Below are 115,343 nucleotides of genomic sequence, written 5' to 3'. Positions count from 1 at the left end.
GAACAAATACAAGAAATCGAACGAGGAGATGCTGGGACTGTCCGAATCGGGGTATCTTCTTCTTGCTCAAATCTGCTGCTTGATTATATCAGCTTGTATCGGAAGGAATTTCCTAATGTCAAGGTCAGTATTTTAAACGGTAATACCGAGGAATTATTGAAAAGACTCGACCAAAGAGAAATCGATATGGCTTTTCTATTAAGACCAATGAATAATGAGCAATACAAAATAAAAAGTTTGAACAAACGATCTTGTATAGCAATTATTCCAAGTGAATGGGCAGATCAACTGTCTCCTGAAAGAACAACTTTTGAAGAAATGGTTTCCTTTCCTTTCATCTTGTTAGGAGCACTAGAGGGTTTGACTTTCACTGAAAATATTCTTAAGTCCTTTGAAGAAAGAAATATAACTCCAAATATCATTATTGAATGTAAAGATGTGATGATGGCCATCCAACTTGTCAGTAAAGGTCTTGGGATATCAATGATTCCGCAAATGGACAATTCTCCTCAACTGTTTGAAAATATTGAAGTTCGAGCAATACAATCTTATGAATATCAAATGGAACCTGTTATTTTGCGCCTCAAAGAGAAACAAATGTCCAAAGCCTCTTGGCACTTTTGGGAAATGATTGACGGGGAAAGTTAAAGCACTATCAGCCGCTCTACCTGCGGTGGATCCAACAGAATACTGGCTGAGGTTGTGGAATGGTCTTAGTAGTTAATAATAGAAGGGTTAAACATCTAAAAACTAGATATTATTCATACCCTTTTACTAAAACCACTCCTCTTCCTTTTGCCGATAAATAATTTTGTGTGCTTCATTCAAAAATTCTTATAGAAAAAACCACAGATTTTCTCTGTGGTCATTATCTTGAAATTCATTTTTTAAAATTAACTTGCTCAACATGATCTCCAAATGTAATATTGGTTACTTGTGGCTTCGTTTCAGCTATCACTTTACCTCCGCGAATAGAATAAAGGATTGTCGCTTGTTTCCTAACGGCCTCATATTCATTTTCTGCTTCAAGGATAATAAAATTCGCCGGTTTACCTTTCTCAATACCATATTCATCCTCGATTTGTAATGTCTTTGCACTATTTTTCGTAATCAAATCGATTGAATTGACAATTTGTTCATAACCTAGCAACTGTGAAGCGTGAATACCCATATGAAGTACTTGTAACATATTTCCTGTTCCTAGAGGATACCAAGGGTCAAAAATATCATCATGACCAAAGCAAATATTAAGTCCAGCTTCTTGGATTTCTTTTACCCTAGTCAATCCCCTTCTTTTTGGATACGTATCAAATCTTCCTTGCAAATGAATGTTGACTAATGGGTTTGAAACAAAATTAATGTTAGACATCTTCAGTAAGCGGAATAGCTTATATGTGTAAGCATCATTATAAGAACCCATCGCTGTCGTATGACTTGCTGTTGTTCGTGTTCCTAAACCCCGCTCATACGCCTCTTTAGCAACAACCTCAACAAAACGTGACTGTTCATCATCTATTTCATCACAATGAATATCAATTAAACGATTGTATTTTTCGGCAAGGTCAAAAGCAATCTTCATCGACTCTACGCCATATTCTCTTGTAAATTCAAAGTGTGGAATACCACCAACGACATCGACACCCATTTTCAACGCTTCTTCCATCAGCTCTGCCCCACTTGGATACGATAAAATCCCTTCTTGCGGGAAAGCAACAAGCTGGATATTAACATAGTCTTTCATTTCTTCCTTTACTTCCAATAAAGCTTTAACAGCTGTTAAGGTTGTATCTGTGGTATCGACATGTGTGCGAACATGCTGAATCCCTTGGGCAATTTGCCATTTTAGCGCTTGCGTCGCCCTTGTTTTAACATCTTCTGGAGTTAAAAATGCTTTCCGCTCTGACCATCTTTGGATTCCCTCAAATAAAGTACCACTTCTATTCCATTCTGGCTCACCTGCTGTTAAAGTTGTATCCAGATGAATATGAGGTTCAATAAATGGAGGTAAAGTGAGCGCCCCATCAACATCAATTACTTGTTCACCATCTGGAACTTCAATTGTTTTTTGTGTAATCTCGTGAAAAACACCATCTTTAATAATTAATTGCCATAGCCCTTCTTTACCCCGTAATTTCGCGTTCTGTATGATCATTAGTTGTCATCTCCTTAGATTTTGATATTTTTGCTACAATGAAGGTTAAAACGATATAAATGATTGCTGTGCCAAACAGTGCATTAAGAGGTGTGATGCCCGGCATAATTTGAGCAAAAGTAACCCCTAGTGCCCATGCTCCCATGGCCACCCAATTAATGACTTTAAATTTCGCTTGCTCAAATCCTTCATAGTTTCTACGTTTAATGAAGAAGTAATCGGCTATGATAATCGCACCGATAGATGGTACGGCAGCACTTAGGATATTTAAGAAACCAACGAAGTTATTGTACATCCACATAGAAAAGATGGTACCAACCAAACCATTTACGACAACAAATACTTTCTTGGAAATCTTCGTAATATTGGCAAAACCAAGCCCCGATGCATATAAGGCGTTATCATTCGTTGTCCAGATGTTAAGTCCTAATACAAGTACAGCTGGAATCATCAATCCCTGTAAAAACATGACTTCAGATATATCAGCTAAACCATATGCCATCGCACCGACTGCACCAAATAAAAACATAAGTGAATTTCCTAAGAAAAAGGCGATGACCGTCGCTGTTACGGCTTGCTTAGAAGTCCTAGCAAACCTTGCAAAGTCAGGTGTCAATGTTCCGCCGCTTATAAATGACCCTATGCAGATGGACAATGCTGCAGCAACTGTCATCGTTTGCGCAGGTGTATAATCCATTAAGCCTTCTAAGCCACCAAAAGCTGAAATTCCTTCTATAACTGAATAACCACCCAAGAGTGTGATTGCTGGTACTGCAATAAACCCTAAAATAACCAATGACTTCATCCCGTAGAGAGAAGTGATTGTCATCGCAATACCGAAACCAAAGATAAGTGCATACACATTCCAATCTAGCGCTGTTGCTACAGGAACAGCAAACATAGCCACACCAACACCAAACCAACCGACTTGCGTAAATCCTAGTAAAAAGGAAGGTAAATACGACCCTTTCTCTCCAAAAGCATATTTAGCTAAAAGATGTGTGGACAATCCTGTCTTGGCAGCAATATGTGCAAGAGCACCTGTATATATGCCTAATAGTAAATTCCCTAAGAGGACGATGATAATAAACTCACTAAAGCTGAGTCCTATACCAAGCTCTCCTCCTGCTAACATGCTTGCTGAGAAAAACGTGAACCCTAACATAACAAATAATGTCTTCCAGAAATTATTTCTCTGCGATTTTGGCACCGCTTGCCACGAAAACTCTTGATCGATTTTACTCATTTGTAAATCCCTCCATCAGTTTTCTGATACCAAAAAGCAGAAAAAAAAGAGACTAATCATCAGTTAGATCTGACAATTAGCCCCTAATTTCATTATCTGTATATGATTATATATAGTATTTCTCTCTAGAAAATACTATATCACTACAGAAATAATGATATCCGCTGCCCTTGCCAGCCTCTCTGGACTGAATTAAAGGTACCAGTATTTAATTGAGTTTATTATTGCAGATAATCAAGCTGCAGTCAATAGTATTTAATATATGAAATATTTTACAATAACATTCCATTCAATGGTATTTACCTGTGAAATATCTATATAATCAAAATGAAAAATAATAAAGCAGGAACTTACGTTTTTATAAACCTAGGTAAATTCAAATACCTTCGTCGCTGCTTTATAAATATATTAAATATGTAATAAAAAGGAAGGAAGACAATTAATCATTATGTAAAACGATCACAAAAAATCTCAAACTAGCGAACGGGAAGTAACATATCTTGCGAATGCCATCATTTACTATTTTTATTTTATATCTATTAAAGAAAGAGCAGCACATAGACTCTTTGAAGGAAAATCATCTATCAAAAATGAATATTTCGAAATAATTTCTTATTCCGTTAATGAACAATTCGTGATACACTTATTGAAAGATATTGTCCACGTGGACGCGACAACTGTACATTATATTAATATATTAAATTTGAATTTGGAGGAGCATCATGAAAAACTTCATACGTAAATGGAGCGAAATTAGTTTAGTAAAGCGTATTCTAGCTGGTCTGATTATTGGTATTATATTAGCTTTAGTTGTTCCACAAGCTAGTTGGATTTCTATATTTGGTTCTCTATTTGTCGGTGCTTTAAAAGCTGTTGCACCAATTTTAGTCTTATTTCTAGTTATAAACGCCATTGCTAGTCATAAAACAGGTCAACAAACGAATATGAAAATGATTATCTTTCTATATGCAATAGGAACATTTTCAGCTGGTGTCATCGCCGTAATTGCTAGCTTCATTTTCCCTGTAAGCCTTACACTCCAAACGGGAGCAGATGATGTAACACCACCTGGCGGGATTGTAGAAGTATTACAAACATTATTATTTAATATAGTAGATAATCCAGTTAACGCATTGATGAATGCGAATTATATTGGTATTTTAGCTTGGGCAATTGTATTAGGTATTGTTTTAAAATCAATTGCTGCAGATACAACCAAAACGGCATTAGCAAACATCTCAGACGCGATTACTACTATTGTTAAATGGGTAATTGAGTTAGCACCAATCGGTATTTTAGGTCTTGTTTTTGATGCGATTGCTTCTAATGGCCTTTCCGCATTAACAGAATATGGACAGCTTTTAATCTTGTTGCTTGGCTGTATGTTCTTTATTGCACTTGTAGTTAACCCATTGATCGTTTTCATTTTCACAAGAGAAAACCCTTATCCAATGGTTTTACAAACATTAAGAGAAAGTGCGATTACTGCATTCTTCACTAGAAGCTCTGCTGCTAATATCCCTGTAAACTTAAATCTTTGTAAAAAGATGGATTTAGATGAAGATACTTATTCTATCTCTATCCCACTAGGTGCTACAATTAATATGGCAGGAGCTGCTGTGACTATCTCCGTATTAACACTAGCCGCTGCCCATACTCTAGGTATTGAAGTAGATCTTTGGACAGCCATTATTTTAAGTGTCCTATCTGCTGTATCTGCTGCCGGTGCATCAGGTGTCGCTGGGGGCTCTCTATTATTAATTCCTCTAGCAGCTAGCTTGTTCGGGATTTCTAATGATGTAGCCATGCAAGTCGTTGCAGTTGGATTCATTATTGGAGTTCTACAAGACTCTTGTGAAACCGCATTGAACTCATCTTCTGATGTATTGTTTACTGCGACTGCAGAAAAGGCAAAAAAACGCAAACAAAATCACGTGGCATAAAGCATAGAGGTTGGGACATAAGTATATAGCTAATGATTTATCCGAATGATTAACATCTAATCATTCGGTTTTTTTCTGTGATTTGAATCCTTATATGAATAAGAATAGTGAAATGAAGCGGAAGACACTCGACTCCTGCGGGAAATAGAGGGAAAGCTGAGACCCCGCAGGCAATGCCGAGGAGGCTCAGCCCCTCCCCGCGGAAAGCGAGTGTCTGTAGTGCAATGGAACGGACTTTTTTGCAAATGATTTTTTATAAACTATATTTTGTTATTGTTCGTTTTTGAAATTAGTTCATCTAGTAATGTCGTGACTCTTTTACTTATTTAAATAACTGCTGATGAATTTTACTTACCTGCGCTTCTAAATCCTTCATCATTTGTTCAATTAAGGCTTTCACAGTCGGGATTCTGTCAATAAGCCCAACAACCTGCCCACCATTTATGAAGCCGTTTTCAAAATCACCCTCAATAGCGCCTAATACATGCTGTGTTTCCGATGTTTTTGCTAAATATTGTTCAACTGAATCATTTTCCTGTTCTGCTAGTACTGTTTGAGTATACGGCACAGTGATGACTCTTCTTACTTTCCCATGTGGTCTGCCTAATATCATTGTTGAAAGGTCATCACCCTGAATGATTTTTTTCTTATAGTTTTCATGAAAAGGTGCTTCTTCTGTGGCAATAAACCTCGTTCCCATTTGGCAACCACTTGCTCCTAACATCATAGCTGCTGCTAATCCACTCCCATCACCAATACCACCAGCTGCAACAACCGGAACATTTACAGCCTTGACGATTTGTGGAATTAACGTAAAAGTCGTAAGTTCTAAGCTTGAGTTAATTCCCGCTGCCTCAAAACCTTCCGCTACTAATATATCCGCTCCTGCTCGTTCCGCCTTCATAGCATGCTTCACTGAAGCGACTACGACAATGACTTTTATCCCCACCTCATGTAGCTTAGCTATGTATGGTGCTGGATTCCCTGCTGAAAGAGAAACAATCGGCACTTGCTCTTTTATAACCAATTTCATCATCCCTATTACGTCTTCTGTAACAGTCAGGGGAATATTGACGGCAAACGGTTTTGTTGTCATTTCTTTCACTGCTTTAATCTTTTCGGCTACTTCTTCAACGGATGATGTCCCACAACCGATCGTCCCTAAGCCCCCTGCTTCAGATATAGCCGCTGTTAATTGTGCAGAGCTGATATTGCCCATCCCTCCTTGAATAATGGGATATTGAATATTTAAAAGAGTTGTTAAGTATTTCATTTTTTCACCACCTGTAATAATTATGTTATAATAAATTTTAATGTATGACAATTCTAAAAAATATAAAAGTGAGGAAAAAATAATGATCATACCTTACCGAGACAAGAAACCTTCTGTAGATCAAACCGTATTTCAAGCACCAGGATCTTATATTATTGGCGATGTAATCATTGGGAAACAATCCTCTGTTTGGTTTAATGCTGTCATTAGAGGAGATGAAGATAGAATAATCATTGGAGAACGGTGTAGTATTCAAGATAATGCAACCATTCATCTATATGAAGGTTCACCAACAATTATTGAAGATGAAGTAACAGTAGGCCATAATGCTATTCTTCATGGTTGCCATATTGGTAAGCGCTCAATTGTAGGTATGGGATCAACCATTTTAGATGGGGCACACATTGGAGAAGAATGTATTATTGGTGCCAATACGCTTATACCAGCCAATAAAAAAATTCCACCACGCTCCCTTGTGATCGGCTCACCCGGAAAAGTTGTACGTGCAATCGATGATAAGGATCTGGCGTTAATACAACTTTCTATTGATAGTTATGTGCAAAAAGGCGCAGAATTTCAAGGGCAACAAGTAAAAAACGATGGCCAGAAATAGCCATCGTTTTATTCTTCACTCATTAAAGGATGCTTCGACACATCATAATCGGCATCTTTTCGTTTGATATCATTATCCTTCCGAAAAATCTCTTCGAAGAATTCATTTGCAGGTTCTGCAAGTAATTTATAATATTGCGTAAATAAAAGTGCTGCATGGTTCCCATTCCACTCTACAGGAAGGAGCTCCTTCGGTAGACCTGGATCGATAAACAGAAATTTACGGTATTCATGAACAAGTAATGTCCTTTCGACAAAACACTCTGCTTTCGTCATTTTCCCATCTTGAATCATACTTTGATGAATAATATATTGCTTACTATATGTAGAAATAAACTCTTCATACTTTGCTTGAATTTCATCTACAGGCCAACTTCTCTCCACTAATGACAGGCTATCTTGAGGCCCCTTATATTCCGAAACAAAGAAGTCAACATAAGACTCTATCTCATACTTCTTAACAAGTTGCTTGACTTCTTTTTCTAGGTTATTTGGTGAGATCCAAAAACCATTTTGAAAACTACCGAATCCACTCCAAACAAGCTCTTTTCTGAACTCATCACGAACCTGCCGTTTTTCCTCTGGAATCGAATACATAAGAAAACACCATTTACCTTTCCAACTATGCGGGTTCAGTTTAAATATCCTACCCGCAGCTTCCTCCATCCGATCTTCTCCACGCGGGGTCAAATAGTAATAGCTTTTATTCCCTTTCTTTTCAGACTGAACCCAGCCTTGCTTGTACATTCGGGACATGGCTACTCTTGTTGACTGCTCATTATGGCCAAATTCTTTCAGTAGGTGAATGAGCGTACCTATCCAAATCTTATTGCCATAATGACGCAAGTAATCTCCATATATCGTAAAGATTAAAGATTGCGTATTATTGCCCATTTCTATCACACTCTTTTTCCATTCGTACTTTATCTTTTATCTTATCTAAAAAAGACAAAGAAACGCAATAGTTATTTCCCTTGAAACACCGGTTGTCTTTTTTCACTAAATGCTTGCAGTGCCTCGACACGATCATTTGTCGGTAACGTTAGTTCATATGCCTTCGATTCAATCGCCATCCCAGTTTGAATATCCGTGTTCATCCCTTGTGAGATTGCATATTTTGCCTGGATGAGCGCAACAGGCCCGCTTTTCAACATTTGTTGTGCGAAGTTGATGCAAGTCGATTGTAAAGCCTCTTTCTCTACTACTCTTGTCAAAATTCCTAATCCATATGCTTCATTGGCAGATATTTTCGCGGCTGTGAAGATTAACTCCTTCGCTTTCATTTCTCCAACCACTCTCGGTAAGCGCTGTGTACCACCAGCACCTGGAATGATTGCCCAGCTCGTTTCAGTTAAACCTAATTTAGCATCTTCTACTGCGAGAGCAAAATCACAAGCAAGAATCAGTTCGAACCCTCCACCAAAGGCATATCCGTTTATTGCAGCAATCGTTGGCATCGGTAGATTTGCAATATCATTGAACACATCACGAATTAAGCGGACATTTCTTCTTGTTTGTTGTTCATTCAATGTTTTTCTTTCTTTTAAATCTGCTCCAGCACTAAAGGCTTTATCTCCTGCCCCTGTGAAAATAACCACACGTACATCTGGATTTATTTGCATATCCGCTACCGTTTCTTGAAGCTGTTTCAGTGTAGCATAATCAAAACAATTAAGGACGTCTGGACGATTAATCGTAACCGTTGCAATATGATTCTCTAGCTTGAATAATACGTTTGTCATTGAGTTTTCCTCCTTTAAAGGATACTATTTGATAGATTTAATCGCTGGATGTTTAGCCTAGTGACACCATAATTTATGGATTGTTAATATCAGGATTTTGCCATTGCTATAATGCCCTCTTTTGTGAGGCTCTCATTTACCAAGAACGAAAATTTTACACTTTCGACGTAGCGTGGATCACTTTCCTCTGATAATGGTTCTTGCCTTTTCACTTAATAACACAAGATTTACTCCCTATTAAATGCTGCAATGTCCCCTTATACATGAAGGGGACATTGCCAAACAATATCATTCTTTATTCCTCTACATTTTTCACAATAGCAGCAATACCTTGTCCCACTCCAATACACATCGTTGCTAGTCCATATGTTTCTTTTCTACGTTTCATTTCATATATCAATGTCGTAAGAATTCTCGCACCACTTGCCCCTAATGGGTGACCGAAGGCAATCGCCCCTCCGTTGACGTTGACTTTGTCTGTATCTAATTCAAGTTGTTTCACGCATTCTATTGATTGTGATGCAAAAGCTTCGTTTAGTTCAACCAAGCCAATATCAGCTGTAGATAAATTGGCACGGTCTAGCGCCTTTCTTGATGCATAGATTGGGCCGAGTCCCATGACTGCTGGTTCTAGTCCGGCTGTTGCACCAGCAACATAGGATACTAATGGTTTTAGTCCTAACTCTTTTGCTTTATCCGCACTCATAATTAACAATGCACTTGCACCATCATTGACACCAGAAGCATTGCCTGCAGTAATTGTTCCGCCTTCAAAAATGGGACGTAGTTTAGCTAACTTTTCTAATGAGGTATCGGGACGTGGGTGCTCGTCCGTATCCACTACTACTTCATTTCCTTTACGATCGTGATAGACAACAGGGACCATTTCCTCTTTAAAAATATTAGCGTCCATAGCGGTTTTTGCACGTTGTTGGCTTTCGTAAGCAAATCTATCTTGATCTTCACGAGAAATATTGTAACGTTTGGCTACATTTTCAGCTGTTTGTGGCATCGAGTCTGTACCATACATTTCATGAAGCTTTTTATTCGTAAAACGCCAACCAATCGTTGTATCGAACATTTCCATATTACCTCTTGGGTAGTCTTTACTCGGTTTAGCCATCACAAATGGTGCACGCGTCATACTCTCTGTACCACCAGCAATATAAACGTCACCTTCACCAATGGCAATCGCACGTGCTGCATATAAAACAGCATCTAATCCGGACCCACAGAGGCGGTTCAATGTTGTACCTGCAACATCAATAGGTAAACCTGCTAAAAGGGCTGACATACGCCCAACGTTCCGATTGTCTTCTCCCGCTTGATTGGCATTGCCTAGGACAACCTCTTCTATTTGCTCAGCAGGTAACCCAGGGTTCCGATCGACCAATGCTTTAATGACTGTTGCACCTAAATCATCGGGACGGACATCCTTTAATGCGCCTTTATAGCGACCAATTGGTGTTCTTACTGCATCAACGATAACAACTTCTCTCATTTTACAGGGCCTCCTCGGGTTTTTTCGTGTAATCATAGACGCCTTTGCCAGATTTTCTTCCCAATCTGCCAGCTTTGACGTATTGTTCTAGTAATGGAGCAGGACGGTATTTTTCACCTAATTTTTCATGTAAATACCTTAAGTTGTTTAATCTTGCATCCAAACCTACCAAATCGACTAATTCGAATGGCCCCATCGGATAATTCAGACCTAACTTAATCGCTTTATCAATATCTTCTGGCGTCCCTAATCCTTCTTGAAGCATGTAAAATGCTTCATTTCCGACGAGCGCACTCATTCGACTCGTTACAAACCCTGGAAACTCATTTACAACAACTGTTTCCTTACCCATTTTGCCAGCAACACCTTCAATAAAAGCAACTGTGTCATCATTCGTTTCTAATCCGCGAATGATTTCAATTAGCGGCATTTTATGTACCGGGTTGAAGAAGTGCATGGCGATTGTTTTTTCTGGACGGTTCGTATAAGAGCCAATTTCCGTCGGGCTCATTGTTGATGTATTGGAGGCAAAACGACAATGTCCAGGTGCAAATTGATCTATCGTTTCAAAAATGTCCCTTTTAATGCTCGCAATTTCTGGAACAGCCTCAATAACAAGATCCGCATCAGCCACTACTTGTTTCAAGTCTGTTGCATAGCTTAGATTCGCTTGAGCCGCGGCTGATTGTTCACCCGTAATTTTCCCACGAGAAACACCTTTTGCAAAAATACTTTCAATCTCTTTTTTTGCACTGTTCAACGCTTCTTCCTTTATATCATTCAAGACAACTTCGTATCCACCGACTGCACTCACATAAGCAATCCCTCTGCCCATCACACCTGATCCGACAACAACAATTTTACTCATCATGCTCTCCTCCTCTATTTCCCATTAATAAATGAAGGCGGATGCCAAGCGTCAATAGTCTTGGCATCCGCATATGTGTATTCCTTAAATGCCGAATGGGTTCAGCGGTTTGTTCCCAAAATAAGAAATAATACTTTTTGTTTCTGTATAAAGATCTAATGTTTCAATACATAGTTCACGACCGAAACCTGACTGTTTGTAACCACCAAAAGGTGTACCAGGGAAAGCAGAGAATGGGCAGTTCACCATAACAATTCCTGCTTCAATTTTGTTTGCTACTCTAGTTGCTTTTGCTCCGTCTTTTGTCCAAACAGCTGAGCCTAAACCATACACAGTATCATTCGCCAGTTTAACTGCTTCTTTTTCATCTTTGAATTTCATGATGACAACAACTGGCCCAAAGATTTCTTCTTTAACCACTTTCATCTCATGATTCACATTAGCAATCACTGTAGGCTCATACCAAAAGCCATTTTCAAATCCTTCTACTTGCGCACCTTTCCCACCCGCAAGAATTTCAGCGCCTTCTTCTTTGGCAGATTGCACATAACCATCAATGACATCCCATTGGTTCTGATCAATAATAGCACCAACATGTGTCCCTTTATCAAATGGATTACCTAATGTTAATGACTTTGTTTTTTCAACAAATTTCTCTACAAATTCATCGTAAATATCCTCATGTACATAGAGACGAGAACGAGCTTCACAAGATTGACCTGTGTTATAGTAAATTCCGTAGATTGATCCTACAACTGCTGCATCAATATCCGCATCATCGAAAACGATATTTGGTGATTTTCCACCTAGCTCTAATGTCACGCGTTTTAATGTATCTGAAGCTTTCGCCATAATATCTTTACCAATTGGTGTTGATCCTGTGAAAGCCACTTTATCCACTCTATCGTGCTCTACTAAGTAATTCCCTACATCTTTACCTGATCCAGGAACGATATTTACTACTCCTGCTGGGACACCTGCTTCGATGCAGATTTCTCCTAAAATAATCGCTGTAAGTGGTGTTAAGCTAGCTGGTTTCACAACGATTGAACATCCAACTGCAATCGCAGGAGCAACCTTCCAAGCAGCCATCATTAGAGGATAGTTCCAGGGGATGATTTGTGCACAAACCCCTACAGGTTCCTTTTCAGTATAGTTGTGAAATTGTCCTGCCATTGGATTGACTGTTCCGCGGTGGCCAACAATCGCGCCTGCATAAAATTCAAAATCCTCAATCGCTTGCATCACTTGTCCTTGTGCTGTGCTTAATGTTTTACCCGTATCAAGCATCTCTAATTCAACAAGTTCATTAAATCGACTACGCATAATAGCAGCGATTTTATTCATAATACGCGATCTTTTATTAACGGGAAACTTCTTCCACTTTCCGTTGTCAAATGCTTCTCTTGCTGCTAAAACTGCTTTTTCTGCATCTTCTTTTGACGCTTTTGCCACCTCTGCCAATAATTCACCAGTAGCAGGGTTATAAGTTTTGATTGTTGCTCCGCCTGTGCTTTCTACTTTTTCGCCATTAATTATCAGGTGATAGTAATCTCTCTTCATTGATACTGCTTCTTTAGCTGTTTCTTGAACTGTTGCCATGTCTACCACTCCTAATTTTATTGTCCGATATATTCAGGTTGTCTTTTCTCTATAAATGCTTGAACGCCTTCTTTTGCATCCTTTGTTAAACCAGCAATTCGTTGCCCTTCTGCTTCTTTTTCTAAATAAGCATCTAGCGGGAGATTCTCTGCCAGTGTTAAGTATCTTTTAATTAAGCCAATGGCTTTTGTAGGCATTTTCGCTAATTTAATTGCAAATTCCTCTACTTCTTTTTGCCAAGTATCTTGTGGAATGACGCGATTAATCACACCCAGCTCCAAGGCTTTCTGTGCAGGGATTTTTTCCCCTAGAACAGAAATCTCTAGCGCTTTTGCTCGGCCAACTAAATGGCTAAGAAAATGTAAATTACCAGAGTCCGGAATTAGACCAATATTAACAAAAGCATTGATAAAACTAGCTTTTTCTGAAGCAAGACGGAAATCACACGCTAAAGCTAAACTAAATCCAGCACCTGCAGCTACGCCATTCACCGCCGCAATAATAGGTTTTTCGCAAGCCATTATTGCTTTTACCATCGGTGTGTAATGATTTCTTAGTAAATCACCGTGATTCGTATCATCATTTACCTCAGCTAAATCTTGCCCGGAACAAAACGCTCTACCTTCACCAGTAATAACGATGCAGCGTACTTTTTCATCTTTACCCGCTAGCTTTACTGCTTGTGTAATTTCGCGATTCATTTCTGCAATAAAAGCGTTCAATTTATCGGGACGATTCAGCTTGATCCAACTGATTCCTTCATGACATTCATAATTAATTGTATTGAACATTGCCAACCTTCTTTCTATTTTCCGTGGAATTTGGGCTTTCTTTTCTCAATAAAAGCATTCATTCCTTCTTTTTGATCTTCTGAAGAGAAGAGTAGATAGAAGTTTTTTCGCTCATATTGCATGCCTTCATATAAAGAATAATCAACCGCTTTATTAACGGAATCTTTAATGAGGCGGATGGCTAGTGGCGGCTTTTCTGCAATCATTTTCGCAAACTTTAATGTTTCTTCTTCTAATAGTTCGCCAGATACAATTCTATTTACAAAGCCATGAGATTGCGCCTCTTCTACTTGAATACGTTTCGCACTCCATATCCACTCTAATGCGAGCGTGCGACCTACAAGTTTGGTTAAACGCTGTGTACCTCCAGCACCTGGCATCACACCTAGATTAACTTCAGGAAAGGAGAATTCCGTACCTTCAGCTGCAATCAATACATCACAACTTAAGGCCAGTTCAAATCCCCCTCCGAAAACAAAGCCTTGTACAGCGCCGATAATCGGTTTTTTTATCACTGAAAGACGATCCCAATCTTGAAATTGGTTTAGCAGCTCTAGATGAATGGGATCATCATTCGACATTTCGTCAATATCTGCGCCTGCTGAAAAAGCTCTTCCTTTGCCTTTGAGTAAGATGACTCTCACGGTATCGTCCTGATCATAACGCTCCATTACCTGAACAATTTCTTTCATCATTTGACGATTAAGAGCATTCAATTGCTTCGGACGGTTTAGCTCAATGATGCCAATATAATCCTCCACTTTTGTTTCTATAAACGCGTATTCACTCATTCGTCTTCTTCACCGATAGCAAAGCTAACCAGTTTACCTGCAAACCCCATTACATCTTTCGCTGATGCTTTACCTTCAGGTGACTTCATACCATTTTTCAATGCTTCATGATTTTCATAGTACATTTCACACATTAAATAAAATTTGGGCTCATCACCGGTTGGTGTACCGACCATTTTTGTTACTTTCATTTTTTGTAATCCAGGAATTTTTTCAGTAATTGGCACGTGTACATTGTAATAATGCTCATCGAATGCTGCCTTATCTTCAGGTTGCTTGTAAAATGCGATTAATTTGACCATTGTTTATATTCCCCTTTACATTAAGTTTGATATTGGTTTCATTGCTTCAAATGGATTTTTACATGATTTACAATATAAAATACTTCTGCAGGCTGTCGGTCCAAATATATTATCAAGCGTGACATAGGTTGATCCGCAATAGGGGCAATCCACATGCCAAGAACCGTCTTCTGTAAAATGCTTTGGAGGTGGAGCAATACCAAACGCCTTTAGTCCTTTTTGTCCTTTTTCTGTAATGCGATCTGAAGTCCATGGAGGTGCAGTTTTAAATAATACTTCTACTGCTTCTACCCCCGCTACACTTTGGATTTGTTCGACCACATTCTTCTTGATGATTTCAAGCGCTGGACACCCTAAAAAGGTTGGAAGCATCGTAATCGATACATGCGAATCATGTATTTCTACACCCTCGATCATCCCTAGGTCTACCACACTCACTGTGCTAATTTCAGGGTCCTGAACTAATTCGAGCGCTTCCATAATGTCCTTTTCAGCTACTAAAGTCGGTTGATACATCTCTATTCCTCCTCACATGTTCTAAAAAGTCTTACCAAGGAACAGTAGGATTGAGGCGATAAACCTCTGATAACGTACTTAACGCACGGTCAAGTTCCTCAGTGTGTTCCCCTAAACGTCCATTTCGATCTGGTTGCTGTATGATAGGCGATTCGATATGAAGCGCTTTCACTACTTCTTCAAGTGCTGCTTCCCATCTTTGTTTTAATACCGTTGCATCTTCAATTAAAGCAAATTCTTTAAAGCTTTGAGATGCATTACCATAAGAGAAAACATCACCAAAGTCAGCCATTACTCCTTCAATTGCTTTGTTCATACGCTCTTTAGCCTCGTCAGATGAAGACAATAATTGCGTAAACCATGTTCTCCAGTGTATATGATGGTAAAACAATTCCATGCTAACTTTTGTGGCTACTTCAGCCAGTGGCTGATAGGTGGTTTTTTTCAATGAATCTATTTTTACTTTTTTCGCTAGCGTATAGAAATAATTGCGAACAACTGCATATGCCCAATCATATCTTGGTGTTTCCATATAGTAGCCTGCACCATTTTCGCGTTCTACTAATATACTATTCTTTCTTTCCTTCGCCGATCGTCCATGTGCTAGATCATCTATCTTTCCATACCCCAGCTCTTCTAGTAAACCGAAATACATTTTCGCATGACCCATCGTATCTTGACTGATGGAAGATGAAGCAACATCTTCTTCAATATGAGGCGCCAGCCCTAGCCATTCTGAACCGCGGTAAGATAGGAGAAAGTCATCATCAGCAAGCTGAAATAAAAGCTCAGCAAGTGCTTCTTTATGCGCTGGTGTCATTTCCACTGCATTTGTGCTCATCTTACTTCTCCCCCCATGATAGAATCTCTTTTTCATCTAACATTTGTTGCTCGTAATGGCGCCATTTTTTCTTTAAGTAGCCATACCCTTTTGTTGTTCTGTATTCCTTATTATCTAACCGGTTCAACATCTGCTTTTCTTCATAATTTAAACCACGAATTTCTTTACGATTAACCACCCAAATATCTGCTACAGGTTCACGGCGCAAAAAGTTCTCCTGTGCCATAACCATAGCCATTTCAGCATTAGGGGCAAGCAAGCTAAATTGATGTTGAAAGGCTGCTTTTGATGTCTTTTTACTAAATACTTCGAATTCTTGAAAAAATTCATTACTACCCATCTGACTTCCTCCTTTAGCTAATCTGACCTAATGCTTCTCGCACCCAAGCATTATTTTCGTAAGATACGCGGCGAAGATTTAAGCGTTCCTGAGATTTAGGACCATTATTTCTCATGATTTCTTTTAATTTCGACCAATCAGGTTGTTGATAGGTCCATTCTTGCTTCTCTTCATCAAAACGGATGGTTGGATCAGGAATCTCTAAGCCAAGAGATAGAATTCTAGGTACATATTTTGTGAGGAACGCTTGACGCAATTCTTCATTTGTTTTTGGTCTGATTTTGTATTTGATGGTAATATCTTGTTTTGACTTGCCTACTTGGGAACTTGGGGGTCCGAAGAATAACAGAAGTGACTCCCACCATCTTGTCACAGCATCTTGCACCATTTCTCTTTGTTCCTCTGTTCCCTCTGCTAATGCCATGATAATCGATTCACCGTGTTGAGCGTGGAAGACTTCTTCCGCACAAATACGATGCAATGCTCTCGAATAGGGTGCATACGAACTGTTAAGCATATTGGTCTGTGTGATGATAGCCGCACCATCTACTAACCAACCAATTAAACCTGCATCTCCCCAACTCGGTGCCGGCATATGAAATACATTGTGAAATTTCAATTTTCCTGTAAAAAGATCCTGCATAATGTCATCTCGTGTTTTGCCAGTAGGCTTAAGTAAGTCTTCAGCGACACGCAATAGTAATTGGCCATGCCCCATTTCATCTTGTACCTTTGCCATGATGCCGAGTTTTCTTTGTATAGACGGGGCTTTAGGTACCCATTCTTTCTCTGGAAGCGCTCCCATAATCTCACTGATTCCATGCATAGAAATCAATTTAATTAATGCATTGCGATAATCTTCAGGCATCCAATCATCAGCTTCGATTTGTTCACCGCGATTAATCCGTTCCATAAACTGTTCATACTTTTGTTCTTCTGTTTCCGCTACAACTGAACTACTCATCTACCTTCCCTCTCTTCTTTGAGTTATTTTTTATTTTATATAACGTTTATATAACGATATTATATATTATAGTTATGTTATAAAGCAAATTTATTTTTCTGATTATTCATTTTAATCTTTTCACAAGATGACTTCGACTTGTCGCTTATCAACGATTCTAACAGCTTTCCCTTCTGATCTCGGGATACTCCTTGGTGGATGTACTTTAACTTTCATCGAAACTAGACAGTTATTTTTCATGGAATGCTGTACTTTTTTCATTAAACCTAAAGTATATCCCTCTAAATCGACACCGTTCGATTTTTGATACATAACTTCATCCATTTCTACATGAAGTTCTACACTATCCAGTACACCATCATTGAGTAAATGTACTTGATAGATAGGTGCCAATTCTTCTATTTGTAATAAATAATGCTCGATTTCAGAAGGAAATACATTTACACCGCGAATAATCATCATGTCATCGATTCGCCCTTTAATTCGGGACATTTTTTTCGTTGTTCTACCACAAGAACAAGTACCAGATTTTACTGAAGCTAAGTCTCCTGTACGATAACGAATAATTGGAAACGCTTCCTTCGTTAAACTAGTAAAAACAAGTTCGCCGATTTCTCCTTCAGCTACTGGTTCTAACGTATCAGGATCGATTACTTCTACCAAGAAATGATCGTCAGCAATATGCAGACCTTGTTGTTCTTCATGACATTCCATCGCTACACCTGGTCCCATCACTTCACTTAATCCGTAAATATCACTTGCCTTTATACCGAACAACTCTTGAAGTTTTTTACGCATACCTTCTGTCCAAGGTTCTGCACCAAAAATGCCATATTTTAAGGAACTCTTAGCTGGATCTTTGCCTTGCGCTTTCATTTCTTCTGCAATTTTCAAAATATAAGAAGGGGTACCTGCAATCACTGTCGGTTTGAAATCCTCAATAATCATTATTTGGCGATCGGTATTGCCACCAGATACCGGAACTGTCGCCATTCCTAACCTTTCTGCACCAAAATGAATCCCTAATCCCCCAGTAAATAGCCCATAGCCATAGGCATTTTGGAAAATGCCATCCGGTTCACCACCAGCTAAGGCAATCGCACGAGCAGCTAAATCAGCCCAGTTATCAACGTCATTTTGAGTATAACCAACTACCGTTGGTTTCCCACTTGTACCAGATGAAGCATGTACGCGAAGGACATCCTTCATCTCTACCGCAAACAAGCCATAAGGGTAGTTATCTCTTAAATCGGATTTTTTTGTGAAAGGAAGTTTACTTAAATCATCAAGCGTTTGGATATCATTCGGAGTAATATTTAATTCTTGAAACTTATTTTGATAGAAAGGGACATGTTCAAATACTCGATTCATAGTTTTCTTTAATCCTTCTAACTGTAGCACTTCCATTTCAGACTTACTAAAGGTTTCAGCTTTGTGTAGAATCATCTTTTTATCTCCTTATTGGTTATTGTGGCTTTTTCTTTTTGATAGCTACTCATATAAGTAAATTATTTTAATCGTTGAAACACCCCAATGAACAGTGTTGTTATGTGGAGATTGTGTAAGTATTTTTGTAAAAAAGCTTTTGAGCACCAGCCTTCTATAGAAAAAGCCCGTTTTTAAAACGCTTTCATTTAAAAAACATATATAAATATAACCTTTTACAAGTTTACAACCGTAAAAAAGTTATATTTATTTTCACTTAAATTATCACATAATTTTTTAAATGTAAATAAAAATCAGATATTTTAAAATAGAGTTAATATAATTATAATAAGTCAAAAACATTGGTAATTAAGGTTATAACCGTAAATTATTTATTTCTAAAATATTTGACAAATCATAATTATCCAATTATCATTCCGTATATAACATTATTAAGTTAACCGTATTTTTTTAGTTATAATTAGTATCTAAACTTTTATTGGAGGTTATATCATGGCCAAATATACGATTGTAGACAAAGAAACTTGTATTGCTTGTGGCGCTTGCGGTGCTTCCGCTCCAGATGTGTATGATTATGATGACGAAGGAATCTCTTTTGTCATTCTCGATGATAACCAAGGAAATGAACCAATACCAGAAGATCTCCTCTTTGACGTTGAAGACGCCATCGATGGATGTCCAACAGATTCGATCAAATTGAGTGATACACCATTTAACGGTGTGCCCGTTGAATCATAAAGAATTAATTGCTCGGGTACCTTGCGTACTCGGGTTTTATTCTTGTAAAATAGTTCGCTCACTTCGTAATATATAAACCTTGCTAATATTTTTTGTGGTCTTATTTAAATGGCGAATTATTTCTTGGTAGATTCAAGATACTGTCTGTTTTTCGTCGCTTATACTTTCGAATAATTTTTTTAAGGGGCAACGATCTTTACCATTGTAATGATTAATAATCCATATAATTGTAAATATAGTAAAATAAGTAATAATAAATTAATATCATTATATAATTTTTCTATAGTAAGAAACTATTAATTACGGGCTTCATTTATTTGGAACTTGTTCCAAAGATAAAAATTATACTCAGATCACCTTTTGCGAGGCACTCATTCCAGGGTTTCTTTCGGAGTTGACTTGCTAACACTTTTTGCGAGGCGCTCATCCGCAGTTTCCATTCTGAGTGATTTGCAAACACCTTTTGCGAAGCACTCATCCGCAGTTTCCATTCTGAGTGATCTGCAAACACCTTTTGCGAGGCGCTCATCTCAGGGTTTCTTTCTGAGTGACTTGCAAACACCTTTTGCGAGGCGCTCATCCACGAGTTTCTTTCTGAGTGACTTGAAAACACCTTTTGCGAAGCGCTCATCTCCGGGTTTCTTCCTCAGTGACTTGAAAACACCTTTGCAATGCGCCCATCCCCGAGTTTCTTGCTGAGTGACCTGCAAACACCTTTTGCGAAGCGCTCATACCCGAGTTTCTTGATGAGTGACCTGCAAACACCTTTTGCGAGGCGCTCATCCGCAGTTTCCATTCTGAGTGATCTGCAAATACCTTTTGCGAGGCGCTCATCTCAGGGTTTCTTTCTGAGTGACTTGAAACACCTTTTGCGAGGCGCTCATCCGCAGTTTCCATTCTGAGTGACCTGCAAACACCTTTTGCGAAGCGCTCATCCCCGAGTTTCTTGCTGAGTAACCTGCAAACACCTTTTGCGAAGCGCTCATCCACGGATTCCTTTCTGAGTAACCTGCAAACACCTTTTGCGAGGCGCTCATCCGCAGTTTCCTTTCTGAGTGATCTGCAAACACCTTTTGCGAGGCGCTCATCCGCAGTTTCCTTTCTGAGTGATCTGCAAACACCTTTTGCGAAGCGCTCATCCCCGAGTTTCTTTCTGAGTGACCTGCAAACACCTTTTGCGAGGCACTCATCCCCGGATTCCTTTCTGAGTGACTTGCAAACACGCCTTCTTTTTAGAAAATGATTAAATACCGGCGGAGACAAATGAGACCACCCAAAATATTGGGTGGCCTCGAAATTCTATATAGAAAAAGGTAATCTAGTCAATTATTGTCCATAATGGATATATAGCTCAGCACGTCGGAAAGGGGGTCCATAGGCGAGAGCGAAAAAAAATATGGATGGTGTGTATATGGGACAATAACTGCTAGAGTACTATCATCTTTTGATGATATTCCTTATTCCTGCGATATTATTTAGATAAATCTTCTTGTAATGCTTTTAAAAATTCAACACGGCTATTTGCAGGGCCGCCTTCTAATAGTGGATCAATCGTATTTACATATACTTGATCTTCTTTAAATGCCGTAATGTTTTTCACAATAGGATCGTTTTGTAAATCTTCTAAAGCGTTTTTCGCCTCTGCATTTTCACTTTCAGCAAATTGGATGAATAGGTGGTCTGGATTCATATCTGCTAACTGCTCAATTGAAAGTTGTGCTTGGTTCTCTGCTGCTTCAATCTCTGCTGGTACTTCTAATCCTAATTCACTATATAAAACAGGATTGACGAATACATCTTGTGGATAAACAAATACTTGACCTGCGCGGATACGTACAGCTGCTACTTTTTTACCTTCTAATTCTCCAGCAATAGATGCTTTTGCAGTTTCTACATCTTCTTTATATGCATTTAATACTTCTTCTGCTTTATCTTCTTTTCCAGAAATCTCACCCATTAACTTTAAGTTTGCTTCCCAATCAGTAGAGATATAAGAAACAGGAATAGTCGTAGCAATTTTCTCTAATTTCTCTGTTACATCTGCAGGGAATTTAGATGTTGCTAAAATAACATCTGGTTGTAACTCAAGCACTTTTTCAAAGTTCGGTTGTCTTTTTTCACCGATAGATTCAGCTTTATCTGTGATAGAAGTATAAATTTCAGGAAATTCTCCTCCAACTGAAATAGCACCCACTGGATGTACATCTAATGCTAACGCATCTTCCATTGCTTCCATGGCACCAGTAATTACGATTCGCTCTGCATTAGCAGGGATTTCGTATGATTTACCTAAGTACTCAATTGTTTTTGTACCATCTTCACTGTTTTCTTCGGTTTTTGCATCATCTTCCTCTTTGTTCGAAGCATTTGACTCTTCACTACTACCTCCACCACAAGCGGCTAATACTAACATGATGAACATCATTAAACTAGCTAACATCCACTTTCTATTCACTATTATTCTCTCCTTCTAGTTCTTCTTCTTTGTTAGATTTGTTATAAATGTATTACTTTCATACTCTTCTCTGAACAATCCTTTTTCTACAAGTAATGGTAGCAGCTTATCGAAAAATAGTTGTAGTGACCTTATTGAACCACCTGGTAAAGCAATAAAACCATCCATTGCTCCTTTATCCAGCCAGTATTCAATCTGCTGTGCAGCCTCCTCGACTGTGCCGATGATTATCCAATGAGCCGAACTGATAACCTCTGGCCTTGATAGTAATTGCTGAACTGTTGGTTCATTTTTGATAATGTAATCTTTTAACAGTCCTGCATGTGTTTTGCTATACACTTGTCGATCATTATGCGGTATGTGCGCTGCAGTTACTTTGTCATCTTTAGCAAATCCACTCAGATCCAGGCCCAGTATACGCCGTACCATTGCCAATTGTTGCTCCAGACTTAGATGTGCAAAAGCATCACGATAAAGCGCTTTTGCTTCAGCAGTTGTATTTCCTAAGAAAAGTGATAATCCTGGTAATACAACAATATCATCAGCTTTTCTACCTTTTGACTTTGCACGATTGCGCAAATCTTGACGATAACTTATCGCTGATTCGATTGTAGGTGTGGCAGCAAAGATTCCTGATGCTACACCAGAAGCAAACTCACGCCCAGCATCAGAAGCACCTGCTTGAAATAATGGTAATTCTCCAGCAAGATGAGCAGGTAAATTCAGCGGTCCTCTCACATCATAGAAATCACCTTGATAATCAATTGGATGAATTTTATCTTTATCAGCAAATATCCCTTCATCCCGATCAACTAAGAAAGCTTCAGCAGGGTAACTCCTCCACAACCTATGAATAACATCTACGCTCTCTTTCGCACGATTATATCTTTCCTCTGAAGAAGGCATATTCTTATGGCCAAAATTATCTCCACCTTCAATAGAAGTGACAATGTTCCACCCTGCTCTTCCTTCACTTAATCGATGAAGAGTCTGTAATTGCCTTGCAATCACGTATGGTGGGTTAAAAGTAGTCGAAACAGTTGTGACCAATCCAATCTGACTTGTGTGCTCTGCTAGCATCGTCATCAACAATGTCGGATCTAATCCTCCCATCGCTGGTGATATATTGACTCTTTCTGGATGCAAAAATAATGCATCTGGTTTGAATACAAAGTCCAACTTTGCTTCTTCTGCTTTTTTCGTCAGCTCTATGTAAAAATCAGCAGAAAATATACGTTCTGCACTACTATCTTTTTTGCGCCAACCCCAGCCATTTAACCAAGTAGGTGATAATGATAACCCTATACAAAGATGCTTCTCACTCATTACTATTCAACCTTCCCTACAGTTGCTGCCACTAACATTCCCATATAAAAAACGATTTTCATTCAGAGATTCTGTTTGATAATGAGAATCATTTTCATTATAGGATGGAATGAAAAAAAAATCTAGTGTTATTTTGAAATTATTTGTTAATTTTTTCTTTAGCTCAAATGTAAAAAATAAAAGGTAGCCCGAACCAAGAATGGTTTTATAGGCTACCTTTATGATACTTAAAATCTGGTCTATCCTTCTAAGAATACTTCCTCAAGGCTAGGCTCATCTACCTCAATACGAAAAATATCAATTTTATATTGGTTAAAAGCTCTTACAATTTGAGCAATTTGTTCCTCCTTTTCTAAAGTTATTATTGTTTTCTCATCTTCTCGTTGTATCTCTTCACTCATATTATTTAACCATTGGATGACCGTATGTTCTTGATCTTGCGGAAAAATTGAATGTTTCATTGTCACAATCAGCTTCGACCGGTAATACGCTTTAAGTTCAGCAATTGTACCAAGTTTCTGTAGCTTGCCATCTTTCATAATTCCAATTCTGTTACAGAGCTTTTCAACTTCATATAAATTATGCGAAGTTAAAAATATCGTTTTCCCCATTTCCTTTAACTTAATGATTAATTGTTGAATTTCTATCGCAGATTCAACATCTAATCCCGAGGTTGGTTCGTCTAAAAATAATACTTCCGGATCATGAATAATCGCTTGAGCTAACCCTAGTTTTTTCTTCATCCCAAATGAGTATTTACCCACTCTTTTATTCGCATCTAAACCAAGTCCAACCCATTTTAAGACACGTAAACATTCTGCAGTCGTCACTTTTTTTCCAGAAATATTGGCAAAATATTTTAAATGAGCAATTGCATTCATATGATGATAGAATGCCGTATAGTCAGGCAATACTCCGATTCTTTTTTTCACTTCTTCATTTGGTACCTTTTCTCCTAGAATACTAAATGAGCCAGAAGTTGGTCGAAGAATACCTGTTAATATATTTATAAAAGTAGATTTTCCTGCCCCATTTCTACCAAGAAAACCGAAAACCTCTCCTTCTTCTACTTTTAAGTTTATCCCCTTTACAATATCGACTTTACCAAAGCGCTTTACTATATCTCTCGTTTCTATCACATTCATTTAACAATCCGTCCTTTTAAAAATAAAATAAGTCATACTATACATAACAGCAGCTTGTAAAAAAACGATAAGAAACTTAAAATCTTCGTCTTGCATATAGAATAGCGGCATCAAATATTTTAGATAGCTATACCATGCTGTAGATTCTAATATAACCATTTGAAAGATTGAAAAGGCCATCCCAAAAATCACACCAATAAACATTGTATATTGTGGACTCTTAATGACAATTGATAACAATAATGTAATAACGACAAGGTAAGTTAATAAACTTACTGTTTCCAAAAATAATCGCCCATCAAATGACTTAGAATAAAACAACGTTATTACATAACAGACAGTAAAACAGACAAACCAAAAAATCCATACTCCTAAAAATTTACCAAACAGAATATTTGCTTTGGATGTCTTCGTGACAAGAAAGCGCATCGTACGCTCACTCAATTCTCGATTTAAGACATCATGTGATAATGACATCACGAATAATGGACCAAAAAGTAGCAAGATTATTAGTAGACCACCCGCATACCAACTTGAAGTTTGTTCTAACTCCAGAATTGGTACTAATTGCTCCGTATACTTTGCAAAATAATAAGAACTGACTAAAAGAACAACAATCATAATAATCGATTTCACACTTTTGAATAATTGAAAGAATTCCTTCTTTGTAATTGCCATCAATGTTATTCCCTCCTTACGAAATACTATAATAGACTGACCTTACCTAATGAGTAACATCACCTTAATTCTACCTTAAATTTCCACAATCGCTTCTTAAAAATGATATGATATATGCGGAATACTAGCTAGGGGATGATAGAAATTGTATGATAGCAGACTATTAATAGTAGACGATGAACAGTCAATCTGTACGATGTTAGTGACGATTTTAAAAAAAGAAGGCTTTAACCATATACATACGACTGGCACAGCAGAAGATGCTTTATCATTATGTGAAAATAACGAGTATGATTTAATCCTTTTAGATGTGATGCTTCCATGTAAAAGTGGTTTTGACATCTGTCCAAGTATACGTGCGATCACTAATGCACCCATTTTTTTTCTAACGGCGAGAGCATCCGATCTAGATAAGTTATCAGGTTTTGCCTTAGGCGCTGATGATTATATTACTAAGCCCTTTAATCCACTTGAAGTCGTGGCACGGATACTTGCCCATTTACGTAGACAACAAACTCATTTACCATCAAAAAAATTAAAGCAATTCAACTTTGGCTCCCTTGAGATCAACATTCATTCAGGTGAAGTATATAAGAACAAGACAAAAATCGATCTCTCAGCTCAATTATTCCAATTACTCGTTTTCTTATGTAAGCACCCTAATCAACTATTCAGTAAAGGACAGCTTTATGAGCAAGTTTGGGGGGAGCCTTACTTAGGAGAAGATAATACGGTAATGGTTCATATTCGAAAGTTAAGAGAGAAAATCGAAGACAATCCTAGTGATCCAAAATGGATTGTGACTGTACGAGGGCTTGGCTATAAGTTTGTTAGTAGGGATACCCCAAAATGAGTATTCATCGACGTTTTATTACTCAATTTCTTTTGCAGTTGTTTTTTTATTTTATCTTCATTTCTTTTATTCTTTTAACCTTTACTGTTTTCTTTGGTTATTATTTATCAAAGGCGGAGATTGAAGGGAATGTTGGGAAAGCTGACGAACTATTTTTAGAGGATCAAATACAACTAAACAATGGGCATGTCACCATCCAATCAGAGTTAAAAGAGCTAGTAAAAAAGCAATCTGGATGGTTATTAATATTTGATAATAAAGGGCAGCTAATAAAGCATTTATACTCGCCTAAAGAGTTAGAAATGAACTTCTCAGCTTTGATAGATCATAAGGAGGATTACGATCGATATTATAGTTGGCAGTTATATAATGATAGTGAACAGCCACTCATTGTCATGTTTGGGCAAAGAAATAAAGCTGAGAAGCTCATTGATGAAATCGCCTCACATATGAACTGGACAACAGATGAATTGCAATTACCAAGGGATCTTCAACATGAAGTAATGAGTGTAGATGGATCCGTGTTTTTATCTACACTGGATGGGACAGTCTTGAATACCTTCAACAAAGAGCAGAGACTGTCTATTAAAGAACTTTATCAATTAGGTAACAATAATAGCTTTTTGACAAAGAGTATTTCCAATCAGGAATCTAATAAGACACTCATTGTCTCTGTCCCTAATCCGATAAAAGAGGATGTTGAAGCAACAACGTTTATATATCATTTAAAATATCCACTGATCGCTCTCCTAATCGCTTTATTACTCACTTTTATTATTAGTGGCTTTTTATATTCGCGTAAGTTCGCATCACCTGTAACGACAGTGATCCAATGGATTGAAAATTTAGGGAATAAACAATATACGTCTCCTACAAATATTAGACATCAACAAAAGCTCTATAATAAGTCTGGAGTTATTAAGCATAAATATAGACTTTATAAAGAAGTAATGGAAACACTCTCTGCTGTAACCATCCAACTAGAAGAAAATGAAAAAATGCGAAAAAAACAAGCTAAAACAAGAGAAGACTGGATTAGTGGCTTATCACATGACTTGAAAACACCGCTTTCTTCTATTGTAGGTTACACAAAAATGTTAAATTCCGATCAATATCAATGGAGCCTAGATGAAAAAAAACATTTCATTGACACAATCGATGAGAAATCCCATTACATGATGGAGCTTATCGAAGACCTAACTTTAACTTATCGTTTACAGAATAACAGTTTACCTATTATAGAAGAATCAATAGAATTGAACGAAACGATACGTAGGACAATTATTCAGACAATGAATATGCAAGATGAGTATGCCTATACTTTTGATCTGCAATCAGAAACAAAGCAATTGATTATTTCTCTCGATCCTAAATGGTTCCAAAGAATTTTAGATAATCTCATTATGAATGCTGTGAAATACAACCCAAAAGGAACGACTATAACGATTACGACGCAGACGTTAGAAGAGAGATTGGTCATCATTACCATTGAGGATAATGGAATTGGTATGGACGATGAAACATTAGATAACTTGTTTGATCGCTACTATCGTGGGACAAATACGACTGATTCTTCTACTGGTACCGGATTAGGAATGGCAATCACTAAACAACTCGTCAAACTTCATGGAGGGTCAATTAAAGTACACAGTGATGTCGGTATTGGGACAAAAGTGAGGATTATCCTTCCCATTAATTAAGACACAACAAATTTCTTAGTGGATATGAATACTTCATTATATCCACTGCTTTTCTTTTTTAGCATGTACTTAAAACATCCTCTATAAACACAACTCATGCTGGGTTTTTACTAGAAGAAAACCAACCTATTACTGCGATCGCAAGTAATATGCCATAAAATATGATTTGCCAAAGGGCTGAATGGGCAAATCCTTCTGGTAACCAAGCAATGTCTTCGTGTGAAAGGACCATTACGAGTAGCTTCACACCTACCCAACCGACAATCAGATAAGCGGCACCCTCAAGGTTCGGACGTTTATGAAGTAAATCAACAAAGATATTAGCAGCAAAACGCATGAGAAGGACACCGATTAGTCCACCAATAAATACAACAAGGAAATGACCTGTGTTCAGTCCACCAATATGACCCCAATCTGTTTCAGGTAAGGTTACACCTAAAGCAACGGCAGCTAAAATAGAATCAATCGCAAAGACTAAGTCTGCACATTCTACTTTAAATACAGTCCACCAGAACTCTTTCTGTGTAGCTTCTTCTATGATTTCTTCCTGTTGTTGAGAATGATTGTTCTTTTTCATTCTCAACCAAGTATATAGATTTTTAATTGACATGATTAATAAATATATCGCACCTAATGCTTGAACTTGCCAGACGTTCACTAAGAAAGAAATAATAAATAATGACCCGAAACGAAGGACCATTGCACCAACTAAGCCATAAAATAAGGCTTTTTTCCGTTGTTTCTCAGGTAAATGACTGACCATTAATGCTAATACGACCGCATTATCAGCAGCAAGTAATCCTTCAAGACAGATAATAACGAATAATACACCTAAATATGGTAATAACAATTCCAATCCTTTCGACTCCCCTTTTTTGCATTTGCGTAACAAGATTTTGTTCACACATGAAGCAGTAGCAAAACAAAGAAATCCCATAGCGAGCTGTTCAGGATGGGCGGAGTCCCATGTTCTCTTCTCTAAACGGCAAATCTCTTTTATAATGTCTCAGGCAGTTACTGCATACTTATTTTTCCTAAATTCCTCGATTTCAACCTATTAATCCTCTATAAATTTGTTATTCATAAAATAATTTAGTAAATAACGGGTGAAAAACCATCCTCACTAAATAAAGAAAGAGTAAAAAATAGTTAGACAATGGTTAAATAGATGAAATTGGCTACCAAATAAAAAAACGCACACAAATTCTGTTTTCATAACAGAATTGTGCACGTTTTAAGTAAAGCATTGTTATTCTAATCCATTAATGGTCATTTCTTTAACAGGTAAAAACATTTCACCTGTATTTAAATAGGTCATCTCTACTTCATCATCTTCTTGCAAATAGATCGCTAGCGGATTGTTTTCAGTAGAGGCAATGAAATTCTTACCATCTTCCAAAAGGAAGGATACGTTTGTTGATTCCCCTACTCTTTCTTTATATACCCTAACTACTTTTCCTGTTAATTGGACTTCTTCAGCACTAGAGCTTCCTTCAACACTTCCACTACCACGTTGTAGAGCTGTTTTATATTGCTTCAATGCATCATTTGGTGTACTAGCATAAACAGCAATTTCCGGATTCGCAGCTGAAACGATAAAATAGTTTTGCAAGAAGCCATTTGTATCTAATACCGGTGTTAACCAGCTTGCTTCACCATAGAAATTATATAGGATTGGCATTTTACCATACCATTTTTTCTCAATGAATTTCTTTTCGATAATTTGTAATGCCCCTTGAGAATCCATATAAGACTCTTCAAGATTCCCCGTATAATAAGTCGCTTCACCTGTTCGAGAGTTCGTCAAAGAATATCCTAGCATAGAGTCAACGCCCTCTTTCGGACTGGTGAAATCAGTGAAATAATACATATCGCCTTTTTCATCAAAAATAGGACTCACATTCGCTTCTGTACCTTCATCTGATGGTAACTTCACATCAGATTTTCCAAATAAACTATTCCAGTAGCCATTCACATATTTTCCGAAGTAGCTATTATGCAAGCTAACTGTCTCCGGCGAAACAGCTCCGTCAATAAAAGCAGGTACATCTTTTAATTTATATTGCTTAGCAGCTCCTGTTAACGGGTCAACCATCACTATCCCCAATGGATTAAAACCGTTTCTTGCGCTAATAAATTCACCATAGGTGCGAATATAAAAAGGCTTACCATCATCATCAATTTCTAATTGCACATCACCATAGAAAATATAATCAGGGTATTGCATTCGAATCTGGCGATAAATATCTTTGTTTAAGAAGGAAGATGGTGTATAAGCCATTTCCGATTTAATAAACTTTGGATTGGCACTAGAGTCTGTTGCACTTACAGTAAAATACCCTGGTGTAGTATCACCTTGTATCCATTTAAAGAAACCGGAAAATTCTACTGGTGCAATATACACATATTGCCCATCTACTTTTTGTATTTGTAAACTCCCAAGTTCATAATAGCTCGTGTTTGGCACTTGCCCAAAAGCTTTCTTCATTTTATTACGAGCAAAATCAGGCGGCACACTTGCTGGTGTTTCATTCTCATCAAATGTTTCAATTTCTTCTTCGACCTGCATTTGTGCTTTTTCAAATTTCTTATCTGCATTAAAGACAAATGCGAAAGACATATAAGCGATAGCTATGATACCTATTAAACCTAGTACTAATTTAACCTTACGTTCTATACCTTTAGCAAAGAAACCGCCAAGTACAGCTAACACTGTTAAACCGATAACAAGACCATTCATATTGCGATCTAAATTAGTGAAATAATAAATACTAAAGATAATAATAAAGAGAAGAACGAAGATAAAAAGGAACCCGTTAAATGAAGGGTTTTTTTTCTTTTCTTCCCCCTTTTGAAATAAAGATAAGACTGGAAACAAAATAACTGCGCTTACCACAGCGGTTATGAGTGAGAATATAAATAGTTCTCCCATGGAGTATCCCCTTTCGTTATTGCAATGTTCTACTATGTTATACGAATCTACACAGAAATAGTTTCAGTCCTTTTTCATTTTTTTGTTATAATCAAGACTAATGAAATCTAAAATGTGAGGAAATAGTAATGTGAGAAAAAAAACATACCTTAAAATCCTTTTGTCGTTACTGTTACTTTGTTTGCTTTTATTCGGTAGCTATGAATTAATGAATGCAAGATCATATCAATTATTCGGAAACATAACAAATAGCATTGAAACCGATGAAAAAGTAGTTGCTCTTACTTTCGATGATGGTCCAACTAAAAATGTGGAACAGGTTCTTCACTTATTGGAACAATACAATGCAAAGGCCACTTTCTTTCTGATTGGTCAAGATATAGAGAAGTTTCCCGAAGAAACGAAAGCAATTATTGAAGCTGATCATCAAGTTGGTAATCATACATTTTCACATGCAAGAATGATTTTCAAGTCACCGACATTTATTAAAGAGGAAATTGATAAAACCGATGAACTTATCCATGAAGCGGGATATAAAGGCGAGATAGACTTTAGACCACCAAACGGCAAAAAAATAGTATTCCTACCTTATTATCTCAAGCAACAAGAAAAAGAAACGATTACATGGAATATTGAACCTGATACTTTTTTCACTACACCAGAGGAAAAAATCGACTATGTATTAGAAGCAATCCACCCTGGTTCTATTATTCTCCTTCATCCAATGTATGATCAATCTGGTGACGAACTTCAAGTGATCGAAGAAATTTTAAAAGCTTTAACAGAAGAAGGCTATCGATTTGTTACTGTCGATGACCTACAAGCATTGGAATAAAAATCATAAACCTTTCGCTTCAAGAATTTTTTTCACCTTTCATTCTATCTATGAAAAAACTTGTACTAAAATAAAGGGCTGGTATACCAATGGCTAGATAAAGCCAGCTCTTTGGCATCAAAAGGTTATAGAAATAACTAAATAATACAACCCAGCTAAATAAAATAATAAAATAAGCTAACTTTTTAAAGACTGTTCTTACCTCCTGTCCTTAACCCTTTCAACATATCTGTATGTTGACAATATAGCTTTCTCCCATATTGACAGATTTCCTTATAATGTATATTCAACCATTTATCCATATCTTTTTGTTCATTTTTCTTGAAAAAGAATGTAGATAGTTGCTGCATGATTTGGTAAGATGCATAGTTATGAGGAATATCATTATTTATGGCTTGATGGATTAACCTTTCTAGCAAACGATGGTCTGAGTAATAGATGAGCTCGATTAATTTTGCGCGATATTCCAGCTCCCACCCGCTTAAATTCGGGTAATGTTTATAATCGTTGTAATGTTGAGCTTCATGCTTTAAAAATGAAACGAGGAACTGATCTTCATTTAAATATTCTCTATAGCGAGGAAGTATACAATAGATCCCTTCCTTCGATGCCCATCCACCTGCTCCTATTTCTCCAAAAGTGGCATAGTCTAGCCAACCCAGCATCAAAAAATCATCGAGGAAAAATACTTGAACCGTTTCTAATTCATTTAAAAGTTCAACATCTACCTTTTTACTTTCTGTAGTTTGCCAAATATATGGACCATAATGTGGAAATGTCCTTCCTCCGACGAATGAATAGCCTTTCTCTTTAAATATTTGTCTCAGCTCTTCTTCTATTTCTTCCATCGACTGAGCATGGCTAAATGTTGATTTACCTAAACCTATTAATAGATCACTTTCCGCTTGAGAAACATCTTTTCTCCTAGTTAAAACATCTATAAAATAGCTGTGATAACAATTAACTACATTTGCTATCCACTTATCAACATGTTGAAAAGGTTCATTCTTCTGAAAGAAGCGCTGTTGATAACTTTTCAACACGGCTTCCTCTTCTGCAGTACGATGCTCCTTTCTTATTAATTGTTGATAGATTTGTGTGATCTCGCCCTGAATACAGAGTTGATAGAGTAAATGTGCCACCCGAAAAACCTCCATTTGCTGTTCTTCCTATGTGGGATTCGACATTATTCTTCTATTACCTTCATTATTCTTAATGGTTCAGTTCAACAATGGATCACCTACGGATAATCGTCGTATGTTGCTTCACCCTGTTTTCAAATGACGATTGTAGATTTCAAACGAATGATAGTAAAAACAAACGAGCAAATCTTTTCACAGTCTTTGCTCGCTTGTTGAGTATCTCTAGGATTTATTTGATGCTCTCCTCATTATCCCCATCTACACCAAGCATCGTTTTTGCCATCTTCTCCATTTCCTCCAAGCCAGAGAGTTGAGCAAATTCAGCTACTCCAACGGCTGCTGCACTGACAAGTTCGATGATATGCTCTTTCATAAATGGCCATGTCCTGCCGCCCGCTTTTTCATAAGCTGAGATGACTGCATCTAACCCCTCTTCTCCAAAAATTAAATAATGAGAAGTAAAGTCTATAGATACATCACCGACAGCTACTTCAGTCCAGTCTATCAATCCTGTTACCTCTTTCTCTTTATTCACAAGAATATGCCCTGGATGCACGTCACCGTGAAGCAATCCTGTATGATTGGGCCATAGGCGATCATTCGCCAACCACTTCTGCCAACGTCTCCAAAGTTCATCTTTTACCCCATAAATCTCCTTTACCTTATTCATTCTTGAACTCATTTCCTCTTTTGCTTGGGAACTATTAAAAATTTTAATACCAATATCTTTCACATAGGGAATCGGCGTTCGGTGAAGTTCTGCCAGTATTTCACCTAACGTTGCGTGATACCTTGTCAAATCACTTTCCTTATCGAAGCTCCAAACATAGTTTTGTATCTCATGATCGATTGTGCCAGCTGGTATACCGTCTAATTGTTTGTAGGCCATACAATCATTCGTAAAAACCTCCCAATGCGGTGCTTTAATGCTCGTATGTTTATAAAGTACTTCAAGTACCGCATGCTCCTGTTTTGAACGAGTCATTGAATCTTCACGGCGTGGTATACGTAATATCCACTGATTATTTTCCTTATCTACAACATGTGCAACTAAGAAATCCATACCTGATTCATTTATTTTAATTTCTTCCTCATCAATCATTAATCCATGTTTGTTAGCTAGTCTTTTCACTTCTTTTTTATCCATTTTTATCTCTCCTTTATTTCACTTGTTTTATTTGTTGCTCTTCAATTTTAAAAATATGATCCGCCACTCTTTTCACGAAAGTTCGGTCATGACTTACCAGCAGTACAGTCCCTTCATATGCATGAAGAAAACTTTCCAATGCTTGTATGGCTCTTATATCTAGAAAATTGGTTGGTTCATCTAAGATGAGTACATTATTACTTCCTAAAAATAGCTGACATAATACAAGTCTGGTTGATTCTCCACCACTTAAGGTCATTACCGATTTCTGCAAGTCATTCCCTTCAAAACCCATAGAATGAAGGACTGTACGAACTTTACTTTCAGCATATACACTGTTTTCATTCATAAATGCTAAAACCGTTTGTACACCTTCTAATAAATAATTATGCTGATGATAAACACCAAATGATACATTAGGAGATAGAACTATTCCATCCCCATTGGAGACGATATGTTTAAGTAAAACCGTTTTACCGGAACCATTCCTTCCCTCAATGGCAATGATCTTTCTTAATGGGAACTGGAAACTGGCATGTGTTAATAATCGTTTGCCATCAACAGATAAAGAGACTCTATCTCCCATTATTGGGTATTTATTATGCATTTGAAGAATTTTTGATTGTGGGAAGTGGTGCACACGATCAACTTCCGGTGTCTTTACCTCTCCTAACTGATCTATTCTTTGTTCTATTGCCTTCGCCTGACGATGAATGTTCCTTTGACTTGTATCTTTTGATTTCGTCATGAACATTCGGTTCGCTTTTGCTTTTGCCTCTTTTTTCGACATTGAACGATTGGCTTGATTCACTTTTTCTGCTTGCTTCATTTTTTCATCCGCTGCTTGAATTAATCTTTGTTTTTCTTTCTTAAATTGTTCAAATGCTTGAATATGCTGATTGTGAGCTAGTTGTTTCTGTGACTCATAGTCAGAATAGTTGCCCACATATTCTGTTACGTGTCCATCTTCAACTTCCCATATTTTTGTTACCAATTGATCGAGCAAGTATCTATCATGACTAATAATAATGAGCGAACCGTAATAATACATAAGCTCATCTATTAAAAAATCTATGCCTTCACTATCCAGATGGGTTGTCGGTTCGTCGATAAGCAATCCTTCATAATAGGTGGAAAAAAGTTGAGCAAGTTTTAATCGTGTCTGTTCACCACCACTTAAATGATTCACATCCTCATTTGGTACGGATAACCTTGATAATAACTCTCCGTCTGCTTGCCTTGTTTCCGGCACTTCTTTTTGCTCAAAGTAGCCAAAGTCAATCTGTTTACTCACACTTCCTTTTAAAGGATAGATATCCCCATACATAAGCTTTAATAGGGTCGTTTTACCACTACCATTCTTCCCAACAATCCCAATTCGATCATACTGGTAGACTGATAAGTAAGGAATCTCTAAAATAATACGATCTAGATATGTCACCTCAATATTTTTTATTTCTAATGTTAATTGTCCCACGCTGCCACTTCCTTTAGTTGAGTGATTAAAGGAATGTGATCATAAAAAAACACAGACGCGCTCGGTTGTCTGTGTTTAGGGTAAACGTATATGGTGGTATTTGTTTTAGAGATAACAAAAAAACACAGACAATCTGCGTTTTCTATTCGAAATTATCACGATGAAAACCATTAAAAATGTGCAGACTACTCCCGTTTACCCTGTTTATGAAAACAGAGCCTTTGAACATTATTCAATTAGCTGTTCAAAGTAACGTGGCGTAATCTCATACTTGCAGTCATTTTTAATGATCCTCCCTTCTTTTATTAATAATAACTATATTATGTTCTCCATAGATTTGTCAATCAGACAAAAAATCCGGTAAGATACATAAAAAGGAGTGAAAGTATAATGGACTTTACCTTTACTTACCCAAAAGATTGTAGCAATGCACCAAAAAAAGAGACGATTAAAGAAATGATACATGCTTTTGCTCGTAAAGATCCCTCCCAAGGTTCTCACTATTTGTCAGAGGATATCCAATGGCAACGAGTGAACCATCAGTCAATCATTGGCAAAGAGAGCCTATTTCATTTCTTTGCTAACACTGAAAATAATCATGTTTTATCTCTACATATTGAGCGAATTATCACCCATGGAAAACTTGCGTCAGCGGATGGCACTTATACTATGTCAGATGGTTCAACATTTTCTTTTTGCCATATCATTACCTTCACAAGTGCCGGAAAAAATACAATTAATACTGTCAAAACCTTTTTAATTAAACACGATTGAATGATTTTGACAGAACATTAATTCTCGAAACATTACCTTTCCACAACATAATGTAATTCAACAAATTGATTAAAGGTTCTCGTGCTTATTAAAGAAAGATTGAATTGATAATCACCTGCCTTAAAAAGGGGAATGCCCTCACCAATGATTCTTGGTGCAACAGTAACAATCATTTCATCTATAAGATTTTCCTGTAAGAATGTATAAAGTAAGTCACCCCCACCGATTAGCCATATGCTTTTTCCCTCACCATTTTTCAAATGATTTGTAAATGCTTTAATATCTGGATGAATAAATTTCACATATTCCGTATCTTCATTCACTGATCGGGAGAACACAAAACATTCCTTATCCTTGTATGGAAATTCTCCCTTTTCTTGTTCCATTACCCAATCATACGTACGCTTTCCTATTAAGATTGTATCCACACCGTTGATAAACTCACCGTAGCCATTATCTCCTTCTGACTCCACACTAAATAACCAATCTAGTGAATCTTCTTTTGTTGCGATATAACCATCTAAACTTTGAGCAATATATAGTACTACTTTTCTCATCATAACCCTCCTAAAAAGAACAATTGTTCGTATATTTTAACATACATCTTCATTCATATCATCTACACCGAATAGATAATCATACATATTTAAATCAATTGATATTTAAAAATTTAAAATATTTCACTTTTTGTATTATTATTATAATTAAGCCAATTTTTTAGGAGGAAACCTATGTTTAAAGTCGGTAGCATTTTTATTCCTGTGTCAGATATTGAAAAATCTTCTTCATGGTACGTAAAATACTTAGGTGCGACGAAAATTGATGTTTGGGAAGGGGGCGCGGGATTTTATTTACCTACTGGGTCAACTCAGTTAGCTTTAATCAAAGTGAATCGTCCACAACCGACGGAATTCACTATACAAGATAACCAAAAAAACGCCTATTATAATTTTGTCGTGGATAACATCGTAACAGTTCATCAGTATTTTAATAAAAATGGAGTCATAACGACTGATATTCAACATATGGGAGAGATGGCGTTCTTCGATTTTTTCGATATAGATGGTAATCCATTTAGTGTAGTAAATGAAGTAAAAGATTCACCGTATCATTCAGAGAATGTAAAAAGAATGCAAGAAAAGTAAGAAGGAAAAGAGGTTAGGATATCAGTATGCTAGCTAAGGATTTATCGAATGATTAGGTATATCTAACAGCTAATCATTCGGGTTTTTTGTAATTTATCTTTTTATATGAAGTAAATAGTGGACCGGAGCGGAAGACACTCGACTCCTGTGGGAAATAGAGGGGGAGCTTGTGATTCCGCAGGTAATGCCCTAGGAGGCTCAAGCCCCTCCCCGCGGGAAGCAAGTGTACGCGAGGGCAATGGAATTTTTGGTAAAAGGAGTTTTATAAATCATAATTTGTAATTGTTCGTTTTTGATTTTAGCTCATTTTGTTATGTTCCTACCTCCTTTATCCAAACGAATCAGCTTAATTGAAAAACCCCTTTTAATGGTTTACTATTTATATAATGAACGTTATATCTAAAGGATGTGTGGGTAAATGAGTAAAAAGAAAGAGCAATTACTTGAAAAATCAGAGAAATTATTTGATCAGCACGGCTTTCATACAGTTGGCTTAAAACAAATTATTAAAGAATCTAATGTGGCTCTTATGACAATGTACAACCACTTTGCATCGAAAGAAGCGCTTATTTTAGAAGTGTTACGTAGAAGAGATGAAAGATATTTTGACATTTTAGAAAATGCCATATCCAATCAGGGCAACTTAGCTATTCGATTAGCCGAGGCACACATCAATTGGTTAAGAATAAACGGTTCAAATGGTTGTATGTTTCTGCGGGCTAGAGAGGAGTATTCTTTAGAACCTTCATTTAATGGTGAGATTGTCAGTTTTACTGAACAACATAAAAGACGGCTCATTGATTTTTTCACAAGTAAAGGATTGAATAGCAACGAGGCACTAAGGCTTGAATTGTTATTTGAAGGAGCTACCGCTTTGGCAGAAGTATTTGCTATAGAGACTGTAGCAACAGAATTTCATCATTCAGTATCGAGTTTGTTTTCGGAATAGAGGGTCTCGCTCTTTATTTCAAGAAAATATAATGAACGTTATATCTATTTGAATTAGGTGAATAAACATGAGAAAAGTAATACTACCTGGATTAGCAATGATTGCTGTCACATATGCACTTGCCCGCTTAAGTTATGGCTTATTTCTCCCAAATATCTCGAATACATTGGGCATGAGTGAAGGTGAAGCTGGGCTAGGGAGTTCCATTGCATTTATCGCCTATGCACTTGCTTTATTACTTTCAGCCTTATTGATTAAACATTTTGGCTACCGGAAAGTGAATCTCTTTGCTGGTTTTACAGCCGTTTTTGGACTACTAGGGATGGCTAGTGCGCCATCTATTTTATACTTAAATATAAGCCTATTTATAGCTGGTTTAGGTAGTGGATTAGCTTCTCCAGCATTAAGTCAAATGGTGCAAAACACTTTATCAAAAGAAAAGCTCGACCAAGGAAACACATGGATCAATAGTGGAACCAGCTTTGGTATTATTTTGACCGGACCCATCGTTATTTTATTGACTGATCATTGGCGATTAGCTTACTTACTATTTGCTGTTATTGCTGCTCTTGTATTGATTTGGAATCATTTTTCTCTTCCTCCTGATGAGAAAAAGGAATCGGTATCAGATAACAATATTAAATATCTATCTGCTATAAAAACAGCAAAATATTTATTAGTTGCTTCCCTTTTAATCGGCGGAAGTTCTTCAATTTACTGGACTTTTTCAAGAAGCTTCATAACTTCAAGCTATGGACTAGGAATCAATGAAAGTGTGATATTCTGGATTATCATAGGATTGGCTGGCATACTTGGAGGCGTTTCAGGAAACTTTATTCAAAAACTGGGATTGTCCCTTTCTTACCGATTACTTGTCTTTTTACTAGCAACGTCTATCTTTCTATTAACAATTCCAAGCGCTGTGGCTATTTACCTTTCAGCTGGTCTATTTGGCAGTACCTACGTTTTCCTCACGGGACTATGTATTGTCTGGGCCACGAGGATTTTTCCCGTTTTGCCGGCTTTAGGAGTAAGTTTATCCTTTTTCGCACTGGGAATCGGGCAATCATTAGGTTCCTATCTCGCCGGTATCTCCATTGAAATGAATTCCTATCCTTTTAGTTTCAACATATTTGCCGCCTTTTGCTTAGTCGCTTTGTTTGTCACAACGAAGAAGAAGTCAACGTCATGAGTAGGATCTGCTTTTTCATAGGTAATCACCGCTACACGAAATAAAGAATAAGAATCAGTTATTGTTGCCTCAAACAATAACTGATTCTTATTCTTCGTTCAGAACTTTCATTCAATTCTAGAGTTGCTTAGTTAGAATGGATGTTACCATTCACACTATCCACTTTTAAACTCGCTACCCTTTGTCCTTTAGATTCTTCCAATAAGCATTCCTTATAAATTGGGTTATTTTTAAATTGTTCTAAGACTCTATGAAAATCTTTCTCCTGCTCGTATTCTATACACTCAACTAATTGTCCTCTGTTGTTGGTTATTTTTATCGTATGCATACTCTTTGTTGTTTCCCCCACCTATTCTTATTTATTAATATTTATACTATTAACCTGTATATTTTCGTTTCCTCCTTATACAGTAACACATTCAACTTTTACTTTGAATGACATTTATAAGACAATATTAACATTAATTTTAACAAAATTAATCAACTAACGTCAAAATGCATACAATGAATGATTATACAATATTTGAGAATACTGGATTACTCTAACCCTTAAAAATCCTCCACAATAAAATGTAGAAGTAAGGCGACCTGATTAATCTAGTGATTAGTTGTCCATTTACTATGATTATTTCTGCCATCCGCAAAAAAAACCTATTATCCATGAAGGTAATAGGTTATCTCTAACAAGTTATTTTATTCTTCTTCTTCTTCGACAACTACCTCATGTTCACCTATATAAATGGGGCCATTGGCATGATCAATTCTAATCGGCCATTCATAAGGAACAGCCAGTCTTTTTGCTACTGTTCTCCAAAACTTTGTTGAATCTCTTTCGAACTCTTGGAAATCTTGCAATAATTCTTTATAAGAAGAACCATCGAACTGTACATACATCTCTTGTAATCTCATAAAAGCCATATGACGTATTTCTAATTCGGCTGCTTGCTCCATTTCTTCTTCTGTTGCTTCAGCAATAATCGTACCTGGAGGGGGTAATATGGTATAAATATTATCTATTTCCACTTCTTGGTCAACTGTTTCTACGTTTTTATTACGATTACGATTAAACATAAGCATCTTCTCCTATTATCTATTATCTCATTCATATTAGCTTAAATTAGAAACAATTGGAAGTGGAATTTTATTACGATACACTTCTAATCCAACTACATCATTCGAATTTTCATTTACCCAAAGAACGAGATCTCCAGCCATTCTACTAAATGTGCGAATAGTATAAGATGTGATTAACTCATCCTCTAGTTGCCAACCAGTAGGCTGAAGGAGAATCGATTCCTGTTGAACAAAAAAGGTTGCATGAAAAAAGGAGAAAACTTCTTCCGTTTCTCTTGAGCTTAATTGTGCGATTTTCTCTTTATTGATGAGATAATATTTTATTTTTTGTGGTGTATCTGAGAGTTTTATTCGTTTTCTTCTATATAAATCTTGGATAGCCGGATACCCATTCTTTTGGAGATGCTTTTCTATAATGATCCTTGATTCTGGTTTCAAATGAAATAAATTCATTTCCTTTACCCGTCCAGCAATAATGGTTTCTTTTATTTCCTCATAATGAGGAGCAGCCATCTCCATCACAAGCAATCTCGCCTGTTCATCAGGTATTGGATAGACCATCATACTAGACTCTTCATTAATGATATCGACGGCGGCGAATAACTGACAAACAGCACTCATCATTTTCGGACTTTTCTTTACAATTATTTTCCTCATTCTGAAATCTTTTATTTCTCCCTCATCTATTGAACAAGGATGTCCTTCTATTTCAGTTAGCCAATTAAACATCGGTACTCCTTTCCATGGTTTATTGAATATGGCTATCCTTCAATTTAATTAAAGCTTGAATACCTTCACGCCGACTTCCACATTCAAGAACGCCACATTACATATATGATTATTGCCTGTTTAATACTGCAATTAACATCCGGTGTATCACATCATGGTCCCGAGTGTCATGTAACTGATAGTTTCCCCCTGGAAGTGTGTACCATTCATCCGCATCTACATAAGTAATCTCAAGAGTGAGGTTACCTTCTTTGTCAGATGTCGTTCGTAATTCAAGATCCCCACTGATGACACCAACCTCAGTAGTCATAACACCATGAGTTGCCTTAAACACAGATGAGATTGTATCCATTTAATTGACTCCTTTCATTGGTTGATTGTTTAATAGGAGCAACTATTGAGCATTCCTTGAAGAGCTGTTTTTTCAGAACTCTGCAAATGCAAACTCCAATTGTATTTTGTATTGATCCACATTTTAGCATAAGCACAATTTGCACCTGCACGAGGTGGTTGCCATGTGGATGGATCTTGGTCACCTTTGGAACGATTGGAGCTGGCTGATACTGCGATGAGTTGTGGTCCATTGAGGTCATTGGCGAAGTCCTCTCTTTTAGCAGTTGACCAACTGCTTGCCCCAGAACGCCATGCTTCTGCGAGTGGAACGACATGGTCAATATCTAATTGTGAGGGGTCATTGAAAGTGATGCCATCATAATAGCTATACCATTTACCTGAAGTCACTGGACAATTACCACTATAATTGTCGGCATCACGCTTAAGGATTACTTGTCTTGTATCACAACCATCCCCTTGACTAATCCAGTGAGGGAATTTTTCTCGACTATAGCCACTCATGGATCCCTCATTTTGTACATTTAACGAATTAAGTTGTGCTTGGGTAGTAGATTTGGATGGCAGATCTGGAGGCAAAGCAGAAGCAGGTAATAAATCATACTGAAAAACAAGCAATGATAAAACAAGAGACAAAGAGAACAGCAACGACTTTTTCAACATAGAATTCCTCCTCATTATAATGGTTGTCTATATCAACACTCTAATAAGAGCTGCTAATACCAATCTTAGATAGGACTTTCTATGAGTTTTTCAAGCAATAATCACTTTGAAATAATTATGTATCTACTTATTTATGGTATATCATAATTAACATCAATTGAAGTTACAATATTATTAATATTTTGTTAATTTGACTTCTTTGAAGACTACATACTAGAGTTGAAAGATGTGCTTCTTCGAAAGATAATAAGCAAATTAGAATGATGTGTGGGGAAATAGGGGTATGGCATGTTGACACACAAAATCCACAAGAAAAGCAGTTGAATATATGGTATAAATCCCCGGAGAACCAAATCTTTTTGTTCTTCCTTATTAAAATTGGGGTCGATAGGTTATCATTTATATGAGAGCATTGGTTTCTCTTTATACAACGCCCTCACCCCTTCCTATTTTTTCAAACATAAATGCCGTAATCTCCTCTCACCTAGTAACTTGTATCCAACTACCGATCCCACTGATAGTAAATAAAATTTCCCTCTTCTCCTTGCATGACAAAGTTATTTCTCTCTAATACTTTTTGAGAAGAAATATTATCTTTCGTTGTTTTGGCCAAGAATTGATTGATTTTCTTATTTTGCTGTAGAAGAATTTGCAATGCATGACTCGCTATCCCTTTCCCAGTGTATGTCTCACCTATGCGATAGCCAAGATAACCCTTTTTCTCTCGCCAGTCTATATCTACAATATTTATTCTACCGACAATTTCATCTGTTTCATTTCTAATAAGATAGAATAATGATTTATTTTCGGCTTGCTCCTCTAATAATTCTATTAAAACTTGTAGGAACAGCTCATATATCTCATAACTTACAGGTCTAGGTGGAACACTTTTCTCAAAGAATTGTTTATTCACTTTTTCAAATTTGAACAGTTCTTTTGCGTCATCATTAGCAAGTCTTGTCAGTCTATATGTCATCGTATAAGCTCCTCATATCGTTTCATTATCTAATGCTGCCACGATTGCTTGGCCTGCCACTTTTCCTGTAAAAAGACAGCCACCAACAAACGTTCCTTCTAATGAGCGATAGCCATGCACTCCACCTCCGCCAAAGCCGGCTACTTCTCCTGCTGCATATAAGCCGTGAACAGGGGATCCCTTTTCATTTAACACCCTTGCTGATAAATCGGTTTGCAAACCACCTAGTGTTTTTCTACTTAAGAGATTTAAACGAACGGCAATAAGCGGGCCGTTTTTTGGATCAAGAATTTTATGAGGCTTAGCCACTCGTATTAATTTATCCCCCAGATAGTTTCTTGCTCCTCTAATAGCTGTCACTTGCAAATCTTTTGTAAAAGCATGATCAATCTCACGGTCTCTTGCTTGAATTTGTCTCTCAATTTCATCCACACGCAGCAAATCATTGCCAGAAAGTTTATTCATTGCAGTGACAAGATCACCTAGTTGACTAGCAATAACAAAATCTTCCCCTTTATCCATAAATGCTTTTACAGGCGTTGGTACACGTTTTAATGCTCTGCCAATCACTTTACTAATGCTTTTACCCGTTAAATCTGGATTTTGTTCGGAGCCAGATAAGGCAAACTCTTTTTCAATTATTTTATGAGAAAGAATAAACCAAGAATAGTCATAGCCTGTTTTTTTAATTGCCTCTAGTGTACTAAGTGTATCAAAACCTGGATAGTTAGGCGCTTGAAAACGTTTTCCATTTGCATCAAGCCAAATAGAAGATGGTCCAGGAAGAATACGAATCCCATGGTTCTCCCATACAGGCTGCCAATTCTTAATTCCCTCTGTGTAATGCCACATGCGGTCACGGTTCACAATCCTTCCGCCTGCTGCCTCTGTAACCGAAAGCATCCTTCCATCCACATGTGCCGGAACTCCAGAAATCATCTGTTGAGGTGGCTCTCCAAGTCTACTTGGCCAATTTTTACGAATCAGCTCCATGTTCGCACCGATTCCTCCGCTAGCGACTAAGACGAGTTTTGTATCATATTTAAAGCGACCCACTACTTCTCTATTACTTCCTTCCCCACGTTTCGCTTGGCTAGCCTTTAATACGGAGCCACTTAATCCAACAATCATACTACCGTCTGTTATTAATTGCTCCACACGGTGACGCGGTTGATATTGGACCAAGCCTTTTTTCATATGTTCCCGTACTCGGCGTTCAAATGGCTCAACGATTCCTGGACCTGTTCCCCAGACAATATGAAAGCGTGGTACAGAGTTACCAGGGCCATCAGCTAACTGTCCCCCCCTCTCTGCCCAACCGACTACTGGAAAAAAACGAACCCCCATCTTGTGTAACCATGCCCGCTTTTCTCCTGCTGCAAATTCAACATAAGCTTTAGCCCATTGCAATCCCCAATAGTCCTCATCTTCTATCCGATCAAAGCCAGCTGTCCCCTGCCAATCCTGCCATGCTAACTCCTTAGAATCCTGGATTCCCATTCGACGCTGTTCAGGGGAATTGACTAAAAACAGTCCACCAAATGACCACCATGCTTGGCCACCTAAGGATGCTTCTGGCTCTTGGTCTAAAAGTAATACCCGCTTCCCACCATCCGCTATTTCTGCCGTTGCCACCAAACCAGCTAATCCTGCGCCAACCACAATCACATCGTAATCCATTGAACTTTCCTCCATTCATCCATTTATTTAGTTATAATGACTGTTTATTGTTTGTAGGGCAAGTTAACATACTTTTTTGTTTCGCTTCATTTAAATCTATCTCGGGATACGCTCTTTCTACTAATCTATATGTTTCTACTAATATTTTTTCAAGTTCTTGTAAATCTTTCATAGTTAATTGCCCTATATGAATTTTCTCTGACCTCTCGAGAAAATTTGATGGTTTAACTTTCAATGCGTTGACCGATTTCCTTAACCATTTAAAACCAGGGTGTTGAATGAACTCTTTATTCAATACAAATAATAATATTAAAATATTCTTTTCAACTGAAAAAAGAACTTGTTGGAACATATACCAATCATTTCGCGCTAGTAATCCATATCTACTATGCCAGCTATTTGTTACTTCTTTATACTCTTTAATCAAATTTATTGTGAGTGCTGTTGGATATCTATCAATTTGTCTTCTTGAAGCTTTAAATATGTCTTTACCAATGAGTGGAATACCACTTTGTAGGCTTGCAAGTAATACTTGTTTTTCAATATCTGCTTCTTGCTTGATTAGAAGGTCATCGATGATCCGCTGAAAAGTTATCGTGCGAAAATTACTTATTTCATATTTTACGTTAGAGACTATATACGATTCGGACCATTCTTCATCTTCAAATGGGAAAAAGTCGAGAACTTTACCCCCTCTTTCCTTTATTGGGTAAAGTCGTTCATCATCCGTATGATCTTTATTCCATAAGACGTTGATTTCAATATCGGAATACTCGTCTTCCCTACACGGGAAACAGATTCAGAAATATATACTATATCAGCATTATTCTTCGATAATATTCAGTTACTTTTTTAGCCTCCTCGATCAAAATCATGCATACCATTCTTTTACAAATTTTTATTAACAAACCTTAAAATACTTCACTATATACCAACCCGTAACATTCGTTAAAAAAAGAAAAAAATCCTGCTTTCACAGGATTTCTTCTTCTATGTTAAAGTTTAAAGCGACCAATTAATGATTGAACCTTTGTCGCTAAGTTATTTAAGTGTTGTGCACTTTCAGTCACATTTTCCATCGAACCGCTTACTTCTTCTGCCGATGCAGATGTTTCTTCAATGCCCGCTGCTGATTCTTCTGTCACAGAGGCGATCTCTTCAATTGTACCGTTCATTTCTTGACTATTTGCTGTAATATCGTTAAGATTTTCTGCAATTTGAGCAATACTTTCTCCCATTTCTTGCAGTGATAGGCGGATATCATCAAATGTTTGATTGGTTTCATCCATTTGCTCTTTTCCTTTTTCAACCTCTGTATATCCCGTCTGCAAGGAAACAACGACTTCTTTTGAATCAGATTGGATGGTCATGACAATAGATGTGATATCTTGGACAGATGCTGCCACCTGTTCTGCTAGTTTACGAACTTCTTCTGCAACAACGGCAAACCCACGACCATGTTCTCCCGCTCTCGCTGCTTCAATAGCAGCATTTAATGCAAGTAAATTCGTTTGCTCAGCTACTTCTTTTATCACAGCAACCAACTTTGTGATATCTTGTGTTTGCTGATCCAATGTTTTCATTTTTGCTGTTGTTTGGCTGACAATGTCATGAATTGTCTCCATTTGTTTCGTTGATTGTTGCATATTTAACGTGCCTTTTTCCGTCATAACAAAAACATCTTTTGTCTTTTCTTGAATCCATTCACCATTCGCATTGGTCTCATCAATCTTTACAACAAAATCATTCATAAAGGAAGAAATGTCACTCGCACTTTTCGCTTGTGCTTCTGAACCATACGCAAGCTCCTCCATTGTTGTAGCAATCTGTGAAGTACCTGCTTTTACTTCTTCAGAAATTAATTTCAATTCCTCACTTTTGGCTGTTACTGTGTGAGATACATCTTGAACATCAACGAGAAGCGTTTTTATTTGTTGATTCATCTCATTCGTTGCTATTACAAGGTGACCAATCTCATTTTTATGTTTAATAGGAAGTGGTTCATGAGTAAAATCTCCATCTGCCATACTTTTCATTCTGCCTACTACATCATGCATCGGCTTTGTTAAAGCTCGGGTAATGAAGTACGAAGTAACAATTGCTAACAATAAAACCACACCAATAGTAATTAAATTAGGTAATACGATTGCTTCCCCTTGTTTTTCTAAATCCCTCGTTTTGACTATACCGCCTATAGTCCATCCGGTTGTAGGATTCTCAATATAATGAACAATTTCCTCCTCTAACTCAATACTTCCAAGTGATTGTTCATTAGAGTCTGTGGACAAATCTAATGAAGCGGCTTGTCCAATAAGTGCTGAATCAGGATGAGCAACATATTTACCAAAAGGATCGACAATCATGCCATATCCTGTGTCACCTACGTCCATTTTATTGACCATCTCAATTAATGTGTCAACAAGTACATCAGCCCCAACAACACCTACTAATTGATCATTTTGGTAAACGGCTTCAGAAATCGTTATAATCGTTTCCCCTGTACTACCATCTTTGTATGGTGCTGTCCATACGGGATCACCTTTTGCATTAACTGCCTCCTTATACCAATCTCTTTGCTTTGCAAGGAAATCATTCCCTAAATCAGCTTCAGGATAAATCACCACTTCACCCGTACTCTCACTAGCTGAATAAAGGTTGATAACAGAGTCTGTTGTTTCTTGTGTTTCGCGGAAATAGGCTAATACCTCGTCATTGTCACCTTCTGAGGGAATGATGTCCTCATTCATCGTCATTCGAGTCATGATTTGATGTTTCTGAGTAAAGAACATCTCAAAAGTATCATTTAAACTCGTTAATTGTTCTTCTACTTTTTGGTTGAGGATCGTTGTCGTATTTTTAATACTAAAATAATAACTAACATAACTTACCGTCATGACTGCAATGATAATTAGCGCTAAGAACGGCAGCAATATTTGAAATTGAATAGTGGATGTTAAGCGGTTTAGGAATGAGTTTTCCTTCCCCTTTCGATCGAATAACTTGCCCATAAATATTCCCCTTTTTATCTAAAATGCGTGATTAATGACCTATCAAAAATAAATAACCACATCTTTTGTCCTGTTATTTTTATCGGCAGACTAGGATAACCTTTCATGTTTATCTATAATGGCAGAAAATTTAGTTTATTACTCTTATAAAGAGGTGTCACTGGAAGAATGAACATGATTCAAGTTATATTAGTAGAAAGTAATATGGAATAAGGGGACATTCGAATGAAAAAGAGCAAGTGGATTTTATTTACACTCGTTTTGTTTATAGTGGGCATCTACTTTATCGCTATGAATAAAGAAAAAAGTATCTCCATTGACCAAACAGGACAAGTTCAAGCAGTTGTTGACGAAACGAGTCGTGGGAAGGCTCAAGTTGATTGGCGATATGTTTCAGCTATGGCAGAAGTGAAGTATGGCATTGAAGAAATAAGTAATGAGGAAATAAAACAACTGACAAATCAATTTATTACCGAAGAAAATGATGATTTTAAAATAAAAGAGATTGATAGAGTATTAACCGAAAATGAGTACAGCCAAGAAGAAAAAGAAGAAGTGAAAAATTACTATAATCAATTAACAGATCAAATTGAAGCAGCAGACAATAATAACCTAAAAAAAATGCAACGAAACTTTATCAATGATATTGAAGCAATTGCAATAGAAAACTATGAAACCTATCGTATCCTGCCATCAATTACGATTGCTCAAGCCATACTTGAATCCGATTGGGGTAGATCAACCCTCTCATCCGAATATAATAACTACTTTGGCATCAAGAGCCATAATTGGGACGGAGAATCAGTAAACCTAGAGACGAAAGAGTACTATGATGAAACAATTGAGGATGCTTTTAGGGTATATGATCAAATGGAGGATTCCGTAAAAGATCACGGAGAGTTCTTAGCCACTCACGATCGCTACAAAAAAAATGGGCTATTCAATGGCACAACTTATATGGAGCAAGCAGTAGCATTACAAGACGCTGGATACAGTACAATTGAAAATGAACAAGGCGAAAAAATCTATAGCGACCAATTGGCGCAGATTATTCAGCAACACCAATTGCAATTGATTGACAGTAAAGTATATCAATAAAATGTCCATTGAAAAAAAGGATGGGCGACAACTACAAATTCGTACACTAAACATGTACGAATAGATATTGATAAAACTCCCTTATAAGTAACATCTTTATAATCTCTGTCTACTTATAGGGGAGCCAATCTACTTAAGTTTCAACCAGGTTCTTAGTCTGTCTTCCCTCTTTCTTTCAGTTCTTCAAACCGTTTGTTTTTAAATGCACTTGCATGTTGAATCGTTACATCTGCTCTTACTTCTACCTCACTTTTAGCTAAGTAATTTTCCTTGTCCTTTTCCCAGCTTTTAAAGTCATTACGATAGAGAATATGACCCAGGTCAAGAAAGTCTATGCCTTCCTCTACCCCTAATTGGAATAGATCTTTAATTTCCTTTGACAAGTTTTCTTTTGTTTCTCTAAGTAACTGGTTATATGTCTGGTCATTTACCTTATTCCCAAGACTCGCTTTTACTTCTAGTTGTACTTCAAATTGATATTTGCCCTCTTTACTATCTACAAGTTTCTTCTTCGTCTTGATATTATCAATAACAATAATCGTTTCCTGATTTCCCCCATCAGGCACTTTCAATGAAGACCTTTCTGTACCCTTGGATACCCACCTTATGCCTTTAATTGTATCTAAATTAAAAAAACCTATATATTTAATATCTTTAATAAAAAAGGCGCCACTATAAGTCAATTTAGGCTCTTTCTTTTCGTTACTTCTCCATTGGCTCTCTGTGATTGTGATACCAGGTAAATAAGTCGTTTTCCCAGGTTCAAATATTTCTCTAAAGAATTGATAAAGCTTGATCGGTCTTACCATTGTACTTTGTTTACTTGAACGATCCGGATGATGTAATAAGGTTTCTAGAGAAGACTGTTTAAATAAACCTAGTGTGGACAACACCTTATCGATTGGATCTTTGGTAGCAAATATCCAAGGCGTTTGCCTATATTCATAATATCTCGTCAACTCGTCCAACACATGGTCAAGACCATGATTTAAAATCGCTTCACTGACAACTATTGTTGAAATATGCGAAAATATAATAACTTCCTGTTCAGATTTATATAATTCAAAATACGCATCTAATAAGGTTTCTCCAGAAGATATAGAAATATATGTTTGAGCATAGCTTGTTTCACCCTCGGTTTTTGCGACAGAATCAAGTCCAACAAGTTGTATATATAATTGGTATTTCCCATCTTTAAAGTCTACACCTAAGGCAGTTGCAAAATTCAAATTCTGTATTTCTTTCATGTCAGACTTACAGGATGCACATGTCACTAGGAGAAGGAGACATAATAACGAAAGGAAGAGCTTTTTCATTTGCTCTTTCTCCTTATACTTGCAATCCAGTTTTCATTCTTTCTTCTGCGAAAAGGATTGACCATGAAAGCGGACAAAAACTCACCAAAATTCAGAGATGTTATCGGCTCTAAATAAGACACTTTAAACGATTCAAGTCTTGTTAAGTAAACAACAATACTGATGAAGCTTAAGGCAAATCCATAAACGCCTAAAAAAGTAGAGAAAAGCATCGTATATAATCGGAGGATCGTTACAGTACCAGTAAGCGATTGATTTACTAATGTAAAAGTGGCGACTGCCGCCACAGCGAAAACAACAAGCAATGTTGGAGAAGCAAGCCCTGCTCTAATTGCCGCATCTCCAATAATTATACCCCCTACAATAGAAATCGTTTGCCCTAAGGCAGTCGGCATCCGAACTCCCGCTTCTTTTAGTAATTCAAAAAGAAGGAGAATGAGAAACGATTCTAATGGTAAGGAAAAGGGTAATCCATGGCGCGAAATGACGATGGTTGCAATTAAAGGATAAGGTAGTTGGTCAATATTAATATTCGAGATAGCAAGGAAGAAAGACGGCACGAATATAGCAATAAATAAACAAACGACTCGAAGCAATCTTTGAAAGGCAACAATATAATAAGGAAAGTGAACATCTTCAGGAGATTTGATTATTCCTAATAGGTTCATCGGCCCTATTAATACCGTAGGTGACCCTTCAACAATGATAACAAATCGACCTCTAAGTAAACATTGCGCTGCAAAATCCGGCCTCGTTATATAATCTAAAAGAGGAAAGAGCGAAAATGTCTTATCTGATATCCATTGTTCAAGTTGCCCCGCACTAATAAGGCTTTCTACATCAACTTTTTCTAATCTTTTTCTCGCTTCATCAATCACATTTTGCTTAGCCTTGCCCTCTAAATAGACAAGTACTGTTTTTGTTTCTGTTTCACTTCCAATTTGAAAGACTTCACTCTTTAACTTTTCTGTTTTAATTCTTTTTCTAATCAGAGCCATATTTGTATGTAATTCTTCCGTAAATCCGTCCCTTGCACCTTTTAAGGCAACCTCCGTTTGTGAATCTTCAGGTGAGCGATGTGGAATTTGAGCGATATCGATAGCAAAATAATTCCTGCCTCCGTTTACATAGAAGATGACATAACCACCTAGTAAATGACTCACCATATCCTTTGTTTGATGAATTTTTAAAAATGTTGGCCATTGTGATGCCATTTCTTTTGAGCGGTATCCTTCATTGAAATAAGTCACAATCGCATGTACATAACGGTTATATTGTTCTCTACTAATCATTCCATCAGCGTATAAGGTGAGGACATTTTGTTGTGTAACCAAATGGATATCTGATGTCTGATTAAATAATTCCTCTAAATGCCGACTGTTTAGCTTTCCGGTATCTAAAAGTTTATCTAATTGTTTATATTGACTTTCCACGGTCATACTCTTTTTCACCCTTTCGGCTAGGAAGATAGCTGACGAACAATAAAATAATGGTCATAACCACCCCAAAACATAGGGCAACCTTGTAAAAATAATGTTTAATGATATGAAAAACAAGAATATCGCTCGTCTGTAAGGAAACGATGCCATATAAGATAAGAGCTGTTAAAGTTATGAGAATAACCTTCCACCACTTTTTTTGAATATGGATTATTTCCGGAATAAGAAATAAACAAAGTGAGACTCTGATGGTTACACCACTTAATAATTGAAACACAGCTAAAGCATCCACATGAGATATTAAATCCCCAATTGATACAAGTCTCCATTGTTCAAATGCAGGAAACCGCATATTAGCAGCCATACTTGGACCAAATGATGTTAATGAACCAATGGTTGGTCCCATAATAAGCATCGTTAAAACAGTTAATAACAACATTAAATACCAGTATGGTATCTTCTTTTCAAAATAGTGATGAATGATAAAGAAGATAAGTAAATCCACACTCCCACCTAGCACGATGATTACACCTTCAATAACAGAAGCGTCTTTATCAGCAAATAACGGCAAAAGATAGGAATAATCTTTTTCCTCTAATGTGGCAATCGCGACAAACATACCTAATCCCCATACAATAGGCAAGAGAATGGTCGAAGTATAGATGATCGTTTTGATGCCTGAACTGGCTGCCCACACACATAACAAAATAAAGGGTAGGGCGACAATCCATATAGGTGTAAATGGTAGGAAAAAAATATGCACTGATTGGATCAAATCAAAAAATGAAACAATACCAGCAACACTAAAATACAAGAGAAACAAACTCATAATACTATAGGAAAGAAATGTCCCAACTCTTTTTTTCATCCAAAGGAAGGTATGTTCGCCAGCTTGATTTTTAGATAAGATGATCTTATATAAAAATATCCAAACAAACATAATACCGTAGGCGATTAAAACGCTTAACCAAGCATCTCGTTTAGCCAAACCCAACAAATGGGGTAAAATGAGCACATGATTAGATATGCCTATAAATAAAATAATGACAAAAGCAAGTTGAAGGCGAGAAAACTTCATTTATCCACCCTCTCTATCTTCCATAAGATATTGGTATTATTTGTTTAATTGGCTAGCTTATTCCTATAAACTTAAATTAATATTCAGTTGGAAGATACATGTTTTTTGGTGGCTTTAATTGTTCAATCACAAAAAAATTGGAGTTAAATTGCAGAGGAGAGGCCTAAACAGAAGACTAATTGCAGCAATAAGTGTAATTACTTGTGTGGCTGAAGGGAATGATTTTTTGAACCAGGGTCACGCGCAAACTACATTTGCAACGCTTTCTTTTCTGTTTTCGGATTTGTGTATGACTTGCTCTCTCCTTTTGCTTCGCTCTCATTTTGGTTTGCTCATTTGAGTGACTCGCTATTGCCTTTTGCTTTGCTCTCATTTCGGTTTGCTCTTCTGAGTGACTCGCTATCTCCTTTTGCTTTGCTCTCATTTTGGTTTGCTCATCTGAGTGACTCGCTATCGCCTTTTGCTTTGCTCTCATTTTGGTTTGCTCATCTGAGTGACTCGCTATCTCCTTTTGCTGCGCTCTCATTTCGGTTTGCTCATTTGAGTGACTCGCTCTCCCCTTTTGCTGCGCTCTCATTTTGGTTTGCTCATTTGAGTGACTCGCTATTGCCTTTTGCTTCGCTCTCATTTTGGTTTGCTCTTCTGAGTGACTCGCCTCGCTATCGCCTTTTGCTGCGCTCTCGTTTGGGTTTGCTCATTTGAGTGACTCGCTATCTCCTTTTGCTTCGCTCTCGTTTCGGTTTGCTCTTCTGAGTGACTCGCTATCCCCTTTTGCTTCTCTCTCGTTTGGGTTTGCTCATCTGAGTGACTCGCTATTGCCTTTTGCTACGCTCTCGTTTGGGTTTGCTCATTTGAGTGACTCGCTATCTCCTTTTGCTTCGCTCTCGTTTCGGTTTGCTCTTCTGAGTGACTCGCTATCTCCTTTTGCTTCCCTCTCATTTTGGTTTGCTCATTTGAGTGACTCGCTCTCTCCTTTTGCTTCCCTCTCATTTCGGGTTGCTCTTCTGAGTGACTCGCTCTCCCCTTTTGCTTCGCTCTCGTTTGGGTTTGCTCATTTGAGTGACTCGCTATCTCCTTTTGCTGCGCTCTCATTTCGGTTTGCTCTTCTGAGTGACTCGCTCTCTCCTTTTGCTTCCCTCTCATTTTGGTTTGCTCATCTGAGTGACTCGCTATCGCCTTTTACTACGCTCTCGTTTCGGTTTGCTCTTCTGAGTGACTCGCTCTCCCCTTTTGCTTCGCTCTCGTTTGGGTTGGCTCATTTGAGTGACTCGCTCTCCCCTTTTGCTTCGCTCTCATTTCGGTTTGCTCATCTGAGTGACCCGCTATCGCCTTTTCCTTCGCTCTCGTTTTGGTTTCCTCATCTGAGTGACTCGCTCTCCTCTTTTGCTTCGCTCTCGTTTGAATTTTTTCTTCTGAGTGACATGCAACAACTTTCTTCTACTCGGCTTTCAATCTCTTTCTTCACTTTGAATAATGCGTATATCTTAAATACCCAACTCTTTAACTTGTGTGAACAAATGATAAGAACGACTTAATATCTTTTAAATTCTTCAAATATCACTAATTTATCACCACCTCTAAACAAATAAAAAACCGTAACAGAAACGTTTAATCAGTTTCTTGTTACGGTTATAATCCCTCTCTAACTATTTCCTTTTTTTCATATACAAACCGACAACGATAAGAACGACAACAGCAACTAAGCCGATAAACAACCAATTAGCATAATGATTACCTTTCTCTTCTTCCACTACTTCAGCTTTTTCTTTCTTACTCTCTTCATCAATAGAAGATGTTTCTTCCTCAACTACTTGTTCTTGTACAGGCTGCTCTTCAGATATAGATAAGAACTGTGCCACCTCTTCACCGTTATCATGAGGGTCTTCCATTAGTAATGAAGTTGTCACATACATTCCTTCCCAAACAGTAGGATCAACAGATGGTGCATCTACATATGGGTGAGCAGCAAGTATGATTGTTTCATCACCTATTTGAATATGATATTGGTGAGTACCTTTCCCATCAACACTTATCTCTTTTTGTTCGACAGCTTCAACTTGACCAACTGGCCCTTCTGTAAAGCCAGCCTCCTCTATTAGCGAACTTCCGTGTTCACTAATAAACATAGCAAATGCTTCTCTTGTTAAGCTCTCAGAACCATTTTCAATTGCCAGTTCACCTGCAAAGAAAGCTTCATTTACATCAGCAAATGTCGCGTTCCCCTTGAGTGAAGAGATCCATCCTTTTTCCACTACTTGTTGGGCCGTATTTTCCCCTTCAAGGTGGTAATATGCTGCGACAAACTCAGCCAATTCTTCCATCGTCAAACTGTCATTTGGTCTGAAAGTGGCAGTTTCATCTTGACTATTCGTAATCCCTAAAGCGGTAATAAACAATATCTCACCTTTTGCCTCTGTATAATTTAAATCATTATAAGCATTATCAGCATTCATCACATGTGCATGAGCTTGTGACGTTATCAGTATAAATAACACCGCACATATACTGACGATTTTCTTCCACATCTCTTTTCTCTCCTTATTTGGTTTGTAATTGTAGATAACCATCTTTTTGTGTAAGATATGGTTGTTCCACGCCATCTAAGTTTTTTAAAGTTTCATAGGATAAGGTAAATGGAATCAATTCTTCTAATAACTCTTTCGGTAAGAAAAATCCATTATAAAAGCCTTCTTCTAATATCAAGCTTGCGGATTGTCCATCCTTATTCTGTAAGACTTGCCCGATTAAAATAACATGTCCCTCTGGACGCTCGTAAACCATATACACATGATCCGCCCGAAAATAATAGGATAAATCACTTTCAGTATTTAACCATTCTCCTGACAATCGATACGTACCATCAGGTTGAGCCACTACCCAATGAGTCAACTCCTCATTAATTCGCTTATTATCGCGCTCAATACCGGCAATAATATGATCCTCTATTTCAGCCGTCCAATCAATATCTAAATAGTTAGCGATCTGTTCTAATCCTAACCCTTCATTTTCCGCTAAATAGGTCGCTCTAGCTTGGATATTTTTCTCAATCATCCCTAACAACTCTTGATGTCCTTCTAACGCATTCTTTGCTGCCTCTAGTTGCTTAAACGACAGATAGAGTGTATTTAATTCCTCTAAATACGCATCAATCTGCTGCTCTATCAGCCAATAATTCCCTTGGATATCAACTATATCTTCACCATTTTCAGTCATAGCTAGCCATGTATCTAGACCAACATCACTATAAAATTGCAGCTGATCAACGGCTAGTCCTTGATCTTGCTTAAATGCTGTTTCTAGTGATTCTACCTGTGGCTCTAGTGCTGCAATTTCCTTCTCTGTTGCCTTCATCTCATCCTTTAGCTTATCAATCGTTGATTCATCATAGACAATGGCAAGAAAGTCAGCAAAAGCGCCTGTCAGGTGAGCATAAACAGGAAGTGCGAGTCCCATAACAAGCATAATAGTGAGTATGACTTTTTTAAACATCACGAATCAACTTTCTTGTTGCAAGAAAACTTGCCCCAATGCCAATCACTATACTTACAATACATTGCAAACTAAAGACGATGATCCGATTAGAGCTATCTAACTGTATTAAAAAAGGCACTGCTTGTTCAATTGGATGTAGGACAAGTTCAAATAGAGCAAAGGTAGAGAAAAGGCTCAAGATACCACCCACTAACCCTAATAAAAACCCTTCAATTAAGAATTGTAATCTAACATGAGCAGGATTCGCTCCTACTAATAGCTTTACACGAATTTCTTTTTCTCTTTGATATAATGCTAGATGAAAGGCAATGTAGGCAACCATACAAGCAATGATTAAAAGTATGATAGCAATGATACTACCATATGTTTCAACTTTCTTAATCCACTCGTACAGTGTCTGAGCCATCTCTTGTGGATAGATGACCTCTGCAATGCCCTGCATACCATCTAAAGACCGAGCCACTTCCTCTATTAGACTTGCATCTGTCACATGGACTTTAATAGCATCATTCATCGCCCCATTGGTAAAGGAATCCAACAAATGCTCTCTATTCATAAAAAAATGTGAGAGACCAGCTAACACTTCATCGCCTGTTTCTACTCCGACAGATTGAATAAAATCATTCTCTACAAGCACAGAAGATAGTTGTTCGGTATCATACCCTTTCTCCACGTACACCTTCATTGAGATTTGCGACTCCACATAAGTGATAGTATCTTCAAGAGCAAGCCTCATTAAAAGCAGACCACCGATTAAAGTGACAGCTACAAAGATAAGAATAATAGATGCAAGCGATGCACCTTTATTGCGCTTCAGTCCAGATTGGACATCGTCCCATATATAGCGGAATGATTCAAAGCTCATAAACCTTACCTCCCTCAATCACCCATGACTTCTCATTCATTTGTTGAATCAGTTGTTCAGAGTGAGTGATGACCAACATCGATACACCTTCTTCTTCATGTAGCTCTTTTAACAAGGTTAATATTTCGAGAGAAGTTTCTCTGTCAAGATTACCAGTTGGTTCATCAGCTAGAATGAGCTTTGGTTTATTCAATAAGGCACGAGCAACAGCTGTGCGTTGTTGCTGCCCTCCTGATAATTGCTTCGGAAAATGGTGGAGATGGTCTACCAGTCCTACTCTTGTTAGAAGACGAACCGCTTCGTTTTCTATCTCCTTTTGTGGTTTTCCTAAAATCTTTCCTGCGAGCATGACATTTTCTAACACTGTCTTTCGCTCTAATAATTCAAAGGATTGGAAAACCACACCCATTTTTCTCCTTAATTCATATTTCTTCATTTGTCCAATCTCTTGCCCATCAATCAGAATGTCTCCACTATCTCTCTCTATTTCTCTGTAAAGTAATTTAATTAACGTACTTTTTCCAGATCCAGATTTCCCTTTTAAAAATGCGAACTCATTCGATTGAAGCTGAAATTGGACATCCTGTAAAACCTTTCTGTCTCCATAACTCTTTGATACACGATTTAATACAATCACGATTAAATCTTACCTTCCTCAAGCCAAGGAAGAAATCCCCTTAAAAAACGTTCTGTTGCCGGCATAAAATAAGAACCGTAATGATAATCAGGATCGAGCGTCGTATTAATCCATGTTCCTTTCGAACTTACTTTATCAATATAAAATACCGCTCCACCATCTTCTGTCGCTACTAATACTTCACTGCCTTCGGGTGGCCAGTACACACCGTGTTGATGCCATGTTGCATCAGATAATGTTAAATAATTTTTGAATAGATCATGGTTTTCTCCTGCTAATACAAGACCGCTTTTCGCATCTTTCTCTAACCACCACCAAAAATTCGTAATTCGGAATTCCCAATCATGTTTAGGTAACCAATCAAAGCCTTGCGGACCAAACGTCACAACAATCCCACCATTATCTGCATAAGCATGAATTTTCTCGACATTTTCCTTTAAGAGTCCTAAATGCGTTTGTGATGGAATGAGCAAAACATCGATTTCTTCAAACGATGCCTCTGCTAATTCTCTAATAGGGATTAATTGATGGAAATGTTTAGCGAACTCAGACGTTTTGTATGTGCGGTGGTGCTGCGAACTTCCTCCGTAAACAACAGCAATCTTTCTCATGATTGTACCCCCTGAATTGTTTTACTATATTCCTCTTCTACCCATTTTCTTAATTGCGGAGAAATGCGTGACGTAGTTTTCTCTAGATCATTACTTCCCATATAGCCGAATAAATCAAAGCCTACATGAACAAGAATCGTCCCGTTTGTACTTTGTCGATCGATATATGTAATCGGTTCTTTTCCATCCAATGTAAGAAGCACCTCTGCCCCTTCTGGTAACGGATGATGACCGCGAGCAAAAAATCCAGCAACTCCTTTATTAAAAGTCATATCATCCTCTAGTACTCCTTCAAAAATTGGGTGAGCTGATTCAATTTTGACTGCATAATCTTGAAAACTCTTAATCTCCTTCGGCACAAACGGGCGACCGCCTGGTAACCAATCCGTGACTAGATTGCCTGAGAATATGACAATTTTCCCCTCATCTAAAAATGATGAAATTATGTCCTTATGCTCTAATAAAAAGTCCTGATCACACATACCCCCAATAACTAAACATGCATAAGGAGTGAAGTCTGTATATGGTAACTGGTAAATATCTACATGTGTAAAGCCAGTTGAATCTTGATTTTCTAAACGAGTTTGGGCAAAAACACCACCAGCGTTTAATGAGATAAATTGAATAGTCATTTTTTAACCTCCATGATTTTCTAGTATTAATAAGGCTTCTATTAAAGTTTTCGTATAAGGATGTACTGGATTCATAATGACATCTAACGTTTCTCCAGTTTCAACGATTTCTCCATTTTTTAGAACAATCAATCGATCGCAAAAGTCACGTGTTAACGCAATATCATGTGTAATAAATAAATAGGATGTACCTTCTTGTTGATTCATCCTTTTCATTAACCTAATTAAATCCAGGCGTAAAGATGTATCTAGCATAGAGGTCGGCTCGTCAGCTAATATCAGTTTCGGTTTACACACAAATGCTCTTGCTAACCCCACTCTTTGTCTTTCTCCACCGGATAATTCATGTGGATAACGATTCATATAATAGTCTGGGTCGAGATTCACACTACGAAGGGCCTCTTTAACTAATTGGGTTCTTTGCTCAAGATTGCCCTTTTCAATTTGTAAAATATGTAGGGACTCTCCAACAATCTCATGAATCTTCATTCGGCTCGACAATGCCTCATATGGATCTTGAAAGACCATTTGAATATCTTTCGCTAATTGACGACGTACTTTCGTCTTCATTTTAGTTAGGTCATCACCAGCAAAAAGGATTTTTCCACTATCTGCTGTTTCTAAGCCACTTATTATACGACCAATCGTGCTCTTGCCTGCCCCACTTGCACCAATTAAACCGACAATTTCCCCTTCCTTCATGGAAAAAGAGACATCGGATAATACTTTCGTTTGCAAGGAAGATGAACGATGGAATGATTTCTTTAAAGAATTAATGCGTAATAAATCCGCACTCATCGGCTCACCTCCACTGTTTCTTTCTTCGGATATAGCGTTGGTATACTATCGATTAACACTCTCGTATAAGGGTTCGTGGATAACTTAGACAACTCAACAGATGGTCCTTCTTCTACCTTTCGCCCTTCCTTCATAATCATAAGTCGATCCGTCACGCTCAAAACGGAAGGTAGGTCATGGGAGATATAAATCATTGAAATACCTAACTCTTTTTGTAGTTTGCGTAATAATTGCACAATCTCTACCTGGACAATGACATCAAGTCCTGTTGTTGGTTCATCTGCAATAACGAGTTTGGGCTTATTAATTAAAGCCATCGCGATGATTACTCTCTGCTTCATTCCACCTGATAATTCATGCGGATAGGCTAAGCGCCATTTCTCATCCAAACCAACCTGTTGTAACACTTCAATAACACGCACATCCATTTCTTTGTTACTTAATTGATAATGGGCTCTGACGGCTTCTTGCAACTGCTTATCAATACGAATAACCGGATTTAGTGCATTCATGGCCGCTTGTGCAATATAGCCAATCTCCTTCCCTCGTATTTGTCTAAGCCCTTCATCATCAAAATGCTGTATGAGGTTACCTTCAAAGTAAATCTCAGCTGACTCCTTCGCGGGTCTCTTTAATTGTTGAATAATCGCTGTAGCAATGGTTGACTTGCCACTTCCTGACTCACCAACAATACCTAGCACTTCACCATTTTTAACTACGAAACTAACATCATCAACAACAGAGCGATAATCACCTGATTTTGGATATGCAACTGTAAGACTCTCAACAGACAGCAGAATACCTTTTGAAGATTGATGTTCTTTTGTTTTGACAGGTTGTTTCTTCCTTTTTTCTCTTACAGAATAATCGCCTAAACGTGGATTGAATCTTTCTTCTAAGTAGTAGCCCATCAATGAAAAGGCTAAAACAACAATCACGATACATACGCCTGGAGGAATAATCCACCACACCCAAGCTTCTGTTAAAAAAGCACTTCGGCTATTCGCATAAAATAAAATACTTCCCCAACTCTTTGTTAACGGATCACCCATTCCTAAAAAGCTTAAAGACGATTCCATTAAAATAGCTGCATTCACTCCTGTTACGAACTGAGGAATAAAAATTGGTACCACGCCAGGTAAAATATGTTTATAAAATATATAAAAGTGGCTTGCGCCCATTGTTTTTGCTGCTAAAACAGGGCCAGTATGTTTGATAGAAAGGGTTTGTGCGCGAATTTGTCTCGCTTTACCTGCCCACATAACTAATGTAATAACAAACACTAAAGTAAAAATCCCAGCTCCCATATAAACTGCTACAACAATCATTAATGGCAGGAAAGGTAAGGTAAGAACGATATCTATTACTCGTAATACTACTGTTTCAAATCTACCGCCTATATATCCAGCTAACACACCTATTAAACCACCGATAAAAACTGCTAGAATAGCAGAGGCAATACCAATAAAGAGCGAAGTCCTAGCGCCAACAGCCAACTCCGCCAATATATCTTGCCCCATATCATTTGTACCTAATAGATGTTCAAGATTAGGAGATTGAAAGGGAGGTCCAGATGCTTTATAGGCATCGTAAGGAATAAGCATAGGTCCAAAAAGGGCAAATACCAACATGGCTGAGAATAAAACTAAACCCGTTAAGCCAATCCACTTTGTTGTTTTACGCATGAGTGATCTCCTCTCCCTTCTCTTCCTTCCTATTCCGCACACGCGGATCAAATAATGGATACGTTAAATCGGCAATTAAATTGGCCAATATGACACCCATTGTCACAAGTAAAAAGACACCTTGTAGCATAGGGAAGTCTCTAGCCGTTACGCTTTCATACAACAAGCGGCCAATCCCAGGGTATGAATAGACCGTTTCAATGACAACCGCTCCACCAAGTAATGTTCCCACACTTAATGTGAAATGGGTGTAAATTGGTAACAAAGCATTTCTTAAAGCATGCTTAAATACGAGTGCTCGTTTCTTAATTCCCTTCGCTTCAGCCACGGTCATATAATCTTGTCCTAATGATTCCAACATACTGGAGCGAGTGAGTAAATAATTAGAGCCGACTGTAGCTAACGTAATCGTAATCACTGGTAATATGGCATGGCTGATGACATCCTTGATATAACCCCAAGTGGTACCATCCTGTACCATTGAAACCGCTCCGAAAGTAGGAAACCAACCAAGCTGGACAGCGAATATCGATAGAAACATCATCCCGATCCAAAATCCAGGAATAGATTCCAATGTCAGCATGCCGGTTAATATGGTTAAATCACGTTTCTTCCCTCGGTTCCATGCCGAATATGCTCCCGCACTTACACCAATTACAAGACTAAGAATTAAAGCCGTCCCTACTAACAATAATGTCCATGGAATACGTTCTGCTAACACTTCTGTTACCGCGACACCATATTTTATTGAAGTGCCAAAATCTAAAGTGAAAACGCCTTTTAAGTACGTCCAATATTGCTCCCATAAAGAACCACCGAGGCCCAATGAATGTAGGGCCTCTTGTTTTTGTTCTGCTGTTAATTCATTGATTGTTGTTTCACCAAAGAAATATAATAACGGGTCACCCGGAGCGAGACGTGGCAAAGCAAAATTTATCGTTAAAGTAACAAATATCACTAATATATATTGACCTATTTTGTTTTTCACCTTCGCCAAATGCTTCATTTCTATCTAACTTCCTTACTCTACTACTTGCACTGGTGTAGTGGAGGAAACTTTACGTGCTTCTTCAGGTAAAAAGCTGAATTTATTTATAATACCAAAGCCTAAAGACTCAACATATTGATCATATACATCGGCGTTATACGCATAGATTTCTTCTGGATAATAAAGGGCAATCGCAGTTGGTTGCTCATTATATAGTGTTTGCATATCAAAAGAGATTGCTTTACGATCTTCGATTGTAGTCGCGTTCATCCAGTTCGATACTAACTCATCCATTTCTGGATAAGGTAGATCTTTCGTCCAAAGATAAGAAGATCGATGAGACATAATGAACTGATCCGGGTCAGCTACACCATGAGGACCAATTAAACTTACATAAGAATCAAAGTCATCTTCAGATACAGCCGCTGTATAAGTTGTTGGATCCATTGTTTTCACTTCGAACTGAATGCCGATTTCTTTCATTTGAGTTTGTAACATTTCCGCTGTACGGATATATAATGGCTCTGCAGAAGAAACACTAATATCAAGTTTTAAGTTTTCTCCTTCTGGTGTTTCACGATAGCCATCATTATTGCTATCTTCATATCCAAGTTCATCTAGCATGTTGTTAGCTTCTTCTACATTGAATGGTGTTGATAATTCAGGATTTGTCCATGGTGAATCTGGATGCGGATACCCTTTTTCACCCGCTCTTCCTTGTCCTAAAAGAACTGTACTGACAATACTCTCACGATCAATGCCAAGAGAGATTGCTTGACGGAACTCCTCTGAGTTAAATGGTTCCATCTCATAATTCAATCCAAATTGTACGATTGATAGCGGCGATGTACTTGCCAACTTCATAGAGTCTGTTTTTTGTAAAGTTTCTTGTAATTCAGCTGGTACAGTTCTTGTCGTTGTATCAATCTCACCAGATGTCAAAGCATTGAACATCGCTGTTGAATCTTTAATGATTGGCATACTCAACTTGTTCACAGTCGGTGCACCCATAAAATAATCAGTATTTGCCTCAAATTGATAATATTGATCTGGTTCATATGCCGTTAATTTGAAAGGGCCTGTTCCAATAGCTAAATCCGTATGTTTGCGTGGATTCTCAACATTTTCCCAAATATGTTTTGGTAAGATTGGTAAATCGGCAAATGTGATGGTTGCCATTGAAGGACAAGCATAAGCGCATTTGAATTCTAATGTTTCCCCATCATCTAAAATCTCAATAGTATCAACCTTTGGCACTTCACTTACATGGTGCGTGTGACGGTTTGGTGGTCCATCACGGTAGTACTCATATGTAAACTTCACATCTTCAGCCGTAAAGTCTTCTCCATCATGCCACTTAATACCAGAACGAATTTTGACACGCCAAGTTGTATCATCTAACTGCTCTGCTGATTCTGCTAACCATGGTTGTGGCTCATCTACATAAGGGGATGGCGAAAATAATTTATCGTACACAAGATCTGTTAACCAATCCATGTTTCCTGTATAAATATTCAAGGGACCTACATCACTTGGGACCCCGATTTTCAATTCCTCTACTTCTACATTATTTTTACCCTCGCTACTAGCCTTTCCTTCAGATGATGACTCACTAGAGCTGCATCCAGCGATAATCATTAGTACAGCAAGACTAATAAGACCTAATACTTTCTTAAACATCCTCCCTATTTCCCCTCTCTTTTATATAAAATATATTAATATCATTTTTCAATAAGTAGATTATCATAGTTGAGAAAGATTATCAATATCATTTAAATGGAATAATATTCAATAAACCTTTTAAATATAGAGTTTTATTGACTTTGTTTTAGAAAAATATTCTCAGTCTATTCTCAACTGGAAATTTTATCATTATAATTTTTTGGTTAATATTCAAAATATTGTTAAAACTATTCAGAGAAGGAATTCTTATTGAAGGAATCTAGGGGGAATTTGCTTGAAGTAGCGGTGCATTGCAATAGTGGATTGTCCTATGATTATAAAAGGAAAGTTTTTTGATTAGTGGATAAACCTGATACTGAAACTCTTTATCATAATCAAGGATTCAAGTTCCTCTTTTTAATTGTCTAACTTCTTATTAGCCTCGATTTTTCCTTTTACGTTGCTCATCCTCTCCTTTCCTTGCTTATTAGTACTTAATCTGTTTCATTTTCTTAAAGAATACCCCATTTGCTCCGATTCTTTTTTACCTACATAAACCTCAGGAATTCCCAAAGATAAATACAAATATATTTCCAATCTTTTCAAGGGTTTTGTTTTATGAAGGCAGAACTATATGAAGTATGAGACGATTAGGAGGGATATACATGAACCAGTATAGCCAATTTACGAAATTTATGATGAAAGATAACCAAGGTGATGTATTAGTTAATCTTCTATTACAAGCATCTGAAGAAATGGAACGCCATCAGCCTTGTCAAATTTATCTTATTAATACGGCAAAAAAAGAAGAAAATATCGTTTATGTATATGAAGTGTGGTCGAGTAAAGAGGCCCACGAAGAGTCACTTACACTAGAGGTTTTTCAAAACCTAATTAAGCGAGCGAAGCCAATTATTGTAAATATAGAAGTGGTCAGCACTTTTGAATTTGTTGCTGGAAAAGGGGTATAACAATGATATAACAAAACTCACTATAGCCCCTCACCTTTTAAAAGCGTTAGGGGCTATACTATTTTCAATAAAAACTTTACCTCGAGGAATCAGATTCTCACATGCCATTTTTTAACGTATGCGTTGATTTCATTGACTCCCTCTTCACAAGCTACTGCCACATGACAATCAGGACGAATCAGAAGGATTGTCCCCTCTTTTATACCGGCTTTTTCCACAATCTTTGAATATGGAAAAAAAGTAATAGGTATATCAACAGACTTTGTGTTAAATATTACATCTCCATATACATGAATTTTCCAGTTAAAAGACTGTAACAGATCATAGTTAGTACCAGTAGTAAATGCCACCCATGGTAGGCGATCCCCAGCAGCTACTTTTCCAATTTCGCCAGTTGAAAGCATAGAATCACGATAATGAATCCGTATTTGTGAAACCACTTTGAATAACATATTTCTAACAGTAGTAAACTTCGTTAATTTAGGAATGAGCGTAGGTAGCACAATACTTCGTATCATCTGATTCCACCTGCCTTTTCCGACCATGATGGAGAATAAGCGGTCAGTGGTTGAGACTAATGTTTTCGCAAAAGCCATTCTCTCCTCTTCATACGAGTCAAGAACAGACGAATCCATTCTTCCATCAATGACAGCACCCAATTTCCAGGAAAGATTGATCGCATCACCAATACCTGTGTTCATTCCCTGTCCACCTGCGGGGCTATGAACATGACCGGCATCACCAGCAATAAATATCCTCCCTTTACGAAAATGCTCACTCATACGATGATGGACTTTGTAAGTGGAAAACCAGTTTACTTTTGTTATCACTATAGACAACTTTTCTTGTAAATACGGAGCTATATCGGAAAATTGTAATCCGTCCTTCTCTTGCAATAGTTCTGGAACAATACCAATTAAACGAAATGAACCGGTTGTACGAATAGGAAAAATAATACAAAATCCTTCGTCAAATAATCGCATCTGAAAACCGTTTGTTTCATTTGATTCACAATAGACATCTGCCACATAAAAGAGTTGTTCATAGGAACCTCCAATAAAATCAAAACCTAAAGCCTTTCGCACTGTACTATGCGAGCCATCACAACCGCAAACATATTGAAACACTTCATCTGACTTCTGTCCTTCCTTATTCAGAAGAGTACATACCTCATTTTCACCATCCGTGAAAGATTCTAGTTTGGTTTGCCATTCTACTTCCACACCATGTTCAGCAAGTAACTCAATGAGTACCTTTTCATGTTCATCTTGCGGCAAGCTTAAAATATATGGAAAGGGGCTTTGCCCTTCCCCCATGTTTTCCACATTTAATTTTGCTTTACGTTTGACATTTTTGAAGAATTGTAAATGTTTAATTTTAATTCCTCTATCAATAACATTATCAGCAATACCAAGTTGTTCGTAAAATTCAAGAATCCTTGCCTGAACGACCATTGCTCTCGATTCCTCACCAGGCCCCTTATTCTTATCGATAATTTTACATGGAATGTTTTGTTTAGTAAGGCCTAATGCTAAAGCTAACCCGGTCGGACCTGCGCCTACAATTAACACTTGATTATTCACAAGTACTCCCTCATCTCACTATTTTTTGGGCTTCAACTTTAGTGCTGTTAAGAAAATCACTATTATACTGACTAAACCAATCCAAAACTGGACGGAAATCAAATCCCATGAGAACGATTGCCCAAAATAGAATAACTCCCTCAATCCTTCTACTAGAAATCTAATTGGTAACCAAGAATAGATCCAAGTTTGATGGAATGAAGACATCATCTCAGGAGCCATAGATAATAATGGGGCGCCAAAGAATAATAGAAGCGCGAAAATAGCAATACCCTTAATGCCTAACAAAGATAAAACAGCTAAGATCATTAAAAAGAAACAGAAGGATGTAGCTGATAAAAATAACGCCGTGTCCATAAATGATGGAATGTTCATACCAACTAAGTCTTCCGCTAACCATGGCAGACCAAATCCAATGATTAAAGAAGCAAACAGACCAATTACAATTTGGCCCACTTTTATAGTAATGTTTTCTTTACGTGAATGTACGGTCATTTTGTTCACAGCAATAAACAAAATTGTTGCAATTGCCATGACTGCAATCCAAAGTGGCTGGAATAAAGACACTGGTGCATTACCATTTGCGCTGTTTTCTCCAACCTCATTCACGTTCTGATGATTCACTGCAATCGGTTCAGCTAACACCTCTGCTTGTGAAACAGAAACAGCTGTATCTGCCGTTTTTAACTCCGCAAAAATTTGCGCACGTAACTGCTGATTTAATTGATCAACCATTTGATTAAGCATTTGATTAGCCATAGAGGAGGCAGCGGCATTCATCCCTTGATTAATGATGATATCGATTTCAGGATTTGCTGGATGATTTGTTTTTAATGAAGCTTGTTTTTCACTGAAATCTTTTGGTATGACAAGAGCAGCATAATATTCTTGGTTATCGAGACCTTCTACTACTTTTTCCTTGTTCTTAACCTCGACCCACTTCACTGCAGCTTCATCATCATCTGTACTACTACCCGCTTCCCTGATGTTTTCAACCATCGTCTCCCCTATATTGATAGATCCTTGATTATTTACTTCCATCCCTTCATCCTCATTGACTATCGCAACAGGTAAGTTTTCAGGTGTGGGATTAACTGTTGGAAATAACGTCAGTGAAAAGATAAACATTATAACAAAGGCGAGAATGGGTGTAGCCAATGTTAATTTATCTTTAAAAATTTTCATATGGTCGCCTTCCTTTTTAAGATATAATATTAAACAACACGTTGTTGGTTATAATTATAAATATCAAGAGGTTGGCCATTCAATAATCAAAAAGAGAGAATCTGTTCTTTATGGAACATATTCTTATAATCTGTCGCTTATGGAGGGATTTTTTTGACAAAGAATCAAGATTTACGGGTAACACGCACAAGACAAGCTATTCGAAAAGCAATCGCGGAATTAATTGAAGAAAAGGGTTTTGAAGCAGTAACAGTGAAAGATATTACAACAAGAGCCGGAATCAATAGAGGAACCTTTTATGCACATTATGAGGATAAATACGATTTGATGAATAAATGTCAGGAAGAAATTATGCTTGGATTATCTGAGATTGCTCAGAAAAACATCCCTAAAGTATATGAACAAGTCAATCAATACCCTGGTGGTTCGTTTTCACTAATCATAGGTATTTTCCAATACATTGAAAACCATAAAGACTTTCTGAAAGCCATTTTAGGACCAAAAGGTGATCTTTCTTTCCAAACAAAGGTAAAAAAATTTATGTTCAAAAAGCTATTCGATGACCCCAATGGGCCACTGATTAAAGAAGATCAACTACTTGTTCCAAGGGAATACTTAATATCTTATATCGCTTCAGCACATATTGGTGTCCTGCAACAATGGTTACTTGGGGATAAGAATGAAACACCTGAAGAAATAGCTCATATATTATCCACCATTACCCTGAATGGGCCATTCTATGCTGCTGGGATTAAAAAGCAATAACTCCTTACAAATCCTACCTTTTTCACTATATATCTAAACTTGTCCCATTATAAAATAGGTGTAAAAAAGGAGTAATCCATATGTTCATTGCCGTAATAGGATTTATCTTTGTCATGGCTACTTTATTTTCTATAGAACGTAAATTAGCTAAATCTAATGAATTGCATGAAGAAATGATTGCGTTATTGAAGGAAAAGGAAAAGAAAGAATAACCTAAATTATTTATCCAAAAGCCTGCGAGGCAATGGCAAATAGTTGATCCGTTCTTGTTGGTATCTTATTTGAATGTAACATCATCATTGGTGGCTCATTAATCAACTCAAAACCGGCTGCTACTAGCAATTCCTGCAGCTCGTTTTGTTGTGATAAAATATCTATCCTTACGCCATTTCCTTCTCTTTTCTTAAGCTGACTGATGATTTGAAATGCTGAGTGGGTATCTGGTGCAATGATTGGGCCAAGAATCGTATAAACTGGACCAAAAATTGAAAGACCGTACCCGGTTATCTTTCCTTCCTTACTTTTAAGGATTAAGCAATCTTTACTTTGTCTAATTCTCTCCGAGAGGAACTGTGTTCGATTAGCACCAAAGGCTTTCTCATCTAGGGCAACCACTTCTTGAAAATCCTTTTGCTGAAATGGCACCACTTGTGGCGAGGATATAAGCTTATGATTGTTTAAAAAATGAGTTGGCGCAATCAATTTCTTTACTGCCCCTGCCATGTGGAAACCGATTTTTTCATACACCGGCCGCCCATTGGCAGTTGCGATTAATTGAATGATTGTTTGCTCATCTACTTGGCCAATACATTCCTTCATTAAGGCCCTTGCTAACCCCTTTCCTCGGTACTCCTCATGAACAATCACCATACCAATCGAAGCAGCCTTCTCCCCGTATGGAATAATTGCTGCAGACGACACTACCTCATTAGCTTCATTTTTATGTCCAAAAACCTTACTTGAATTTAAAATAGTCGTTACTTCAGCTTGATCATAATCCCAGCCAACAGATTGTGATAGTCGAATGATGCCATCAATGTCTTGGTGGGTCAACATTTGTAGTTTCATATTATCTTGTCATCCATTCATTTTTTAATAAGGAAAAAATACAAGCATCATGTGACTCTCCATTCTGATAGAGATATTGTCTCAGTATGCCTTCTTGCTGAAATCTGAAACGATTAAGCAATTCAATCGAAGCTTTATTTTGAGGAAAAGTAATTGCACCAACACGATTTAATTGTAATGTTTCAAATGTGTATTGTAATACCTTTTCTAGAGTCTCACTTGCTATCCCTTTTCTCCAAAAATCTGGATGGAGCTCATAACCGATTTCTGCTCTAGACTGACCTCTATTCAATAAGTTAAGGCCAACTGTACCAATTAGTTTCTCAGAATCTTTCAGTACGATTGCCCATCTGATTCCCCGCTGCTTCTGAAAAGTCTCCTTCATGAGTTTAATCATATTTACTGCTTGGTTATAATCCGTCAAAGTATCCATACCATAATATCTCGTCATTTTTTCATTCGATAAAACCGCATAATATTCCCAAGCATATACTTCTTTTACTTCTAATAATTTTAAACGACTTGTTTCTAATTCAGGAAAACCTTCCATTACCATACCACCTTTCATTAAAGGTTAGACCTAACATAGAACCGAAAAGTAAACCGCATGTGTTGAAACTTGAGCCTTTGGCGTTAATAACGACCCATCCTATATTAATCCGTTTGCGATAAATTTCGTTTCATTAAACACATCAGAATTTTCTAGATATTCAAGCGGTAAACCGACTATATAATTTTTCCGCTTCAGCCCACCTGCCGATGCCAATAAATGAGGAGAACTTGAAATGCTCCCAATTTTATAGTCATGTTTAAAAAGCTTGTTTTAATCAATTGTAGTAACCGCTTTTCTTCTAAAACAATAGATATATCCAGAACACACACTAATCCAGCTTCACCTCGAACCGGTTCCTCGCTCACTCCCACAGTGATAATCTGTTTATTTCCTTGCATTAACACAGATTGCACCACACTTAATTCGTATTCACTGAACTGCGGATATCATACAACCGCTGTTTTTTTCATTCTTACCTCCAGTTGATATCGAATAATAATATAATAGTACACTATGAAAATTGATTGTGGCTCCGATTTCTAAAAATCTTTTATCGCTGCTAATTATCTAATTGATCTATTTCATCCATTTAAGGCTTTCATTGAGTGTTTAGGAGACAGTCACACTTCTTTAGTTCGAAACCAAGTTGAGAAAAGGAACTGACCGCTTCGCAAATGAAGTTTGTGAGTCTCTCAAGGTGAGAAAAGAGAATGAGCGCTTCGCAAATGAGGTTTGCGGGTCTCTCAAGATGAGAAAAGGACTGACCGCTTCACAAATGAGGTTTTCGAGTCTCTCAAGGTGAGAAAAGAAACTGAGCGCTTCGCAAATGAGGTTTGCGGGTCTCTCAAGATGAGAAAAGAGAATGAGCGCTTCGCAAATGAAGTCTGTGAGGCGCTCAAGGTGAGAAAAGAGAATGAGCGCTTCGCAAATGAGGTTTGTGAGTCTCTCAGTAGGAGAAAAGAAAATGAGCGCTTCGCAAATGAGGTTTGCGAGTCTCTCAAGGTGAGAAAAGAGAATGAGCGCCTCGCAAATGAAGTTTGTGAGTCTCTCAGTAAGAGAAAAGGAACTGAGCGCCTCGCAAATGAAGTTTGTGAGTCACTTAAGATGAGAAAAGAGAATGAGCGCTTCGCAAATGAAGTTTGCGAGTCTCTCAGTAAGAGAAAAGGAACTGAGCGCCTCGCAAATGAAGTTTGTGAGTCACTTAAGATGAGAAAAGAGAATGAGCGCTTCGCAAATGAGGTTTGTGACTCACTTAAGAACAAAGGAAGCAACAAGAACAAAAACAACAGCTAATAATAAACCGAATTTCACCCAGCCCCTCTTCGTTAATTTCTTTTGCTCGTTTTTATCTTTTCTAATTAAAAATGCGATTGAGAGGAAGGCAATCATAAAGACGAGAAACGGGAAAAAGACATTCATCGTTTCACCACTTTCATTGATTAATAGATTTTTGCAAAAATAACAAAGCTTAGAAAAACGGTGATAATCATTAGGGCACCTAGCAAGTTTAACAATTGTATGGCTGTTATACTGATGACACTGAATTGCAATAATCCGCTAAAAACAAAATAGTATAGCAAAAGAGCGATAAAAGAAGCTGATAACCCCTTTGTCCGGATTAAACGCATTCGTTCATCCTTTTGCTTCCATTCTGGATATAAATAACCTAAACAATAGCACATAATTGCGATCGCAAGGGGCATCAAGAAAGTCATGGTCAGTTCTGTCGCTAAAATCGATACAGTCAGTAAAAATAGCGAAATGATGAGATGAAAAGATCCAATAACAATAAATATTCTTCTTGAACCTTCCATTTTACTCCTCTCCTTTCAATGGCTTTTCATATATAAAAATATCTTCTATCTTTGCTTGAAATAAATGAGCAATTTCAAAGGCGAGTGGTAAGGAGGGGTTATATTTTCCTTTTTCAATTGAAATAATTGTTTGCCTTGAAACGCCTAAAGTGGAAGCTAAACGATCTTGGGAATAACCAAACTCTTTTCTATAGTGCATTAAACGATTCTCCATATGTACCACTCCTAATTATAGCCATTTTATAGTAAAGCTAACTTAACGTCAAGGTAACTTTACATTTTCTTATTTTAAAAAAACGACTTTCCTTAAGAAAAGTCGCTTGTGATAGTTGAGTTATGTAGCAGAATCGGTCTGTTTATCTTCTTGATATTCAAGTATATCACCAGGCTGGCAATCTAATGCTTTACAAATTGCTTCTAACGTGGAGAACCTTACTGCTTTTGCTTTACTATTTTTTAGAATGGACAAATTCGCCATCGTGATGCCTACTCGTTCTGATAATTCTGTTACACTCATTTTTCTTTTTGCTAACATTACATCGATATTGACGATAATGGCCACATTCTCACCTCAGATGGTCAAATCATTTTCTGACTTTATTTTTAATACATTATATAAAAGTTCTTGAAGGACTGCGGAAAAAATCGAAAGAATCGTTGTTACAAATATAATAGCAAATCCCATCAAAGCCACTCCTGGATGAAGGGCATCTTGCGTAAATAAAAATATCATACCAATTAGATAGATTACACTAATACTAGCACAGGAATATTTAATCGCTCTTAGTGCAGCTACGGAATGCTCAGAAAAACTTTCATTAACACTAATATATCTTAACAGCTTAGATCCTTGATACAAAGTAAAATAGAACGGGATTGCAGTTAGGTACATTCCAAATAATACGGGATATTTTAAATAAGCATATGCTGGATTCAGCTCTGCTGTTTCTTTTGCTAAAAAAGGCAAGCCGATGCAGATCCCTAACACAATCAAGCCAAGAATCACAATCACCACTTTTAAAAAAAGCACTTTCCCTTGTCTCATAAACACACCTCACTAATTCTAATTATGCCTATCTTACCTCATTATTTATTGAAAAACAATAAATTTTTATTCCTTACCGTCCTATGTTTTTGGAATATGAAATAGCTAAACATGAATATCCCATAGCCAATTATGCCACCAAGAATAGGGAGTAAGACTTGTGAAAGTTGTTTTACTTCAGGTTCAACTACTGCCCCTTTATTTGAATAAATACAAAAGGAGCTCCCTAATGTTTAGGAAGCTCACTAAATTAATCTATTAAAAGTGTATGAAGCTTGGATAGTAGTTGTTGTTCAATTCCTACTGTATACTCTTTTGATAAGTCTACGTGTAAACTCTCGGCTAATACAATTGAATTAGTATATGCTTGTTTTATACTTTTCTCATTAAGATTAGCAGTAATCGCCCTAAATTTTTCATATGAACGTTTACTCAAGTCTTTTTCAAGATTTTTAGTGGCATTTAGCCAACGTTCTACAGTATCTTCTTGTATTCTCATGAGTTGTAAAATTTGTTTTTGAACACCATTGAGAATTTCTAGTGATCGAGCATATTCCCCTCTTTTTAGCACATTAATACCGAATATCCAATAATTAACAAAACTATTAAAAGCAAAATTTATATTTTCATCTGTTTTTCTTATTGGATCGTCTTCATTAAGGTATTCTAAAAGAGGAAACAGTTTATTGGTGCTATCATAAATAAACATTTTCTCTGGATTTGGAAATACCCCTGTAGGTTTAAAGTCTTTAATGACACCCATCTTTTGTTCAGGTAGAAAGTGAAATTCTCCACGCACAAGGTTACTAAATATGGCTACTTGCGTACCGTATTCATTGAAGAATATTAATTCGACTGGAAATAATTCTTTAATCCAAGTATTTGAATCAAAATTAGCGTTCATGTGATTTTTAATGAAGATATAAAACTCAACATCAGAATATTGATCACCTTCACCTTTGGTAAAAGAGCCGTACATCAGTGCAGAAGCTATATGATTGTCTAACTCACATTTATTTTTAACACGCTCAATTAATTTTTTTTGAAATAACATATAAACCCCTCTATCTATTGTTTATTTTTCAATTTAAGATAGAGTGTTCTTTCACAACTGGAAAACATGCACAACACATAAGTAATGCTCCTTCAATCCTTTAAATCAATTTAATAATAGCATTTATACATTAAAACATCACTACCTGCCTCGTAAGTGTATAGATACATGCGTTTTGACACCAGAACCCCAATTAGCACTTACGTTAATCATTCATTTTTTTAAAGCGCGGCTTAATGAAATATAAACCAATAAAAAAGAATGCAAGCCCAAGCATCAAGCCCCAAAAATGCTTATCTAAGAATGCAAATAGGCCTACACTGAATGCTCCAAGCAAAAACATAATTTTCATCATTCTTATCACCCTAACTGTTTAGTGAATCAACTACAATCTTGGAAACAGTTAAGAACTGTTGTAGCTCCGAGAATACCAGCAGTGTTTATACATGCATAGCAAGCTGTTCCTGCTGTAGCCGGAACACCAACTGTACAAGCAACTCCACAACACCAACAATTGCTATAAATACAAACACTTTAGACGCTACACAAGACTGAGTACAATCCCATCTTTCGCCTAAACTTGCTTTAGCTATCATTTGATCGTCAAATTTATCTTATCCAACTGTACTTAAACCCTAGCTTACACATTGTTCGTTAAATGAGCTTAATACTTCTTCTGTAGAAGCATGTTCATAAACATGGACTTCTTCACTAATGTCTTTTTTTATACTATTGAGCAATAGCCCAAACTTTGGATGCAACCATATGGTTTTCATCCATATTTCCGCTTCATTCGAAAAACACTTTTATATTCCCTGTCTACTGCAAATCTATATTCAATGAGTCAACATCTTCTACGACATCTTCATTGTTCATCTTAACAGATTTGAAGGAAACTGAATATTCAACTTCATCATCATATTTTACTCCTTAACAGTTCCTTTGTATGATATCGCATCTTAAAAAGATTCCGTCTTCAATTCACCTGACTGTTCTGTTTTGCTCATCTCAACTTTATTTTCATCAACATACATAGTCTTAGACATTACACTGTTTACAGATCTAACAATTTCTTTTCATAGCTTTCAATTTCACTTGGTTTTGCTTGGGCTTCAGGTATCCCCTATGACTCCAAAATCAATCTCACTGTCTAAAACAACAAAAAAACATGAACACTCCTTTTTATACAAGAGTTGTTCATGTTTGATTTTATCATTCTATTATACATGTATCCCATTTTTATCCTGAAAGATTACTTTTCTCACAGACATTGGAAGGAATCTCTTTTTATATATGTCGGCTATGAAATTCAAGATGACTGTAGGGATTTTCTTCGGGAACCATTTGTTGGCGTAATATCGGTAGTACGCATTCTGTAAGTCTGTCCATTGTTTATCGATGTTTTTCGAATTAAAACGAGCAATATCAATCAGTTTTATATTACCGTTTCGATCAATCATAATGTTGCGCAAATGGATATCTGACGGCTTCAGGCCTGCTTCTATAGCTGAACGTAAGGCTAATTGGACAGACTCTATATGTTCAGTTTTTATATGAATACCTTTCTCTAAGCATTGGAAGAGCGTAAAGCCTTCTATATAGTCGATGACAATATAAGAATCACCATAATCATAAAGATGTGGATAATAGGGATTACCTTGAATTCGTTGATAATTTGCCGCTTCCACCTTTGCGATATCTTCCATTTGTGGGAAGTATACTTTTATAGCAATCGCTTGCTTCGTAATTTTGAAAACAAAAGCGCTTCTTCCAACACCAATCAGTTCTAGCTGGTCACTATATGATCTTAAAGAGGGGCGTCCCTCTACCATTTCAATTACTACACTGCTCGCTAGCTGATTAAATTCCATTCTAATCACCTCATTTGAAGGAACAACATAACTTTATGATGTTCGCTTTAGAGTAGTTTAGTATAGAAAGGCCATCACCTACAAATTTTAAGGTCCCTTCAAGTAAAAATGTATACATATAGAGAAGAAAATTACTTTCCTGTAATAATTGATACAAAAAATTTACAACTTATACTTCTGAATGACCTTTAGGATATGACCTCACAACTCCATAATGAAAGCTACCAAACGAGTGGTAGCTTCCAAAAAAATCATCGGGACAAACGCTCAATTGTCTTTGCAAGAAGAATGGTTCTTTCTGTTAATGTGTCAATTTCAATATACTCCTCTTTACTATGAGCATTCCCACCAACTGGACCTAGACCATCAACTGTAGGCACACCCGTTGCTGAAGTGAAAGAGGCATCGCCACCCCCACCCGTTGCAGTATTATGGACATGAAGACCAATTTCTTCGCCTACTTCTTGAATAATGTGTAATAGCTTTTCTGTTTGCTCGTTGTATTCCATTGGTGGTCTGCTAATTGCCCCTTCTAATTGAATTTCCGTTCCTCTCACTTCTGTATTGGCACATATTCTTTTAATCTTCTTTTCTAATTCTTGTGCTTGTTCTTTCTCAGTGATGCGAATATCAATATGAGCGACGGCATTATCAGAAATGGTATTAACAGAAGAACCACCAGAAATGATGCCTACGTTAACACTAATGCCCTGTTCATGATTTGTTAAATTATGCAGCTGGATGATTTTATAAGCTAGTTCTTCAATCGCACTCCTTCCCTTTTCTGGCTCAATACCTGAATGGGCGGCTTTGCCTTTAATAATTAGCTTATATCTTCCCCCGCCTCTTCTTGCTGTCACAAGTGAACCATCTTTTCTTGCCGGCTCCATAATAAGTGCATATTCTTTTCCCATCGATTGTTCCTCTATTAATTCACGCGATGATGGTGAACCAATTTCCTCATCACCATTTAAGATAATTTGCACGTTCTCACAGGCATTTGACCCACAGTGTACTAATGCTTTCATAGCATATAAAAGCTCAACTAAACTCGACTTCATATCAACGACACCAGGTCCATAAGCTCTGCTTCCTTTCATTTGAAACGGGCGCTTCTTCACCGTACCTTCAGGAAAAACCGTATCCATATGGGCTACCAGTATAATTTTGGGGTGCAGACTATGCTCATGTCGAATAACAAGGTGGTTGCCGTATTTTGCTTCTGTTTTCACCTCTACAACAAATCCAATTTCTTCGTATTTTTTCTGTAGAATTCTCCCGATTTCATCTATCCCTTTCTTTACATATGAACCACTATCAATATTGACAAGTTTTTCAATTAATTGCAGCATTTCTGTTTTTCGCTGTTGTATATATCCCTCCACCTTTTATACATCTCCTTTATCTATTTTTCCAACACACCAACACCCTCTTTTAATGGAAAATGGCAGGCAACATAGTGCTCTTCCTCATGGGCAATAAATGTTGGTTCCTCTTTCTTACATTTTTCTTGTGCATGTGGACATCGTGGATGAAAACGACAGCCAGAAGGAATATTGGTTGGGCTTGGAATATCACCCTCCAAAATAACACCTTCTTTTTTATTCCTTAACATCGGGTCAGGAAGGGGAACTGCTGATAAAAGTCCCTCTGTATACGGATGAAGGGGTTTTGAAAAGAGTTTTTCTTTTGTCGTTAGTTCAACAATTTTCCCAAGATACATGACCGCAATTTTATCACTAATATATTTAACTGCTGGTAGGCCATGTGCAATAAAGATAAAGGTTAATCGTAACTCTTTCTGTAATTTAGACATTAAATTAAGGATTTGTGATTGAATGGAAACGTCTAATGCAGATACAGGCTCATCACAAATAATGAGCTTAGGTTTTAATGCAATGGCCCGAGCAATGCCGATTCTTTGTCTCTGACCACCACTAAATTCATGGGGGTAGCGGTGAATATATGAACGATCAAGACCTACCTGATCCATCAACGACAAAACTTCTTCCTTCAATCTTTCACTACTTAAATTAAGATGGGTCAATAACGGTTCTGCAATAATATCAAATACTTTCATCCGAGGGTTTAACGAGGAAAAAGGGTCCTGGAAAATCATCTGCATTTCCGCCCGTTTCTTTCTTAGCTCTTGTTTGGATAGAGTGGAAAGGTCTACTCCTTGAAATATTATTTCTCCTTCTGTTTTTTCTAACAGCTGCATAATTAAATTACCTGTTGTCGATTTCCCACAACCAGACTCCCCAACAATCCCTAATGTTTCCCCATCGTTCACATCGAAGGATATGTGGTCAACTGCTTTTAAGTATTGTTTCTCCTTCTTCCACCACCCTTCAGTCACATCAAAATATTTCTTTAAACCCCTTACACTTAAAATAACTGTCATGTCTTTGTCACCCCTCCTCTTCATATAACCAGCACTTCACTTGATGACGGTTATGGATGTTGGTAAGTACGGGCTCATTGTTCATACATTTTTCCATTACATATGGGCAACGTGTATGAAAGCGACATCCACTTGGCATAGCATTCGGATTGGGTACAGTTCCTTCGATGACTTGCAGTTTTTCTGTTTGTTCGTGGATTTTAGGCGTACTAGCTAATAAACTCTTCGTATAAGGATGAGCAGCTTCTTTAAACAGTGTAAACACATCCGTATATTCAACAACTTGACCAGCATACATGACAATCACCTGATCAGCCATCTCAGCTACCACGCCTAAATCATGTGTAATAAATAGAATAGAAGTTTGCTTGTCTTTTATCAGCTCTTTCATTAATTGGAGTATTTGCGCTTGGATAGTTACATCGAGTGCGGTTGTCGGTTCATCTGCAATTAATAGTTTCGGGTTACATGATAAGGCAATCGCAATCATTACACGTTGACGCATGCCTCCACTTAATAGATGAGGATAAGAATGATATATCTTCTCCGCACGAGCTATGCCTACTTTTTTTAAAATCTCGATACTTCTCTTTTTCGCCTCTTTTTTATCTACTTTTTGATGGATTTTAATTGCTTCAGAAATTTGATTACCTACTGTAAATAAAGGATTAAGAGAGGTGAGTGGTTCTTGAAATATCATCGCCATCTCATTTCCGCGCAATTTCCTTCGATCTTTTTTTGATAGTTTTGTTACATCATTACCTTCAAATATGATGGTGCCACTTTCAATTTTTCCAGCAGCATCTAGCAACCCCATAATAGATAAAGATGTTACACTTTTACCACTGCCTGACTCTCCTACAACAGCGACAGTCTCGCCTTTCTTTATCGTAAATGACACTCCGTCAACAGAAGGAATCACACCATCTTCCGTATAGAAATAAGTCTTCAAGTCACGCACTTCTAACAAGCTCTCTCGGTCCAACGCAATTCCCTCCTCCTACACTTTCTTTTCTCTCGGGTCTAACACATCTCTTAGCCAATCACCTAAGAAAATCATGCCTAGGACGGTGATTGTTATCGCTAAACCAGGAAATGCCGCCAACCACCAACTGGTTGCTACATAATCTCTACCATCACTTAAAATGCCCCCCCAAGAAATGGTCGGTGGTTGAATTCCTAAACCTAGAAAACTTAAAGAAGCTTCTAATATAATCGTGGTTGCCACGCTTAATGTAGAAATGACAATGAACGGGGATATTACATTTGGCAATAAATGTTTTAGGATAATCTTATGATCCCTCACTCCCATAGACCTTGCAGCCCTGACAAACTCTCTTTCTTTTAAAGACAGTACCTCTCCTCGTATTAAACGAGCGTACTGCACCCAATTCGTTACACCTAATACAACAATCAACGTAAACGCACTTGGGCCAAAAACAGTCAAAATTACAAGCGCAAAGAGGATGGTTGGTATCGCTAAAAAGGAATCAACTATTCTCATTAAAATATTATCTAGGAAACCACCATAAAAACCTGAAACTAGACCGATATAAATACCAATAATACCTGCCAAGATGACAGAGGCAACCCCAACAACTAAAGAAATTTGTGAGCCATAAATTATTCTGCTTAAAATATCTCTACCAAGATTGTCTGTTCCTAAAATATAGTCAGTAACCCCACCTTCTACCCAAGCCGGGGGTTTCAACATCATTGCCGCATTAATCTGGTTCGGATCGTGGGGTGCTAATAACTTCGCAAATATCGCTATAAAAATAATGAGTAATACGATTAGTAAGCCAATAGTACCCGTCTTACTTTTTAATAATAATCTGAGCCACCGCTTGAGGTGACCCTGCTTACTTTTCACTAAGACATCTAACAATTGGTTTTCCTTTGATTCCAAAACAACCACTCCTCCTTAGCGAAATGTAATGCGGGGATCCAATAATTTATAAAGAATATCTGCTAGTAGGTTCATAGCAATAACAATAAATGCAATAATAAACACACTAGCCTGTACGATTGCCATATCCCTTGTATTCACTGCTTGAATGAGTAGTTGTCCTAACCCTGGCCATGAAAATACGCTCTCGGTTATTAATGTGCCTCCAACAACGGTTGAGGTTTGTAGCGCGGTAATCGTAACAACTGGAATAAGGGCATTACGAAAAGCATGTTTATGGATAACAAAAAACTCTTTTAACCCTTTACTTCTTGCCGTACGAACATAGTCTTGGTTCATAATTTCTAACATACTTGAGCGAATAAACCGGGTCATCTCAGCAGCAATCCCTGTGCCAAGTGTAATTGCCGGTAAGATCAGATGACTCCATGTACCCCGCCCTGAAACCGGGAACCATCCTAACATGACGGAGAAAATCAAAATGAGCATAATCCCTAACCAAAAATTCGGCATCGCCTTCCAGATTACCGCTCCCCCTGTCGCTACGACGTCGATAGCAGAATTCTTCTTCGTCGCCGACCAAATACCAAGAGGGATAGCTATCATTATGGCCACAATCATAGCTGCTACAGCTAATTCAATTGTCGCCGGTAAGCGCTCCAACACAATAGGTAAGGCACTCGTGTTATAACGAAATGATTCACCAAAATCAAGTTGGGCAAGTCCGACCATATAGTTGAAATATTGAATATAAAAAGGCTCATTTAGCCCTAGTGATTCGCGAAGTTGTAATATATCCTCTTGACTCGCATCTTCAGGTAACATTAATGCAACAGGATCGCCTGCCACATAAACAAGGCAAAACACGATAAAAGAAATGATAAACAGCACCGGTATAATTTGAAGTAATCGTCTCATAATATATTTGCCCACTATTGTCCCCCTATAGCGAAAAGTAATAGAGATGGGGAAATGGATGGAACCATCCATTCACCCACGAATATCAGCTTTATTTATTCACTTGCTTTCCTTTTAATAGTTGGTGCATAAATCATTTCATCTGGGGTAGGAACAAAATCAATCGCATCATTTACACCGATATTGATTTTTTCCTCATGAAGCATAATATGTGGCACTTCTTCAGCGGCAATCGCTTCAATTTCTTGTATTTGCTTGGCTCGTTCTTCCTCATTCATATTGACGGCAGAGGTTGCGAGCAATTCTTCTATTCGATCATTCTTATAATCTGTATGCCCTTCAAAACGTTCAGCACGATACCAATCGACCGAGTAAGCACCGTCAAACATGGAATTACCTAGACCGATTAAATAAGCATCCTTATTCTCGTTAGCCGTACGCATTTCTACAAAATTACTCCATTCCATGAACTCGATATTTACTTTCACATTAATTTCCGCAAGCATACCCGCTATCATTTCTGCCACTTCTGCATCTTGTAAATAGCGCCCTTTCGGTGAATGCAAAGTCATCTCAAAGCCATCTGGATAACCTGCCTCAGCTAGTAATGCTTTTGCTTTTTCAATATCATAATTGTAAGTATCATAAAGGTCAGGATGATGCCCGAAATTACCTGGACCTACTCTTGTTCTTGTTGGAATACCTCCACCTTGCAAGACATTATCGGTAATCGCTTTGTTATTAATAGCAAAGTCTAGAGCCTGACGTACACGGACATCAGCAGTTGGAAGCCCTTCTGTCGCCCGCAAAATTAGCATTACGACTCGGTTTGACCTTTCTTGTACAATAGATGTCCCCTCATTACTATTCACTCGTTCCCAATCAGACGGAGGAATATTAACAGCCATATCAACCCCACCTGTTAAAAGCTCTGACACTCTTGTTGAGTTTTCTGGAATAACTCGGAAAACAAGCTCATCCCATTCTTCTACTTTTCCTGCGAAATAATTCTCATATGGTGTGAAAACGATGCGATTATCACGTTTCCATTCTTTGAATTGAAATGGTCCTGTACCAACAGGATTAGATAGAAAATGCTCCCAACCATTCTCTTCAATATAGTTCTTAGGCAAGATACCTGAACCAAGTCTGGATAAACGGTGGAATAAGGAAGGCTCTGGTGATTGTGTCACAATATTGAAAGTGAGCTCATCAATCACTTGAATTTCTTTTATCTGCTTATAATTGGGGTACTCCTGCAAAGTGTCATCTTTTGCTACTCTTTCTAACGTAAATTTCACATCCTCCGCTGTGAGAGGATCACCGTTATGAAAAGTAACACCTTCCTTTAGTTTTACCTGATAGGTCAAGTCATCGATTTTCTCATAGCCGGTGGTAAGCTCTGGATGAATATTGCCATCCTTATCTTTTTTAAACAAATAATTAAACATATTCACATGAATCGCTTCCGTCGACGTATTATTATGGTCATGAATATCAAATGTCACCATATCCGTTCCAACTGCAACGGTTAATACTCGATCATTTCCTTTCTCAATGACTGCTCCACCAGTCTCAGAACCGCCTCCCGAACAACCAGCTAGAGCGATGGCAACAACGACTAACAGGACAATCTTCCTCCAAACACTTCGCTTCAAATTGTTTCCCCCTATACGCTTATTTTTATAGGCAAGCCCTTTTCATCAGTTTATAAACGTGTAAGCAAAACTATGATAAAAATCGTTAAGGTTATGTTCTCAAACAGATTTTAATACGAACAAAAGAAATTCTGCAGAAGGGGAATATTATGAAATGTAAGGGAAACTAAGAGTAAAAAAAGGTTGGTTATTGCAATGTTACGAGAAGAACTTAAAGAGGTGATAATTATCTTTTCTTAGTCATATGGGATGTCCATTCATTGTAGACAATACGGGGATTGCATATATTTTAATGAAATTAGAAATTTATGTTAAATTATAAAAATGCATGGCGTGTTCGTAAATCCTAAATTTGAACACTTCTCTTCTGATTTATGGCTTGATATATTCGCAAAGATATATGTAAGCGTGTTAATGATTAGAAAACTAACAAAAAAGCCAGGATCAATAGAATTGATCCTAACTTCATTTACTTCTAACATCTCACATATTTCCGCTTAAAACCTAAACGACCTTTATCTAAGTCTTTTTGAATATTTTCATACGCATGAAGGACGCCATTCTTCTTTCTCTCTCTTTTGATTTCGATGGCTCCGATTTCCTCTGCCACTTCAGCTGCTTTTTCACTTAGAGGAATATAGGAGATCGCAACGGTATATAAGAAGTTATTCATTGATACCTTTGTTCTTAAAGGTGCGTCATAAATGTTCTCCTTCACCTGATCTAGCCTATCCGATAATTTGCTCTTGTCAAATTCGTCGTCTTTCCGATTACCTAATAACCAACAATAACAACTCCAACCAGCAGACATTCTCAGCTCATCCCCGCTGGCAATCCATTCATCGGCAACTTCCTGGGCAATCGGTGATTCAGCTAAAGTAACCGCTACAACATAGTCTGATAGCATATAAAAATACGCATCGTCTATCCAACGATTAAAATCTTCCTTTGTCATTGCTTTTGGGTCGGCAATAATGCCCGCAAAGTACATCGCATCATAATTTCCTGTTGCATATAACTCCTCAGCTAATGATTGATCAATCTTTATTTTTTTCACAAACGGTTTCATCGCTCCAGTTGCGACACCAAAAAGTGGCTCATGTGCACCGTTTGAGAGATAAATTTTTTTCGTTCGCTCTTTTCCTAATGCTTCTAATTCATTCATTACCTCTTTGAAATCCATCAACTAAAACACTCCTATTCTAGGATACTGTTAAAACGATTTTCCCAGTATTCTCTCTATTCTCTATCATCTCATGTGCTTTTTTCACTTCATACAAGGAGTATTCTGCCCCTACTTTCACTTGGACATCCCCGTTTACCAATAACTTAAATACTTCATCGGCAACGGGCTTGATTGTATCTGGCCTTTTCTTTCTTGTCGTACCAAAACTAAAGCCAAGGACTGAACGACAACTGCTATGGAGAGCAGTTGTTGGGATCCTACCCGTTTGATTACTCGTATTGCCAAAATGCACAATCTTTCCATATAGAGCTAAACATGCAAAGCTTTCCTCAAATACAGAGCCAGAAACAGAATCTAAGATAAGATTAACCCCATCTCCATCGGTGTATTCATTTACTTTTGAAGAAAAATCCTCATACGTGATGGCCAAATCAGCTCCTGCTGCCAACACAGTGGAAAACTTCTCTTCCCTACTAACAGTGCCAATTACAGTTTTCGCACCAAATACCTTTGCCATTTGGATGGCTGTAGAGCCTACACCACCAGCTGCTGCATGAATGAGTACAGTCTCTCCTAATTGCATCCGTGCGATGTCCTTCAATAATTGGTAGGATAAAAAGGAAACAATAGGGCTTGCTGCTGCAGTAGTAAAATCAATCTCGTTTGGGATGGCAAATGTAAGTGCTTCGTTTGCCACAGTATATTGCGCATAAGATCCTTTTTCAGGAAAAGCTACTACTCTTTGCCCCAATTTAAATTTTTTGACTTCAGAACCTACCTCGGCAATCGTTCCTGCCGCTTCAAGGCCAAGAATCGTGGGACCTTCTATTTTCTTCTTCAACCCTTGGCGATTTTTAATATCAGCGTAGTTCACACTTGTTTTATCCACTTTTATGAGCACTTCATGAGCAGAAGGCCGTGGTATGTCTATATCCATTACTTGTAATACGTCTGAGGAACCATACGACTCTATCACTACGGCTTTCATTTTACATTCACCCTATCTATTGTTTTAATTCAATTTCTGATCCTCTCTTCTTATACCATTGATAAAACGCTAAACGGAAGGATTCGGGTACACCATACATGTGAGTGTGTCGCACAGGTTGCGCTCGATTGATAGTCGTAATCTTAGCAATGCCTAGTATTTTCTCGAGGGGTCCCCTATTCATTTCAATTTCAATCACTTTATCACGTCTAGTTAGAAATAACGTCGTCGCTAAGCTCCCAGTCTTTAATTGAATAAAACGCTCATTCAACACATAGCGGCTATTATAGTAATCTAGGAACCTTAGTAAAACAACTAAAATAAGTACAAGCAATGAAAACAACCACCATGGAATATTCATATTTAACACATTTGGTTGGAAATAATATAATAATGCCGTTGCAATGATCCAGAGCCAACTAGGTTTCAACAACCTGGCAAAAAGAGCATTTTTCGGAAGCTTGTGCATCTCTTCTTCTACTTCATAGTCTGGTAATATTTCATATATTAGACGAAAGGCATCCTTCTGCGGTAAAAAAGGGAACAAAGAGCTTGTCTCCATTGAGGAATCCCCGCCTCCTCCTCCTGTCTGACCAGCACTCGTTAGTTTCACTTCTGCAATACGTAAAATTCTTTTCATTAACGTTTGCGTTATTTCGACAGCTTGGACCTTTTCCTTTGAAATAGAAAAGCTGACTTCATCTAGTACGCCTCTAGAGATATAAATCCTATCAACATCTGAATAAATTCGATAATTACCATATTTTATATATGTTTTTATCATGCCAAATATGGTTGAAGTCACAATAAGAAAAATAACAACAAGTGCCGTTAACCACCAGGCACTTAATATAAAGTGAATGGCACCTTCCGCTTCTTTCTCGACATTAATAAAATCATTGATCATAAAAAACAGTGAGCCTAAAGCAGGAATTAAAAGCAAAAAGCTTAATGACGTCATTGAAGCTTTTATAATATCCTTCTTGCTGGCAGCAAAATGCAGTTTTCTATCTTCTATATATTCTTCTACCTTTTCCTCTTCACCTTCGGACACTTTGATATTACGTGTACTTTTTTCTATCCAGTCTTCCAAATGGTCCGCTTCTTCTTTAGAAAGCACCTCGAATTTTATTGTCCCACCTTCACCAGACATACCTGTCTCAAACTTCAAGGAGGTCTTTCCTATTAACTTATGTAGAAAAGTCGTATGTCTATTTACATTTTGAACCTTACTAAAAGGAATGGTTCGTTTATGTTTTGTGAAAAAGCCTTCACGTAAGTAAAAAGCGACCTCATCTATCTTATAAGTTGTAGTCAGCCATTTAAAGATAACAAAAATAATAGAAAGAATAAGTAGTATGGCGGCAATAATTCTACCGTAACCAATCCAATCGGCCTCTCGATTAAAAATAAATAAGTAAAGAAAAGCAAAAAAGAAAAACTTCAAAACACCCCATATATGAAAAGCAATGGTTAAGCGAGAATATCGTCTGTAATCCATTATTCATCTACTTCCTTTATTTTTGCATAATAAGCAATCGTATTTCTCAGTTGCATCGCTATTTCCTTTGATAGCATAGGGATTGTATGGGTTGAACTCATCGTTTCGACAGAAAGACCGTATAATTGATACCTTCTCTGAACTGGTCCTTGATTCGTTGCCACAGATTGAATCTTTGTCATTGGTACTAATTCATATTTTTCTATAAACACTCCTTGCTTAATCTGCAAGAATTCCTCATCTACTTCATAACGGAAGTTTTTATATAATAGGTAGGGTTGAATCGTTAACGAATAAATCATAGATAAAACAGTAAGACCAAGGACAATCCATAGAACCCATCCTACCCAATCCCACCAATCAAATCGAGCGTCAACGTAAAAAAGTATAGCAAGAATTGGCAACCATATCGCATTCCCAATTAGTTCACTAATTAGCATCGCTTTTATACTATTCTTAGATAATCTCTGTTTTGGTATTGGTAAATCTATATCCATCTTTATTCTCCTTCTGACTGATTTTACTAATATACGGTTAGAAGCGGGGTTAGTTTCATCTGTTATCATTTTGCAAGATATAATCAGAGTAACAAGACTTAAAACGAAAAGAAATATAAAGTTTTTTTACTAGTACAAAACTCTATAAACCTTATACATTTTTGTAAACATGACAAAGCTATTATCTTTTGTTCAACAAACTTGCCTCCTTGGTACTGAATGTCATTTCTATTATGTATTGAGTGAGTAGCGTTTGAATCTACTTATCTGCTCTATGAATTCCTGCTCTTTTTGTCTATTTTTATATAAAATTAATATATATCATCGTATTAACAAATTGAAACATGCTATGCTCAAAAGAGAAGGAGGAGAGTAAAATGATTCTTTATCAAAATTGAAGAAGTTAATTGAATGTGCCTCATTAAATGAATTCATGAAATACACATTCAGGAGGAATTAAAATTGGATAAACAAACGAAATGGAATAGTCTAACAAAAAAGCAACAGGAAGTGCAATTTTCCGGGAGTATTTGTGTACAGAAGCATGATCGTACAATATTTACAGAGAACTTTGGTTACGCAATCCATTCTGAAAAAATCAAAAATCATTCACATACTCGCTTTTCAATTGCATCTGGTAGTAAGATCTTTACATCTGTTGCAATTTGTAAGTTGGTAGAAGAAGGTAGTATCACATTTGACACGAAAATCATCGATTGTTTAGATATTGAATTTCCATATTTTGATAAAGAAATTACCATTCATCATTTACTAACTCATACATCTGGCATTCCGGATTATTTTGACGAAGATGAAATGGATGATTATGAAGACCTTTGGAAAGATAGGCCAATGTATCAGATTCGTTCTGTAAAAGACTTTTTGCCAATGTTTCAATATAAAAAAATGAAAACCAAAGTGGATAGCCCTTTTAAATACAATAATACTGGCTATATTATTTTAGGCCTTATTATTGAACATATCAGTGGCATGAATTTTGTTGACTATATCAATAAAAATATTTTTGAAATAGCTGGCATGACTGACTCAGGATATTTTTCAATGGATGAACTACCCGAAAGCGTTTCATTGGGATATTTGGAAAAACCAGATGGAACGTTGAGATCGAATATTTTTTCTCTACCTGTAAAAGGTGGACCTGATGGCGGTGCCTATGTTACTGCAATTGATATGGGGATATTCTGGGAATCGTTAATGAATGGCAAACTCTTAACAAAAGATATGACTCGAAACTTATTGATTCCTCAAGTAAACGTGTCAGAAGATATCTTTTACGGTTACGGTGGTTATATGGAAGCAAATGAACTGGGTATCGTGAAATATATTCAGATGGGATATGATCCAGGAGTAAATTATCGTTCAGTACATTATCCAAAACAAGCTCTTACCATAGTTGTCTGCTCAAATAAATCAGAAGGGGCTTTTGAAATTCTTAAAGAAATAGAAAATCTAATATTTACTCAGTAAATGTGAATAAGAGCTATTTTTTCACTATTAGCTCTTATCTTTCTTTTTTTTATTTTTTTCAAATACAAGATAAATTCCCTCTCCTATGCTCACTAGTTTTCACAATCCTCCTCCCTATAGACCTATACGAAGTAACATGTAAAAGGGTCATCCTCTATATGAACTGGCTTTAGCGTACAATCAAGCTGTTACTTTTTTTTATCATAAAAAAAGTAGCCAGAAAAAGGGCTACTCTCAGTTTATTCATCTTCTCTCATATTCAACTTGATAGATATATTCTATATATTGATTAAACTGCTCATCATAAACATATTTAAATGACCATTTCATCATATTTGTAACTAATTTATATATCCAGTTTGATGGAATCAATGTAAAATTCGCTATAAACTTTGTTCCTTCTGGGAGGATTTCGAGAATGTATTCTGTCCTACTTATTCCTTCTTTCGTCTTCGTCTCTACTACAGCATAAAAAGGTGGATCATACTTAGAATAAACAGCTTGTAACTCATACACCTTTTTTCCAATTTTCTGCCTTGTAGTGAACATCGATCCTTCTTTTAAATCACTTTCAGCTCCATCATAATGATTTTCAATGATTTGTGTATTCCATTTTAATACATGTTGATCTTTATTAAGACATTCAAAAACTAAATCTATATCTGCCTCAATCTCTGATTCGAATCTATAACATTGTATTTCTTTCATTTGTCTTTCTCCTAAACATTTTAATTAACATTCAAATATAATTATAACCTATTGAGGGAAAAATTGTTAACTAAATCATTCATTTTTACTATTCAACTGATCCTGATTCATAAACTCTTTGCAAGAATAGAGACTATTTATCTATGACATTACGAATCCCTCGGAAGCTCGTTACGAAATATACTTCTCCACACGTAATCTTGATGAAAACTTAGGGACTGGCGATAATGACCTAGAAGGATGATTATTTATACCTGCAAACAGTTATCCAACCAATCAACCTACGCTCCTAATAAGTTACGAGGTTTCGGAACTGGCGCCTTCTTTGCTTTAGAAGGGAAACAACCATACCGAGGGTGAGTTCATTCTTACTGTGTAGCCAGGAGAAACACTATTTGAAACCATTATGGACAACCTTTAATGAGAACAATGATTTGAGGAATACACATCTTATTTTTGATTATGCTCAAGAGAGGACGGTGGACTGTGAAAAATGGAGAGTATTGGCTTTGCAATTTGTTTGATCTGATAGATGCAATTCGAGATACTTTATTTCGTTTTGGTGGGCCTGACTCGATTCAGGTCGAATTTAAGCAGATTTCTTATTTTTGGGGTGAGTCTGTCTCGATTCACATTTCGAGGCAGACCTCTTTGTTTTTTTGGCTTATTGACTGCAAGGATTTCACCGTTAGCCTAGATAGAGCCCTCAATTCCTCCTTTAAGACATACTTATATCGCTTGAATCACCTTTTTCACACTTCGGATAATGCCTGCGTAACCTGTGCACCGACATATATTTCCTGAGAGTGCTTCTAATATTTCTTCATCTGTTGGTTTCTTGTTTTTCTCTAATAATGCTTTCACAGCCATAATCATCCCCGGTGTGCAATAGCCACATTGAAATCCACCTTCTTCTAGAAATGCCTTTTGAATTTCATGCAGGCCATTTTCACTTAAGCTTTCAACCGTATGAATACTCTTTCCGTTCAGTTGATAAGCTCTCATGAGACAAGAGTTGACGAGTTCACCGTCTACTTCTACAGAGCAGGCACCGCATCGACCAATTTCGCAAGAGATTTTGGCGCCTGTTAATGAGAGGTCTTCACGTAATATATCAACTAATCTTTTTGTTGCTTCAACTTGTAGTTTCTGCTGTTCATCATTAACAGTGAAAGAAATATTGACTTTTTGCAAATTCACCTTTACCTTTTCTATCAAAAAACCCTCTCCCTCGCATGTAATATTTCTTCTCGACTGACAGGTAATTTCGTCACCCAATGCCCCGTCGCATCATAGATGGCTCTTACGATTGCAGGAGCTAATGCTACTGTTCCGATCTCCCCAACGCCTCTTGGGCCATATATATCTCCTTCCCATAAGTCCTCGATTGCTCTCACATTCATTTTTGGTGGAATGTCTTGGATCGTGGGCAGAATATAGGTGTCAAAGTTTTCTGCAGTATAGCGACTTTCCTTCATGGCTGCTTCTTCTAACAATGTGTAGCCTAGCGCCATAATCGTACCGCCCTCGATTTGCCCAATATAACCAGTAGGATTCACAACAGGTCCGGCAGAAACAGCTTGATCGATATCTGTAACCTTGATCGCTCCTGTTATAAGGTCGACTTCTACTTTCACTGCCACCGCTGCAAATGAGTACAAGAAATGACCACCCGGAATACTATTTGGCGTGGTTGGAAAGTCGAATTTTGTGTCTATACTAATGGGTTCATTCTCAAGAAAAAGCTGTTCAAAAGTAAGTATCCTTTGGCCATTTAGCCAAATACCCTTCCCTCCAACATATAATTGTTCTTTTTGATAACCTGATATTTTGGCTGCTGTATCTAATAGTTTTTCTATAAAGGGCCCCTTTAGCCTTTGTAAACTGTGCCAAATCATGCTCGTGCCTCTTGATGCTGTGGAAGAACCTGAATGTGGCACCTTGTCTGTATCCCCTATTACAATGTGTAAATCCTCTGAAGAACACCCGATAGCCTCTGTTGTTACATTTTCAATAACCGCTAACAAACCTTGACCTACCTCTTCAAATCCAAAGGCTATCTCTATTTTCCCTTCATGGTTCAGACTAATTTTTCCACCAGAAGGATCCAATCTACCAAAACCTAACCCTCCTCCATGCATGGTTAGCGCTAACCCTACTCCCGTTTTCTTCCATGGATTGTCGCTCTCACTTTTATCTATCGCTAATAGCGGTGACTGCGCGATCTCATCTAAAACAAGCGCATCTCCATTAGTCGGTGCAATAATTTGTCCAACTGGACCAGGATCTGTTCCTTGTCGCAAGTTTTTCTTTCTTAATACAAGTGGTGACATATGTAAGCCATCTGCCAACCGATCAATTTGCCCTTCTAGAGCAAATGTAATCTGATTACCACCGAACCCTCTGAATTCACCTGCCACACCATTATTTGTAAAAACAGAGTAGCCTTTTGTTTTTACATTTGGTATGGCATAAGGGCCAATAGCGTGTTCCACTGCAAAATCTAATACAGCTGGACCAAGTGTGGCATATGCTCCTGTATCTGCAATAATTCTTACTTCGTGAGCAACAATCTCCCCCGTTTTCTTAGCTCCTGTTTTCATCGTAATTTTCATTGGGTGCTTTTTAATACCAGAGATCATTGATTCTCTACGTGATTGATGAATTTTCACCGGTCTTCCTGTTTTCAATGCTAATATGGCTCCGTAAGGCTGAATATTTAACTCATCTTTACCGCCAAATGACCCTCCCATCGGACTTGAAATTACACGAATACGCTCTTCTGGTAAATTTAATATTCTCGCTAATTGTAGTCTATCCTTGTAGCCATGCTGCGTGCCCGCATATACAGACAGCCTGCCATCTTTTTCTGGGACAAAAACCCCACCTTCAGTTTCCATATAAGCATGCATTTGCCGGGGCAGTAGATAGGTTTCTTCTATAATAACCTCACATAATTGGAAGCCTTCATCAACATCACCATTTTCATAAGATGCTTCATGAAGGATATTGCCACCAGAATGTAATGGGATACTATCAGGGTTCATTGCGTCATCGGGGTCATCAATAATCGGTAATGGTTCATAGATTACTTCTATTCGTTTAAGTGCTTTTGCAGCAATTTCAGGAGTGATTGCCGCTACTGCTGCCACCGCATCACCTACATAGCGAACAACTTGATCACAAAAGACAGGCTGATCTTGCGTAATCAGACCAAATCCATTTAATCCAGGTACATCCTTACTTGTTATTACGGCTAGGACGCCAGATAATTGTTCTGCCTTTTCAATATTTATTTGCTGAATTTTCGCATGAGGGTACTCACTACGCAGCACTTTTCCATAAAGCATATTTGGAACTTGCAAGTCTGTTAAATAATTTAATCCACCTGTTACTTTTCCCATTCCATCCGGCCTTGGACGGGAAGACGCTAAATTACTTGTATAATCCGCCATATTCTCCACTCCATTTTTCTAATTCTGAGATTAAGAGATTACTCGCTACTTTCAAACGATAATTACTCGAATAAAAAGCATCTTCAACTGGCTGATACTCTGTCATTACCGTTTGATACACCTTTTTTAAAATATTTGAATCCACAATTGGTGCATGTTTTAAAATAGATTCTACATTTCTTAACCTCATAGGTTGTGTCTCCCCGCCACCCGCTGCTATTCGAACATTACATAGCTGATTCTCTTTTATTGTTAACTTGCCAGCCAATGTAACAACAGATGTTGAGAATGCCTCCCTGCGACCGATTTTTTTAGTAAATAAATAGCTTTCTCTATTATCAAATGGAATAATAACCTCTAATATAATAGAATCTTCAGTCATTTTTGACCAATCCTGCAAATCTATTCGCTGTTTTTCATCTTTATTTAAATATAGTATTTCTGCATCGAGGGCTAGTAAAAGGGGGATTGTATCACCCACCTGATTGGCAATATTGCCTCCTATCGTACCTAAGTTTCGAACAGCAGGCGCAGCGATTTTCTCAATCGTTTGTGATAATTGGGGTAGTTTTTTAATAATCAGAGGATGATTCTTGCATTCCGCTAGCTTAACAAAAGAACCGATGTGAATCTGACTTTCCGTGTCCATGTAGATTTGTTTATATTCCGAAATGCCACCTAGATGAAGCATTTTTGAAGGAACGGTGGCCCCTTTTTCCCATTTGGTTTGTAAGAATGTGCCTCCAGCGATAAATGTGATCGCCTCATCATATGATTTCCACATTGTCCATGCTTCCTCAATGGTAGTAGGCGAAGCAACGGTTGTTTCTAATATCCTCATGATAACTACTCTCCTTTTACATTTCCTAGCTCCCTTTATTTGTTATAAACAAGTGTCCTACAATTGGCTTGTTTTCCATTTTCCGTAACCACCTTTTGTTTAACCGCAATTAATTGTGCCATAACGCTAATCGCAATTTCCTCAGGTCCCTCTGCGCCAATCGATAAACCAACAGGCGTGTAGACATTCGATGGTACAGATTCCCCTTCTAATAACCTCATCGTCCGTCTATTAGAACCAATGATACCTATATATTTAAATGGTCGATTGAGCACATATTGTAAAATTTCTTTATCTCGTTCAAAATGATGGGTCATAATCACAATATGGTCTTGGGGATGAAGCGCTTTTGGTAACACTTCATGTGGAAAACCTATTAATAAACGATCTGCTTGAGGAAATCTTTCTTTACTACATAAAGCTTCGCGCCAGTCAGCTACTGTTACATGGAAGCCTGTTTTATGAGCAAAATCACAAAGAGGGACGCCATCTTCCCCTGCACCAAGGATAAAAAGACGAGGCTTTGGATGAAACCGCTGAAAATAACAATAAATAGATAGCTCTTTTGAGTAGTGGATACCACTCTTCATCTCTTTTAATTCCATATTGGCATCTATGTTTAATGCTTTGGTCCAATAGTTATTATCATCAACGATAACTGTGTAACCTATAACCTCATAATCCTCGGAAAGCTTCTTTACTGTTAAAATAGATCGTCCTTGTAAAAGCTGTTCATTAACCTTTTCTAGATGAGCTTGATAACTTGCATCAATCTTCTCTAACAGGACACGAATTTCACCATTACATCCCGAACCTTGTCCCCACCCAAGATCATCTTCACTTTTTAAATTGTATAAAAAAGATTTTGATTGACCATCGATTAGCGTTTCTGCCCTATACTTAATATCTTCTTCCAAGCATCCTCCACTAAGGACACCAATAGTTGAACCAGATTGCTTGATTAACATGGTTGTGCCTTCTTTTCGATAAGCAGACCCATTCACTTGAATCACTGTCGCTAACACATCACCTTCTGTAGGCGATGCCTTGAATATTTGATGAATATTATCCATCTTCACACACCTCTTTCACTCAGCTGCTAAAGGTTTAAAATGTATTATCTTCCATTTTCTCCTTTTCCGCTACTAGTGTGTTAGATTTTCTGACAATAGAAATGAATTTCTTACAGCGATGTAGTTAACTACTAGTCCCCATTTTCGTTTGCTCTGGCTTTAGCCAATGACCTCTATTTCTCATGTTTACTAATTGTCCGTCTTCAAAAACTACTACTCCGTTGTTCATCGTAAGTTTGACTGCACATGGGAAAGTTCTCTCCATATACAAACTGTGCTTATGCTTAGCGAAGAAATTCTTTTCTGCAACAGTGAAGGATTCTTCAAGTGAGATCCATGTTAAATCAGCATCTTTGCCCACTTCGATATGCCCTTTTGTATTTAAATTGAATCTGTCAGCTGGATTACCTGCTATGAGTGCCGCCACTTTATAAAAAGGAATGTCATAGGTTATTGCAAGTTCAATTAATGCTAAAAGGGTAAATTGCCCGCCACTAATTCCACCCCAAGCGGAGAATAAATGATGGACGGTTGGATCTTTCAATAGATAAGGTGATGGTGAGTGATCGGAGGAGACCATATCAATTGCGCCTTCTATTAATAAACGAATCAATTTCTCTTGCTCCTCCACTTTTCGTAATGGCGGGGCGCATTTGGCTACCGCTCCTTTGTCTTGCAAATCATTATGATTAAACAATAAGTAATGAGCACATGTTTCAACTGTAATGTCTAGTCCCATTGCCTTGGCAGCTGTAATTTTTAAAATAGCCTCCTCAGAGCTAATATGGACAAAATGAAGAGGACAGCCCGTTATTCTTGCATATGCGATGGCACGTTCCACCGCTTCCACTTCTGCGGCGATCGGTCTAGATGCTAAATAATCATCCGCAGTTAATTGACCATTCGTCACTTTCTCCTTCGTTAAGAAATCTGTCATTGCGGCACTTTCCGCATGGAGTGCAAGTATTTTTTTCAATGAAGCAATCTCTTTCATGCCAGCAATTAATGTTAAATCATCAACACGTTCGAATTCTTCATTTCCACTTTCAGATAAAAACGCTTTAAAACCTATTGCCCCATTATCTGCTAATCCCTTCAGCTCCAGGATATTTCCTGGAACAAGGCCACCCCATAAAGCAAAATCCACAACTGACTTACTTTCTCCCATCTCCGCTTTATTTAACAATGCCTGCGAATCAGTAGTAGAAGGAATCCCATTTAAGGGCATGTCAAAAAAAGTTGTTCCTCCTCCTGCAGCAATCATCTGAGAACCCGATTCAAAACCTTCCCATTTGTCTCTGCCTGGGTCATTAAAGTGAACATGAATATCTATCATACCTGGAAAAATATAATAACCTGCCGCATTTTTCTCGTCTTTACTTGTGGCTGTAATACCTTCCTCAATGGCGACAATGATACCATTTTTAATGGCTATATCGGTTTTCTTCACTTCATGAGGTAAAACAACATTGCCGTTGCGAATAATGAGATCATATGTAGCCAAAACCAACACCTCCCTGTTTATTTAAAGTATCGTCATAGCTGATTCCTCAGCTGCATATATATCCATTGCTGCCTGAAGCGCTTCGCCGCGATTTACTTGGACTTCGTGACGGATAAGGACTGCTTCTAATCCGCCGAGAACAGCAAGCACATTTTCTTTTCGACAGCTATATCCCATTGTACCAATACGCCAAATCTTCCCTTGTAATGGTCCAAAAGATGAAGCAATTTCTATACTGAACTCCTTAAGCAACATTTTCCGTACGGATTCACCATCAACACCAGCAGGGATTTCTATACATGTCACACATGGAAGCTTATGTTCAGAATCACCATATAGCTTTAACCCCATTGCTTGAATACCTTTCACCAAAGCTTTTTCATGAAGGAGATGGCGGATAAAACGAGGCTTTAACCCCTCTTCTAGCACAAGTCGTAAACCTTCATAGAGCGCATAAACCATCGATGTCGCTTCTGTATGATGATTCAATCTCCTTGGGCTCCAATAATCCATAAGCATGGCGAGATCAAAATAATTACTTGCAATTGCCATTCGACTACGTTGATACTGCTCATCTTCTGTAGTTGCAATACCTGCCTCTACCTTTTTCCGCTCTAATATAAGCTTCTCAATCCGCTCGTTAAATGTAATGGGTGCCATCCCAGCAGGGACGGATAAACATTTTTGCGTTCCCCCTATTAGCCCATCTATAAACCACTCATCTGTCTTTACCTCTACGCCACCAATAGATGCGACTGCATCTACGACGAGAATCGCATCCTGTTCTCTACAAGCCTTTCCGATTTTTTCTAAAGGTTGCATTCTCCCTGTAGATGTTTCACCATGGACAATAGCAACCACTTTAGGTGAGATTTTTTCCATTTCTGCGATAACTACATCTGGGTCAAATACCTCTCCCCAAGGACATTGTATCGAATAGACATCAGCACCGTACCTTTCACAAATCTCCACAAGTAAATGCCCGAAGCGCCCATAAATCGGAACAAACACTTTATCACCAGGTTCAATAATACTTGCTAAGAGCGCTTCGTTTCCTGCTCTTGAAGTACCATCTATCGGAAAGGCCCAACGGTTCTTTGTTTGAAAGACTTGACGAATCATTTCCATGACTTCATTCATCAATTTTGTAAAAGCTGGATCGAACTGACCTAATATAGGTGTACTCATCGCTCTCAACACACGAGGATCTACCTCAACTGGACCTGGTGTCATAATCGTACGACTAGGTGTATTCAAGCTATTAAATCCCATATATATCCACTCCTTCTATTCATAAGCTAATTGATATAAAATATCTGTTAACAGTTTTACTCCTACTTCCAAATCTTCTGAGCTCGTAAACTCTTGCGGGTTATGACTAATGCCGCCCTTGCTTGGGACAAAAATAAGATTAGTAGGAAGTGTACTTGCAAAAACTTGTGCATCATGACCGGCGCCACTAACGATATCTTGGAAAGAAATTTGCTTCTGTTCCGCTAACGTCTTGATTTTACTATGCATCATGGCATCCATTGCGACAGGTTCTACATTCATCCATTGTTTCCAGTCGATGATCAGATCATTAGACTTAGCTACCTCTTCAAAATAAGAAAACACGGACATACAATATTCATCCAATACATGTTGTTTATGGTGGCGAATATCTAAACTAAACTCGACTTCCCCTGCCACAACATTGGGTACATTTGGTTGCGCTTCAATTTTTCCCACCGTAGCTACTAACTGGGAGTCGATACTTTCTGCTTTTTTCGTTAAGAAAGAAATAAGTTTTGAGGCTGTCACAACCGCATCCCTGCGAAGGTTCATTGGTGTTGTGCCTGCATGATTGCTTTCTCCTTTTATCCGTATATTGTAACGTCGCTGTCCAACGATATGTGTCACAATACCAACCGCATTTTGATTTCTCTCTAGTACCATCCCTTGTTCGATATGTACCTCTATAAATCTTGCAATATCACTTCTAATTGGTTGAATATATTTTTCTGTTTCAAAGCCCGCCTCCTTCATCGCATCCATAAAAGGAACACCGTTTGCATCGACTAATCCTCTAGTATGACCCATATCGTACATGCCGGTTATATTTCTTGATCCCCAAAAGGTTAAAGGGAACCGACTCCCTTCTTCTTCACAGAAAGAAACGACTTCAATTGTTTTTTTGGGCTTGCCATAAGAGGCATAGAGCCTCGACACCGCAAGCAGGCTAGCAACAATCCCATAAGCACCGTCATACTTTCCGCCGTCAATAACCGTATCAATATGGGAACCTGTCAATATGACTGCATTATCTTCATCTGTTCCCTGCAGCCGGCCAAATAAATTACCAACACAATCAAAATAAGCATCTAACCCGATTGCCTTCATTTTATTTTTCAAAGCTGATTGCGCTTCACACCAAGCTTTAGAATATAGTAATCTCGTAACGCCTTCATTGGTTGTTTTACCAAATGACGAAAGCCATTCAATCAATTCTGCTATCTTTTCCTTATTTGTATCATGAAATTCTCTTACATGAATGGCCAATCCTTTCACTCCCCTCTTTACTTATGGAATATTTTCTTACATAATTATGTTATATAAAACAATTTTACTTTTTATGCATCGAAACATCATCAGCAAAAATGTACAAATTTTCATACAATTTTGTGCACATTAACTAATCCATATAAAAAAGAAGATGCAAACGAAAGGAGTCAGCCACATGAAGGTTTCTAAATTACTCTCTTCCCCTTCATTAGAAGGGATGAGAGTTGTAGCTGGAGAAAGCGGGATCAAACGTGAGGTACATACGGTTAATATGATGGATGCACCTGATATTATTCCCTTTTTGAATCGCCATGAATTTTTAGTGACAACAGCCTATCATTTAAAAGACCAGCCACATTTACTAAATGAATTAATCCAAGCGATGGCTAATCAAGGATGTGCAGCACTTGGTATAAAAACAAAAAGGTTCTTAGACTCTGTTCCTCCATCTGCATTGAAGCTGGCAAATGAATTAAATTTCCCCATCATCGAACTGCCACTCGCCTTATCACTTGGAGATGTAATCAACCATACTTTAAGACTGATTTTAGATAGCCGCGCGAATGAATTAACTGCTGCTTTAGAAACACATAAACATTTTACGAACATCATTCTTCAAGGAAAAGGTATAGAAACATTGATGAAAGAATTAAGCAAGATAATTGATTGTTCTGTTCATTTAGTCGATCAGCATCTTCATTCTCTCTCTGACCAACAACACCAACTAGAAATATTCGTAATGAGAGAAGATATCGAGAGAGAAATTAAACGGGTTTCATCATCCAGCCCTATCTCTATTTCCTTTTCACTACTTGTATCCAAAAAAACTTATCATCTATTTCCTATAAACATTAGCGAAAAGAAGCAAGGTTTCTTAATTATAGAAGGAGAAATCCCTCAGGAGAATCACCTCAATATCTTAACGATTGAACAAGCGACGAATGTACTCTCCTTCGCCCTTATGAAAGAGCATGCACTAAATACACACGCAAAAAATATACGCAACGATTTTTTTCTCCACTTCTTAGATGGGACCTTCAAGTTACAAGATGAAATTATTAATCGCGCCAAAGAGTTCTCTCTTCAAAATGATTGTGACTATATTTGTGTTGTCGGAAAGGTCGATCAAGCAAATCCACACGATTCTTTCACACAACGCCAACAAAAATCTGATAATATATTTGAATACTTGGAAGAAGTGATACACCAAACCACTGTCAACGTTCATTTCTTTACCAAAAGTGATGAATGTATCTTGCTCTTTGAAGCCCATCAAGGGTTATCACCTTATATGAATATATTAAAAGACATCCAATTACGAATGACAAACCGCTTTAATCAAACCATTTCTTTCGGTGTAAGTAATGTGAGCCATTCCTTTGTCCAAGTGAGAACAGCCTATCACGAAGCAAGTGAATCTCTTTCTCAAGGAGCAATCTCAAAAAGAACCAACTTTATTCAATCATTTCAAACAAGGGATATATTAGAATTACTCCGCCTTATTCCCGAAAAAGAGTTGAGTCATTTTTACACCCATGCATTTAAGGGATTCTTATCGATTAAACCTGATGAAAGAGAATCATTACTACAAACACTTTCTGTCTATCTAGAAACACATTGTCAAATCTCCGAAACAGCAAAAAGGTTATTTGTCCACAGGAATACAGTTGTCTATAGAATAGATAAATGCGAAGAAATTCTCGGTAAAGATTTAAAGGATCCAGAAACAACCTTACAATTACGTACAGCATTACGGATGAAAAAACTATTAGAAGCTTAAAACAGCCCAACCATGCACCTTACACAAATAAGTTAGTCATTTTTAGGCATATTGAACAATGACAATAATCAGAATATTGTTTATTATGTTAAATATAACAACATTCAATGTTATATTTCTTAACATTATAAACAGGAGGGTTCACTTTGGGAGAAAATATTCATCCATCAAAAACATTCTCATTAGGGTTACAGCATGTCCTTGCTATGTACGCTGGTGCCATTTTAGTACCAATCTTAGTTGGCGGCGCTTTAGGTTTCTCCCCTGAACAACAAGCCTTCCTCATTTCTATTGATTTGTTAACTTGCGGGGTTGCTACACTGTTTCAATCTGTCAAAAATAAATACTTTGGAACAGGGCTCCCTATTGTCATGGGTACTTCATTCGTAGCCGTATCTCCCATGATTACAATCGGTAGTAATTACGGGATATCAGCCATATACGGGGCGATTATTATAACAGGATTGTTCATTATTTTCTTTTCAAATATATACGGCAAGCTTGTAAAATTATTCCCTCCAATCGTAACTGGTACCGTCGTCATCATTATTGGCCTCTCACTCATCCCTACAGGAATTAAAAATATGGGAGGAGGCACGAATAATCCTGATTTTGGTTCAGCTGAAAACTTATTGCTCTCCTTTGGTGTTCTCGCACTTATTTTACTAATGAACCGCTTCTTTAAAGGGTTCTTACGTGCTATCTCTGTTTTAATTGGGATATTCATTGGGACATTCACGGCGGCACTAATGGGGAGGGTAGATTTTCAATCCGTTCAAGAAGCTTCTTGGTTACACCTTCCGGCCCCTTTTCATTTCGGATACCCTACATTTGAAATTGTTCCTATTTTAACAATGATCTTAGTAGGCACAGTCATTCTTGTAGAATCCACTGGTGCTTTTCTTGCCCTAGGGAAAATGGATCATAAAGAGTTAAAAGAAAAGGAACTCGCTCGTGGATATCGAGCTGAAGGAATGGCCTTTACTTTAGGTGGGATTTTCAACGCTTTCCCTTATAGTACATTTGCTCAAAATGTCGGACTTGTCCAATTATCTGGAGTAAGGTCAAATAAAGTCACAATTGCTGCTGGTTTTATTTTAATTGTACTAGGCTTAGTTCCTAAAATCTCTACTTTAGCTACACTCATTCCTCCTTCGGTTTTCGGCGGTGCCACTGTAGTCATGTTTGGAATGGTCGTCACCTCTGGTATACGCATGCTTCAAAGAGTCGATTTTACGAACAATAACAATCAACTCATTATTGCTTGCTCGATTTCACTAGGACTAGGGGCATCCGTTGTTCCGGAATTATTCGCCCATTTACCTGAAACCCTTCGAATTATCGTCGGCGATGGAATTATTACCGGCAGCCTAGCAGCCATTATCTTAAACCTTCTTTTAACCAAAAGAAAAACAAAGGAAACACAGCCGTTAAAAGAGACGAGTATGGAACCCCAATTAAAAAGTTCATAGAAAGGAGTTTTCAATCATGTATACAATTCAAGAAATCAATAGAATCAGTGATGCATCATTTATCCAAATATTTGGAGGTGTTTTCGAGCATTCCCCATGGGTCGCAGAAAAAACGCTCATGGCGAAACCATTTTTATCATTTGATCACCTCTATCAAACGATGGTTCACACAGTGGAGGAAACAACAAATCAAAAAAAGCTTGCACTTATTAAAGAACATCCCAACTTAGGCGATCGTGTTCAAATGAGTGAAAATTCCGTTAACGAACAAGAAAACGCTGGTTTAAATCAGCTCACAGAGAAGGAGTATAAACAATTTATTTATATGAATCAATCTTATATGGACAAATTTGGATTCCCATTTATATTAGCTGTTCGCGGGAAAAACAAGGATGAAATTTATCAATCAATGGTAGAGAGAGTCAAAAACGAAATAGAAGAAGAGTTTCATCAAGCACTGGCAGAAATCTATAAAATCGCCTTATTACGACTTGAAGAGGTCATTATTAAAGATTCATTCACAACAAACTAGAAAGGATGAAAAACAATGAGCTTAGAAAGCTTACATGAGAGAGTACAAATGGACCTTTCTTATTTGAACATAAACTATACGGATACATGGGTACCGCAAACTAAACATATTAAGAATCATGTATATGATGTCGTCATTGTCGGAGGCGGGCAAAGCGGTTTAGGTGCTGGATTTGCTCTTTTACGAGAAAAAATCACAAACTTTCTCATTATCGATGAGAATCACGAAGGCTATGAAGGGCCATGGGAGACTTATGCAAGAATGGTTACTTTAAGAACACCGAAACATATCACCTCAATTGATTTAGGCCTTCCTTCCCTCACCTTTCGTGCTTGGTGGGAAGCCCAAACAGGCAAAAATGGCTGGGATCAAGTGGATAAAATACCACGTCAGGATTGGATGAATTACCTCAGGTGGTATAGAAAAGTCCTGCGTTTACCCGTCATAAACGATGTCAAATTACAACTCATAGAACCTCTTGAAGGTGGTTTACACCGACTCCATATCAACCAAACAGAAGAACCTGCCGCTCCCCTTCTTGCGCGCAAAGTTATTTTAGCGACAGGTATTCAAGGTGGAGGAGAATGGCATATACCATCACTTGTCTCTGAAAATCTACCGAAAAATTTCTATGCCCACACTTCCGAAAATATCGATTTTAACTCATTAAAAAATAAAAAAATCGCTATTCTAGGTGGTGGCGCCTCCGCATTCGATAATGCCAATTACGCCCTTAGTTCAGGAGTAGCAGAAGCGCATGTTTTTGTTCGTCGCAAAGAAATGCCTAGAATCAATCCGATACGGCAAATGGAAGCCTCAGGTATGATAGAAAGATATCACTCGTTATCAGATGTGGATAAATATACGGTCATGACTCATTTCTTTCAAAATAATCAACCACCGACGAATGATACATATAATCGCGCTTCTGCTTGGCCAGGTTTTAACCTTCATTTGGATTCACCTTGGCAAGAAGTAAGTCAAGCAAATAATCAGGTGGTAGTCACAACCCCTCATGGGTCCTTTTCATTTGATTATCTCATTATTAGTACAGGACTGTTCACTGATCCTGCCTTAAGACCAGAGCTAAAATTAGTCGAAAAATATATTGCTCGTTGGGAGGATAAATACCACCCTCCAAAGAATAGTGCAAGCCCAGTTCTAGATGCACATCCTTATTTAAGCACAGGTTACTCCTTTACGAGTCGCGATAAGGAAGGAGAAAAATATCTTCATGGACTTTATACATTTAATTATTCTGCTTTAATCAGCTGTGGTATTACTGCCGCTGCTCTTTCTGGTATGAAATTCGGCTTACCGCGACTAGCTAAGGCGATTGCTGATGAACTTTTCCAAGATCATAAAGAGCAAATTTTGCAGGATTACTTTGATTATCAAGTTACTGAATTTACAGGAACGTGGCCAATCAACCCTCAAACCAGACAAAGTAACACAATATCAGCTATTGAAAATTAAAAAGATATTTCTCGAGAGAAACATTCTACTATAATTAAGGAGTTTAAAATGGCAGGACTAACAACACATATATTGGATTTAACCCACGGTACACCGGCTTCCAATGTAATTGTGGAGCTTTTCATCCAAGAAGCAAATCGCAATAGTTGGAAAAAGATAAAAGTAGTAAAGACCAATTCAGACGGTCGCTTAGATGCTCCACTACTTACTAGAGAAGAAATGAAAATAGGAAGCTATGAACTGATCTTCCATGTCGGGGTGTATTTCCGTGAAAAAGAGATCGCCCTCCCCGACCCACCATTCTTAGAGGCAGTCCCTGTTCGTTTCGGAGTGTCAAATATAGATAAGGATTATCACGTCCCCCTTCTCATTTCACCTTGGGGATACCAAGTATATCGTGGAAGCTAGTAATGAAAGTTTCATAGCTACTCCACAATACCTAACTACCTTAGCGTAGTTAGGTTCTTTTTATTTCACAATAACAACCAATTACAATAGATACTTCCTATGAATATCGAATCAATTTCTAATTCATTATAAACTTACACTTCTATATATGTTTAGAGTTTAAACACTCGGGAAAAATAGAGGAAATACCTTACAGAAATGAGTTGATACTATCGATAATCCAATCAATGGCGAACATAGGAATTTCCAACAGAACATAACTAAGCACTCAACATACAATCTCATCTCTGGTATTCTCTTCGGACTTGGTTTGGTTGCATTTATTGATGAGATGGTATTTCACCAACTATTAAGTTGGCATCATTTTTACGATCAATCCACAACAAAGATCGGATTACTTTCTGATGGGTTATTCCATGCGTTTAGCTGGTTCGCTACAGTAGCAAGTCTATTTATGGTAGCTGACTTACGCAGAAGAGAATCTTGGTGGAAAAAAAGATGGATTGGCGGGGCTTTATTAGGTATTGGTTTATTTAATTTATACGATGGTTTAATCCAACATAAAGTGTTCAAATTACATCAAATTCGCTACGGAGTTGATGTGCTACCTTATGATTTGGTATGGAATATCACTGCTGCAGTGATTACGATTATCGGAATCATTATCATCTGTAAAACTAATCAGTCACAAAGTAAGTAAAGCTAAAAAGGGGGACACTATGCCTGATCAACAACACTTTGACATAACCATTCTCTCATATATTTTAGCGACTCCTTTTTTTCTTTTAATCATTCTCTATGGAATCGCTGTCATCAAATCTAATCAATCTTACCGTCAGTGGTCATGGTATCACACAGCATGTTGGATTGGTGGAAATGTACTTTGTATAGTAGCAGTTGCTGGCCCTTTAGCAGAGACTTCACACCAATTTTTCAGTGTCCATATGGTTGCCCATTTACTTTTAGGCATGATTGGCCCACTTTTTATGGTGCTAGCAAAACCAGTAACGCTCCTACTGCGTTCATTACCTGTAAAAACGGCTAGAAAAGTGACTACTACCTTAAAAACGAGACCATTTCACCTTTTATTAAATCCCCTATTTACTACGGTTTTAAATATTGGTGGACTATGGGTATTATATCGAACGGAATTATTCACAATGATGCACCATTCAATGCTGTTGTACATCGTCATTCATGCACATATCTTCCTAGCTGGTTATTTTTTTACAGCATCAATCATCTATATTGATAAATTTCAACAAGGTTATAGTTTTCAATTTCGAGCCATTATACTTATTTTAGCTCTCGCTGGGCATCAGATTTTAGCCAAATCTTTCTATGGTTACCCTCCTTCAAGTGTAGGAAGAACGGAAGCTGAAAAAGGAAGCATGATTATGTATTATGGAGGCGATATTGTTGACCTAGTGATTATTATTATTTTCTGTTATCAATGGTTTAAAGTGACAAAACCTAAAAGGTATCAACCTCATTCTGTATAATCAGAATTTGAATAGCTAGTGGACTCTTTTTGCACTAAAAGTGAAATCCACTAGCCTTCCTATCAATATACTTTCGATTCTTTTTTCATTTCCTCAATAACCGATTGCCCTTCGGTTTGATCTGCATCATTCCATCGCCATTGTTCATGTAATCTCATTCGTCCATCTGGTAGGTATTCAGGCGTTGAAGAACAAGTACCACCTCTTACTTCATCTTTGATATTTACATGATTATAGTTAAACAATAAAGAACCATCCTCCTTTACAATACCGATTAACGTTCCTTTTCTAATTTGTCCGCCATAATAACTAGCAGAAATGATATTTCCTTCTTGGCTATAATCAAAATAAGTTTGATCAGAGACTTCGCCATTATTTGTATTCTCTATTGATACAAATTTCTTTCCGTTATAATTAATCAAGTTGATTCCTCGCTCTCACTTTTTTATTAAAGAGACCCAATAGGCGTCTCCGCCCCCAGGTGCAGAAGCTCTTATCTCCCCGCTAAAGTAGACAATTACCTCATCACCGACTGACAATTGACCTACCTTTTTTTCTGGCATATAAGTTGGTAATGTAAATTCAACCCCTTGATACATGTATGTTTCTCTTAATTCTTGTTTTGATTTGTATTTAATATTTTCAGCATCCGCCACAACCCAAATAGATTGGCCACTTTCTATAATGACACCCTTGTAGGTCGGCGTATAAGTAAAGAAAAGAAATCCTCCAATACTAATAATGAGGAAAAGAGCTAAAGTACAGATGAGATACTCTCGTAAGATTTTCACCCTCTACCTCCTTACAACCTACTTTCACCATAAATTCCCTCTAAACAAGTTCTATTCTCCTGCAAACAAGCCGAGTAGATTTTCTTATTTTTATCAATGCCTCCTAAATTTACTTATTATTAAAAATATTTTAACAGAAAAATGGTAAGATGAAGCAGAATACAATAAAAAAATTAAAGGAGGATAATATGCGTAGATTCTTTAAGTTATCAATTGTCGCTTTTCTCGTTTCCTTTTCTACTCTATCATTCGATTCTTCGCAAACATCTGCTGCTACCTTACCAGTATCACAAGCCATCGACAGGCAAAATAACACTATACAATCGGTGGAAGGCTATATAGTAGGTAAGCCTACCTCAGCCAATACAGTAATTACTGGCAACTATCCAGATGATTACTCCTTAGCTATTGCTGATTCTCGCACAGAAACAAATACTGCTAATATGCTTTATATTCAGATTCCCTCACAATTCCGCACACAGTTCGGCCTTAAGAGCAACCCCGAATTACTTGGTGAGAAGATAACAGTAACCGGCAATCTCACAGCGTACTATTCACATCCTGGATTGAAAAACACAACTGAAATGATCAAACAATCCGAAGAAGAGGAACCTGAAGGACCTGATGAGGAAAATAATGCCCCTGGTTCTTATTATGATTCTGCTACTGGAAAAACAGGCGAAGCATTAAAAACCGCGTTACACAATATCATTGATGACCATACCGAAATTTCGTATAGTGCCGTTTGGGAAGCATTAAAGGCAACGGATGAAGATCCAAATAATACGAATAACGTCATCCTTTTATACACTGGCAGATCACAAAGTAAATCAACGAACGGTGGAAATCCAGATGAATGGAACAGAGAACATGTGTGGGCTAAATCGCATGGTGATTTCGGAACATCTATGGGCCCTGGAACAGACCTACATCATCTACGCCCAACAGATGTATCAGTGAATGGCTCTCGCGGTAACAAAGATTTTGATAATGGCGGCTCTCCACAAGGTGAAGCACCTGATACCTATACGGATAATGATTCTTGGGAACCACGTGATGAAGTAAAAGGGGATGTCGCAAGAATGATTTTCTATATGGATGTCCGTTATGAAGGCGACAGTGGGGAACTGGATTTAGAGGTGAATGACCGCGTAAGCAACGGTTCAGCTCCATATCACGGCAAACTCTCAACCTTAATTGAGTGGCATAACTTAGACCCTGTAGATGACTTAGAACGACAAAGAAATGATATTATCTATAATGACTATCAACAAAATCGTAATCCATTTATCGATCACCCTGAATGGGTTGAAGAAATTTGGAATTAATTAAGGAAAAGAAAAGCAGTCTTCAATTGTGACTCTAAGAGTCTCAATTTGAAGGCTGCTTTTTTATTTTCATTTACGCTTTTGCTTAAATGCGGCCAAGATAATGAGCAAGGCGATGCATGTAAAACCTCCAGCAATAAGAGGGTTGATCTCCACATGATATTGATCGATGATGATTCCACCAACAGTTGAACCAATAGCCATACCAACATGAACCCCTGAATTATTTAAACTTTGTTGAATATCAGATGTTTCTGGCGCAGCAGATACAAGATAGCTCTGGATAGCGGGCTGCAAAGACCAACTTAATAAATTCCATAACAATAGTGCACAAATAAACAAAGCAAGAGAAAACTGCAAATACGGGATAAGGATAATCGTAACAACAAAAGCAGAAAGTACGATGATAATAGATCGTTTCGCACCTAAGCGATCCGTAATCTGCCCACCTAAAAAACTCCCACACACAGCAACGATACCAATAATAAGGTAAATCAAACTAAGCGAATTACCAGTAATACTCATCGTCTCACTAAGAAAGGGTGTTAAATACGCATATAGACTCATATGACCGGCAAAAAAGAGAATCGATGTCAGTTGAACGAGTACAATCTTTCTATTTTTTAATGCTTTCAACTGTTCCTTTAAAGGTAAACCTCTTTTCGCCTCTATTGGACCTAATGCAAAATAAACAACAATCATGATGATTAATGTCAGAATCGAAATAAACAAGAACGGCGCTCTCCAGCTAAATTCATTCCCTAACCACAAACCGAATGGAATCCCAAAAACAAGGGACGCACTGACCCCCATCAGTACAATACCAATCGCTCTCGCTCGATATTTCTCACCACTAATTTGTGAAGCAATCGTGAGACATAATGAAATAAGAAGAGCCGCACACATAGCCGATAATACTCTTCCAACTAACAAAGATACATAACCATCCATAACGACGATCATTAAATTAGATAAGAAGAAAACAAAGAGAACGAATAGAAATAACCGCTTTCTCTCTATCTTCGCTGTTAAAGATAATAGTACAGGACCAGATATGGCAAAGCTTAAAGAAAACAAGGAGATTAACATTCCCACTTCACCAAGCGACACACCTAAATCAGTTGCAATAAGTGGCAAGATGCCCGCAATAATTAACTCAACCAAACCGACAATAAAAGTAATTATGGTTAGTAAATACACTCTTTTATCCATCTGACCTTCCCTCCACGCAAAAAGGCAGCGCTCCCTATAAAAGCGGGAGGCGCTGCATTCAAACATATTCTATGCGAATTCGCTAACATGACGCCCATAGCCATGTCGCCATTATTCATTTATAAACAAAAATAATTTATCATTTTGTACATGGATTGTCAATCACTCACTTTTTCTTCTTACCAAACACTTTTACGCCCATTATCCAAAAAATAATCATTAAAATTGTACTGACAATTAATACAGGAATTGCTCCAAACTGAATAATAAATGGAACGGCTGCAGCTGTAATAAGCCCGCCACCTACCATCGGTTCAAATACAATTTGTTTATAGCCAAAGGCATTGAGTGCTGGCGATTTGTTCTCTGGATCGACTGTTTTCATTAACATAATTCCTGTTGCCGCCACACCTGTAGACTGTCCGAAATCTCCCAATCCTCGTTCAAACCAATACTCAGGTATCATACGAGGACCTAGATATAAGAATAACCCTACATTCAAGACAATTCCAGCAATCGCTAAAATAATGAACGGAATGAAATTCTCACCAATAACCTGTAGACTAAGTGAAGCCATCGCACTAATGATTAGGAAATCAAGAGCTACACCTTGAATACGATTAATTAATTCGCGATCAACCAATTGATAACGATCAAATTTGGATAAGAATAATTGTAACAATATTCCTCCTATCATGGCGAACGGAAATAATGGAACATATTCAAATAAATAAACACCTATAGCTTGCCCATAAGTAACAGCCTCAAGCCATTGAAACGCTTCCAATAATAAAAACCCAATAAAAATAGATAACCCAACAAATCCAATATGAAGCGTTAACGGCTCAATAGACATCGGCGAAGTTGTTTGCAAACCCGCTGATGAACGATTATCGACTTTAATAATACCTGACTGCTCCTCTACAGAAATCTCATCAGGGTGACTCAATGTTTTAGATTTGCCATTACGTGCTCCCCAATTGATTAAAATCATCCCTACGATGATACCTGCAAGAATACCGACTGTCGACAAACCAATTGCCAAATCATAACCTTCTTCAAAACCTAAAGAAGTAAATGTCCCTTGTAAACCCGCGGCTGTTCCATGCCCACCAACAAAGGCAATCTCAATTAAGGCGCCTGCAGCAGGACTAAGTCCAAAAAGAGGTGTAATGATGGTGATAGCAAGTAAAATACCCACTACATATTGGGCAAAAGAGAGTGTATAACCTAAAGCAATATGCGGCCCACCAATCCGCCACATTTTTTGGGGATTAGGTAATTTAAACCCTATAAAAAGACACGCAAAAACAATATTAATTAAAAGACCCGGCAGACTAGCCCAAACTTCGACCATCTCAGATGTAAAAATTCCACCTTCAAGTCCAAATAGCCTTCCTAGTATTTCTGGTCCTAATATAAGTGCAATAAAACCCGCAATTAATGATGTTGGTAAAAACAACCTTTGAAGTAATTTCACTTTAATTCTTACCCATTTACCAAGCACTAAAATAATCGCCAGGATAAGAACTGAAAAAGCTGCAATCGTTAAGTCCATTTATTCATCCCCTTTGTATTTCATTTAATTTCCCCATTTTTCTTCTAAGGAAACCTATAGAGAGTGACCCGTGAATTATACTACATGCCGAATAAACTTGTCACACGAGAGGATAAATAAAAAAATTCCATCTATTCAGAGACAACCGAAGTACTACCGTTTCCAAAAGAAAGCTAAATAAAAGAAGGGCTATTGTGGGCTTTTTCCATACAAACCGTTTGAGGAGAAACAGCAAAGAAGAGTAAGTGATTCGATATCACTCACTCTTCTTTCGGCCGCCATTTACTTGTCGGGTAAAAACGCTGTTGTAAAGATTTCTTCTGCAGCGAACTTCTCATCCACCAATCCTAAATCATATAGCTGGTCAATCAGCGTCCCCCAACGCTCTTCTGACATCGTACCGATTCCATTTTCAGCTGCATCCATTCCGTAAACAAACTCTGCTTGTGATTCTGCTTCAAATTTTAGAGAGGCAAGTTCTATGTCTGGATTATCTTTTTGAATCAACTCATTGATTTCTTCATATGAACCTTCATATAAATTCCATCCCTCTATAAAAGCAGTCGTAAAAGCTTCAACCGTTTCTTTATTGTTTTCCAAGTAATCTTTTGTCACATATAAGACAACATTATAAGGATCATAACCTGCGTCCGAAACTAATTTCGTTTCTACATCAATTCCCTCTAATTCCATAAAGTAAGGTTCTGACGTTAGGAATGCTTGTGTAACAGAATCCTTCTCATCAACAAAGTTCACATGTTGTCCGGAATATGCCAATTCTTCGACACCACTGAGATCATATTGTGTTTTTAAATACTCCCAGTATACAATGCCCGGCTGCACATAAACTTTTCTTCCATTTAACTCAGCAAAGTCAGCAATACCCTTGCCTTTATGAAACATAAATGCTTGCGGACTCCCTTGCATGACGGTAGCTACAGCGACTAATTCAATGCCTTCGTTTCTAGCCATCACAATTTGATCACCATGTGCTAAACCAAAATCAGCCTTTCCAGATGCGACCATATTAATTGAGGATACTTGTGGTCCCCCAGGTTCAATCATTACATTTAAGCCATTTTCTTCAAAAAGACCATTTTCCTGTGCGGCATAAACACCCCCATGCTGTGCTTTGGCAAACCAGTTTAAGACTAATTTAACATCCTTTACCTCTCGCACTCCTTCTTCTACAGCACTATTCGTTTCTTCTCCTCCACAAGCAGCGAGTACAATCAATACTAAAACACTTAAAATTACCCATTGAACAAGTCGATTTGATTTCATATCTCTCCCCCTTTTTATCAAAATATTCAGTTATTTTAACATGCATTTACCTTTCCGATTTTATCGCTGATTCATGCCAAGACCGTAGCAATAAACGGGATACCCAGCTTACTAATAGATAAAATCCGATACCAAAAATAGCACCTGATATGGCACAAGCAAATAGATAAGGTGTTTTTAACTGAACAGCAGCAACAGTTATCGCATAACCTAATCCCCCTTTTCCTCCACCGATTCCAGCAATATACTCTCCTGTAATCGCTCCAACAATTGCTAATGTACAAGAAACTTTCAAACCAGAAACAATGTATGGGAGAGCAGCTGGAATACGAAGCTTCCACATCGTTTGCCATTTAGAAGCATTATATAATGTGAATAAATCACTCATATTTTTATCAACCGAATGCAGTCCCATCAAAGTGTTGGATACGACAGGAAAAAAGCCAATAAAAAAAGCAATCATTACGATGGAGTTAAAACCTGATCCAAACCAAATGACAACAATTGGAGCAATCGCCACAACTGGAATCGTTTGTAATATAACTGCATATGGATAGAGGCTAATTTCTAGTATTCTTGAACTGGCCAATAGCACGGAAACAGCAATACCAATGACAGCACTTAAGAGAAAACCAATTACTGACTCAAAAATAGTTATTCTAATCGCTGGCCATAAGAGATGCCAATCTGTAATGGCAGCAGTGAGGACATCGGTTGGTTTCGGTAATAGAAAAGGTTGAATTTGCAGAATCGTAGGTATGAGTTGCCATAACCCCATAAAGACAAGAAACGCGATTACTGGTCCAACAATTGAGCCTTTTAGATAGTTATTTCTCTTTTTATTTGTTTGCTCTAGAGGACTTGTGATTGTTTTTGATGAAGCAGTTTGAATCGCCATTCATCAAGCCTCCTTTCTACCCATGCTATGCTCTAAACTTTTAGCTGCTTTGTCTACATATGCATTAAATTGGTTGTTTACTCGGTTTCGTGGATACGGTAAATTCACATCAATCATGGTAGCTAACCTTCCCGGACGGGCGGACATAACGGCAATTTTTGATGAAAGATATACAGCTTCATAGACATTGTGTGTAACAAATAAGATGGTTGCTTTCTCTTTTTGCCATATTTGCAAAAGATCCATTTGCAATGTTTGTCTAGTCATTTCATCTAACGCAGCAAACGGTTCATCCATTAACAATAATTTAGGCTTAGCAGCAAGGGCTCGAGCAATGGAAACCCTCATTTTCATGCCCCCAGAAAGTTGGCGAGGATAAGCGTGCAAATAATCCTTTAAGCCAACCATCTCTAACACCTCAACTGCGCACTCTTTTCTTTTCTCTTTATTAATCCCCCGTATCTCAAGGGGAAGAAGAACATTATCAAGCACAGTACGCCATGGAAGTAAGTTAGCTTCTTGAAAGACATAAGCAATGTCATTCGAATGCTTGATTACATCCTTAGGACTTTGGTTAAAAACTTTCACTCGACCATTTGTCGCCTCCCCTAAACCAGCAACCATTCGTAAGGCAGTCGATTTTCCACAACCAGAAGGACCTAGAAAACTAATAAACTCTCCATCTGCTATTGATAAATCAAACTGACTCAAAGCCACTGTTCCTGAGTGATACACTTTATCAACATGTTGGAAAGAGACAACTTCGCCCTTAACTACTTCCATGTCACACCTCTCCTTTTCAATAGGAAACAAATCACATGATATGTCATAAAAACTAACGTGAATTTATACTCTCATTATATATCGTTCCTTTCTTATACACATTAGACAGACAGTACAAACTTAAATATTATTTTTGTCTATCATGACTAAATTAAGTTTTTTATTGTAAGATTATCTAACAAAAGAAGAAACTAATGTTATAGGCGGCCCAAAAGGTTCATCGTTTATTACTCATCCTTTTGGCTCTTGAAGTCTGTTACAGGCGAATGTGGCAATATCTTGAGCTTTAACTTAGCCTGAACTCGCGCCAATATAAAATCTGATAAAAAGAAGTAAAAAGGCTTTAAAATCTCGCTTTTTGATGTCTAACTAACGAAGTACATATTGGAATATGTAAGTAGATTGGTGCTGTATGCAGTTCTTCTGCTCTTTTTTGGTTTTTACGTGTATTTTCGATTTACGTGCAGTTCTTCTGCTTTTACTCCTGGCTTTTGCGCGTATTTTCGATTTGCGCGCAGTTCTTCTGCTTTTACTCTTGGCCTTTGCGCGTATTTTCGATTTGCACGCAGTTCTTCTGCTCTTCCTCTTGGCCTTTGCGCGTATTTTCGATTTGCACGCAGTTCTTCTGCTCTTCCTCTTGGCCTTTGCGCGTATTTTCGATTTGTGCGCAGTTCTTCTCCTTTGACTCCTGGCCTTTGCGTGTATTTTCAATTTACGCGCAGTTCTTCTCCTTTTCCTCCTGGCCTTTGCGTGTATATTCGGTTTGCGCGCAATTCTTCTGCTCTTCCTCTTGGCCTTTGCGCGTATTTTCGATTTGCGCGCAGTTCTTCTGCTTTTCCTCCTGGCTTTTGCGCGTATTTTCGATTTGCGCGCAGTTCTTCTCCTTTGACTCCTGGCCTTTGCGTGTATATTCGGTTTGCGCGCAATTCTTCTGCTCTTCCTCTTGGCCTTTGCGCGTATTTTCGGCTTGCGCGCAGTTCTTCTGCTCTCCCTCCTGGCTTTTGCACGTATTTTCGATTTGCGCGCACTTCTTCTGCTCTCCCTCCTGGCTTTTGCGCGTATTTTCGGCTTGCGCGCAATTCTTCTGCTCTTCCTCTTGGCTTTTGCGCGTATTTTCGATTTGTGCGCAGTTCTTCTGCTCTTCCTCTTGGCTTTTGCGTGTATATTCGATTTGCGCGCACTTCTTCTGCTCTCCCTCCTGGCTTTTGCACGTATTTTCAATTTACGCGCAGTTCTTCTGCTTTTCCTCCTGGCCTTTGCGTGTATTTTCAATTTACGCGCAGTTCTTCTCCTCTTCCTCCTGGCCTTTGCACGTATTTTCGACTTACTCGCAATTCTTCTTCTTTTCCCATCCCTGTTGCGCGTAAATTCAATTTGCACGCAATAATCTATTGTAACTTGAGACTTATGCGCAAATATCATTCACACAGCAAATTTTGAGCAAATTCTCATTTTCACTGCAACTAAAAAGGTCTTTACCATCAATAAAGATGATAAAGACCTTTTTTCAGCGACCTCTTTATTCGCCAGTTCTTG

At 37.6% G+C, this 115,343-nt stretch carries 116 protein-coding genes (1 of these 116 only partly in view); 26 read left to right on the top strand and 90 right to left on the bottom strand.

Annotation, left to right across the window (positions count from 1 at the left end):
* Nucleotides 1–648 carry the 3' portion of a LysR family transcriptional regulator gene (locus MKX78_RS04545; protein WP_307319074.1) on the top strand. 237 nt of this gene lie to the left of the window's left edge, so only the last 648 of its 885 coding nucleotides appear in the window; the start codon falls outside the window, past its left edge; its stop codon occupies nt 646–648.
* A gap of 232 nt (nt 649–880) precedes the next feature.
* On the opposite strand, the gene MKX78_RS04540 is transcribed toward MKX78_RS04545, so the two are convergent.
* Together MKX78_RS04540 and codB are read right to left on the bottom strand one after the other, a co-directional pair.
* Nucleotides 881–2,152 (bottom strand): cytosine deaminase, encoded by a 1,272-nt coding sequence (locus MKX78_RS04540; RefSeq protein ID WP_307319077.1) that lies wholly within the window; start codon nt 2,150–2,152, stop codon nt 881–883.
* Nucleotides 2,121–3,398, bottom strand: coding sequence for a cytosine permease (gene codB, locus MKX78_RS04535; RefSeq protein WP_341050000.1), 1,278 nt, complete (start codon nt 3,396–3,398; stop codon nt 2,121–2,123). The genes MKX78_RS04540 and codB overlap by 32 nt, the downstream gene beginning before the upstream one ends.
* A 722-nt stretch (nt 3,399–4,120) precedes the next feature.
* On the opposite strand from codB, the gene sstT reads away from it, so the two are divergent.
* Nucleotides 4,121–5,341, top strand: coding sequence for a serine/threonine transporter SstT (gene sstT, locus MKX78_RS04530; RefSeq protein ID WP_095370447.1), 1,221 nt, complete (start codon nt 4,121–4,123; stop codon nt 5,339–5,341).
* 322 nt (nt 5,342–5,663) lie between these two features.
* Here sstT and MKX78_RS04525 read toward each other — a convergent pair whose 3' ends face one another.
* Entirely contained in the window at nt 5,664–6,614 is a 951-nt protein-coding gene (locus MKX78_RS04525; protein ID WP_095370448.1) for an NAD(P)H-dependent flavin oxidoreductase, read from the bottom strand.
* An 82-nt stretch (nt 6,615–6,696) separates the two neighbouring features.
* Between MKX78_RS04525 and MKX78_RS04520 the strand changes: the two genes are divergently transcribed.
* Entirely contained in the window at nt 6,697–7,227 is a 531-nt protein-coding gene (locus MKX78_RS04520; RefSeq protein ID WP_307314825.1) for a gamma carbonic anhydrase family protein, read from the top strand.
* Between the two features lie 8 nt (nt 7,228–7,235).
* Here MKX78_RS04520 and paaX read toward each other — a convergent pair whose 3' ends face one another.
* From paaX to MKX78_RS04455, 13 genes are all read right to left on the bottom strand, one after another.
* Entirely contained in the window at nt 7,236–8,120 is an 885-nt protein-coding gene (paaX, locus tag MKX78_RS04515) for a phenylacetic acid degradation operon negative regulatory protein PaaX (RefSeq protein WP_095370450.1), read from the bottom strand.
* A 71-nt stretch (nt 8,121–8,191) separates the two neighbouring features.
* Nucleotides 8,192–8,968 carry an enoyl-CoA hydratase-related protein gene (locus MKX78_RS04510; RefSeq protein WP_095370451.1) on the bottom strand — a complete coding sequence of 259 codons (777 nt, stop codon included), beginning with the start codon at nt 8,966–8,968 and terminating at the stop codon, nt 8,192–8,194.
* Between the two features lie 295 nt (nt 8,969–9,263).
* Nucleotides 9,264–10,469: a thiolase family protein gene (locus tag MKX78_RS04505; RefSeq protein ID WP_307314830.1), complete on the bottom strand. Its 1,206-nt coding sequence runs from the start codon at nt 10,467–10,469 to the stop codon at nt 9,264–9,266.
* A gap of 1 nt (nt 10,470) precedes the next feature.
* Nucleotides 10,471–11,340, bottom strand: coding sequence for a 3-hydroxyacyl-CoA dehydrogenase (locus MKX78_RS04500; protein ID WP_095370453.1), 870 nt, complete (start codon nt 11,338–11,340; stop codon nt 10,471–10,473).
* 81 nt (nt 11,341–11,421) lie between these two features.
* A complete protein-coding gene (locus tag MKX78_RS04495; RefSeq protein WP_095370454.1) occupies nt 11,422–12,939 on the bottom strand; it encodes an aldehyde dehydrogenase family protein in 1,518 nt (505 codons plus the stop codon).
* A 17-nt stretch (nt 12,940–12,956) separates the two neighbouring features.
* On the bottom strand, nt 12,957–13,730 hold the full coding sequence (locus MKX78_RS04490) for an enoyl-CoA hydratase-related protein (protein WP_095370455.1): 774 nt from the start codon (nt 13,728–13,730) through the stop codon (nt 12,957–12,959).
* A gap of 14 nt (nt 13,731–13,744) precedes the next feature.
* Nucleotides 13,745–14,521, bottom strand: coding sequence for an enoyl-CoA hydratase/isomerase family protein (locus MKX78_RS04485; RefSeq protein WP_095370456.1), 777 nt, complete (start codon nt 14,519–14,521; stop codon nt 13,745–13,747).
* Nucleotides 14,518–14,823 carry an EthD family reductase gene (locus MKX78_RS04480; RefSeq protein WP_095370457.1) on the bottom strand — a complete coding sequence of 102 codons (306 nt, stop codon included), beginning with the start codon at nt 14,821–14,823 and terminating at the stop codon, nt 14,518–14,520. The genes MKX78_RS04485 and MKX78_RS04480 overlap by 4 nt, the downstream gene beginning before the upstream one ends.
* 15 nt (nt 14,824–14,838) lie before the next feature.
* Nucleotides 14,839–15,339 carry a 1,2-phenylacetyl-CoA epoxidase subunit PaaD gene (paaD, locus tag MKX78_RS04475; RefSeq protein ID WP_224934585.1) on the bottom strand — a complete coding sequence of 167 codons (501 nt, stop codon included), beginning with the start codon at nt 15,337–15,339 and terminating at the stop codon, nt 14,839–14,841.
* Between the two features lie 31 nt (nt 15,340–15,370).
* Nucleotides 15,371–16,180: a 1,2-phenylacetyl-CoA epoxidase subunit PaaC gene (gene paaC, locus MKX78_RS04470; protein WP_289432915.1), complete on the bottom strand. Its 810-nt coding sequence runs from the start codon at nt 16,178–16,180 to the stop codon at nt 15,371–15,373.
* A gap of 1 nt (nt 16,181) precedes the next feature.
* Complete coding sequence (gene paaB, locus MKX78_RS04465) at nt 16,182–16,520, bottom strand: 1,2-phenylacetyl-CoA epoxidase subunit PaaB (protein WP_095370460.1); 339 nt, start codon at nt 16,518–16,520, stop codon at nt 16,182–16,184.
* Between the two features lie 13 nt (nt 16,521–16,533).
* Complete coding sequence (gene paaA / locus MKX78_RS04460; RefSeq protein WP_322910082.1) at nt 16,534–17,484, bottom strand: 1,2-phenylacetyl-CoA epoxidase subunit PaaA; 951 nt, start codon at nt 17,482–17,484, stop codon at nt 16,534–16,536.
* A gap of 120 nt (nt 17,485–17,604) precedes the next feature.
* On the bottom strand, nt 17,605–18,930 hold the full coding sequence (locus MKX78_RS04455) for a phenylacetate--CoA ligase family protein (protein ID WP_341049995.1): 1,326 nt from the start codon (nt 18,928–18,930) through the stop codon (nt 17,605–17,607).
* A 492-nt stretch (nt 18,931–19,422) separates the two neighbouring features.
* Between MKX78_RS04455 and MKX78_RS04450 the strand changes: the two genes are divergently transcribed.
* On the top strand, nt 19,423–19,668 hold the full coding sequence (locus MKX78_RS04450; protein WP_095370463.1) for a ferredoxin: 246 nt from the start codon (nt 19,423–19,425) through the stop codon (nt 19,666–19,668).
* Nucleotides 19,669–19,981: 313 nt separating this feature from the next.
* Here the strand turns inward: MKX78_RS04450 and MKX78_RS04445 are convergent, their stop codons facing one another.
* The 7 genes from MKX78_RS04445 to MKX78_RS04415 all read right to left on the bottom strand — a co-directional run bounded on the left by MKX78_RS04445 (nt 19,982) and on the right by MKX78_RS04415 (nt 25,272).
* Complete coding sequence (locus tag MKX78_RS04445; RefSeq protein WP_341049994.1) at nt 19,982–20,299, bottom strand: hypothetical protein; 318 nt, start codon at nt 20,297–20,299, stop codon at nt 19,982–19,984.
* The gene (locus MKX78_RS04440) at nt 20,296–20,502 is read right to left on the bottom strand and encodes a hypothetical protein (protein ID WP_341049993.1); all 207 of its coding nucleotides are present in this window, start codon (nt 20,500–20,502) and stop codon (nt 20,296–20,298) included. The genes MKX78_RS04445 and MKX78_RS04440 overlap by 4 nt, the downstream gene beginning before the upstream one ends.
* A complete protein-coding gene (locus MKX78_RS04435) occupies nt 20,499–20,858 on the bottom strand; it encodes a hypothetical protein (protein WP_341049990.1) in 360 nt (119 codons plus the stop codon). Before MKX78_RS04435 ends, MKX78_RS04440 begins: the two co-directional genes overlap by 4 nt.
* Nucleotides 20,859–21,139: 281 nt before the next feature.
* Nucleotides 21,140–22,123: an ABC transporter substrate-binding protein gene (locus MKX78_RS04430; RefSeq protein WP_328198470.1), complete on the bottom strand. Its 984-nt coding sequence runs from the start codon at nt 22,121–22,123 to the stop codon at nt 21,140–21,142.
* A gap of 15 nt (nt 22,124–22,138) precedes the next feature.
* Nucleotides 22,139–23,449 (bottom strand): NtaA/DmoA family FMN-dependent monooxygenase, encoded by a 1,311-nt coding sequence (locus tag MKX78_RS04425; protein ID WP_095370466.1) that lies wholly within the window; start codon nt 23,447–23,449, stop codon nt 22,139–22,141.
* Nucleotides 23,450–23,688: 239 nt separating this feature from the next.
* Nucleotides 23,689–24,594 carry an ABC transporter ATP-binding protein gene (locus MKX78_RS04420; protein WP_289432908.1) on the bottom strand — a complete coding sequence of 302 codons (906 nt, stop codon included), beginning with the start codon at nt 24,592–24,594 and terminating at the stop codon, nt 23,689–23,691.
* Nucleotides 24,595–25,272, bottom strand: coding sequence for an ABC transporter permease (locus MKX78_RS04415; RefSeq protein WP_095370468.1), 678 nt, complete (start codon nt 25,270–25,272; stop codon nt 24,595–24,597).
* Between the two features lie 145 nt (nt 25,273–25,417).
* Here MKX78_RS04415 and MKX78_RS04410 point away from each other — a divergent pair, with 145 nt between their 5' ends.
* Together MKX78_RS04410 and MKX78_RS04405 are read left to right on the top strand one after the other, a co-directional pair.
* Nucleotides 25,418–26,125 (top strand): response regulator transcription factor, encoded by a 708-nt coding sequence (locus tag MKX78_RS04410; RefSeq protein WP_095370469.1) that lies wholly within the window; start codon nt 25,418–25,420, stop codon nt 26,123–26,125.
* A complete protein-coding gene (locus MKX78_RS04405; protein WP_341049984.1) occupies nt 26,122–27,825 on the top strand; it encodes a sensor histidine kinase in 1,704 nt (567 codons plus the stop codon). Before MKX78_RS04410 ends, MKX78_RS04405 begins: the two co-directional genes overlap by 4 nt.
* Nucleotides 27,826–27,919: 94 nt before the next feature.
* Here MKX78_RS04405 and MKX78_RS04400 read toward each other — a convergent pair whose 3' ends face one another.
* A complete protein-coding gene (locus MKX78_RS04400; protein WP_341049982.1) occupies nt 27,920–28,681 on the bottom strand; it encodes a TerC family protein in 762 nt (253 codons plus the stop codon).
* A gap of 393 nt (nt 28,682–29,074) precedes the next feature.
* Entirely contained in the window at nt 29,075–30,757 is a 1,683-nt protein-coding gene (locus tag MKX78_RS04395) for a YrzE family protein (RefSeq protein WP_341049979.1), read from the bottom strand.
* 130 nt (nt 30,758–30,887) lie between these two features.
* On the opposite strand from MKX78_RS04395, the gene MKX78_RS04390 reads away from it, so the two are divergent.
* Nucleotides 30,888–31,592: a polysaccharide deacetylase family protein gene (locus MKX78_RS04390; RefSeq protein ID WP_341049977.1), complete on the top strand. Its 705-nt coding sequence runs from the start codon at nt 30,888–30,890 to the stop codon at nt 31,590–31,592.
* A 185-nt stretch (nt 31,593–31,777) separates the two neighbouring features.
* On the opposite strand, the gene MKX78_RS04385 is transcribed toward MKX78_RS04390, so the two are convergent.
* From MKX78_RS04385 to MKX78_RS04375, 3 genes are all read right to left on the bottom strand, one after another.
* Nucleotides 31,778–32,734 carry a hypothetical protein gene (locus MKX78_RS04385; protein WP_341049976.1) on the bottom strand — a complete coding sequence of 319 codons (957 nt, stop codon included), beginning with the start codon at nt 32,732–32,734 and terminating at the stop codon, nt 31,778–31,780.
* A gap of 229 nt (nt 32,735–32,963) precedes the next feature.
* Nucleotides 32,964–33,881, bottom strand: coding sequence for a macrolide 2'-phosphotransferase (locus tag MKX78_RS04380; protein ID WP_341049974.1), 918 nt, complete (start codon nt 33,879–33,881; stop codon nt 32,964–32,966).
* Between the two features lie 13 nt (nt 33,882–33,894).
* Entirely contained in the window at nt 33,895–35,358 is a 1,464-nt protein-coding gene (locus MKX78_RS04375; protein ID WP_341049972.1) for an Msr family ABC-F type ribosomal protection protein, read from the bottom strand.
* Nucleotides 35,359–35,748: 390 nt separating this feature from the next.
* On the opposite strand from MKX78_RS04375, the gene MKX78_RS04370 reads away from it, so the two are divergent.
* Nucleotides 35,749–36,132 carry a nuclear transport factor 2 family protein gene (locus MKX78_RS04370; RefSeq protein WP_307314869.1) on the top strand — a complete coding sequence of 128 codons (384 nt, stop codon included), beginning with the start codon at nt 35,749–35,751 and terminating at the stop codon, nt 36,130–36,132.
* Nucleotides 36,133–36,164: 32 nt separating this feature from the next.
* Here MKX78_RS04370 and MKX78_RS04365 read toward each other — a convergent pair whose 3' ends face one another.
* Nucleotides 36,165–36,689, bottom strand: a complete 525-nt coding sequence (locus MKX78_RS04365) for a dihydrofolate reductase family protein (protein ID WP_307314872.1) — start codon at nt 36,687–36,689, stop codon at nt 36,165–36,167.
* Between the two features lie 174 nt (nt 36,690–36,863).
* Between MKX78_RS04365 and MKX78_RS04360 the strand changes: the two genes are divergently transcribed.
* The 3 genes from MKX78_RS04360 to MKX78_RS04350 all read left to right on the top strand — a co-directional run bounded on the left by MKX78_RS04360 (nt 36,864) and on the right by MKX78_RS04350 (nt 39,418).
* The gene (locus MKX78_RS04360; protein WP_095370479.1) at nt 36,864–37,277 is read left to right on the top strand and encodes a VOC family protein; all 414 of its coding nucleotides are present in this window, start codon (nt 36,864–36,866) and stop codon (nt 37,275–37,277) included.
* A 418-nt stretch (nt 37,278–37,695) separates the two neighbouring features.
* Entirely contained in the window at nt 37,696–38,226 is a 531-nt protein-coding gene (locus MKX78_RS04355) for a TetR/AcrR family transcriptional regulator (protein ID WP_341049970.1), read from the top strand.
* Nucleotides 38,227–38,293: 67 nt separating this feature from the next.
* Nucleotides 38,294–39,418, top strand: a complete 1,125-nt coding sequence (locus MKX78_RS04350; protein ID WP_341049967.1) for an MFS transporter — start codon at nt 38,294–38,296, stop codon at nt 39,416–39,418.
* A gap of 693 nt (nt 39,419–40,111) precedes the next feature.
* Here MKX78_RS04350 and MKX78_RS04345 read toward each other — a convergent pair.
* The 8 genes from MKX78_RS04345 to MKX78_RS04310 form a co-directional block, all read right to left on the bottom strand.
* Entirely contained in the window at nt 40,112–40,489 is a 378-nt protein-coding gene (locus tag MKX78_RS04345; protein ID WP_322910092.1) for a hypothetical protein, read from the bottom strand.
* Nucleotides 40,490–40,525: 36 nt separating this feature from the next.
* Nucleotides 40,526–41,221 carry a hypothetical protein gene (locus MKX78_RS04340; RefSeq protein WP_322910093.1) on the bottom strand — a complete coding sequence of 232 codons (696 nt, stop codon included), beginning with the start codon at nt 41,219–41,221 and terminating at the stop codon, nt 40,526–40,528.
* A gap of 109 nt (nt 41,222–41,330) precedes the next feature.
* The gene (locus MKX78_RS04335) at nt 41,331–41,573 is read right to left on the bottom strand and encodes a hypothetical protein (protein WP_307314888.1); all 243 of its coding nucleotides are present in this window, start codon (nt 41,571–41,573) and stop codon (nt 41,331–41,333) included.
* Nucleotides 41,574–41,602: 29 nt separating this feature from the next.
* Nucleotides 41,603–42,235: an HNH endonuclease family protein gene (locus MKX78_RS04330; RefSeq protein ID WP_307314891.1), complete on the bottom strand. Its 633-nt coding sequence runs from the start codon at nt 42,233–42,235 to the stop codon at nt 41,603–41,605.
* A 502-nt stretch (nt 42,236–42,737) separates the two neighbouring features.
* Entirely contained in the window at nt 42,738–43,211 is a 474-nt protein-coding gene (locus MKX78_RS04325) for a GNAT family N-acetyltransferase (RefSeq protein ID WP_307314894.1), read from the bottom strand.
* Between the two features lie 12 nt (nt 43,212–43,223).
* Nucleotides 43,224–44,891 (bottom strand): FAD-binding dehydrogenase, encoded by a 1,668-nt coding sequence (locus MKX78_RS04320; protein ID WP_322910095.1) that lies wholly within the window; start codon nt 44,889–44,891, stop codon nt 43,224–43,226.
* 31 nt (nt 44,892–44,922) lie between these two features.
* Nucleotides 44,923–45,435: a DUF4037 domain-containing protein gene (locus MKX78_RS04315; RefSeq protein ID WP_341052709.1), complete on the bottom strand. Its 513-nt coding sequence runs from the start codon at nt 45,433–45,435 to the stop codon at nt 44,923–44,925.
* Between the two features lie 451 nt (nt 45,436–45,886).
* Nucleotides 45,887–47,899 carry a methyl-accepting chemotaxis protein gene (locus tag MKX78_RS04310; RefSeq protein ID WP_095370489.1) on the bottom strand — a complete coding sequence of 671 codons (2,013 nt, stop codon included), beginning with the start codon at nt 47,897–47,899 and terminating at the stop codon, nt 45,887–45,889.
* A gap of 225 nt (nt 47,900–48,124) precedes the next feature.
* Between MKX78_RS04310 and MKX78_RS04305 the strand changes: the two genes are divergently transcribed.
* The gene (locus MKX78_RS04305) at nt 48,125–48,997 is read left to right on the top strand and encodes a glycoside hydrolase family 73 protein (RefSeq protein WP_224934533.1); all 873 of its coding nucleotides are present in this window, start codon (nt 48,125–48,127) and stop codon (nt 48,995–48,997) included.
* 152 nt (nt 48,998–49,149) lie between these two features.
* Here the strand turns inward: MKX78_RS04305 and MKX78_RS04300 are convergent, their stop codons facing one another.
* From MKX78_RS04300 to MKX78_RS04230, 15 genes are all read right to left on the bottom strand, one after another.
* On the bottom strand, nt 49,150–50,313 hold the full coding sequence (locus tag MKX78_RS04300; protein WP_322910098.1) for a Ger(x)C family spore germination protein: 1,164 nt from the start codon (nt 50,311–50,313) through the stop codon (nt 49,150–49,152).
* Nucleotides 50,310–51,752: a spore germination protein gene (locus tag MKX78_RS04295; protein ID WP_095370493.1), complete on the bottom strand. Its 1,443-nt coding sequence runs from the start codon at nt 51,750–51,752 to the stop codon at nt 50,310–50,312. Before MKX78_RS04295 ends, MKX78_RS04300 begins: the two co-directional genes overlap by 4 nt.
* On the bottom strand, nt 51,730–52,830 hold the full coding sequence (locus tag MKX78_RS04290; protein WP_322910099.1) for a GerAB/ArcD/ProY family transporter: 1,101 nt from the start codon (nt 52,828–52,830) through the stop codon (nt 51,730–51,732). Before MKX78_RS04290 ends, MKX78_RS04295 begins: the two co-directional genes overlap by 23 nt.
* A gap of 175 nt (nt 52,831–53,005) precedes the next feature.
* Complete coding sequence (locus MKX78_RS04285; RefSeq protein ID WP_341049959.1) at nt 53,006–53,458, bottom strand: hypothetical protein; 453 nt, start codon at nt 53,456–53,458, stop codon at nt 53,006–53,008.
* A 197-nt stretch (nt 53,459–53,655) separates the two neighbouring features.
* Nucleotides 53,656–53,973 (bottom strand): hypothetical protein, encoded by a 318-nt coding sequence (locus tag MKX78_RS04280; RefSeq protein WP_341049956.1) that lies wholly within the window; start codon nt 53,971–53,973, stop codon nt 53,656–53,658.
* Between the two features lie 503 nt (nt 53,974–54,476).
* The gene (locus MKX78_RS04275; RefSeq protein WP_341049954.1) at nt 54,477–55,355 is read right to left on the bottom strand and encodes a hypothetical protein; all 879 of its coding nucleotides are present in this window, start codon (nt 55,353–55,355) and stop codon (nt 54,477–54,479) included.
* A gap of 13 nt (nt 55,356–55,368) precedes the next feature.
* Nucleotides 55,369–56,319: a hypothetical protein gene (locus MKX78_RS04270; RefSeq protein WP_095370498.1), complete on the bottom strand. Its 951-nt coding sequence runs from the start codon at nt 56,317–56,319 to the stop codon at nt 55,369–55,371.
* Nucleotides 56,312–57,187, bottom strand: coding sequence for a cell division protein FtsX (locus MKX78_RS04265; protein WP_341049951.1), 876 nt, complete (start codon nt 57,185–57,187; stop codon nt 56,312–56,314). Before MKX78_RS04265 ends, MKX78_RS04270 begins: the two co-directional genes overlap by 8 nt.
* On the bottom strand, nt 57,177–57,824 hold the full coding sequence (locus MKX78_RS04260) for a cell division ATP-binding protein FtsE (protein ID WP_341049949.1): 648 nt from the start codon (nt 57,822–57,824) through the stop codon (nt 57,177–57,179). Before MKX78_RS04260 ends, MKX78_RS04265 begins: the two co-directional genes overlap by 11 nt.
* 2 nt (nt 57,825–57,826) lie before the next feature.
* Entirely contained in the window at nt 57,827–58,435 is a 609-nt protein-coding gene (locus MKX78_RS04255; protein WP_095370501.1) for a hypothetical protein, read from the bottom strand.
* Nucleotides 58,432–59,067 (bottom strand): phosphate starvation-inducible protein PhoH, encoded by a 636-nt coding sequence (locus MKX78_RS04250; protein ID WP_095370502.1) that lies wholly within the window; start codon nt 59,065–59,067, stop codon nt 58,432–58,434. The genes MKX78_RS04255 and MKX78_RS04250 overlap by 4 nt, the downstream gene beginning before the upstream one ends.
* Nucleotides 59,068–59,070: 3 nt before the next feature.
* A complete protein-coding gene (locus MKX78_RS04245; RefSeq protein WP_341049946.1) occupies nt 59,071–59,865 on the bottom strand; it encodes an ABC transporter ATP-binding protein in 795 nt (264 codons plus the stop codon).
* Nucleotides 59,862–61,550, bottom strand: a complete 1,689-nt coding sequence (locus MKX78_RS04240) for a dipeptide/oligopeptide/nickel ABC transporter permease/ATP-binding protein (protein ID WP_341049943.1) — start codon at nt 61,548–61,550, stop codon at nt 59,862–59,864. Before MKX78_RS04240 ends, MKX78_RS04245 begins: the two co-directional genes overlap by 4 nt.
* A complete protein-coding gene (locus MKX78_RS04235; RefSeq protein WP_328198441.1) occupies nt 61,543–62,556 on the bottom strand; it encodes an ABC transporter permease in 1,014 nt (337 codons plus the stop codon). The genes MKX78_RS04240 and MKX78_RS04235 overlap by 8 nt, the downstream gene beginning before the upstream one ends.
* A 15-nt stretch (nt 62,557–62,571) precedes the next feature.
* A complete protein-coding gene (locus MKX78_RS04230; RefSeq protein ID WP_341049940.1) occupies nt 62,572–64,218 on the bottom strand; it encodes an ABC transporter substrate-binding protein in 1,647 nt (548 codons plus the stop codon).
* A 647-nt stretch (nt 64,219–64,865) separates the two neighbouring features.
* Between MKX78_RS04230 and MKX78_RS04225 the strand changes: the two genes are divergently transcribed.
* Nucleotides 64,866–65,171, top strand: coding sequence for a putative quinol monooxygenase (locus MKX78_RS04225; protein WP_341049938.1), 306 nt, complete (start codon nt 64,866–64,868; stop codon nt 65,169–65,171).
* 89 nt (nt 65,172–65,260) lie between these two features.
* Here the strand turns inward: MKX78_RS04225 and MKX78_RS04220 are convergent, their stop codons facing one another.
* Both MKX78_RS04220 and MKX78_RS04215 read right to left on the bottom strand, forming a co-directional pair.
* Nucleotides 65,261–66,754 (bottom strand): FAD-dependent monooxygenase, encoded by a 1,494-nt coding sequence (locus tag MKX78_RS04220; protein ID WP_341049936.1) that lies wholly within the window; start codon nt 66,752–66,754, stop codon nt 65,261–65,263.
* A gap of 18 nt (nt 66,755–66,772) precedes the next feature.
* The gene (locus tag MKX78_RS04215; protein ID WP_341052706.1) at nt 66,773–67,933 is read right to left on the bottom strand and encodes a YhgE/Pip domain-containing protein; all 1,161 of its coding nucleotides are present in this window, start codon (nt 67,931–67,933) and stop codon (nt 66,773–66,775) included.
* Nucleotides 67,934–68,092: 159 nt separating this feature from the next.
* Here MKX78_RS04215 and MKX78_RS04210 point away from each other — a divergent pair, with 159 nt between their 5' ends.
* Together MKX78_RS04210 and MKX78_RS04205 are read left to right on the top strand one after the other, a co-directional pair.
* Nucleotides 68,093–68,704 (top strand): TetR/AcrR family transcriptional regulator, encoded by a 612-nt coding sequence (locus MKX78_RS04210; protein WP_341049934.1) that lies wholly within the window; start codon nt 68,093–68,095, stop codon nt 68,702–68,704.
* Between the two features lie 80 nt (nt 68,705–68,784).
* Entirely contained in the window at nt 68,785–68,916 is a 132-nt protein-coding gene (locus tag MKX78_RS04205) for a hypothetical protein (protein ID WP_267892255.1), read from the top strand.
* 10 nt (nt 68,917–68,926) lie between these two features.
* On the opposite strand, the gene MKX78_RS04200 is transcribed toward MKX78_RS04205, so the two are convergent.
* Together MKX78_RS04200 and MKX78_RS04195 are read right to left on the bottom strand one after the other, a co-directional pair.
* Nucleotides 68,927–69,772 carry a GNAT family N-acetyltransferase gene (locus MKX78_RS04200; protein WP_341049932.1) on the bottom strand — a complete coding sequence of 282 codons (846 nt, stop codon included), beginning with the start codon at nt 69,770–69,772 and terminating at the stop codon, nt 68,927–68,929.
* Between the two features lies 1 nt (nt 69,773).
* On the bottom strand, nt 69,774–70,322 hold the full coding sequence (locus tag MKX78_RS04195; protein ID WP_341049931.1) for a GNAT family N-acetyltransferase: 549 nt from the start codon (nt 70,320–70,322) through the stop codon (nt 69,774–69,776).
* An 852-nt stretch (nt 70,323–71,174) separates the two neighbouring features.
* Here MKX78_RS04195 and MKX78_RS04190 point away from each other — a divergent pair.
* Nucleotides 71,175–71,618, top strand: a complete 444-nt coding sequence (locus MKX78_RS04190) for a hypothetical protein (protein ID WP_341049928.1) — start codon at nt 71,175–71,177, stop codon at nt 71,616–71,618.
* A gap of 146 nt (nt 71,619–71,764) precedes the next feature.
* Here the strand turns inward: MKX78_RS04190 and MKX78_RS04185 are convergent, their stop codons facing one another.
* The 18 genes from MKX78_RS04185 to MKX78_RS04100 all read right to left on the bottom strand — a co-directional run bounded on the left by MKX78_RS04185 (nt 71,765) and on the right by MKX78_RS04100 (nt 87,170).
* Nucleotides 71,765–72,139: a permease gene (locus tag MKX78_RS04185; RefSeq protein ID WP_307314954.1), complete on the bottom strand. Its 375-nt coding sequence runs from the start codon at nt 72,137–72,139 to the stop codon at nt 71,765–71,767.
* 1 nt (nt 72,140) lies between these two features.
* Nucleotides 72,141–72,353, bottom strand: coding sequence for a helix-turn-helix transcriptional regulator (locus tag MKX78_RS04180; RefSeq protein WP_095370514.1), 213 nt, complete (start codon nt 72,351–72,353; stop codon nt 72,141–72,143).
* 120 nt (nt 72,354–72,473) lie between these two features.
* Nucleotides 72,474–72,701 carry a helix-turn-helix domain-containing protein gene (locus tag MKX78_RS04175; RefSeq protein WP_095370515.1) on the bottom strand — a complete coding sequence of 76 codons (228 nt, stop codon included), beginning with the start codon at nt 72,699–72,701 and terminating at the stop codon, nt 72,474–72,476.
* Nucleotides 72,702–72,710: 9 nt separating this feature from the next.
* Nucleotides 72,711–73,184, bottom strand: coding sequence for a DUF2975 domain-containing protein (locus tag MKX78_RS04170; protein WP_095370516.1), 474 nt, complete (start codon nt 73,182–73,184; stop codon nt 72,711–72,713).
* A gap of 250 nt (nt 73,185–73,434) precedes the next feature.
* Nucleotides 73,435–74,238: a nucleotidyltransferase gene (locus MKX78_RS04165; protein WP_341049926.1), complete on the bottom strand. Its 804-nt coding sequence runs from the start codon at nt 74,236–74,238 to the stop codon at nt 73,435–73,437.
* A gap of 205 nt (nt 74,239–74,443) precedes the next feature.
* On the bottom strand, nt 74,444–74,593 hold the full coding sequence (locus MKX78_RS04160; protein ID WP_341049924.1) for a hypothetical protein: 150 nt from the start codon (nt 74,591–74,593) through the stop codon (nt 74,444–74,446).
* A 280-nt stretch (nt 74,594–74,873) separates the two neighbouring features.
* The gene (locus tag MKX78_RS04155) at nt 74,874–75,014 is read right to left on the bottom strand and encodes a hypothetical protein (RefSeq protein ID WP_341049922.1); all 141 of its coding nucleotides are present in this window, start codon (nt 75,012–75,014) and stop codon (nt 74,874–74,876) included.
* A gap of 444 nt (nt 75,015–75,458) precedes the next feature.
* A complete protein-coding gene (locus MKX78_RS04150) occupies nt 75,459–76,109 on the bottom strand; it encodes a protein kinase family protein (protein ID WP_180317007.1) in 651 nt (216 codons plus the stop codon).
* A 251-nt stretch (nt 76,110–76,360) separates the two neighbouring features.
* Entirely contained in the window at nt 76,361–77,494 is a 1,134-nt protein-coding gene (locus MKX78_RS04145; RefSeq protein ID WP_095370518.1) for a M20 family metallopeptidase, read from the bottom strand.
* 20 nt (nt 77,495–77,514) lie between these two features.
* Nucleotides 77,515–78,513 carry an ABC transporter ATP-binding protein gene (locus tag MKX78_RS04140; RefSeq protein WP_157733791.1) on the bottom strand — a complete coding sequence of 333 codons (999 nt, stop codon included), beginning with the start codon at nt 78,511–78,513 and terminating at the stop codon, nt 77,515–77,517.
* Nucleotides 78,514–78,520: 7 nt separating this feature from the next.
* Nucleotides 78,521–79,498 carry an ABC transporter ATP-binding protein gene (locus MKX78_RS04135; RefSeq protein WP_095370520.1) on the bottom strand — a complete coding sequence of 326 codons (978 nt, stop codon included), beginning with the start codon at nt 79,496–79,498 and terminating at the stop codon, nt 78,521–78,523.
* A gap of 15 nt (nt 79,499–79,513) precedes the next feature.
* Nucleotides 79,514–80,422 carry an ABC transporter permease gene (locus MKX78_RS04130; RefSeq protein ID WP_370873319.1) on the bottom strand — a complete coding sequence of 303 codons (909 nt, stop codon included), beginning with the start codon at nt 80,420–80,422 and terminating at the stop codon, nt 79,514–79,516.
* Nucleotides 80,423–80,437: 15 nt separating this feature from the next.
* Nucleotides 80,438–81,355, bottom strand: a complete 918-nt coding sequence (locus tag MKX78_RS04125) for an ABC transporter permease (RefSeq protein WP_095370522.1) — start codon at nt 81,353–81,355, stop codon at nt 80,438–80,440.
* A gap of 80 nt (nt 81,356–81,435) precedes the next feature.
* The gene (locus MKX78_RS04120) at nt 81,436–82,998 is read right to left on the bottom strand and encodes an ABC transporter substrate-binding protein (RefSeq protein WP_341049918.1); all 1,563 of its coding nucleotides are present in this window, start codon (nt 82,996–82,998) and stop codon (nt 81,436–81,438) included.
* A gap of 475 nt (nt 82,999–83,473) precedes the next feature.
* Nucleotides 83,474–84,181 carry a DNA alkylation repair protein gene (locus MKX78_RS04115; protein WP_322910220.1) on the bottom strand — a complete coding sequence of 236 codons (708 nt, stop codon included), beginning with the start codon at nt 84,179–84,181 and terminating at the stop codon, nt 83,474–83,476.
* Nucleotides 84,182–84,200: 19 nt separating this feature from the next.
* A complete protein-coding gene (locus tag MKX78_RS04110) occupies nt 84,201–85,172 on the bottom strand; it encodes a quinone oxidoreductase family protein (RefSeq protein WP_341049916.1) in 972 nt (323 codons plus the stop codon).
* 16 nt (nt 85,173–85,188) lie between these two features.
* Nucleotides 85,189–86,673 carry a PH domain-containing protein gene (locus tag MKX78_RS04105; RefSeq protein ID WP_307314979.1) on the bottom strand — a complete coding sequence of 495 codons (1,485 nt, stop codon included), beginning with the start codon at nt 86,671–86,673 and terminating at the stop codon, nt 85,189–85,191.
* Nucleotides 86,673–87,170 (bottom strand): PH domain-containing protein, encoded by a 498-nt coding sequence (locus MKX78_RS04100; RefSeq protein WP_307314982.1) that lies wholly within the window; start codon nt 87,168–87,170, stop codon nt 86,673–86,675. The genes MKX78_RS04105 and MKX78_RS04100 overlap by 1 nt, the downstream gene beginning before the upstream one ends.
* A gap of 462 nt (nt 87,171–87,632) precedes the next feature.
* On the opposite strand from MKX78_RS04100, the gene MKX78_RS04095 reads away from it, so the two are divergent.
* Entirely contained in the window at nt 87,633–88,658 is a 1,026-nt protein-coding gene (locus MKX78_RS04095) for a serine hydrolase domain-containing protein (protein ID WP_341049913.1), read from the top strand.
* Nucleotides 88,659–88,901: 243 nt separating this feature from the next.
* Here MKX78_RS04095 and MKX78_RS04090 read toward each other — a convergent pair whose 3' ends face one another.
* The gene (locus tag MKX78_RS04090; protein ID WP_341049912.1) at nt 88,902–89,366 is read right to left on the bottom strand and encodes an SRPBCC family protein; all 465 of its coding nucleotides are present in this window, start codon (nt 89,364–89,366) and stop codon (nt 88,902–88,904) included.
* A 395-nt stretch (nt 89,367–89,761) separates the two neighbouring features.
* On the opposite strand from MKX78_RS04090, the gene MKX78_RS04085 reads away from it, so the two are divergent.
* A complete protein-coding gene (locus tag MKX78_RS04085; RefSeq protein WP_307314985.1) occupies nt 89,762–89,890 on the top strand; it encodes a hypothetical protein in 129 nt (42 codons plus the stop codon).
* A gap of 205 nt (nt 89,891–90,095) precedes the next feature.
* On the opposite strand, the gene MKX78_RS04080 is transcribed toward MKX78_RS04085, so the two are convergent.
* From MKX78_RS04080 to allC, 7 genes are all read right to left on the bottom strand, one after another.
* Nucleotides 90,096–90,581, bottom strand: coding sequence for a (2Fe-2S)-binding protein (locus tag MKX78_RS04080; protein ID WP_307315380.1), 486 nt, complete (start codon nt 90,579–90,581; stop codon nt 90,096–90,098).
* Nucleotides 90,581–92,821, bottom strand: a complete 2,241-nt coding sequence (gene pucD, locus MKX78_RS04075) for a xanthine dehydrogenase subunit D (protein WP_307314986.1) — start codon at nt 92,819–92,821, stop codon at nt 90,581–90,583. Before pucD ends, MKX78_RS04080 begins: the two co-directional genes overlap by 1 nt.
* Entirely contained in the window at nt 92,802–93,662 is an 861-nt protein-coding gene (locus MKX78_RS04070) for an FAD binding domain-containing protein (protein ID WP_341049910.1), read from the bottom strand. Before MKX78_RS04070 ends, pucD begins: the two co-directional genes overlap by 20 nt.
* Before the next feature lie 35 nt (nt 93,663–93,697).
* Entirely contained in the window at nt 93,698–94,735 is a 1,038-nt protein-coding gene (locus MKX78_RS04065) for an XdhC family protein (protein ID WP_307314989.1), read from the bottom strand.
* Nucleotides 94,736–94,859: 124 nt separating this feature from the next.
* Nucleotides 94,860–96,239: an allantoinase AllB gene (allB, locus tag MKX78_RS04060; protein ID WP_307314990.1), complete on the bottom strand. Its 1,380-nt coding sequence runs from the start codon at nt 96,237–96,239 to the stop codon at nt 94,860–94,862.
* Between the two features lie 21 nt (nt 96,240–96,260).
* On the bottom strand, nt 96,261–97,511 hold the full coding sequence (locus MKX78_RS04055) for a pyridoxal-phosphate-dependent aminotransferase family protein (RefSeq protein WP_307314992.1): 1,251 nt from the start codon (nt 97,509–97,511) through the stop codon (nt 96,261–96,263).
* Nucleotides 97,512–97,526: 15 nt separating this feature from the next.
* Entirely contained in the window at nt 97,527–98,780 is a 1,254-nt protein-coding gene (allC, locus tag MKX78_RS04050) for an allantoate deiminase (RefSeq protein WP_307314993.1), read from the bottom strand.
* Between the two features lie 178 nt (nt 98,781–98,958).
* Here allC and MKX78_RS04045 point away from each other — a divergent pair, with 178 nt between their 5' ends.
* The 7 genes from MKX78_RS04045 to MKX78_RS04015 all read left to right on the top strand — a co-directional run bounded on the left by MKX78_RS04045 (nt 98,959) and on the right by MKX78_RS04015 (nt 105,953).
* Nucleotides 98,959–100,563, top strand: a complete 1,605-nt coding sequence (locus tag MKX78_RS04045; protein ID WP_307314995.1) for a PucR family transcriptional regulator — start codon at nt 98,959–98,961, stop codon at nt 100,561–100,563.
* A 146-nt stretch (nt 100,564–100,709) separates the two neighbouring features.
* The gene (locus MKX78_RS04040) at nt 100,710–102,035 is read left to right on the top strand and encodes a nucleobase:cation symporter-2 family protein (RefSeq protein WP_307314996.1); all 1,326 of its coding nucleotides are present in this window, start codon (nt 100,710–100,712) and stop codon (nt 102,033–102,035) included.
* Between the two features lie 16 nt (nt 102,036–102,051).
* Complete coding sequence (gene uraD, locus MKX78_RS04035) at nt 102,052–102,567, top strand: 2-oxo-4-hydroxy-4-carboxy-5-ureidoimidazoline decarboxylase (protein ID WP_095370538.1); 516 nt, start codon at nt 102,052–102,054, stop codon at nt 102,565–102,567.
* 15 nt (nt 102,568–102,582) lie between these two features.
* Nucleotides 102,583–104,043, top strand: a complete 1,461-nt coding sequence (locus MKX78_RS04030; protein WP_307314997.1) for an NAD(P)-binding domain-containing protein — start codon at nt 102,583–102,585, stop codon at nt 104,041–104,043.
* 48 nt (nt 104,044–104,091) lie between these two features.
* A complete protein-coding gene (gene uraH, locus MKX78_RS04025) occupies nt 104,092–104,451 on the top strand; it encodes a hydroxyisourate hydrolase (RefSeq protein ID WP_307314999.1) in 360 nt (119 codons plus the stop codon).
* Between the two features lie 223 nt (nt 104,452–104,674).
* Nucleotides 104,675–105,151 (top strand): DUF2243 domain-containing protein, encoded by a 477-nt coding sequence (locus tag MKX78_RS04020; RefSeq protein ID WP_370873329.1) that lies wholly within the window; start codon nt 104,675–104,677, stop codon nt 105,149–105,151.
* 19 nt (nt 105,152–105,170) lie between these two features.
* The gene (locus MKX78_RS04015; RefSeq protein WP_307315001.1) at nt 105,171–105,953 is read left to right on the top strand and encodes a cytochrome c oxidase assembly protein; all 783 of its coding nucleotides are present in this window, start codon (nt 105,171–105,173) and stop codon (nt 105,951–105,953) included.
* Between the two features lie 62 nt (nt 105,954–106,015).
* Here the strand turns inward: MKX78_RS04015 and MKX78_RS04010 are convergent, their stop codons facing one another.
* Entirely contained in the window at nt 106,016–106,375 is a 360-nt protein-coding gene (locus tag MKX78_RS04010) for a n-acetylglutamate synthase (RefSeq protein ID WP_180317008.1), read from the bottom strand.
* A 15-nt stretch (nt 106,376–106,390) separates the two neighbouring features.
* On the bottom strand, nt 106,391–106,744 hold the full coding sequence (locus tag MKX78_RS04005) for a DUF3221 domain-containing protein (RefSeq protein WP_341049902.1): 354 nt from the start codon (nt 106,742–106,744) through the stop codon (nt 106,391–106,393).
* A gap of 188 nt (nt 106,745–106,932) precedes the next feature.
* On the opposite strand from MKX78_RS04005, the gene MKX78_RS04000 reads away from it, so the two are divergent.
* Entirely contained in the window at nt 106,933–108,072 is a 1,140-nt protein-coding gene (locus MKX78_RS04000; protein WP_341049900.1) for an endonuclease, read from the top strand.
* Nucleotides 108,073–108,141: 69 nt separating this feature from the next.
* Here the strand turns inward: MKX78_RS04000 and MKX78_RS03995 are convergent, their stop codons facing one another.
* From MKX78_RS03995 to MKX78_RS03970, 6 genes are all read right to left on the bottom strand, one after another.
* Nucleotides 108,142–109,284 (bottom strand): MFS transporter, encoded by a 1,143-nt coding sequence (locus MKX78_RS03995; protein WP_307315003.1) that lies wholly within the window; start codon nt 109,282–109,284, stop codon nt 108,142–108,144.
* A 166-nt stretch (nt 109,285–109,450) separates the two neighbouring features.
* Nucleotides 109,451–110,842 carry a sodium/glutamate symporter gene (locus MKX78_RS03990; protein ID WP_307315005.1) on the bottom strand — a complete coding sequence of 464 codons (1,392 nt, stop codon included), beginning with the start codon at nt 110,840–110,842 and terminating at the stop codon, nt 109,451–109,453.
* Between the two features lie 282 nt (nt 110,843–111,124).
* Nucleotides 111,125–112,126 carry an ABC transporter substrate-binding protein gene (locus MKX78_RS03985; RefSeq protein WP_307315007.1) on the bottom strand — a complete coding sequence of 334 codons (1,002 nt, stop codon included), beginning with the start codon at nt 112,124–112,126 and terminating at the stop codon, nt 111,125–111,127.
* A gap of 46 nt (nt 112,127–112,172) precedes the next feature.
* Nucleotides 112,173–113,024 (bottom strand): ABC transporter permease, encoded by an 852-nt coding sequence (locus MKX78_RS03980; protein WP_307315009.1) that lies wholly within the window; start codon nt 113,022–113,024, stop codon nt 112,173–112,175.
* A 3-nt stretch (nt 113,025–113,027) separates the two neighbouring features.
* Nucleotides 113,028–113,807 carry an ABC transporter ATP-binding protein gene (locus tag MKX78_RS03975; protein WP_307315011.1) on the bottom strand — a complete coding sequence of 260 codons (780 nt, stop codon included), beginning with the start codon at nt 113,805–113,807 and terminating at the stop codon, nt 113,028–113,030.
* Between the two features lie 707 nt (nt 113,808–114,514).
* Complete coding sequence (locus tag MKX78_RS03970; RefSeq protein ID WP_341049894.1) at nt 114,515–114,988, bottom strand: hypothetical protein; 474 nt, start codon at nt 114,986–114,988, stop codon at nt 114,515–114,517.
* Nucleotides 114,989–115,343 lie beyond the last annotated feature (355 nt).

The organism is Cytobacillus sp. FSL R5-0569, assembly GCF_038007265.1.
GTDB lineage: Bacteria > Bacillota > Bacilli > Bacillales > Cytobacillaceae > Cytobacillus > Cytobacillus kochii.
The sequence above is the reverse complement of the archived record's forward strand: the minus strand, read 5'-3'. Positions and strand labels throughout refer to the sequence as shown.

Excerpts from the sequence above, each read along its gene's own strand:
- MKX78_RS04055 (WP_307314992.1), bottom strand. The coding sequence starts at position 97,511 with ATGGGATTTAATAGCTTGAATACACCTAGTCGTACGATTATGACACCA.
- MKX78_RS04300 (WP_322910098.1), bottom strand. The coding sequence starts at position 50,313 with ATGAAAAAGCTCTTCCTTTCGTTATTATGTCTCCTTCTCCTAGTGACA.
- MKX78_RS04445 (WP_341049994.1), bottom strand. The coding sequence starts at position 20,299 with ATGAGCGCTTCGCAAAAGGTGTTTTCAAGTCACTCAGAAAGAAACTCG.
- MKX78_RS04180 (WP_095370514.1), bottom strand. The coding sequence starts at position 72,353 with ATGGAGAATCGTTTAATGCACTATAGAAAAGAGTTTGGTTATTCCCAA.
- MKX78_RS04285 (WP_341049959.1), bottom strand. The coding sequence starts at position 53,458 with ATGAGAGCGAAGCAAAAGGCAATAGCGAGTCACTCAAATGAGCAAACC.
- MKX78_RS04360 (WP_095370479.1), top strand. The coding sequence starts at position 36,864 with ATGTTTAAAGTCGGTAGCATTTTTATTCCTGTGTCAGATATTGAAAAA.
- MKX78_RS04250 (WP_095370502.1), bottom strand. The coding sequence starts at position 59,067 with ATGACTATTCAATTTATCTCATTAAACGCTGGTGGTGTTTTTGCCCAA.
- MKX78_RS04450 (WP_095370463.1), top strand. The coding sequence starts at position 19,423 with ATGGCCAAATATACGATTGTAGACAAAGAAACTTGTATTGCTTGTGGC.
- MKX78_RS04070 (WP_341049910.1), bottom strand. The coding sequence starts at position 93,662 with ATGAGGATATTAGAAACAACCGTTGCTTCGCCTACTACCATTGAGGAA.
- MKX78_RS04335 (WP_307314888.1), bottom strand. The coding sequence starts at position 41,573 with ATGGATACAATCTCATCTGTGTTTAAGGCAACTCATGGTGTTATGACT.
- MKX78_RS04525 (WP_095370448.1), bottom strand. The coding sequence starts at position 6,614 with ATGAAATACTTAACAACTCTTTTAAATATTCAATATCCCATTATTCAA.
- paaC (WP_289432915.1), bottom strand. The coding sequence starts at position 16,180 with ATGAGCACAAATGCAGTGGAAATGACACCAGCGCATAAAGAAGCACTT.
- paaX (WP_095370450.1), bottom strand. The coding sequence starts at position 8,120 with ATGGGCAATAATACGCAATCTTTAATCTTTACGATATATGGAGATTAC.
- MKX78_RS03975 (WP_307315011.1), bottom strand. The coding sequence starts at position 113,807 with ATGGAAGTAGTTAAGGGCGAAGTTGTCTCTTTCCAACATGTTGATAAA.
- MKX78_RS04405 (WP_341049984.1), top strand. The coding sequence starts at position 26,122 with ATGAGTATTCATCGACGTTTTATTACTCAATTTCTTTTGCAGTTGTTT.
- MKX78_RS03990 (WP_307315005.1), bottom strand. The coding sequence starts at position 110,842 with ATGGACTTAACGATTGCAGCTTTTTCAGTTCTTATCCTGGCGATTATT.
- MKX78_RS04015 (WP_307315001.1), top strand. The coding sequence starts at position 105,171 with ATGCCTGATCAACAACACTTTGACATAACCATTCTCTCATATATTTTA.
- MKX78_RS04440 (WP_341049993.1), bottom strand. The coding sequence starts at position 20,502 with ATGAGCGCCTCGCAAAAGGTATTTGCAGATCACTCAGAATGGAAACTG.
- MKX78_RS04320 (WP_322910095.1), bottom strand. The coding sequence starts at position 44,891 with ATGGATTACGATGTGATTGTGGTTGGCGCAGGATTAGCTGGTTTGGTG.
- MKX78_RS04090 (WP_341049912.1), bottom strand. The coding sequence starts at position 89,366 with ATGAAAGAAATACAATGTTATAGATTCGAATCAGAGATTGAGGCAGAT.
- uraH (WP_307314999.1), top strand. The coding sequence starts at position 104,092 with ATGGCAGGACTAACAACACATATATTGGATTTAACCCACGGTACACCG.
- MKX78_RS04395 (WP_341049979.1), bottom strand. The coding sequence starts at position 30,757 with ATGGGAGAACTATTTATATTCTCACTCATAACCGCTGTGGTAAGCGCA.
- MKX78_RS04000 (WP_341049900.1), top strand. The coding sequence starts at position 106,933 with ATGCGTAGATTCTTTAAGTTATCAATTGTCGCTTTTCTCGTTTCCTTT.
- MKX78_RS04045 (WP_307314995.1), top strand. The coding sequence starts at position 98,959 with ATGAAGGTTTCTAAATTACTCTCTTCCCCTTCATTAGAAGGGATGAGA.
- MKX78_RS04480 (WP_095370457.1), bottom strand. The coding sequence starts at position 14,823 with ATGGTCAAATTAATCGCATTTTACAAGCAACCTGAAGATAAGGCAGCA.
- MKX78_RS04345 (WP_322910092.1), bottom strand. The coding sequence starts at position 40,489 with ATGTTTAATCGTAATCGTAATAAAAACGTAGAAACAGTTGACCAAGAA.
- MKX78_RS04420 (WP_289432908.1), bottom strand. The coding sequence starts at position 24,594 with ATGAATGTGATAGAAACGAGAGATATAGTAAAGCGCTTTGGTAAAGTC.
- MKX78_RS04195 (WP_341049931.1), bottom strand. The coding sequence starts at position 70,322 with ATGGAAGGTTTTCCTGAATTAGAAACAAGTCGTTTAAAATTATTAGAA.
- MKX78_RS04235 (WP_328198441.1), bottom strand. The coding sequence starts at position 62,556 with ATGAAGCATTTGGCGAAGGTGAAAAACAAAATAGGTCAATATATATTA.
- MKX78_RS04165 (WP_341049926.1), bottom strand. The coding sequence starts at position 74,238 with ATGTTATTTCAAAAAAAATTAATTGAGCGTGTTAAAAATAAATGTGAG.
- MKX78_RS04325 (WP_307314894.1), bottom strand. The coding sequence starts at position 43,211 with ATGACATATAGACTGACAAGACTTGCTAATGATGACGCAAAAGAACTG.
- MKX78_RS04065 (WP_307314989.1), bottom strand. The coding sequence starts at position 94,735 with ATGGATAATATTCATCAAATATTCAAGGCATCGCCTACAGAAGGTGAT.
- paaA (WP_322910082.1), bottom strand. The coding sequence starts at position 17,484 with ATGAGTAGTTCAGTTGTAGCGGAAACAGAAGAACAAAAGTATGAACAG.
- MKX78_RS04340 (WP_322910093.1), bottom strand. The coding sequence starts at position 41,221 with ATGTTTAATTGGCTAACTGAAATAGAAGGACATCCTTGTTCAATAGAT.
- MKX78_RS04330 (WP_307314891.1), bottom strand. The coding sequence starts at position 42,235 with ATGTTGAAAAAGTCGTTGCTGTTCTCTTTGTCTCTTGTTTTATCATTG.
- MKX78_RS04110 (WP_341049916.1), bottom strand. The coding sequence starts at position 85,172 with ATGAAAGCCGTAGTGATAGAGTCGTATGGTTCCTCAGACGTATTACAA.
- MKX78_RS04500 (WP_095370453.1), bottom strand. The coding sequence starts at position 11,340 with ATGATGAGTAAAATTGTTGTTGTCGGATCAGGTGTGATGGGCAGAGGG.
- pucD (WP_307314986.1), bottom strand. The coding sequence starts at position 92,821 with ATGGCGGATTATACAAGTAATTTAGCGTCTTCCCGTCCAAGGCCGGAT.
- MKX78_RS03995 (WP_307315003.1), bottom strand. The coding sequence starts at position 109,284 with ATGGATAAAAGAGTGTATTTACTAACCATAATTACTTTTATTGTCGGT.
- MKX78_RS04415 (WP_095370468.1), bottom strand. The coding sequence starts at position 25,272 with ATGGCAATTACAAAGAAGGAATTCTTTCAATTATTCAAAAGTGTGAAA.
- MKX78_RS04245 (WP_341049946.1), bottom strand. The coding sequence starts at position 59,865 with ATGAGTGCGGATTTATTACGCATTAATTCTTTAAAGAAATCATTCCAT.
- MKX78_RS04355 (WP_341049970.1), top strand. The coding sequence starts at position 37,696 with ATGAGTAAAAAGAAAGAGCAATTACTTGAAAAATCAGAGAAATTATTT.
- MKX78_RS04190 (WP_341049928.1), top strand. The coding sequence starts at position 71,175 with ATGAGAAAAGAGAATGAGCGCTTCGCAAATGAAGTCTGTGAGGCGCTC.
- MKX78_RS04380 (WP_341049974.1), bottom strand. The coding sequence starts at position 33,881 with ATGGATAAAAAAGAAGTGAAAAGACTAGCTAACAAACATGGATTAATG.
- MKX78_RS04200 (WP_341049932.1), bottom strand. The coding sequence starts at position 69,772 with ATGAAACTACAAATGTTGACCCACCAAGACATTGATGGCATCATTCGA.
- MKX78_RS04495 (WP_095370454.1), bottom strand. The coding sequence starts at position 12,939 with ATGGCAACAGTTCAAGAAACAGCTAAAGAAGCAGTATCAATGAAGAGA.
- MKX78_RS04230 (WP_341049940.1), bottom strand. The coding sequence starts at position 64,218 with ATGTTTAAGAAAGTATTAGGTCTTATTAGTCTTGCTGTACTAATGATT.
- MKX78_RS04455 (WP_341049995.1), bottom strand. The coding sequence starts at position 18,930 with ATGATTCTACACAAAGCTGAAACCTTTAGTAAGTCTGAAATGGAAGTG.
- MKX78_RS04225 (WP_341049938.1), top strand. The coding sequence starts at position 64,866 with ATGAACCAGTATAGCCAATTTACGAAATTTATGATGAAAGATAACCAA.
- MKX78_RS04255 (WP_095370501.1), bottom strand. The coding sequence starts at position 58,435 with ATGAGAAAGATTGCTGTTGTTTACGGAGGAAGTTCGCAGCACCACCGC.
- MKX78_RS04170 (WP_095370516.1), bottom strand. The coding sequence starts at position 73,184 with ATGAGACAAGGGAAAGTGCTTTTTTTAAAAGTGGTGATTGTGATTCTT.
- MKX78_RS04160 (WP_341049924.1), bottom strand. The coding sequence starts at position 74,593 with ATGATGAAAATTATGTTTTTGCTTGGAGCATTCAGTGTAGGCCTATTT.
- MKX78_RS04205 (WP_267892255.1), top strand. The coding sequence starts at position 68,785 with ATGTTCATTGCCGTAATAGGATTTATCTTTGTCATGGCTACTTTATTT.
- MKX78_RS03985 (WP_307315007.1), bottom strand. The coding sequence starts at position 112,126 with ATGAAATCAAATCGACTTGTTCAATGGGTAATTTTAAGTGTTTTAGTA.
- MKX78_RS04540 (WP_307319077.1), bottom strand. The coding sequence starts at position 2,152 with ATGATCATACAGAACGCGAAATTACGGGGTAAAGAAGGGCTATGGCAA.
- MKX78_RS04155 (WP_341049922.1), bottom strand. The coding sequence starts at position 75,014 with ATGAAAACCATATGGTTGCATCCAAAGTTTGGGCTATTGCTCAATAGT.
- MKX78_RS04490 (WP_095370455.1), bottom strand. The coding sequence starts at position 13,730 with ATGTTCAATACAATTAATTATGAATGTCATGAAGGAATCAGTTGGATC.
- MKX78_RS04115 (WP_322910220.1), bottom strand. The coding sequence starts at position 84,181 with ATGGATTTCAAAGAGGTAATGAATGAATTAGAAGCATTAGGAAAAGAG.
- MKX78_RS04290 (WP_322910099.1), bottom strand. The coding sequence starts at position 52,830 with ATGAAGTTTTCTCGCCTTCAACTTGCTTTTGTCATTATTTTATTTATA.
- MKX78_RS04365 (WP_307314872.1), bottom strand. The coding sequence starts at position 36,689 with ATGAGAAAAGTAGTACTATATATTGCTCAAAGTTTAGATGGTTATATC.
- MKX78_RS04030 (WP_307314997.1), top strand. The coding sequence starts at position 102,583 with ATGAGCTTAGAAAGCTTACATGAGAGAGTACAAATGGACCTTTCTTAT.
- MKX78_RS04265 (WP_341049951.1), bottom strand. The coding sequence starts at position 57,187 with ATGAGCTTTGAATCATTCCGCTATATATGGGACGATGTCCAATCTGGA.
- MKX78_RS04150 (WP_180317007.1), bottom strand. The coding sequence starts at position 76,109 with ATGGAATTTAATCAGCTAGCGAGCAGTGTAGTAATTGAAATGGTAGAG.
- MKX78_RS04270 (WP_095370498.1), bottom strand. The coding sequence starts at position 56,319 with ATGTTTAAAAAAGTCATACTCACTATTATGCTTGTTATGGGACTCGCA.
- MKX78_RS03980 (WP_307315009.1), bottom strand. The coding sequence starts at position 113,024 with ATGGCGATTCAAACTGCTTCATCAAAAACAATCACAAGTCCTCTAGAG.
- MKX78_RS04275 (WP_341049954.1), bottom strand. The coding sequence starts at position 55,355 with ATGTGGAAGAAAATCGTCAGTATATGTGCGGTGTTATTTATACTGATA.
- MKX78_RS04435 (WP_341049990.1), bottom strand. The coding sequence starts at position 20,858 with ATGAGTGCCTCGCAAAAGGTGTTTGCAGGTCACTCAGAAAGAAACTCG.
- MKX78_RS04105 (WP_307314979.1), bottom strand. The coding sequence starts at position 86,673 with ATGGATTACAGACGATATTCTCGCTTAACCATTGCTTTTCATATATGG.
- MKX78_RS04425 (WP_095370466.1), bottom strand. The coding sequence starts at position 23,449 with ATGAGTGAGAAGCATCTTTGTATAGGGTTATCATTATCACCTACTTGG.
- MKX78_RS04295 (WP_095370493.1), bottom strand. The coding sequence starts at position 51,752 with ATGACCGTGGAAAGTCAATATAAACAATTAGATAAACTTTTAGATACC.
- MKX78_RS04100 (WP_307314982.1), bottom strand. The coding sequence starts at position 87,170 with ATGGATATAGATTTACCAATACCAAAACAGAGATTATCTAAGAATAGT.
- MKX78_RS04280 (WP_341049956.1), bottom strand. The coding sequence starts at position 53,973 with ATGAGAGGGAAGCAAAAGGAGAGAGCGAGTCACTCAGAAGAGCAAACC.
- MKX78_RS04520 (WP_307314825.1), top strand. The coding sequence starts at position 6,697 with ATGATCATACCTTACCGAGACAAGAAACCTTCTGTAGATCAAACCGTA.
- MKX78_RS04505 (WP_307314830.1), bottom strand. The coding sequence starts at position 10,469 with ATGAGAGAAGTTGTTATCGTTGATGCAGTAAGAACACCAATTGGTCGC.
- MKX78_RS04305 (WP_224934533.1), top strand. The coding sequence starts at position 48,125 with ATGAAAAAGAGCAAGTGGATTTTATTTACACTCGTTTTGTTTATAGTG.
- sstT (WP_095370447.1), top strand. The coding sequence starts at position 4,121 with ATGAAAAACTTCATACGTAAATGGAGCGAAATTAGTTTAGTAAAGCGT.
- MKX78_RS04140 (WP_157733791.1), bottom strand. The coding sequence starts at position 78,513 with ATGACAGTTATTTTAAGTGTAAGGGGTTTAAAGAAATATTTTGATGTG.
- MKX78_RS04185 (WP_307314954.1), bottom strand. The coding sequence starts at position 72,139 with ATGGAAGGTTCAAGAAGAATATTTATTGTTATTGGATCTTTTCATCTC.
- MKX78_RS04310 (WP_095370489.1), bottom strand. The coding sequence starts at position 47,899 with ATGGGCAAGTTATTCGATCGAAAGGGGAAGGAAAACTCATTCCTAAAC.
- MKX78_RS04350 (WP_341049967.1), top strand. The coding sequence starts at position 38,294 with ATGAGAAAAGTAATACTACCTGGATTAGCAATGATTGCTGTCACATAT.
- uraD (WP_095370538.1), top strand. The coding sequence starts at position 102,052 with ATGTATACAATTCAAGAAATCAATAGAATCAGTGATGCATCATTTATC.
- MKX78_RS04510 (WP_095370451.1), bottom strand. The coding sequence starts at position 8,968 with ATGACAAACGTATTATTCAAGCTAGAGAATCATATTGCAACGGTTACG.
- paaD (WP_224934585.1), bottom strand. The coding sequence starts at position 15,339 with ATGTATCAACCGACTTTAGTAGCTGAAAAGGACATTATGGAAGCGCTC.
- codB (WP_341050000.1), bottom strand. The coding sequence starts at position 3,398 with ATGAGTAAAATCGATCAAGAGTTTTCGTGGCAAGCGGTGCCAAAATCG.
- MKX78_RS04370 (WP_307314869.1), top strand. The coding sequence starts at position 35,749 with ATGGACTTTACCTTTACTTACCCAAAAGATTGTAGCAATGCACCAAAA.
- paaB (WP_095370460.1), bottom strand. The coding sequence starts at position 16,520 with ATGGGTAGTAATGAATTTTTTCAAGAATTCGAAGTATTTAGTAAAAAG.
- MKX78_RS04240 (WP_341049943.1), bottom strand. The coding sequence starts at position 61,550 with ATGCGTAAAACAACAAAGTGGATTGGCTTAACGGGTTTAGTTTTATTC.
- MKX78_RS04485 (WP_095370456.1), bottom strand. The coding sequence starts at position 14,521 with ATGAGTGAATACGCGTTTATAGAAACAAAAGTGGAGGATTATATTGGC.